General features: G+C 38.1%; 97 protein-coding genes, 4 tRNA genes and 3 pseudogenes (2 of these 104 running past the window's edge). 59 read left to right on the forward strand and 45 right to left on the reverse strand.

The window, feature by feature from the left end; genetic code table 11:
- The 4 genes in view from pyk to E4O07_RS09665 are tightly spaced (at most 12 nt apart) and all read left to right on the forward strand, a layout consistent with a single transcriptional unit that may run on beyond the window.
- Positions 1 to 459, forward strand: partial view of a pyruvate kinase gene (gene pyk, locus E4O07_RS09650; protein WP_253685256.1) — the end only. It extends 957 nt beyond the left edge of the window; only the last 459 of its 1,416 coding nucleotides appear in the window; the start codon falls outside the window, past its left edge; it ends in the stop codon at positions 457 to 459.
- Positions 460 to 471: 12 nt separating this feature from the next.
- Positions 472 to 1,413: an NYN domain-containing protein gene (locus tag E4O07_RS09655; RefSeq protein ID WP_253685258.1), complete on the forward strand. Its 942-nt coding sequence runs from the start codon at positions 472 to 474 to the stop codon at positions 1,411 to 1,413.
- Positions 1,414 to 1,417: 4 nt separating this feature from the next.
- Positions 1,418 to 1,936 carry a YdbT family protein gene (locus E4O07_RS09660; protein WP_253685260.1) on the forward strand — a complete coding sequence of 173 codons (519 nt, stop codon included), beginning with the start codon at positions 1,418 to 1,420 and terminating at the stop codon, positions 1,934 to 1,936.
- Between the two features lie 5 nt (positions 1,937 to 1,941).
- Positions 1,942 to 2,349, forward strand: coding sequence for a DUF3887 domain-containing protein (locus E4O07_RS09665; RefSeq protein WP_253685262.1), 408 nt, complete (start codon positions 1,942 to 1,944; stop codon positions 2,347 to 2,349).
- A 45-nt stretch (positions 2,350 to 2,394) separates the two neighbouring features.
- Here the strand turns inward: E4O07_RS09665 and amrB are convergent, their stop codons facing one another.
- Positions 2,395 to 3,270 carry an AmmeMemoRadiSam system protein B gene (gene amrB, locus E4O07_RS09670; protein ID WP_253685264.1) on the reverse strand — a complete coding sequence of 292 codons (876 nt, stop codon included), beginning with the start codon at positions 3,268 to 3,270 and terminating at the stop codon, positions 2,395 to 2,397.
- 31 nt (positions 3,271 to 3,301) lie between these two features.
- Positions 3,302 to 6,115 (reverse strand): DUF3160 domain-containing protein, encoded by a 2,814-nt coding sequence (locus E4O07_RS09675; RefSeq protein WP_253685266.1) that lies wholly within the window; start codon positions 6,113 to 6,115, stop codon positions 3,302 to 3,304.
- A 108-nt stretch (positions 6,116 to 6,223) separates the two neighbouring features.
- On the opposite strand from E4O07_RS09675, the gene E4O07_RS09680 reads away from it, so the two are divergent.
- Complete coding sequence (locus E4O07_RS09680) at positions 6,224 to 7,282, forward strand: SAM-dependent methyltransferase (protein WP_253685268.1); 1,059 nt, start codon at positions 6,224 to 6,226, stop codon at positions 7,280 to 7,282.
- Positions 7,283 to 7,292: 10 nt separating this feature from the next.
- Here the strand turns inward: E4O07_RS09680 and E4O07_RS09685 are convergent, their stop codons facing one another.
- The 6 genes from E4O07_RS09685 to lysS all read right to left on the reverse strand — a co-directional run bounded on the left by E4O07_RS09685 (position 7,293) and on the right by lysS (position 14,182).
- A complete protein-coding gene (locus tag E4O07_RS09685; RefSeq protein ID WP_253685270.1) occupies positions 7,293 to 7,937 on the reverse strand; it encodes a hypothetical protein in 645 nt (214 codons plus the stop codon).
- Between the two features lie 67 nt (positions 7,938 to 8,004).
- The gene (locus E4O07_RS09690; RefSeq protein ID WP_253685272.1) at positions 8,005 to 8,883 is read right to left on the reverse strand and encodes a YitT family protein; all 879 of its coding nucleotides are present in this window, start codon (positions 8,881 to 8,883) and stop codon (positions 8,005 to 8,007) included.
- Positions 8,884 to 9,063: 180 nt separating this feature from the next.
- On the reverse strand, positions 9,064 to 9,759 hold the full coding sequence (locus tag E4O07_RS09695; protein WP_253685274.1) for a YgjP family zinc-dependent metalloprotease: 696 nt from the start codon (positions 9,757 to 9,759) through the stop codon (positions 9,064 to 9,066).
- Complete coding sequence (locus E4O07_RS09700; protein WP_253685276.1) at positions 9,756 to 10,826, reverse strand: DUF2804 domain-containing protein; 1,071 nt, start codon at positions 10,824 to 10,826, stop codon at positions 9,756 to 9,758. Before E4O07_RS09700 ends, E4O07_RS09695 begins: the two co-directional genes overlap by 4 nt.
- An 87-nt stretch (positions 10,827 to 10,913) precedes the next feature.
- Positions 10,914 to 12,575 (reverse strand): ABC transporter ATP-binding protein, encoded by a 1,662-nt coding sequence (locus E4O07_RS09705; RefSeq protein ID WP_253685277.1) that lies wholly within the window; start codon positions 12,573 to 12,575, stop codon positions 10,914 to 10,916.
- Positions 12,576 to 12,595: 20 nt separating this feature from the next.
- Positions 12,596 to 14,182, reverse strand: a complete 1,587-nt coding sequence (gene lysS, locus E4O07_RS09710; protein WP_253685279.1) for a lysine--tRNA ligase — start codon at positions 14,180 to 14,182, stop codon at positions 12,596 to 12,598.
- A gap of 110 nt (positions 14,183 to 14,292) precedes the next feature.
- On the opposite strand from lysS, the gene E4O07_RS09715 reads away from it, so the two are divergent.
- Both E4O07_RS09715 and E4O07_RS09720 read left to right on the forward strand, forming a co-directional pair.
- Positions 14,293 to 15,222: an Hsp33 family molecular chaperone HslO gene (locus E4O07_RS09715; protein ID WP_253685281.1), complete on the forward strand. Its 930-nt coding sequence runs from the start codon at positions 14,293 to 14,295 to the stop codon at positions 15,220 to 15,222.
- Positions 15,212 to 15,835 carry a precorrin-8X methylmutase gene (locus E4O07_RS09720; RefSeq protein WP_253685283.1) on the forward strand — a complete coding sequence of 208 codons (624 nt, stop codon included), beginning with the start codon at positions 15,212 to 15,214 and terminating at the stop codon, positions 15,833 to 15,835. The genes E4O07_RS09715 and E4O07_RS09720 overlap by 11 nt, the downstream gene beginning before the upstream one ends.
- A 12-nt stretch (positions 15,836 to 15,847) precedes the next feature.
- Here the strand turns inward: E4O07_RS09720 and E4O07_RS09725 are convergent, their stop codons facing one another.
- The 3 genes from E4O07_RS09725 to E4O07_RS09735 form a co-directional block, all read right to left on the reverse strand.
- Positions 15,848 to 17,467, reverse strand: a complete 1,620-nt coding sequence (locus tag E4O07_RS09725; RefSeq protein WP_253685285.1) for an ATP-binding protein — start codon at positions 17,465 to 17,467, stop codon at positions 15,848 to 15,850.
- Positions 17,468 to 17,547: 80 nt separating this feature from the next.
- Complete coding sequence (locus E4O07_RS09730) at positions 17,548 to 19,206, reverse strand: ABC transporter ATP-binding protein (protein WP_253685287.1); 1,659 nt, start codon at positions 19,204 to 19,206, stop codon at positions 17,548 to 17,550.
- On the reverse strand, positions 19,203 to 20,990 hold the full coding sequence (locus E4O07_RS09735) for an ABC transporter ATP-binding protein/permease (RefSeq protein WP_253685289.1): 1,788 nt from the start codon (positions 20,988 to 20,990) through the stop codon (positions 19,203 to 19,205). The genes E4O07_RS09730 and E4O07_RS09735 overlap by 4 nt, the downstream gene beginning before the upstream one ends.
- A gap of 144 nt (positions 20,991 to 21,134) precedes the next feature.
- Between E4O07_RS09735 and E4O07_RS09740 the strand changes: the two genes are divergently transcribed.
- The 6 genes from E4O07_RS09740 (at position 21,135) to E4O07_RS09765 (ending at position 24,229) form a co-directional block, all read left to right on the forward strand.
- On the forward strand, positions 21,135 to 21,446 hold the full coding sequence (locus E4O07_RS09740; protein WP_253678139.1) for a nucleotidyltransferase family protein: 312 nt from the start codon (positions 21,135 to 21,137) through the stop codon (positions 21,444 to 21,446).
- A complete protein-coding gene (locus E4O07_RS09745; RefSeq protein WP_253685291.1) occupies positions 21,439 to 21,828 on the forward strand; it encodes a HEPN domain-containing protein in 390 nt (129 codons plus the stop codon). Before E4O07_RS09740 ends, E4O07_RS09745 begins: the two co-directional genes overlap by 8 nt.
- A gap of 64 nt (positions 21,829 to 21,892) precedes the next feature.
- Positions 21,893 to 22,576: a metal ABC transporter ATP-binding protein gene (locus E4O07_RS09750; RefSeq protein ID WP_253685293.1), complete on the forward strand. Its 684-nt coding sequence runs from the start codon at positions 21,893 to 21,895 to the stop codon at positions 22,574 to 22,576.
- A gap of 71 nt (positions 22,577 to 22,647) precedes the next feature.
- Complete coding sequence (locus tag E4O07_RS09755) at positions 22,648 to 23,472, forward strand: metal ABC transporter permease (protein ID WP_253685295.1); 825 nt, start codon at positions 22,648 to 22,650, stop codon at positions 23,470 to 23,472.
- Positions 23,473 to 23,705: 233 nt separating this feature from the next.
- Entirely contained in the window at positions 23,706 to 23,963 is a 258-nt protein-coding gene (locus E4O07_RS09760) for a type II toxin-antitoxin system RelB/DinJ family antitoxin (RefSeq protein ID WP_253678135.1), read from the forward strand.
- A gap of 2 nt (positions 23,964 to 23,965) precedes the next feature.
- Positions 23,966 to 24,229 (forward strand): Txe/YoeB family addiction module toxin, encoded by a 264-nt coding sequence (locus tag E4O07_RS09765; RefSeq protein WP_253678134.1) that lies wholly within the window; start codon positions 23,966 to 23,968, stop codon positions 24,227 to 24,229.
- A gap of 4 nt (positions 24,230 to 24,233) precedes the next feature.
- Here E4O07_RS09765 and E4O07_RS09770 read toward each other — a convergent pair whose 3' ends face one another.
- From E4O07_RS09770 to E4O07_RS09780, 3 genes are all read right to left on the reverse strand, one after another.
- Positions 24,234 to 25,103: a hypothetical protein gene (locus E4O07_RS09770; RefSeq protein ID WP_253685297.1), complete on the reverse strand. Its 870-nt coding sequence runs from the start codon at positions 25,101 to 25,103 to the stop codon at positions 24,234 to 24,236.
- 177 nt (positions 25,104 to 25,280) lie between these two features.
- Entirely contained in the window at positions 25,281 to 26,885 is a 1,605-nt protein-coding gene (locus E4O07_RS09775; RefSeq protein ID WP_253685299.1) for a hypothetical protein, read from the reverse strand.
- Between the two features lie 12 nt (positions 26,886 to 26,897).
- A complete protein-coding gene (locus tag E4O07_RS09780; protein WP_253685301.1) occupies positions 26,898 to 27,776 on the reverse strand; it encodes a hypothetical protein in 879 nt (292 codons plus the stop codon).
- 115 nt (positions 27,777 to 27,891) lie between these two features.
- Here E4O07_RS09780 and thiI point away from each other — a divergent pair, with 115 nt between their 5' ends.
- From thiI to rnhA, 3 genes and pseudogenes are all read left to right on the forward strand, one after another.
- Positions 27,892 to 29,052, forward strand: a complete 1,161-nt coding sequence (thiI, locus tag E4O07_RS09785; RefSeq protein WP_253685303.1) for a tRNA uracil 4-sulfurtransferase ThiI — start codon at positions 27,892 to 27,894, stop codon at positions 29,050 to 29,052.
- Positions 29,053 to 29,054: 2 nt separating this feature from the next.
- Positions 29,055 to 30,110, forward strand: a pseudogene (locus tag E4O07_RS09790) (3-deoxy-7-phosphoheptulonate synthase); the annotation flags it as partial.
- Between the two features lie 45 nt (positions 30,111 to 30,155).
- On the forward strand, positions 30,156 to 30,632 hold the full coding sequence (rnhA, locus tag E4O07_RS09795; RefSeq protein WP_253688137.1) for a ribonuclease HI: 477 nt from the start codon (positions 30,156 to 30,158) through the stop codon (positions 30,630 to 30,632).
- Between the two features lies 1 nt (position 30,633).
- Here the strand turns inward: rnhA and E4O07_RS09800 are convergent, their stop codons facing one another.
- Together E4O07_RS09800 and pgsA are read right to left on the reverse strand one after the other, a co-directional pair.
- Positions 30,634 to 30,864 (reverse strand): YdbC family protein, encoded by a 231-nt coding sequence (locus E4O07_RS09800; RefSeq protein ID WP_253679766.1) that lies wholly within the window; start codon positions 30,862 to 30,864, stop codon positions 30,634 to 30,636.
- Complete coding sequence (gene pgsA, locus E4O07_RS09805) at positions 30,857 to 31,450, reverse strand: CDP-diacylglycerol--glycerol-3-phosphate 3-phosphatidyltransferase (RefSeq protein WP_253685305.1); 594 nt, start codon at positions 31,448 to 31,450, stop codon at positions 30,857 to 30,859. The genes E4O07_RS09800 and pgsA overlap by 8 nt, the downstream gene beginning before the upstream one ends.
- 100 nt (positions 31,451 to 31,550) lie before the next feature.
- On the opposite strand from pgsA, the gene E4O07_RS09810 reads away from it, so the two are divergent.
- The 4 genes from E4O07_RS09810 to E4O07_RS09825 are packed head-to-tail and all read left to right on the forward strand — an operon-like array spanning position 31,551 to position 35,184.
- Entirely contained in the window at positions 31,551 to 33,137 is a 1,587-nt protein-coding gene (locus E4O07_RS09810; RefSeq protein WP_253685307.1) for a glucose-6-phosphate isomerase, read from the forward strand.
- The gene (gene yihA / locus E4O07_RS09815) at positions 33,134 to 33,772 is read left to right on the forward strand and encodes a ribosome biogenesis GTP-binding protein YihA/YsxC (protein WP_253685309.1); all 639 of its coding nucleotides are present in this window, start codon (positions 33,134 to 33,136) and stop codon (positions 33,770 to 33,772) included. Before E4O07_RS09810 ends, yihA begins: the two co-directional genes overlap by 4 nt.
- Before the next feature lie 3 nt (positions 33,773 to 33,775).
- Positions 33,776 to 34,378, forward strand: a complete 603-nt coding sequence (locus E4O07_RS09820) for a HutD family protein (RefSeq protein WP_253685311.1) — start codon at positions 33,776 to 33,778, stop codon at positions 34,376 to 34,378.
- Positions 34,379 to 34,431: 53 nt separating this feature from the next.
- Complete coding sequence (locus E4O07_RS09825) at positions 34,432 to 35,184, forward strand: RluA family pseudouridine synthase (RefSeq protein WP_253685313.1); 753 nt, start codon at positions 34,432 to 34,434, stop codon at positions 35,182 to 35,184.
- A 60-nt stretch (positions 35,185 to 35,244) separates the two neighbouring features.
- Here the strand turns inward: E4O07_RS09825 and E4O07_RS09830 are convergent, their stop codons facing one another.
- The 4 genes from E4O07_RS09830 to recG form a co-directional block, all read right to left on the reverse strand.
- Entirely contained in the window at positions 35,245 to 35,526 is a 282-nt protein-coding gene (locus E4O07_RS09830; RefSeq protein ID WP_253685315.1) for a DUF4160 domain-containing protein, read from the reverse strand.
- Between the two features lies 1 nt (position 35,527).
- Positions 35,528 to 35,749, reverse strand: a complete 222-nt coding sequence (locus E4O07_RS09835) for a DUF7723 family protein (RefSeq protein WP_253685317.1) — start codon at positions 35,747 to 35,749, stop codon at positions 35,528 to 35,530.
- Positions 35,742 to 36,020, reverse strand: a complete 279-nt coding sequence (locus E4O07_RS09840; protein ID WP_253685319.1) for a DUF7724 family protein — start codon at positions 36,018 to 36,020, stop codon at positions 35,742 to 35,744. The genes E4O07_RS09835 and E4O07_RS09840 overlap by 8 nt, the downstream gene beginning before the upstream one ends.
- Before the next feature lie 71 nt (positions 36,021 to 36,091).
- Complete coding sequence (gene recG / locus E4O07_RS09845; RefSeq protein ID WP_253685321.1) at positions 36,092 to 38,149, reverse strand: ATP-dependent DNA helicase RecG; 2,058 nt, start codon at positions 38,147 to 38,149, stop codon at positions 36,092 to 36,094.
- 119 nt (positions 38,150 to 38,268) lie between these two features.
- Between recG and E4O07_RS09850 the strand changes: the two genes are divergently transcribed.
- Complete coding sequence (locus E4O07_RS09850) at positions 38,269 to 43,599, forward strand: diguanylate cyclase (RefSeq protein WP_253685323.1); 5,331 nt, start codon at positions 38,269 to 38,271, stop codon at positions 43,597 to 43,599.
- A gap of 11 nt (positions 43,600 to 43,610) precedes the next feature.
- Positions 43,611 to 48,914: a diguanylate cyclase gene (locus E4O07_RS09855; RefSeq protein ID WP_253685325.1), complete on the forward strand. Its 5,304-nt coding sequence runs from the start codon at positions 43,611 to 43,613 to the stop codon at positions 48,912 to 48,914.
- Position 48,915: 1 nt separating this feature from the next.
- On the opposite strand, the gene E4O07_RS09860 is transcribed toward E4O07_RS09855, so the two are convergent.
- Both E4O07_RS09860 and E4O07_RS09865 read right to left on the reverse strand, forming a co-directional pair.
- Positions 48,916 to 48,987, reverse strand: a tRNA-Pro gene (locus E4O07_RS09860).
- Positions 48,988 to 49,043: 56 nt separating this feature from the next.
- A tRNA-Asp gene (locus E4O07_RS09865) sits at positions 49,044 to 49,117 on the reverse strand.
- A gap of 126 nt (positions 49,118 to 49,243) precedes the next feature.
- On the opposite strand from E4O07_RS09865, the gene E4O07_RS09870 reads away from it, so the two are divergent.
- A complete protein-coding gene (locus E4O07_RS09870; RefSeq protein ID WP_253685327.1) occupies positions 49,244 to 50,695 on the forward strand; it encodes a C69 family dipeptidase in 1,452 nt (483 codons plus the stop codon).
- Positions 50,696 to 50,752: 57 nt separating this feature from the next.
- Here E4O07_RS09870 and E4O07_RS09875 read toward each other — a convergent pair whose 3' ends face one another.
- Together E4O07_RS09875 and dnaX are read right to left on the reverse strand one after the other, a co-directional pair.
- Entirely contained in the window at positions 50,753 to 53,089 is a 2,337-nt protein-coding gene (locus E4O07_RS09875) for a methyl-accepting chemotaxis protein (protein WP_371921918.1), read from the reverse strand.
- Positions 53,037 to 54,866: a DNA polymerase III subunit gamma/tau gene (gene dnaX, locus E4O07_RS09880; RefSeq protein ID WP_253685331.1), complete on the reverse strand. Its 1,830-nt coding sequence runs from the start codon at positions 54,864 to 54,866 to the stop codon at positions 53,037 to 53,039. Before dnaX ends, E4O07_RS09875 begins: the two co-directional genes overlap by 53 nt.
- Positions 54,867 to 55,016: 150 nt before the next feature.
- Between dnaX and E4O07_RS09885 the strand changes: the two genes are divergently transcribed.
- Positions 55,017 to 56,036: an endonuclease/exonuclease/phosphatase family protein gene (locus E4O07_RS09885; RefSeq protein ID WP_253685333.1), complete on the forward strand. Its 1,020-nt coding sequence runs from the start codon at positions 55,017 to 55,019 to the stop codon at positions 56,034 to 56,036.
- Positions 56,037 to 56,104: 68 nt separating this feature from the next.
- On the opposite strand, the gene E4O07_RS09890 is transcribed toward E4O07_RS09885, so the two are convergent.
- Both E4O07_RS09890 and E4O07_RS09895 read right to left on the reverse strand, forming a co-directional pair.
- Positions 56,105 to 56,187, reverse strand: a tRNA-Leu gene (locus E4O07_RS09890).
- 210 nt (positions 56,188 to 56,397) lie between these two features.
- Positions 56,398 to 57,810, reverse strand: coding sequence for an aminopeptidase (locus tag E4O07_RS09895; protein ID WP_253685335.1), 1,413 nt, complete (start codon positions 57,808 to 57,810; stop codon positions 56,398 to 56,400).
- 152 nt (positions 57,811 to 57,962) lie between these two features.
- On the opposite strand from E4O07_RS09895, the gene E4O07_RS09900 reads away from it, so the two are divergent.
- The 3 genes from E4O07_RS09900 (at position 57,963) to E4O07_RS09910 (ending at position 60,324) form a co-directional block, all read left to right on the forward strand.
- Complete coding sequence (locus E4O07_RS09900; protein ID WP_253685337.1) at positions 57,963 to 58,358, forward strand: rhodanese-like domain-containing protein; 396 nt, start codon at positions 57,963 to 57,965, stop codon at positions 58,356 to 58,358.
- 89 nt (positions 58,359 to 58,447) lie between these two features.
- The gene (locus E4O07_RS09905; protein WP_253685339.1) at positions 58,448 to 59,086 is read left to right on the forward strand and encodes a DbpA RNA binding domain-containing protein; all 639 of its coding nucleotides are present in this window, start codon (positions 58,448 to 58,450) and stop codon (positions 59,084 to 59,086) included.
- 101 nt (positions 59,087 to 59,187) lie between these two features.
- Positions 59,188 to 60,324: a sigma 54-interacting transcriptional regulator gene (locus E4O07_RS09910; RefSeq protein WP_253685341.1), complete on the forward strand. Its 1,137-nt coding sequence runs from the start codon at positions 59,188 to 59,190 to the stop codon at positions 60,322 to 60,324.
- Here the strand turns inward: E4O07_RS09910 and E4O07_RS09915 are convergent.
- The 6 genes from E4O07_RS09915 to tmk are packed head-to-tail and all read right to left on the reverse strand — an operon-like array spanning position 60,321 to position 65,369.
- A complete protein-coding gene (locus E4O07_RS09915) occupies positions 60,321 to 61,421 on the reverse strand; it encodes a tetratricopeptide repeat protein (RefSeq protein ID WP_253685343.1) in 1,101 nt (366 codons plus the stop codon). The two genes, E4O07_RS09910 and E4O07_RS09915, sit on opposite strands and share 4 nt — an antisense overlap.
- Positions 61,422 to 61,424: 3 nt before the next feature.
- Positions 61,425 to 62,477, reverse strand: a complete 1,053-nt coding sequence (locus E4O07_RS09920; protein ID WP_253685345.1) for a hypothetical protein — start codon at positions 62,475 to 62,477, stop codon at positions 61,425 to 61,427.
- Positions 62,474 to 63,436: a tetratricopeptide repeat protein gene (locus E4O07_RS09925; RefSeq protein WP_253685347.1), complete on the reverse strand. Its 963-nt coding sequence runs from the start codon at positions 63,434 to 63,436 to the stop codon at positions 62,474 to 62,476. The genes E4O07_RS09920 and E4O07_RS09925 overlap by 4 nt, the downstream gene beginning before the upstream one ends.
- Positions 63,433 to 64,062 (reverse strand): ribulose-phosphate 3-epimerase, encoded by a 630-nt coding sequence (gene rpe / locus E4O07_RS09930; RefSeq protein ID WP_253685349.1) that lies wholly within the window; start codon positions 64,060 to 64,062, stop codon positions 63,433 to 63,435. The genes E4O07_RS09925 and rpe overlap by 4 nt, the downstream gene beginning before the upstream one ends.
- 53 nt (positions 64,063 to 64,115) lie before the next feature.
- Positions 64,116 to 64,724 (reverse strand): hypothetical protein, encoded by a 609-nt coding sequence (locus E4O07_RS09935; RefSeq protein WP_253685351.1) that lies wholly within the window; start codon positions 64,722 to 64,724, stop codon positions 64,116 to 64,118.
- Between the two features lie 3 nt (positions 64,725 to 64,727).
- A complete protein-coding gene (gene tmk, locus E4O07_RS09940) occupies positions 64,728 to 65,369 on the reverse strand; it encodes a dTMP kinase (protein WP_371921919.1) in 642 nt (213 codons plus the stop codon).
- Positions 65,370 to 65,401: 32 nt separating this feature from the next.
- Between tmk and E4O07_RS09945 the strand changes: the two genes are divergently transcribed.
- The 5 genes from E4O07_RS09945 (at position 65,402) to E4O07_RS09965 (ending at position 76,713) form a co-directional block, all read left to right on the forward strand.
- A complete protein-coding gene (locus tag E4O07_RS09945; RefSeq protein ID WP_253685355.1) occupies positions 65,402 to 69,919 on the forward strand; it encodes a translocation/assembly module TamB domain-containing protein in 4,518 nt (1,505 codons plus the stop codon).
- On the forward strand, positions 69,901 to 72,390 hold the full coding sequence (bamA, locus tag E4O07_RS09950) for an outer membrane protein assembly factor BamA (RefSeq protein ID WP_371921921.1): 2,490 nt from the start codon (positions 69,901 to 69,903) through the stop codon (positions 72,388 to 72,390). Before E4O07_RS09945 ends, bamA begins: the two co-directional genes overlap by 19 nt.
- Positions 72,391 to 72,403: 13 nt before the next feature.
- Complete coding sequence (locus E4O07_RS09955; protein ID WP_253685359.1) at positions 72,404 to 72,931, forward strand: OmpH/Skp family outer membrane protein; 528 nt, start codon at positions 72,404 to 72,406, stop codon at positions 72,929 to 72,931.
- 13 nt (positions 72,932 to 72,944) lie between these two features.
- Positions 72,945 to 75,608, forward strand: coding sequence for a DNA mismatch repair protein MutS (mutS, locus tag E4O07_RS09960; RefSeq protein WP_253688138.1), 2,664 nt, complete (start codon positions 72,945 to 72,947; stop codon positions 75,606 to 75,608).
- Positions 75,609 to 75,837: 229 nt separating this feature from the next.
- Positions 75,838 to 76,713: a PD-(D/E)XK nuclease family transposase gene (locus tag E4O07_RS09965; protein WP_253685361.1), complete on the forward strand. Its 876-nt coding sequence runs from the start codon at positions 75,838 to 75,840 to the stop codon at positions 76,711 to 76,713.
- Between the two features lie 390 nt (positions 76,714 to 77,103).
- On the opposite strand, the pseudogene E4O07_RS09970 reads toward E4O07_RS09965, so the two are convergent.
- Positions 77,104 to 77,652, reverse strand: a pseudogene (locus tag E4O07_RS09970) (hypothetical protein); the annotation flags it as partial.
- Positions 77,653 to 77,924: 272 nt separating this feature from the next.
- Between E4O07_RS09970 and E4O07_RS09975 the strand changes: the two are divergent.
- From E4O07_RS09975 to E4O07_RS10000, 6 genes are all read left to right on the forward strand, one after another.
- Positions 77,925 to 79,172 carry an ATP-binding protein gene (locus E4O07_RS09975; RefSeq protein ID WP_253685365.1) on the forward strand — a complete coding sequence of 416 codons (1,248 nt, stop codon included), beginning with the start codon at positions 77,925 to 77,927 and terminating at the stop codon, positions 79,170 to 79,172.
- A 237-nt stretch (positions 79,173 to 79,409) separates the two neighbouring features.
- The gene (locus E4O07_RS09980; RefSeq protein WP_253685367.1) at positions 79,410 to 80,084 is read left to right on the forward strand and encodes a class I SAM-dependent methyltransferase; all 675 of its coding nucleotides are present in this window, start codon (positions 79,410 to 79,412) and stop codon (positions 80,082 to 80,084) included.
- A 168-nt stretch (positions 80,085 to 80,252) separates the two neighbouring features.
- The gene (locus E4O07_RS09985; RefSeq protein ID WP_253685369.1) at positions 80,253 to 81,602 is read left to right on the forward strand and encodes a YjiH family protein; all 1,350 of its coding nucleotides are present in this window, start codon (positions 80,253 to 80,255) and stop codon (positions 81,600 to 81,602) included.
- A 124-nt stretch (positions 81,603 to 81,726) separates the two neighbouring features.
- Positions 81,727 to 82,038, forward strand: coding sequence for a YbjQ family protein (locus E4O07_RS09990; RefSeq protein ID WP_253685371.1), 312 nt, complete (start codon positions 81,727 to 81,729; stop codon positions 82,036 to 82,038).
- 37 nt (positions 82,039 to 82,075) lie between these two features.
- Positions 82,076 to 84,100, forward strand: coding sequence for a urocanate hydratase (locus E4O07_RS09995; protein ID WP_253685373.1), 2,025 nt, complete (start codon positions 82,076 to 82,078; stop codon positions 84,098 to 84,100).
- 90 nt (positions 84,101 to 84,190) lie between these two features.
- Positions 84,191 to 84,793 carry a class I SAM-dependent methyltransferase gene (locus tag E4O07_RS10000; RefSeq protein WP_253685375.1) on the forward strand — a complete coding sequence of 201 codons (603 nt, stop codon included), beginning with the start codon at positions 84,191 to 84,193 and terminating at the stop codon, positions 84,791 to 84,793.
- 24 nt (positions 84,794 to 84,817) lie between these two features.
- On the opposite strand, the gene E4O07_RS10005 is transcribed toward E4O07_RS10000, so the two are convergent.
- Both E4O07_RS10005 and E4O07_RS10010 read right to left on the reverse strand, forming a co-directional pair.
- Positions 84,818 to 86,980, reverse strand: a complete 2,163-nt coding sequence (locus E4O07_RS10005; protein WP_253685377.1) for a methyl-accepting chemotaxis protein — start codon at positions 86,978 to 86,980, stop codon at positions 84,818 to 84,820.
- 26 nt (positions 86,981 to 87,006) lie between these two features.
- On the reverse strand, positions 87,007 to 87,276 hold the full coding sequence (locus tag E4O07_RS10010) for a hypothetical protein (RefSeq protein ID WP_253685379.1): 270 nt from the start codon (positions 87,274 to 87,276) through the stop codon (positions 87,007 to 87,009).
- Positions 87,277 to 87,497: 221 nt separating this feature from the next.
- Here E4O07_RS10010 and E4O07_RS10015 point away from each other — a divergent pair, with 221 nt between their 5' ends.
- The 6 genes from E4O07_RS10015 to E4O07_RS10040 all read left to right on the forward strand — a co-directional run bounded on the left by E4O07_RS10015 (position 87,498) and on the right by E4O07_RS10040 (position 94,626).
- Positions 87,498 to 88,166: a LolA family protein gene (locus E4O07_RS10015; protein WP_253685381.1), complete on the forward strand. Its 669-nt coding sequence runs from the start codon at positions 87,498 to 87,500 to the stop codon at positions 88,164 to 88,166.
- A 20-nt stretch (positions 88,167 to 88,186) separates the two neighbouring features.
- The gene (locus E4O07_RS10020) at positions 88,187 to 89,305 is read left to right on the forward strand and encodes a helix-turn-helix domain-containing protein (RefSeq protein ID WP_253685383.1); all 1,119 of its coding nucleotides are present in this window, start codon (positions 88,187 to 88,189) and stop codon (positions 89,303 to 89,305) included.
- 26 nt (positions 89,306 to 89,331) lie between these two features.
- The gene (locus E4O07_RS10025) at positions 89,332 to 90,780 is read left to right on the forward strand and encodes a MiaB/RimO family radical SAM methylthiotransferase (protein ID WP_253688139.1); all 1,449 of its coding nucleotides are present in this window, start codon (positions 89,332 to 89,334) and stop codon (positions 90,778 to 90,780) included.
- A gap of 148 nt (positions 90,781 to 90,928) precedes the next feature.
- Positions 90,929 to 93,016: a hypothetical protein gene (locus tag E4O07_RS10030; RefSeq protein WP_253685385.1), complete on the forward strand. Its 2,088-nt coding sequence runs from the start codon at positions 90,929 to 90,931 to the stop codon at positions 93,014 to 93,016.
- Positions 92,997 to 94,208, forward strand: a complete 1,212-nt coding sequence (locus E4O07_RS10035) for a M15 family metallopeptidase (RefSeq protein ID WP_371921922.1) — start codon at positions 92,997 to 92,999, stop codon at positions 94,206 to 94,208. The genes E4O07_RS10030 and E4O07_RS10035 overlap by 20 nt, the downstream gene beginning before the upstream one ends.
- Complete coding sequence (locus E4O07_RS10040; RefSeq protein ID WP_253685389.1) at positions 94,201 to 94,626, forward strand: Holliday junction resolvase-like protein; 426 nt, start codon at positions 94,201 to 94,203, stop codon at positions 94,624 to 94,626. Before E4O07_RS10035 ends, E4O07_RS10040 begins: the two co-directional genes overlap by 8 nt.
- A 209-nt stretch (positions 94,627 to 94,835) precedes the next feature.
- Here the strand turns inward: E4O07_RS10040 and E4O07_RS10045 are convergent, their stop codons facing one another.
- From E4O07_RS10045 to E4O07_RS10060, 4 genes are read right to left on the reverse strand one after another with little or no spacing between them, the layout of a single operon-like run.
- Entirely contained in the window at positions 94,836 to 95,942 is a 1,107-nt protein-coding gene (locus E4O07_RS10045; protein WP_253685391.1) for an FAD:protein FMN transferase, read from the reverse strand.
- Between the two features lie 16 nt (positions 95,943 to 95,958).
- Positions 95,959 to 96,480, reverse strand: coding sequence for a signal peptidase II (lspA, locus tag E4O07_RS10050; protein WP_253685393.1), 522 nt, complete (start codon positions 96,478 to 96,480; stop codon positions 95,959 to 95,961).
- 11 nt (positions 96,481 to 96,491) lie between these two features.
- Positions 96,492 to 97,151 (reverse strand): Crp/Fnr family transcriptional regulator, encoded by a 660-nt coding sequence (locus E4O07_RS10055; RefSeq protein WP_253685395.1) that lies wholly within the window; start codon positions 97,149 to 97,151, stop codon positions 96,492 to 96,494.
- Positions 97,152 to 97,154: 3 nt separating this feature from the next.
- Entirely contained in the window at positions 97,155 to 98,156 is a 1,002-nt protein-coding gene (locus E4O07_RS10060; protein ID WP_253685397.1) for a cyclic nucleotide-binding domain-containing protein, read from the reverse strand.
- A 97-nt stretch (positions 98,157 to 98,253) separates the two neighbouring features.
- On the opposite strand from E4O07_RS10060, the gene E4O07_RS10065 reads away from it, so the two are divergent.
- From E4O07_RS10065 to E4O07_RS10080, 4 genes are all read left to right on the forward strand, one after another.
- The gene (locus E4O07_RS10065; RefSeq protein WP_253685399.1) at positions 98,254 to 99,123 is read left to right on the forward strand and encodes a PHP domain-containing protein; all 870 of its coding nucleotides are present in this window, start codon (positions 98,254 to 98,256) and stop codon (positions 99,121 to 99,123) included.
- A gap of 23 nt (positions 99,124 to 99,146) precedes the next feature.
- Positions 99,147 to 100,331 (forward strand): class I SAM-dependent RNA methyltransferase, encoded by a 1,185-nt coding sequence (locus E4O07_RS10070; RefSeq protein WP_253685401.1) that lies wholly within the window; start codon positions 99,147 to 99,149, stop codon positions 100,329 to 100,331.
- A gap of 288 nt (positions 100,332 to 100,619) precedes the next feature.
- A complete protein-coding gene (locus E4O07_RS10075) occupies positions 100,620 to 100,844 on the forward strand; it encodes a hypothetical protein (RefSeq protein WP_253685403.1) in 225 nt (74 codons plus the stop codon).
- Entirely contained in the window at positions 100,841 to 101,221 is a 381-nt protein-coding gene (locus E4O07_RS10080; RefSeq protein ID WP_253685405.1) for a PIN domain-containing protein, read from the forward strand. The genes E4O07_RS10075 and E4O07_RS10080 overlap by 4 nt, the downstream gene beginning before the upstream one ends.
- A 26-nt stretch (positions 101,222 to 101,247) precedes the next feature.
- Here the strand turns inward: E4O07_RS10080 and E4O07_RS10085 are convergent, their stop codons facing one another.
- Entirely contained in the window at positions 101,248 to 101,820 is a 573-nt protein-coding gene (locus E4O07_RS10085; RefSeq protein WP_253685407.1) for a 2'-5' RNA ligase family protein, read from the reverse strand.
- Positions 101,821 to 101,923: 103 nt separating this feature from the next.
- Here E4O07_RS10085 and pepF point away from each other — a divergent pair, with 103 nt between their 5' ends.
- From pepF to E4O07_RS10100, 3 genes are read left to right on the forward strand one after another with little or no spacing between them, the layout of a single operon-like run.
- The gene (gene pepF, locus E4O07_RS10090) at positions 101,924 to 103,762 is read left to right on the forward strand and encodes an oligoendopeptidase F (RefSeq protein ID WP_253685409.1); all 1,839 of its coding nucleotides are present in this window, start codon (positions 101,924 to 101,926) and stop codon (positions 103,760 to 103,762) included.
- A gap of 21 nt (positions 103,763 to 103,783) precedes the next feature.
- Positions 103,784 to 104,758 carry a M28 family peptidase gene (locus E4O07_RS10095; protein ID WP_253685411.1) on the forward strand — a complete coding sequence of 325 codons (975 nt, stop codon included), beginning with the start codon at positions 103,784 to 103,786 and terminating at the stop codon, positions 104,756 to 104,758.
- A 47-nt stretch (positions 104,759 to 104,805) separates the two neighbouring features.
- The gene (locus E4O07_RS10100; protein WP_253685413.1) at positions 104,806 to 105,792 is read left to right on the forward strand and encodes a Fic family protein; all 987 of its coding nucleotides are present in this window, start codon (positions 104,806 to 104,808) and stop codon (positions 105,790 to 105,792) included.
- A 42-nt stretch (positions 105,793 to 105,834) separates the two neighbouring features.
- On the opposite strand, the gene E4O07_RS10105 is transcribed toward E4O07_RS10100, so the two are convergent.
- Positions 105,835 to 105,906, reverse strand: a tRNA-Lys gene (locus E4O07_RS10105).
- A gap of 115 nt (positions 105,907 to 106,021) precedes the next feature.
- Here E4O07_RS10105 and E4O07_RS10110 point away from each other — a divergent pair.
- The 4 genes from E4O07_RS10110 to E4O07_RS10125 are packed head-to-tail and all read left to right on the forward strand — an operon-like array spanning position 106,022 to position 109,790.
- The gene (locus E4O07_RS10110; RefSeq protein ID WP_253685415.1) at positions 106,022 to 107,491 is read left to right on the forward strand and encodes an NAD(P)/FAD-dependent oxidoreductase; all 1,470 of its coding nucleotides are present in this window, start codon (positions 106,022 to 106,024) and stop codon (positions 107,489 to 107,491) included.
- Positions 107,488 to 108,795 carry an NAD(P)/FAD-dependent oxidoreductase gene (locus tag E4O07_RS10115; RefSeq protein WP_253685417.1) on the forward strand — a complete coding sequence of 436 codons (1,308 nt, stop codon included), beginning with the start codon at positions 107,488 to 107,490 and terminating at the stop codon, positions 108,793 to 108,795. Before E4O07_RS10110 ends, E4O07_RS10115 begins: the two co-directional genes overlap by 4 nt.
- Positions 108,788 to 109,174 carry a DUF1667 domain-containing protein gene (locus E4O07_RS10120; RefSeq protein ID WP_253685419.1) on the forward strand — a complete coding sequence of 129 codons (387 nt, stop codon included), beginning with the start codon at positions 108,788 to 108,790 and terminating at the stop codon, positions 109,172 to 109,174. The genes E4O07_RS10115 and E4O07_RS10120 overlap by 8 nt, the downstream gene beginning before the upstream one ends.
- A 13-nt stretch (positions 109,175 to 109,187) precedes the next feature.
- Positions 109,188 to 109,790 (forward strand): ATP-binding cassette domain-containing protein, encoded by a 603-nt coding sequence (locus E4O07_RS10125; RefSeq protein ID WP_253685421.1) that lies wholly within the window; start codon positions 109,188 to 109,190, stop codon positions 109,788 to 109,790.
- 47 nt (positions 109,791 to 109,837) lie between these two features.
- On the opposite strand, the gene E4O07_RS10130 is transcribed toward E4O07_RS10125, so the two are convergent.
- Together E4O07_RS10130 and E4O07_RS10135 are read right to left on the reverse strand one after the other, a co-directional pair.
- Positions 109,838 to 110,521, reverse strand: coding sequence for a hypothetical protein (locus tag E4O07_RS10130; protein WP_253685423.1), 684 nt, complete (start codon positions 110,519 to 110,521; stop codon positions 109,838 to 109,840).
- A 1-nt stretch (position 110,522) separates the two neighbouring features.
- Positions 110,523 to 110,735 (reverse strand): annotated as a pseudogene (locus tag E4O07_RS10135) (ABC transporter ATP-binding protein); the annotation flags it as partial.
- 55 nt (positions 110,736 to 110,790) lie between these two features.
- Here E4O07_RS10135 and E4O07_RS10140 point away from each other — a divergent pair.
- On the forward strand, positions 110,791 to 111,807 hold the full coding sequence (locus E4O07_RS10140) for an IS5 family transposase (RefSeq protein ID WP_253686855.1): 1,017 nt from the start codon (positions 110,791 to 110,793) through the stop codon (positions 111,805 to 111,807).
- A 126-nt stretch (positions 111,808 to 111,933) separates the two neighbouring features.
- Here E4O07_RS10140 and E4O07_RS10145 read toward each other — a convergent pair whose 3' ends face one another.
- Together E4O07_RS10145 and E4O07_RS10150 are read right to left on the reverse strand one after the other, a co-directional pair.
- Entirely contained in the window at positions 111,934 to 112,605 is a 672-nt protein-coding gene (locus E4O07_RS10145; RefSeq protein ID WP_253685431.1) for an ABC transporter ATP-binding protein, read from the reverse strand.
- A gap of 15 nt (positions 112,606 to 112,620) precedes the next feature.
- Positions 112,621 to 112,986: a GntR family transcriptional regulator gene (locus tag E4O07_RS10150; protein ID WP_253685433.1), complete on the reverse strand. Its 366-nt coding sequence runs from the start codon at positions 112,984 to 112,986 to the stop codon at positions 112,621 to 112,623.
- A gap of 129 nt (positions 112,987 to 113,115) precedes the next feature.
- Between E4O07_RS10150 and E4O07_RS10155 the strand changes: the two genes are divergently transcribed.
- The 3 genes from E4O07_RS10155 to E4O07_RS10165 all read left to right on the forward strand — a co-directional run.
- Complete coding sequence (locus E4O07_RS10155; RefSeq protein WP_253685435.1) at positions 113,116 to 114,360, forward strand: MFS transporter; 1,245 nt, start codon at positions 113,116 to 113,118, stop codon at positions 114,358 to 114,360.
- A gap of 124 nt (positions 114,361 to 114,484) precedes the next feature.
- The gene (locus E4O07_RS10160; RefSeq protein WP_253685437.1) at positions 114,485 to 115,240 is read left to right on the forward strand and encodes a sirohydrochlorin cobaltochelatase; all 756 of its coding nucleotides are present in this window, start codon (positions 114,485 to 114,487) and stop codon (positions 115,238 to 115,240) included.
- A 1-nt stretch (position 115,241) separates the two neighbouring features.
- A protein-coding gene (locus tag E4O07_RS10165; RefSeq protein ID WP_253685439.1) for a precorrin-2 C(20)-methyltransferase crosses the window boundary here: on the forward strand, positions 115,242 to 115,343 show its 5' portion. 561 nt of this gene lie beyond the right edge of the window; only the first 102 of its 663 coding nucleotides appear in the window; its start codon is at positions 115,242 to 115,244; the stop codon falls past the right edge of the window.

A 115,343-nucleotide genomic window follows, 5' to 3' on the forward strand; every position in this document is an offset into this window, starting at 1 on the left:
GAAACTGTGGCCATGATGACTTCCATTGCAAAGTCTATCGAAGAAACCTTAGATTACGAAAAACTTTTCGTTGAAAATGTTTCTCTCCATGAAACCACAATCACAAATGCCATTGCAAGAGCCACATGCTCCACCGCCCTTGCCCTCGATGCAAATGCGATCATAACGGCATCCGCTTCGGGAATAACGCCTAGGGCTCTGTCAAAATTTAAACCCAAGGTACCGATTATCGCTATCACCGAATCTCCTCAGGTTATGCGGAAGCTCGCCCTCGACTGGGACGTATATCCGATTTTAGCCGATCCTATAAAATCGACCGACAACATGTTCGATGTTTGTTCTCAAATTGCAAAGAAGACAGGTCACGTAAAAAAAGGAGATATAGCTATCCTCACGGCGGGTATACCTATAGGAAAGGCCGGATCTACCAACCTCTTAAAGGTAGAAATAATAGAATAAGGTAATTACAAAATGGAAAAAAAATATGCTATTTTAATTGACGGCGACAACATAGCTCCTTCCTATCTTGATTCGATAATTTCCGAAGTTTCAAAGGAAGGAGAGGTTCTGATAAAAAGACTTTACGGAGACTGGACTACTCCAAACATGAACGGCTGGAAACCTTGGCTTGAAAAAGTCCCCATCAGACCAGTCCAGCAATTTAGAAACGGTCCTAATGCAACCGACAACACAATCATAATGGATGCCATAGAACTTGCAAACACAAATCAGGGAATAAATGCCGTCTGCATAGTTTCTACAGATTCCGATTATTACAGCCTTGCTCTCAAACTTAGAGAATACGGACTCTATGTTTTGGGAATCGGAAGGTCCAATGCAAAACCTCTTTGGGTAAATGCATGTAACGAATTTAAGTACCTTGAAAACTTTGATGAAACGGAAGAATATGAAGAAGACGCAAAAAGCGGTAAAAAGTCTAAATCCCTCGAAGAACTTATCTGCCATGCCTATAGAAATTCCCGCATGACAGAAGAAGGCTGGGTAAGCCTCTCCGACCTGGGAAATTCCATCCGTAACTTTATGCCGGAATTCGACCCGCGCTCTTACAGCCACAACACTTTGAGAGAAATAATCGATGCCCTGTCGGACGATTTCGAACTTAGTTCGGATGAAAGGATACCGCCCAACTATTGGATAAAGGCAATAGGCCGAAAGGATGAAAAGCCCAAGGTAAAGGGAAAAATAAAACGGCTTATGAACCGCTACGGAATTATCGAAAACGAAAACGGAGACTTTTTCTTTTCGTTTACGAACATCGATAAAAAGTGCAGAGATAAACTTATAAAAGAGGGAACCCCGGTAAAATTCAGGGTGTTCAAGATGCCCAATCCCAAGGGCGAAGACTCGGCTGACAGAAACGGCAAGGCAGCCGAAATCGAAATAATAGGTTAAGATCATGGAAAATAAACAAGAAAAAGACAAGATAGTAAAATTTGCAGCGTTAAAATTATGGATCCGAATGTCGGCCCTTGTAATCGGAGGCGCAATTTTTTATTTGAATATATCTTACATGAAAGAGGGAGAGTATTCCATAATTGCCCTTATTTTTGGAACCCTGTTTTTAGCAGCAGGCCTTTTCGAAAATTCGTGGTATTTTAATATCACAAAAGAACAGGCTATTCAAAAAGCGGGAATATTCTTTTTTCCAAAAACAAAAATTATAAATTTTTCGGCAATCCACAGCATCGAAATTGAAACCTTCAAAAGGCCGGCTCGTTTCGGTACCTTTACCGAGGTTAAGATGATCTTGCTTGACGGAAAAACAATAGTTATCGACAATGATAAAACAAAGGTTCTTCAAAGACAGCTTGAAGAAATAGCTGAAGTTCAAGATGCAATAAGACGTCAAAGTCATAAAAAAGCCGAAGACTTTTTTAACGCAGTGGCAGCCGATATTTTAAATCCTAAGGAATAAACCTTTTGAAGCCCTTAAAAATATTTGTATTTTTTATCTCATTTTTTCTTTTATGGAGCTGCAAACGTCAAGAACAGTCGGATACATTCCACATTCCTTTTTTAAAAGAAAAGGCAGAAGAAATTATTTTTATGGTAAACGATAAGGACTGGGAAGGCATAAGAGAATTAAGCACCGAAGAGTTTAAAAAAAATTTGGATGAAGAATTTATAAATTTAAATACTAAAATATTTTTTGAACCTGCCGGAAAATACCTCTACACAAAAGAAGCCTATTTTTTGGAAACAAAGGATAAAAACTCTGGCGAAGTTATAGGGATTATTATCGTTAAGGCAGGATACGAAAATAAAACCCTATGCTACACCTTCAATTTTGCAAAGGACACTAAACTCATAGGCTTTTTCTTAAAATAGATTTTATGGCTTCTTAAATGTTCTAGCAGCCGATATTTTGAAGCCCTAATCTTCTTTTTCCCAGAAGTATGTAAAAAAGTAACTTGTTATATCTTCAGGATCAGTCTCATCGCTTAGCTTATAAGCATCGGTACCTCGTTGAATTGTACATTGAGTTTTTTCGGTAAAAAGTTTGGAAAGCAAATACATTGCAGGCCTGTTATCACAGATGCCGAGCGTCCAAGCCGAGGGTTTTAAGCTTGTCAAAAAATGACGGGATTTGGCATCCTTTGCGGCAGTTTTTTCCATATCTGATTTATGCGAAAAGTCGGAAGAAATCAAAAGGAAGGCATCCTCATCCTTGATAGAAAAAACTTTTTTGATCGTCTCATAAAGTTTAACTGCAAGGTTCATATTTACGGGAGGTTCTCCGCAATAAGCAAGCGCAACAACCTTCGCTTCCGGAAAGTATTTTTTTATGTAGGGAATCAAGGTTGAAACGCCGTGCTCATAAACAAAGACTTCATCATCAAAGGGTACATTAAAAAGCCGGGCAAGTTTTTCGCATCCTTCCTTTTCGGAATGAACAAGCCCGTCTTTGGTATTCCATGATCCTTGAGTCAACGAAAAATCGTATAAAGAAAGGCCCCAATGAGAAGGACTTAAAACGTAAAAAGTTTTTATATCCCTTGCATCGGCAAGTTCGGTAAACCAATCATTTATTAAAGCATCGGTTAAAAGATGGTGACTCACCGTCCCGCCCCAAGGCTTCGCCCCCTCAGGCAAGGAAGCTTCCTTGGGGATAAATCTCGTTGCGGGCGGCCTTTCCCCGTCGGAACTCCATGTTCCGAAAATTTTCTCGGCATCTTCAGGTCTGCCGTTTCTGCCCGTACAAGCCGTAAAACAAAAACAAATAAAAAATAAAGCTCTGATAAATTTCATATCAGCTAAAATTCATGTCCATCAAAAAAAGTTAAAAAGAAACGTTCTGAGCCCAGAAAGGCTTTAAACTTTCCATGTCTTCATCGGCATAGACTCTTTCTTTCCATTCTTCATTCGTCAGGCGGTTATAAATGTCCTGTTCAAACTCGTAATAGTTAAAACAATAACCGACAGCTATCCGCTTTCCGCCTTGAGCATCGTTTAAGGGCACGTAAATTCTGTAGGGAATACCGACGGCCGTTTCAAGGACAAAGCCATCTTCCGCATTTGTAAAAACATCTGCAACCAAGGCCATGCGAAGCTGCTCAGGCTCAACATGTGCATTTATCGAAGGCATAAGAATACGGGCCAAGAAGGCCGGCATAACTGTTATCCATTTTAAGTCTGCTTCAGAAACGGGCTTATCTGCAATTTCAAGCTTAACGATATCGGCTGCATGCAAGGCCGTTTTTTTAAACATTTCAAGCTTTTGCAAATTCTTTTCATCTATAAGCTTATAAGGCTTTAATGCATTTATAAGAACATCCACAGAAGAAGCTGCGTTTTCCCAAAATGCTAAGTTAGGTTCTATATAATGCACAGGATCGGGAACCTTCTTTATCCTATAGGTAAGATCGGCAGCGGGGCCGCCTCCAAGTTCTGCAAAAGCCTGCTTTGTATATAGAATAGTATCATGCCTTAGCTCGGTCCATGTCCCGTGAGCTGACAATAAGGACTTTACACTCCATGCGGGGCTTTCGGTAAAATAAAAACCTGAACCTTGTTCAAAGCGGACTTGCAGTGCTATCTCGTTCAATGTTTTACCGTAATAGGTTTTTCCCAATACTTTATCGGGAGAAGATACGGCTTCTTTTGCAATTTTATCGAGAACCGGTTTTAGCTCGGGAAAATCGGAATAATCTTTTTGCAGCAATAAATCGGCAGACCTTGAGCCTAAAGCCTTCATAATATCGAGCCCCTTCACATGGGTGCGGCCGTACATCCTAGGCGAGCTTACCAAACCGTGAACATAAGAGTCAAAAGTAAACCTCTGCCCGAAAAGTCTCCAGCCCATAGGGGGCTTTCGTTCTTTATCGCTTCCTTCGGCAGCCATGTAGAAAACGGAAGAACCTACTATCGCAGGAGGGCTTAATTTTTCGTGAGCCGACTTCATAAATGCGAGCAGGTTGTTTTTATCGCCTGCCCATTTTTCAAAGTCTTTTACATCATAGCTTTTCCAAAGGGGCAAGACTTCTTTAAAAGAAAGGTCATCGGATAAACCGATTAAATCGGTTATAGGATCAAAAAGAGCTGCCCATTTTTTATAAAGCTCTTCATCATTTTTTACAAGCTCGGTAATCAAAAGAGCTATGGGCTCCATGTGTAAGGTCAATGCATCTGCATCTGAAGCGGCCGTTCCGTCTTGTGCTAAAACTTGAGGCCCCTTATCGACAATTAAAAAATGGGTGCGGCCGAACCACATCATAGCCCTAAAATAAGCGGACAAGATGCCGTTTTTTGTGTAGTGCCCTCTCGGTTTATATTGGGAGTAATCTTCTTTTGTAAAAACTCCGTCCTCAAATGTAAAAAGCGGAGAAACTGACAGGCCTTGGGCCTTATCTATAAGATTTATTTCTTCACTTACCGTTTTAGGATATTTTGCAAGAACTTCATCTTTCTTGGGTTCTTTATAAACAGTCTCATCGGAGCCGTACTTATTTTTTTCAACTACAGCTTTAGGAGCAAGTTCCAATAGGGCGCGGGCAACTTGAAAATAAAGTTTAGCCTTTTCTAAGGTTTCAGGTCCTGCTGTCGGAAAGCCTTTTTGATTTACATTATTTAAACCGGCTTCAAAGGCTGCTACAAATTCAAGCAGTCTAGGCGCAAAAAAATTCTCTTCAATATTTTGTAAGGTTCTGTCAAAAAGAAGATGCTTTGCATGGGCCATTAAATCGGTTGTAATAAAAAGCGTAGTGCCGTCTTCTCTGAGAAGAGTTCCGTTATAATTATCTTCATATGAATCATAATGATAACCGTAATGATTTCTATACAAGGCAATCATATCATCCCCGGCCATCATATGCAGATAATATTCATCCGGCTTAACTTTTTCAAAAATTAACCTATCCCTTTCCAAGAGGGCCTGATGATCCTTGCTTAAAAAATCATAACCGAATACCGTGTAAAATTCTTTAGGCGCACCATTTGTTAAATACCGCATAGAAATCATTTGATTTTTTTTCAAATCATTGCCCATACCTGTAAGGTCGGCTCCAAAAACAAGTCCTTTTTCTCCGTTCCAGGTTGTGCGGTAAAAATAGTTTTGATTTTCTTGAAAGCTAAAAACACCGAAATCGAATTCATCATTTTCATCTTTAGGCGGAAGTTTTACAAAATCTTCTTCAATGTTCAAAACTGTTCCAAACGGAATCGGAATTCCTTTAGGCAGTTTTTCTAAGTCTTCTTCAGATTTTAATTCTGCATTAGGATAGAACAAACAAACATCGCTTCCGACAACAGCTGTCTTTCCTTCTTTCACCTCATTAAAGGGGAAATCTTTAAAAACAAGTTTATCTTTTAAATATTTTTGATGAGCCTTAGGTGCATTCGGTTTTTTTTCAAATTCTGCATTCAAAAGACTGTTGTAGATTATCTCTTCTATGTTCTTTTTTGAAGCAGCACCTTCTTCAGTTTTTTCAGACTCTGATACTTCGCCGACAGCCTCTGCCGGCAATTCGGCAGTATCAGCCTTATCGGCAGCCGGTTCATTTTTTTCTTTTGCATTACAAGAAAAAAAAGATAAAACACAAATAAACAATACAGACATAAAAATAAGGCCTAGGCCCTTCTTTTTAAATTGAAACATTTTAAAATTCCTCCGTAAAAAACGTGATGTAATCATAGCACAAACGAACCCGATTGACAAGCTAAACCAAAAAAAAGAAAATACTCCTTTTAAGAGAATACAAAACTTATGCTAAAATATGACCTGCGTATAAAATTATTAAAAGGCAAAGCTTGGCTCGCCGTTCCTCAGTTTGAAAATCATCTTCTTGACGAGTTAGGAATTCCGCATGGTACGGCTCCTATGGAGATTAAAAATCTTCCCAAAGATGCTGCTGTCTATGGTAACATAGTGTACAGGGAAAATTTTCCGAAAGATATTTTTTGGAACCGCCTTTGTATGGAAGAACCATTTATAGCGGAGTTTTCGAGCATAAGCGAGGCCGCCGATATTTTGCGCTCAATCCAAAGAAACTGGGCCTTTGTCCCTTTTAACTGTTTTAGGCGGGCAGATCTCATCGAAAAAAAACTGCCCTTTATAAGCAAAAAAGAAAGGGACTTTCCCTACGATGTTCCTTTAGCAGAAATGGGAATCTGGACCCTCTTAAATGAAAATCAAATTTTTGCGTCGGCCAAAACTTCAAGTCCCTTTCCCCGCGGAGAAATTTTCTTTAAGGAAGATAAGATAAATCCGCCTAGCCGGGCCTACTTAAAAATGTGGGAAGCCTTGACCCTCTTAAATTTTTACCTAAAAAAGCACCAAGAAAAAAACGGTCTTATTGAAAAAAGCAAAACCTTACCCGCAGAGGTTTCCAAAAACGCCCCTTCCCTGCCGGCAGCCGATTCAATCTGCCTTGATGCCGGAGCCTGCCCCGGAGGCTGGAGCTGGGTCTTGGACAGTTTAGGCTGCAAAATTATCGCAATCGACAGAAGTCCCTTGCGCCCCGATTTAATGGCAAAGAAAAATATAGAATTTATAAAGCATGATGCCTTTACCTTAAAACCTGAAGAGATCGGAAAGGTAGATTGGCTTTGCTCGGATGTAATCTGTTATCCTCCGAGACTTTATGAATGGATTATAAAATGGATTGAATCGGGACTTTGCGAAAAATTTATCTGCACGATAAAGATGCAGGGAGAACCCGATAACGAAACCGTAAAAAAATTTGCGGCAATTCCGAACTCAAAGATAGTTCATCTTACGGCGAACAAGCACGAGCTCACCTGGCTAAAAGCCCCATTCATATAACTGTTAATGCTTACTTACCAAAAAAACTGCGCTGTCCGGCTTTTACCCATCGGCCGGGACTTTTGGATAAAACGGGAAGCTCCAGTTGATTGCATATCCAATCGGCAAAGACCTCATCTTCAAAGCCTTCAAGCTTTACCAAAAGAGTCTGCACTCCGGGAAGCTCAGCCTTTCTTACGGCATCAACCGTTTCTTCTGCAATACGGGCAAAGGCTGCCGAGGCTGCCGAAATATTAGGATTACCGCAAGGCACGTCCGCATCACGGTGAACAAAGACTAAACGGCCTTGCGCTTTTTTTATATAGTAGTTTTTTAAAACAAAGGAAAGAGCGGCATTCGCAGAAACAAGGTCGCTTATCGTATTGTCTATAGAAAGGGCATCCGTCCCCGGATATATTTTGGAATAAGCAGGAGCATCAAAAATCAAAATCGACGTATCGGCCGCGATATTTATATTTTTTAATTTAAGGGGAATAGCCTGAAGAGAAAAAAGGGATGAGCGGTTCCATTCTATTTCGGTGGTAACACCGCTTTCTTTATTATCTTCTTTATACTCCGAACTCAAACACACCTTTAAACCCTTATCTCTAAGGCGGTTTGCAAGCTCTTGTGAAAACTTTAGCCTATTATCCGTAATAAAAATTCCTGAATCCATACTCAACTATACCATAATTAACTGTCTGCCGTCAATGACTTATCTAATCTGTAAACAAAAGTTTACTTTATTTTTGCTTAAAGCCGAGACCGTAAACCTCCTGCATATCGCAGACCATTATAAAAGCCTTTTCGTCGATTTCGGTTATTATTTCTTTTGCTCTTACAAATTGCGCACGGCTTACAACGCAGAGAAGTACAGGCCTATCCTGCTTTGAATACATACCCTCTCCTCGAAGAAGGGTAACACCTCTTTCAAGCTGACTCATAAGAGCTTCGCCGATTTCTTCGGGCTTAGAACTGACAATGAAAAAGCCCTTAAAATAACCGAAACCGTCAAGAATCATGTCGGCTATCTTTGTACAAAAGAAAAGAGCTATTAAAGAATAAAGCGAAGTGTTCGGGTTATTATCTACAACACCTGCAAAGATTACTATTACAAAGTCGGCTATGGCCATTCCCTTTGCAATACTTAAGCCCGGAAAATGCTTGTTTACAATAGCTCCGGCAAGGTCGGTTCCGCCCGTCGTAGCTCCGCACTTAAACACAAAGCCCAAACCTACACCTAAAAGAATTCCTCCGAAGGTTGCCTGCAAAAAAAGATCATTGGTAAACACAAAATCTTGAGGCAAAACAGCCAAGACTCCCGAAAGCACCAAAATAGAATAAAGGGTATAAACAGCAGACTTTTTACCCAAAAGTTTTGCACCAAAAATAAATAAGGGTACGTTTATGACCAAATTCGATATGTATACCCTTATGCCGGTCAACTTTTCGATTGCAACCGACAAACCGCTCACCCCTCCCGGTGCAATTGTTCCGGGAATAAGAAAAAACTGCAATGCAACCGCAGCAAGGACGCTTCCAACAGTAACCCAAAAGATATCCAGTAACGAGCCTATAACAAATTTTGTAGAAAGGTGTTTGGCAGGTAATATTTTTTTCATAATATACATTCTCCAAATTGGAAATATACTACATCATTTTATTAAAAAAATCAACATATCACTTTGACACATGATTGCAAATGTCGAAGGACGAAGTACAATTAAGCATTTGACACTTGAACTTCGACATTTGTCGTTTACCATTCGACATTTTAATCATTCGACCAAGGGTTTCTCTCCTTAATACTCTTCCGAATTCAACATCTTCACCCTTTCTTTCCAATCGGGGAGGTATTTAGTCATATATCGCTTAAAGCGCTCGTTATGAAGCCTTTCTTTAAAATGAACAAACTCGTGAACCAGCACCATCTCGGCACATTCGCAAGGGAGGGCGGCTAGCTTTGTGTTTAAGGTGATTATGCCCGTATAAGAATTGCATGAGCCCCACTTGCTTTTCATATCCCTGTATTTTATCTCGGAGGCGGTTTCTTTTATCTTGGCTTCCCAAAAGGGGAGGATTTCTTCAACATAAAGCTCAAGCTCCTTTTTATAAAGGCGGTTTAAGATTGAAGGGCGTTTTTTGGGATCGGCTCCGGGAGGCTCTTTTAAATAGATAAAATCGTCATCGACTGCAATGCCTGCATTTTTTTTAGCCTTTAGTATTTTGATCTTATAATCGGCACCCCATAAACTTACCGTAGAGCCGTCCTTCAATGAGGCCTTTACATTCTTCTTAAAAATCTTTTCTTCTATCCGCTCTTGATGTTTTTTTATCCATGCAATATTTTCTTTGACAAAATCCAAGGCCTTGCTTTGAGGATAGTTTTTTGGAACATGGATACAGGGGATGGCCGTTTTAGGCGATACGGTAAGTCTGAGCTTCCGCCCCTTGGATTTTGCCCATTCGATTTCTACCCCTTCTATTTTAATCATCATATTCTAAGATTGTATTTTTTGGCGATGCCAGGAAAGGATTTTAGTTTTAGCTCTTCTCCGTCGGCCGTCAAAAGGGTTCCTTCAAAATGACCGTAAACGGTGCTGTACTCAGTCCTAAAAACGGCAGCATTTACTCGCTTGTAGTTTTTTGAAACAGGAAAAAATACAAGGTCTACCATGCTTTCGGTATCCTGTATTATCCATTTTCCCATGATACCGAAGGGACGGGTAATTTTAACGGGAGGAAGAGGGGTACGCTTCCCGTCATAGAGCATCATATTGTCGTTGTATTTATTGCTGTCGGCTGCTATCGAATTTGCAAGATAAAAAACCAAGGATTTGCCGTCGAACTTACCGAGTCCGTTTACAAGGGTGCGCTTTGACCTAAACCCGGTGTAAGCCTTTCTCACATCAAAAACCCCTACGGCTGTCTCTTTTTTTAGCTGAATGTCTTCGTTATAACCCAAACTTATCCAGCCCTTTACGGTACCGGTCTGCATGTACATGGCCATACAGCGGCGGCTTACATAGTTAGGAATTACGCAGGAGAAATCTACAGCTTCCTTATCCCGAATATCCAAATCAAGACGGCCCTCACAGGAGGGGCGGGAGTCGCGGGCTAAAAAGTCAAAGTCGGCATGAAGCTTCCCGTGGGAAAGACGGGAAAAGATACGGGCATATCTATAAGGTTTCCGGCAGGCTGTAACACTGTAGCTTATGTGCTTTGGGATATGAATAAAGCCGCCCGGCAGGTATTGCCTGTAGGCATATTTTTGCTGAGTTTTACGAACCCAAAAGGTTGTTTCCATAAAGGAGAAGATATAGCACGAAAAAAAGGCCATTTCTCCTATTACCTCATCATCGCAAAACAAAAACCTCATCGTTCCCGAAATTCGGGCATTGGAAATTATCCTAGGGAGGGGCAAATTACCGAAAACCCGATAGAGCCCTCTTATATCGAATTTTTTAAAGCAGCCTGAAAAGGTTCCGAAATTCGATTTTCCGTTTTGGACAGGCTTATCGGGTGCAGGTTCTATCTTGCGCGTGTACAAGTTATCATTAGCCATAAAAAGAATGTTAGCACAATTTGCAAAAAAATAAAAGCCTTTTCACTAATGAATTTTTAAGTTTTGCAAAGACCTGATTTTCCGGTTCTAAATATCGGCTGATCCGTCTTTTACGGTAATAATCTTGTCCGCCCTAGCCTTTAAGGCTTCGCTTACATGGTGCGAAATTATTATACAGGTTAGTTCCTTTTGGGATAACACGGTATTTTCTATTTCGGCACTTGTTTCCTTATCTAAGGCGGAGGTTGCTTCATCCATCAAAAGAATTGGGGAATCCTTTACCAATGCCCTTGCAATGGCTATACGCTGTTTTTCTCCGCCTGAAATTTTCGAGGCTCCCTCGCCTATCCTTGTTTCAAGTCCGAGAGGAAGACCATCGATAAATCTTTGTAAACCGGCTTTTTTACAAGCATCCTTTATTCTTTCATCGCTTATTTCTTCATTATAAAGGGCAATATTGTTTTTGATTGTATCGTCAAAGATAAAGGGAGACTGATGCACTACCGAAACAAGCTTAAAATAAGAGGCATCGGGAATCTTGCGGATATCCGTTCCGTCTATTTTTATAAGCCCCTCATAGCCGGTAAATTTTTTATATAAAAGGCTTAAAAGGGTGGACTTTCCCGAACCGCTTTCCCCGACAATTAAAACCTTTTCGCCTTTTTTTACGCTAAGATTTATATTTTTTAAGGCAGGAAAAACGCCTCGATTTTCTTCATCTTCTTCATCCTCGTCATCTTGAGGATAGCTAAAACTCATATTTTCAAAACTTATCGAGTCTTCAAAAGAAGTTTTTGCTTCCACATCTTTGAAAGAGCCGTCCTTTTCTTCCATGTTTAAAATCTCATCAAGGTCTTTTATTACCGCTTTTGAAGCTAAAAGCGAAGTTATGTAGCGTGTCAGGTTACTCAAAGGGTAAACGATAAAGACAACAAGCTGGCTTGCGGCTATTATTACCGAGATTTTAAAAAAGCCCAAGAGAACCAAAACGGCGCCTAAAAAGAAAACGCCTATGTAGGTTATGTTGGAAAGTAAGTCTCCGAGGCTTCCCATAAAGCCGTTCATGCACATGTCTTTAAAAGAAGCTTTTTTATAACCGGTGTTCGCATTGCGGTGAAGAATCTCGATTTTTTCCTGAAGGTTATAGGACTTAATCAGATCAAAGGCGGAAAATACTTCTTTTAGGGTAATGGTGTAGTTTTCGCCCCTTTCAATATAGTCTCTTTCGGCCTTGGCTACAGGCTTCACCGTAAATTTGGGTACAATGAGCTGGATAAGACCGGTAAAAAGCACAAAGAGGGAAAGTCTCCAATCCATAATCGAAAGCCAAATAACAGAAACTACCAGCTGTAAAAATGAAGGATAAATTCGGAAGATTGTCCAAAAGTAAGATTCTTCCAGTTTTTCGACATTCTTTGTAAGAAAGGCAACATAGCTTCCCGAATTGCGCGAGGCGTATTCGCCTGTGCTCATGGTTAATATTTTTTTCATCAAGGCTTCCCTCAACGAAAAAACCGCTTGTGCACCTGCTTTTTCGCGTACCCTTGTAGTCAAAATACCGACCAAAAAGGAGATAAGAAGATAGGCTACTGTGCCTATGAGGTACAAGTGCAGCTTTTCGATAGTTCCGTTTGTTGCATAGTCTATTGCCAGCATCATCACATACGAAACTCCTACTTCCAACGCAGTGGAAAGGGCCTGCAAGACAAGGTATAAAACCATATACCATGTCTTTAAAAATTTGAACATAATGTTCCTCCAAAATATTTTTAATAATCTTTAAATATTTTCTCCAGTCTTTCTTTTCCAATGGTTTTCATAAAGCCTGCAAGGCGCGGCCCCTGATCTTTTGAAACGAGGGCTTGATAAACGGCAACAAACATTTGTTTGGGTTCTAAGCCGCATTCTTTTGCAGCATCATAGAGGGCTGTCGAAAAGGTCTTTTCGTCCATCTCATCCATTTTTGGCAAAAGGGAATCCCTTATCGTTTTAATAGCCTTTGCTTCGGCCTCGTTCAAGCGAGCCTTTGAGCCGTCAGTTCTTAAAGCAAACTTAAACTCTTCGGGAGCACCTCCGTCTGTAATCCAGTTCCATGCACATTCGGCTCTTGTCTTCAGCCTGTCAAGCTGGCCGGGCTTTACATCGGGAAGAGCCTTTATTACCGCATCTATATCTCCGGAATTTATTTGCAAAAGATTGCACAAATGTCTAAAAGGAATTTGATAAGAAATACACTCAGGCATTCCGTCTATTTGCGAAAGCTCATAGATTCTATATTCTTTTTCGAAGGTCTCATCGTTTTTGGCCTTTTCGGCCTTCCAGGCAATGCGTTCCGTCTTGTCGTAGTCCTCGTAAATCTTAATTACATCAAGGTCAAAGCTGATAACGAATTCGGTGTTGGGTCTTGTGCCTGCAAAAAGATAGCGGGCAACTTCGGGCTGGTAAACTTCGAGTACCTCGGCAAGGCTTACAACCTTTCCCTTGGAAGAGGCCATCTTTCCGGGCACTCCCTTTAAGCCGATAAAGTCATAGCGGAAACTTACAGGGGCAGGCCAGTTATAAATCCGGGTGGAAACTAAGCTCGCCGTATCAAAGGAGCCGCCTTGAGAGTGATGATCCTTTCCGGCAGGCTCGAAGACTGTTTTTTCAAAGGCCCAGCGCATAGGCCAGTCAACCCTCCAGCCCAGCTTTGCGGACTTAGCCTTGCGCAAGTCCAAGTCTTCGCAATGTCCGCACTCGCACGAATAGCGTAAGGTCCAATCATTGTCCCAGGACTCTATCTTTGTCGTGTCCTTGTTACAGGCGGTACAAAAAACCGAAACGGGCCAGTACTCCTCGGTAATCTTATGGGCCTCATCGCGGTAGGTGTTTAAAATTTCTTTAAGCTCTTCCCTATTGTCCAAGGCCTTTTTCATTCCTTCAGCATACATTCCCTTTTGATAGCGTTCAGCCTGATAAAGATATTCGGGGTGAATACCGACTCTCGGCAATACGGATTCTACATCGTGTTCGTGGTGGCGGGCGTAGTTTTCGTCCCGCTCAAAGGTGTCGGGAACCATGGTAATCGGATAGCGGAGGTATTTTTCCAAAACTTCAGGCTTAGGCATATTTGCAGGAACCTTGCGGAATACGTCATAATCATCCCAAGAATAAATAAAGCGCACATTTTTTCCGCGGGAGCGCAAGGCTCTCACAACCAAATCTACGGAAATAATTTCGCGGAAGTTTCCTACGTGAACGGTGCCCGAAGGCGTAATACCGGATGCGCAAGTGTAAACATCGAGGTCTCCCCTCTCTCTTATGATTTTTTCGGCAGTCTGATCTGCCCAATGCAATAATTTCTTTTCGTTTGACATAATTTCTTCCTTACAAAACATTTAAAATAAACAAAACAGGGTATTTTATCCGAAAAAAGAGAGGGTGTCAATCCTTGTACAAAAGTGCAATCTTTGCTATAATCCGGCCTATGATAGATAAACCGATAACCGATCCCGTCTTAATCGAAAAATTTAAAACCATGCACGAAGACGGAATGACGGTCTTTATGCTAGGCGAAGGCCAAATCCGCGGGGCTTTTTTTCACGGAACCCGCTTTGTAAATAAGATGAGGGTACAGCACTCCTTAGGGCTTTTGGAAAGCCTTGCACTGGGTCATGCCTCCCTTTGCGGAGCCCTCTTAATTCCGACAATGAAGGGAAGGGATAGAATCATCTTTAGATGCGATACCCAAGGCCCCCTTGTGGGCTTTAGCGTCGAAGCCTTCAGCGAGGGCTTTGTAAGGGGCTATCTTTTGGAAGACCCGATAAGACCTGATGAATTGTTAGAAACATGGGACTTAAAGCCCCTCTTCGGCGAAGGAAAGATTTCGGTTATCCGCTTCCCCGAAGGAGCCAGGGAACCCTTAACGGGAATCATCGAGATAAAGCACAAAAACATAGCCCTTGACCTTTCCGAATATTTTTTGCAATCGGAACAGACCGTAACGGGCTTTAATACAGGCGTCCAATTCGACAAGGAAGGAAGAATCATCGGAGCGGGAGGCATGTACATTCAGGTCATGCCGGGAGCCGAAGAAGCCTTGATAGAAAAGGTAGAAATGGCCTTTGCGGCCTGCCCCTCGATAGGCCAATGGTTTGCGGAAGGCGGAGACAGGGAAGATGTCATTTTCGGCCTTTTCCGTGACTGCAATCCGAAAGTTCTAATAGAAAGAAAGATAGACTTTTATTGCCCCTGCTCGGAAGACAATTTCCGAAATAAGCTTTTTACTTTACCCGAAAAAGAACTTGCAGACATGTACGAAAACGGCCCCGATCAAATCGAGCTTTATTGCCATAACTGCGGCTCAATCTATAAATATCCCAAAGCAATTTTAAAGGAAAAAATCGATGTACATTAAAAAACCCATGGAAATAGAAAATAAGAGCATGGATATAATTGAAGAGAGCATGAAGGATGTTGCTTTCACGGAAGAAGAAAAAATTATAGCCAAGAGGATGATCCATACTACGGGTGATGTCGACTACCGAAAGATAATTGTCTTTCAAAATAATTTTATAGAAGCCGCTAAAAAGGCTCTTCAAAAGGGCATAACTATTTTTACCGATACCAAGATGGTGATGACAGGCATCAATAAACCCGCCCTTTCAAAAACCGAAAATAAACTTTTATGCCTGATCGATGACGATAGAGTTTTTAAGATGTCCAAGGAAGGAGGAATTACACGCTCTTCGGCAGCCGTAGACCTTGCAGTCCAAGAAGGAGCAACAGCCTTTGTGATAGGAAACGCCCCTACAGCCCTCTTCCGCCTTTTAGAGCTATGTGAAGAAAAAAAAGTTTCCCCCGATTTTATAATCGGAGTCCCCGTCGGCTTTGTAGGTGCCGCCGAATCAAAGGAAGCCCTGCGTTCCGTCTCCCTGCCCCAAATCTCTACCGTAGGCACCAAGGGTGGAAGCAATGTCGCCGCCTCCATCATAAACGCCTTGCTTTATATGATGGTCGAAAGGGAGTAAGGAAAAGCTGCATTAAACAAGCTCTTCGGTGCGCCAATCCTTGATGGTGCGTTTTTCTTCATCGAAGCTTGCACCTACGGCAAGGATTGTTTTTTTGACTCCTCCTGAACTTGCTTCTTTGTAGGGAGCTGCGTAATTCTTTTCTTTTATCTGCTTTATAGCATCTTCTGCCGTTCCCCTTCCTTCAAGCTTAAATTCAAAGATGTAAATTCTATCTTGGGTATGGACTATACAATCGGCCCGTCCTGTCGCACAATGAATTTCGGTTTGCACAAATTGGTTCATCAGAGCAAAGATGAGGTAGACAGCGGCCTGATAGTTTTGCTCCCTCAAGGCGAGGTCTTTTTCTGCGAGATTATCGTATGGGATGCCTGAAATAAGAGCCTGCATTTTTTTCATAAAGGCATCTACATCTCCCGCTTTGAGGGCCTTCGTAAATTCCATTACCGAAACGCCTGTCTTTTCGGCCCCTATAGGGGTAAAGGCGGGCATTAGGTTGTGCAAAAAGCCGTAGCGCACCTCATCGTTCGGGAAGCCCAAACGGTAAAGACCGTACTCCTTGTCATAATCCTTTATCGTCAAATAGCCCGCCTGAAAAAGTATCGGAATGGGGAGAATGGGATCGGCCCTGTAAGCATTTAAGCCGTATTCGTCAATCTGAATATCCCCGTCCAATTCGGGGATGTAGTAATGCCCTTCTTTTAGGTACTTAACCAAGAAGGTCGGGGTGCCGGTGGCGTACCAATAGCTTGCAAATTCTCTTGACATAAACACATTTAGAATACTAAAAGGATTATACATTGAAACACCGCTTCTTGCAAATTTGTAGCCGTCATATTTCTTTTTTAATTGGGCAAGGGCCTCATCATAGCTCATCTCATTTCTTTCGGCTAAGGCCTTAATTTCAATCCGAAAGTTTGCTTCAAGCTCTTCTTGGGATATGCCGCAAATACCGGAAAAATCGGAGAGCATACTTATATCCCGCAAGTTGTTTAAATCGCTAAAAATGCTTACCTTACTGAACTTGGTAACTCCGGTTAAAAAGGCAAAGCGGAGGGAAGCATCTGAGCTTTTAATTACTCCGTAAAAGCCCTTTAAAATAGTACGGTAGGTTTCATTGAGGCTTAAGTTTTCCATGGAGCTTAAAAGAGGCTTATCGTACTCGTCTATGAGGATGACTACCTGCCTGCCAGTTTTTTCGTGGGCGGCTCTTATCAGTTTCTTAAAACGGTCGGTAATATCCAGGCCCGTACTTCCGTAAACGGCTTCATATTGTGCTAAAAATGAGGAGAGGATATTTATCAAGTCTTCTCTTGATTCGTAAACGGCCGTATTAAAGTCCAAATAAAGAACGGGGTATTCCTGCCAAATCTCTCTTTTACCCTTGTCGGCTTCCTCCAAGCCTTCAAGGGCTAAGCCCTTAAAAAGCTCCTTCTGTCCGAGAAAGTAGGCCTTCAAGGTTGAAAGAAAAAGGCTCTTCCCGAATCTCCGCGGCCGGCTTAAAAAATAAGGAGTCTTATTGTTGATTAAATCCCATATATATTTTGTTTTATCAATATACAAAAAATCCGCTTCAATAAGCTTTTCAAAACTTTGAACACCTATAGGTAAACTGCGTTTCACTTCTGTCATCTAAAAGCCTCCCTATCTTGCAAAACATCACTCTTGTAATTATACCACAGGAGGCCTAAATTTACAATTGCTTGAGAAAGCTACCTCACCCTTCCATTTTCAATGTAAACAACCTTATCGGCGGCGTTTACGGTTGATTTGCGGTGGCTTACGATTAAAACGCCCTTGTCTCTTTTTTCTTGGTAAATGGAATTTAAAATGAGGGCCTCGTTTAAGCTGTCCAAGTTTCCGGTCGGTTCGTCGAGCAGCAAAAGAGGAGCCTTGTGCAAAAAGGCCCTGGCAAGGCCGAGACGCTGTTTTTCTCCGCTTGAAAGGTTTCCGCCGAGTTCGGTAATCTTAGTATCATAGCCTTCAGGAAGACTCATGATAAAATCGTGGATGGCGGCTTTTTTCGCGGCTTCGATAACTTCCTCTTTTGAAGCATTCCTGTTTGCAAGAAGGATGTTTTCATAAATGGATTTTTTAAAAATATAGGTTTGCTGGGTAATGTACGAAACGGCCTCTCTTAAACTCGCAGTGTTTATTTTTTTTACGTCGATGCCGTTCATCCTTACCTCACCCAAAAGAGGATCGAAAAAACGCATGATGAGGCGGAGCAGGGTACTCTTACCGCTTCCGCTTTTACCGCAAAGGCCGACTATCTCATCTTTTTTAACCGAGATGCTTACATCCTTTAAAACTTCCATATCGTCGTATCTAAAATTGATATTATCGGCATCAACTTTTTCGAAGCTGACGTTTTCGCCGTCTTCAACTTCATCGAATTCCAGTTTTTCTTCAAGCAGGGAAAAGACTCTCTCTGCGGAAGCGAAGGTCTGCTGCAAGTTTACGGCCAGACCTGAAACAGCTATTATCGGGCCGTAGCCTGAAAGAAGCATCAGGTTGGAAATCAAAAAAGTTGCAAAGTCTATTTTTCCGTTTACCAAGAGGAAGGCCGAAATGCCCAGCATTAAAAAATTGCAAAGGGTGAGAGCTGCCTCCGTAACGGCAAAGGTGTTCCCCTCAAAGTCCTTTAAGAGCTTAAAGGTTCCGCTTATAGCCTCTCCTCGTTTTTCTATATTTTCTTTTCTCTCCCTTATCTTGTCAAAAAAGATTATCTCCTTTATTCCGAGGAGGGAGTCCAAAAAGTAGGAATTAAGGGAGCTCATTTTTTTTCGGTATTCTACACCCGAGCCGTCATCCATCTTACCGAAAAGGATGGGAAGGAGAAAGCCTATGATTATATAAATGAGGGCAACCGTAAGAGATAAAACAATGTGTATTTTTGCAAAGATGATTAGGGCAAAAATAAAGTAGAGAACGGCAGAAGCAGCGGGGGCTATTGTGTGGGCATAAAAAACTTCGAGCAATTCTATGTCGGTGGTTATGATCGACAAGAGGCTCCCTGAATCTTTTTTTTGCAGCTTAACAAAGGCGAGCCGTCTCATAGCCGTAAAAATTTTATCCCGGATAAGGGCCAAGAGGGTAAAGGCTATGTAGTGTCCCGAAAGCTGCTCGCCGTATCTGAAAATGCCTCGGCTCACTGCACAAACGATGAGGCCTATTATTACAAAGTTTAGGGAAAATGAGGTATTAAAAACTTTTAAGCCCAAGAGGGAAACAATACCTATCCCGCCCAAAACCGGAATGGCCGCCGCAATGATAAAGCCCAAGACCCTCAAGATAACCGTTATAGTCATAACTCCTGTAAGAGGCCTTACAAATACTATCAATTTTTTTATAAGTTCGCTTTTTTTCATTTTACACCCAGCCTTATTTTTTCAAGATCTTTTTGCTGTAAATACATCCTTGCATAGATGCCGTTTTTTTCAAGGAGGCTTGAATTAGTTCCATCTTCTTTTATCTCGCCCTTTTCAAATACATAGATATGGTCTGCATTTTCAATATTTGCAAGCCTGTGCGAAATAAAGATGATTATTTTTGTTTTGCTTAATTCGTAGAGGGTGCTTAAAATAAGCTCTTCGCTTTCGACATCGATATTGCTTACAGCCTCGTCAAAGATATAAATGTCTGCATCGTGAAGAAGTGCCCGTGCAAGGGCAAAACGCTGAACCTGTCCGCCCGATAAATTCTTTCCTCCGGATTCAATATAAAAATCCAAGCCTGAGTTTCCTTCTTCTTTTGAAGAACTGCGGCTTAAAACAAACTCGTCTAATAGAACCTTTTTTAATACGCTCATCAATTCTTCATCGCTTGCAGAGGGTTTGGCTATTAAAAGGTTTTCCCTCACCGAAGCTCCGAACAAAAAGCTTTCGGTAGAAACAAGGTTCATGTATCTGCATCTAAATTCATCGGGGAGCTTTTTTGCTTCTATTCCCGACAGGAGGATTTCTCCCGAATAGTTTTTTTGTAAGCCCATAAGCAGGGCGGCCGCCGTCGATTTACCCGAGCCGCTTTCGCCTGCAATGCCGTAAAAGCCCGGCTTTAAAAACTTCATCGATGCATTTTTTACTGCCTGCTTCGATTCGGTATAATTAAAGTTTAAATTTTTTACCTCAAGTGTGAGCTTCGATTCTTCAAATTTTTTTGCCGCTGCCTCAAGTTCGGCTTCGCTTAAAATCGAAGCCGAATCGCTTTTTACATCCATCAGTTCAAAGAGGCGGTTTGCGGCGGTTATCCCGTTCATCGCTATATGGAAAAAAGAACCTAAGGCCCGCAAGGGCAAAAAGAATTCCGCGCAGAGCAAAATAAAAAGAAGAGCGCCCTCTATCGAAAGATTTCCCGACCTTAACTGATAGAGGCTGACGATGGTGCCGAGGGCTGTTCCTCCGTAAGCCACGGTGTCCATCACAAAGATGGAGTTAAGCTGCATTGTCAAAACCCTCATAGTTACTCGTCTAAAATTTTCCGCCTCGGCATTCAGCTCCTTGTGTTGAGCCTCATCATCCGAATAGGCCTTCAATGTGATAAGGCCGCGAAGGTTATCCAAAAAAGAATCTCCAAGCCCCGTATAAATTGAAAGGTATTTTTTTAAAATGCGCTTTGCAACCTTTTGAATCGCAACAATCGAAAGAGGAATCAGGGGCACACAGATAAAAAGCACAAGGGCAGCAAAAAAATTTATCGGTGCAAGGATTATAAAAAGAGTTACCGGAGCCGCCATACTGAAAAAGAACTGAGGCAGGTAGGCCCCGAAATAAGAATCCAGCTGCTCTATTCCGTCCGAGCCTATTTGAGTAACCTCGGCCATGCTGATATATTGGGAATAATTTAGCTTTAAAGAAATAAATTTATCGTAGAGCATTGAGCGCAAGGTACGCTTAACCTCGGTTCCTGCCCTGTATGAAAAGTAGGAGCGCTTACGGACGGCAATAACCCGTATTACCAAGGCAGAGGCAGCTACGACCGCCAAAACAAAAAGCGTTTTTTTATCAAGCGAAGAATTATATAGACCGAAAATCAAACGCACCATTACAAACGTAATGACCACATTGCACAATAGAGAAACCCATGAAGAAAGGGCCGAAAGCAAAATCCACTTTTTACTTTTCGGCACCGACCTTGTCAGGCGTTTATGAATCATAACTAACCTCTTAAAAAGACAATTTTATAGGAAACAAATAAAAATAGCAATAGGCTAACTTTTATGCTTTCGGAAATAAATTTCAAAATAATGAATTGAAAATTTTATAATATCATGTTAAAATTATCTCAGCGGGGAAAAATTATGATAAATAAGGAAATCTTTGAAATTCGGGATAGATTTTTAGAAGCGGTTAAACCTCAAAAAATAATATTATTCGGATCATATGCTAAAGACTCATTTACTGAAGACAGTGATTATGATTTTTATCTTATAATGCCCGATGATACAAAGAATGTATTGCATTCGGCGCAAAAAGCCTATTTATCTTTAATAGATATGGATGTAAAACCTGTTGATATTGTTGTTAATACTGCTGCTGTGTTCGAAAAAAGAAGTAAACAGCCTACACTTGAAAGAGTAGTTGCACGGGACGGAGTTGTAATATATGAATGATGAGGCAGTTAAAGAATGGTTTGACTTTGCTAATATGGATTTTGATTGTGCAAGACATTTATATGAAAATATGCATCCGAAACCTTTAACCATTATCTGTTATCATTGTCAGCAAGCTTCAGAAAAATTTTTAAAAGGTTTGCTTATAAGCCTAAATGAAGAAATTCAAAAAACACATGATTTACTTGTCCTGGCAAGATTAGTAAAAAAAAGGATTGATGCACCGATTGAAATTTTGAAAATATGTGCAATTCTCAATCCCTACGGTGTAAGAAGCCGATATCCGCAAGAGGTTTATGTAGATGATAATGATACAAAATATGCCATAGATTCAACCGAAAGATTGAAGAAGTGGGCAGAAGTTGTTATTGAAACCATCTAAGATAAACAATCTTAACAATCACAGTCTTGCAATCTTTAAAAAAAAGAAGTAAAATGCTCTTCCTATGGTAAAAATAAATTCTCTAAAGTTTAAATATCCGAACTCAAAAAAAGAAGTTTTAAAAAATATAAATTTAGAAGTTAAGCAGGGCGATTATATTTCGATTGTGGGAGAAAACGGCTGCGGTAAAAGTACGCTTCTAAAACTTATCTTAAAACTGCTTAAAATACAAAGCGGTGAAATTATTATCAATGCAAAAAGAATAGGCTACCTTCCGCAAAAAAAAGAAAATTTAAGCGACTTCCCGATTACTCTTTTTGAGCTTTTAAATTCTTATAGAAAAATATTAAAGATAAGGGAAAAGGACTGCGTTCTAAAAGCCCTGGAAAGAGTGAATTTAAGCGAATACAAAACCGGCCTTGTCGGAGAACTTTCAGGCGGGCAGCTTCAAAAACTCTACATAGCACGAGCCCTTATCGGGGATCCCGATCTTTTAATCTTGGATGAGCCTTCCACCGGAATCGATGTTCAGGGGCAAAAAGAAATCTATTCTTTTGTAAAAGATTTAAACACTCAAAAGGGGCTTACTGTCATTTCGGTTGACCATAACTTGGATGCTGCGATTTTTAATTCTACCAAAATATTTCATATAAAAAATGGAGAAGGACACTTGTGCAGTCCCAAACAGTACAGCTCCGAATTCTTTGACCCTAGCTTTGTTCAATTCAAACCCAGGGTGAACCGATAGGATAAAATTAGGAATTTCGATAAACAGTTCGGCAGGAATTCTGCCTCGCTGTTTAATAGGAGAATAAGAAGATGCTTCAATATGGTTTTATGCAAAATGCTTTTATTGTTTCTTTTTTTATAGGAATTTTGTGTCCTGCAATCGGTCTATTTTTGGTACTCAGAAGGTACTCCCTCATAGGAGATACCCTTTCTCACAGCTCTCTTGCAGGCGTTACCCTCGCCCTTGCCTCAGGAATAAACCCAATCCTTGGAGCCTTTATTTTTACGACAGCTGCCGGGGCTCTAATAGAAGCCCTCAGAAATGCTTTTAAAGAATATCAAGATTTAATCCTTTCGATAGTTTTGTCTTTGAGTGTAGGAATCGCCATTACCCTCATAAGTTCAGGAGCCGTAAGGGCAAATGCCGAAACCTACTTATTCGGAAGCGTCCTAACTGTTTCATCCTCCGATTTAATTACGGTCATAGCTTTAAGCATCCTATCCCTGATTACCCTCGGCCTTATGTATCACAAGATGGTATACATAGCCCTCGATGAAGATATTGCAAAAATAATGGGCGTTAAGGTACGGCTCATCAATTACTTATTTTCAGCTCTTACTGCGGCAACTATAGCCGTTTCATTAAAAATTGTAGGCATGCTGGTATTAAGTTCGATGATAGCCCTCCCGGTTGCGACAGCTCTTCAACTAAAAACGAGCTTTAAAAAGACCTTGATTTTTTCTATTTTTATAAGCGTAGCCGATATCATGCTCGGCTTGGTTTTGTCCTATCACCTGAACATCGCCCCCGGCGGCTTTACGGCCCTGGTTTCGGTCATTGTCTTAATCATAACGATAGGGATAAATTTCTTTTTAAAACATATTAGAAAACCGGACGTGGTTAATACTTTATAAGCATGTAGTAAAAGAATACAAAAGTATTGTTTTTTCATAGCTTTTATGTTATATTTGTAATAAGGAGGTATGATAAACAGTTCGGCAGAAATCCGGCCTCACTGTTTATCTGCCGAGTTTTGTACCCACAGGTACAAAACATCGCATATTGTATGCAGTTTGTAAACAAACTGCGTGAAAAAACTTTTTTCGGAAGCTGAAGCTTCCTGCAAAAAATTTTTATGGGAGTAAATATGAAAACAGCAGTTTTACAGACGCGTTTAGACACGGCTCTAAAGAAAGATGCAGATGCTTTTTTTGAATCCATAGGAATGGATACGACTACTGCAATACGTATATTTTTAAAACAAACCTTAATACAACGTAAAATTCCATTTGAAATTGTTCAAGATAGTTCTTTTTATTCAGAAAAAAACATAAGAGCTTTGGAAAATTCCAAAACTCAAATGGAAAATGGACAACACTCAATAAGAGAGCTGGTTGAGGTATAGAATTGCACAAAGATTTTTCTGATGATGCATGGGCAGACTACACCTATTGGATAATGCAGGATAAAAAGACTCTTAAGAAAATCAATAAACTAATTGCAGATATTGAACGAAACGGTCACGACGGTATAGGTCATCCGGAACCCTTAAAAGGAAATCTTAGCGATTATTGGTCTCGTTCAATAGATGAAAAACACCGTCTTGTTTATAAAATTGAAGATGGAATGATAAAGATTATTCAGTGCAAAAATCATTATAACGATAAATGATATTTTAAAATTTTCGATAAGGGGAACGCACAGGCTTAGAAGCATCGCGGATAGTCCAGTCTTCTAGGGCCGCCTCGGAAAGGCGGGGCATAAAGCGTTTTTCTTTTACTGTACTCATCGTGGAGCCGGCCCCTACAGATTCAATCCACCAATCGTATAAGTGAACATTGGTATTTACACCCCAAAAGACATGAGTTTTTTCGAGAGAGACAAAGCCGATTGGGTCATATTCGTAAAATCTTAAATTTGATTCTGCCGTATTCGGATGGGTTTCATAAGGCAGCCATTTTTGCGGAATATAATTGTTCCCTATTATTTTTTTATAATCACTCGGCATGCCATAGGAGTAAAGGAGTTTAGTGTGAGTATCAAGTGCAAAAATTAGGTTATTGAGAGCATTTTCAAAAATCATGTCTTTTGCTGCATAGGCAGTAAATTTAAAAAAGATAAACCTTTGAAGCATTTTTGCTTCGCGAGGCGCATCATATATAGGAAGATCAAAGGGATGGAAGCCTTCTATCCTGTAATAGGTAACATCGTTTATCTTGTTTGTTATATTAAAAAATATGCGGGAACCAGGAACCTCGTGCTCATGGTATTTATATGTTTTTCCTTCCTTACCCCAGCCATTATGCGGTTCACAAGCCGTCCATTTAAAATCAGACTTGAAGAGAATTTCAACTACAGGGGCAGACCCCTTTGAAGGACAGGTAATCTTCGACATATGGATAAGACAATCGCCCAACAGTGCTTTTTTGTAGATACAGTCAGGGTTATCGGGATCTCGATTTATACCTCCTCCTGTTTGAGCAAACAAAATTCCTGACAAGAATACAGCAAAGATGAAAGCACGGATAAAAAGTTTTAATTTCATTTGACAAAAATATTAATCTAGCAGATCGTTAAAATTTTTAGGAGAAGTAATGCTTATTTTTCGTTTGGATATATTCTCAAGATCATACATCAAGCATTTTATATATTTTCGTAAGATAAAACAGTTGTTATACATAAAAATCTTAAGCATACCTCCATCATCAAAACATCCCATACCTTAATTAAACCCTATAGTATAAGTTACCTCAATTTCTCCCTCTGAACTCATAGTCCAGCCGGAGTCAGAGTCTTTAGGTGCACTTAATATAGTTATGGTAAAGTCCTTCATCTGTCCTCGTTTTAATTCAAAAGCAGGATACGAAATTTTTATACAGGGCTGATTTGTACCTTCAGGTATGACTTCTTTCTCTGTAACCCCTGCGCACTTCCATGTTTTACTGTCCTTGTCATATGTTAAAACAATAGGATTTTCAAATTTGTAAAGGTAAAACGGTTCGGAAAGAGAATTTTCAAGTCCCGCTGTTCCTTTTCTGTTTGACTTCACAATCTGCATATCAAGTGAAACGGCTTGATCCTTACTTTCGGCAGGTATTTCCTGTTGAAAAAACTTTGAGTAATCAAAAAATAATTCGCTTCCCGTTTTTATGGCCTGAAAATCATCTGCAGAGCCGGAAATTTCGCCGTTGTTTCTTTCAACAAATTCGATAGTGTTTTTTACCTGATTTTCATTCTCGGTATATGATAGGGAACCTTTTAAAGAGTAAGAAAAAAGCGGATCCGTAGGCGCTGAAACCCATTTTAAAAGATAAGTTGTCCATTTTAATCCCGCTATAGAACTGTTTTTTAAACTTTTTGCCCGCATCCACAGGACCGGCATTGTATTGCCTGAATCATCTTCGGAATTGTAAATTTTTAATTTTTCATACTTATATGGAGAGTGCCCGGGCCTGCCCTTTTCACCGGCCTTTGCAACAAACTTGAATTTTTCATTCATAGAAGGGCTGTAATCACTAGCAACAATCTTTGCCTTAAACCAATTGTATATGACAACTGAGCCATCCTCCCGAACAAATCCGACAGGATCATACTCATAAAATTTCTTTTCACAGTGGGAATGAAGTCCTACTGTCGGAGACTCATAATCTCTCCAATCCGAAGGAATTGTATTTCCAAATACAACCTTTTTTTGAGCCGGCTCACTGTAAAAAAATAAGAATTTTGAATATGTGTCTACACAAAATGTCGCATTATCAATACTACCACTATTTCCTACTGTAGTACCCTTAAATCTATAAAAATAGAAGCGTTTTTGCTTTTCAGCCTCTTCTGCATCAAGCGAAGGAGCAAACCCGTTTGTGTCAAACCATCTATCTTTTCTATTTTTGTATTTATAATATTTCAGATCAATTGTATAATTTTGTTGTCCATTTCCTATTTCATTACCGGCACCCGGCTGTCCTTGATAAAAAAACTCGCCATTCCCATTGTCATGCCAAGGCGTAACTGTATCAAATTTATATGAAGCTAAATTTGTACTAGTTATTCCTGTCATATATAGTACCCAATCATCAAAATTATTTGCAGGATATAAATAGTTTTCACCAAAATAAGAAAAAGGTTCTACCTCAATAAATGCCTCTCCCTGATTGTCGTCTTCAGGAATTTCCTCTTCCTCTTCATTGTTATTACTATTGTTATTCGAACTGTTTTCATAAATATGATGTGAAGTATTATACCAAGCACCGCCTAATGCCGGCCTACAACCAAAATTTAAAATCAAAATAAAGAACAAAAAAATAAAAGAAAAAACTCTTTTTTTCATTATGGCACCTCCTTAAACCTTAAATAAAAGACCTAAGCTTACCCCAAAATCCAAATTATTCATAAAAAAAGACTTTATACTGTCTCTTTCAAAATTTATATCTATACCATTATCATTTCCGCTTTCAATTGCTGCCTTTGCTATTTTTTTCGGTAATGCAACATAGCCGGGTTTATAAATAGTATATGATAAATAACTTCCTAACGTTAATCTCATTGTAGAAATAACAGGTTGGATATACTCCATAGATGTTTTTAAAACAAGACCTAAAGGATTCATTTTTTTCATCATGGATTCAGGAATCAATAATGTTCCCGTTTCAGGAAAAAAATCCGGACCATTGCCGTTATTATACAAAAGCTTTGCTTCATCATCCGAGAGGTTTGTATAAAGCTCGTAAGTAGGCTGGGGGTCCATAAGCATTTTTCCTTCAAAACCAAACCCTAAAACAAACCTGTTTTTTAAAAGCATTGTTTTAAGACTGGTACCGAAATTCAAAACAGGAGTCATATAAACGCGGCAGTAGACTTCTATATTTTTATTAACTAAAGCATTATACTGTCCCGAAATCTGTCCCGAAAATCCCTGTCCTATGCCTAGATTAAAGGCTAAACCAAGACCTCCAAAAATATTATTGCTTGTATATTTAAAGTATTTTTTAGAATCAAAAATATAAGTAAGCTCAGCATCCCCGCTCATAACAAAGCCGACCATTCCCTTCATAAAACCGGCTCCAAGATATTTCATGTCAGCTTCATTTATATGAGGATCCGTATAAGAACCGGAAAAATTTGCTTTAAGCCCCAGGGTAAAACCTTCTTCAAAAGCGAAGGCCGAAAAACTTACACACAAGAACATAATTAAAAAAATAAATTTTCTCATTGATTTCATAAACACCTCAATCCTTAAATGATACATCATTTTTATTGAATCGTCAATACAGGCATTAACCATAAAATTTTCCCCTGATGGACTTTTTTGCATTTTTAAGCTAGAATATAAGAATATGGAACTTTTCTATCTCGCAAAAATAGGCGAAATTAACCTAAAAAAAGGGAATTTAAAAGATTTTGAAATGCGGCTTTCGCAGAATTTACGCAGCTATTTATACGGAGCGAAGCCCAATATACGCGTGCGGGCCGGAAGAATGTATGTAAGCGTAAAGCCCGAATTTAAAGAAAAAACAGAAGAAGCCTTAAATAAGCTCATAGGCATTACGGGCTGGGCCGAGGCTATCCCTGCCGAAAAAACTATTGAAGCCATTACCGAAACAGCCAAGGCCGAAGCTATAAGGGCAAGGGATACCGGGGCAAAAACCTTTAAAATAGAATCCCGCCGAGGAGAAAAAACCTTCCCCCTCACCTCTTATGAAATTTCGAGGGAGGTGGGAGGTGTAATCCACATGCAAGGAATCTTAAAAACCGATGTTCATAAGCCCGACATTGTAATCACAATCGAGGTAAGAGAAAAAGCCTTTATCTACGGCCTTGAGCACAAGGGGCGGAGGGGTCTTCCCTGCGGCTGTTCGGGAAGAGGCCTTTTACTCCTTTCGGGAGGAATCGACTCCCCCGTTGCAGGCTTTAAGATGCTTACCCGCGGAATGAAACTAGATTATCTTTACTTTCACTCCCATCCTTATACTTCTCCTGAAGCTCAAGCTAAGGTTGAAAAGCTCGCAGAAATCTTAGCAGGCTACGGCCTCGGCGGATACTTAAACATAATTCCCTTCACAAAGGTTCAGCAGCAAATTAGGGAAAAAAGCCCAGAGGCCTATCTCACCTTGATGATGAGAATCTGCATGATGAAGATAGCAAATATGACGGCTAAAGGCATAAATGCCAAATGCCTTATTACGGGGGAAAGCCTTGCTCAGGTTGCAAGCCAAACTGTCGAAAACTTAACCGTAACCAATTCCTATGCGGAATTTCCGGTTTTCAGGCCCCTCATAGGCCTCGATAAAGAAGAAATTACGATACAGGCCAAGGAAATCGGAACCTATGAAACTTCAATCTTACCATACGAAGATTGCTGCGTAATGTTCTCGCCCAAGCACCCGATTTTACACTCAAACCTAAAAGATGCAGCCGAAATTTTTGAAAGAATGGAAATAGACGGCCTTTTGGAAGAGGCCTATGCTCAAAGAGAAGTAAAAAAGATGAGTTTTTAAATATGATAAAAGACCTTGTTGACCTCCGTATCGAGAGGATTCACTGCATAAGTTCTCCGGCAGAAATGGTAGAAAAAATACCGGCTTCCGATAAACTTTATTCTTTTATAGCCGAGGCCCGAAAAACTATCAGCGATATAATAAGCGGAAAGGATAAACGCTTTTTACTCATAGTCGGCCCCTGTTCCATCCACGACACAAGAGCCGCAGAAGATTATGCGATGCGCCTCTTAGAGCTAAAAAAGAAATGTGCAGATTCTTTCTATATTATAATGCGCACCTACTTTGAAAAACCAAGAACGGTTTTAGGCTGGAGGGGCCTCATTGTAGAGCCGGAACTTGACGGCTTTATCAATATCGAAGGAGGCATTCAAAAGTCGAGAAAATTTTTGATTAAACTTGCCGAAATCGGAATTCCTGCAGCCTCCGAAATGGTAGACCCGATGATTCCCCAATACATTGCCGACCTTGTAAGCTGGGCATCGATAGGGGCACGCTCGGCCGAAAGTCAGATCCACAGGGAAATCGCCTCGGGGCTTTCGATGCCTGTGGGCTTTAAAAATACGACTTATGGGGACGTAACGGCAGCAGTAAACGGAGTGACTGTTTCTCGCCTGCCCCATGCCTTTGTAGGCATTGCCCGAAACGGACTTTCCGCAATAATCCACACTACAGGAAATAGCGATACGCATTTGGTTTTAAGGGGCGGCATTTTAAAACCTAATTATAATAGGGAAGAAGTTGAAAAAGCGGCCTCTCTTATGAAAGAAAAAGAATTGGAACCGAGCATAGTAATAGATTGTTCCCACGGGAATTCGGGGAAAGATCCTAAAAAACAGATAGGTATTCTTGAAGAAAGCTTAAAACTCCGCTTCGATAAATACGAACCGCTCGGCTATATAAGAGGCTGCATGATTGAAAGCTTTATCCAAGAGGGCAAAACCTCTATCGAAAAAGCAAGGGAAGGAAGCGAATACGGAAAATCCATAACCGACCCCTGCCTCGGCTGGGAAGAAACTCAAGAAGAAATACTTAGAATCCATCAAAAATATCGGAAGTGTTTCACAGGCGAAAATTATATTAAAGACAATAAGGAAGCAAAAATGAATATTGAAATATACACCGACGGAGCCTGCTCCAAAAATCCCGGCCCCGGAGGCTGGGCCTATATAATCATAAATAAGGATTCAAAGGAAGAAATTTTTAGGGCAAGCGGAGGCGAAAAGCTGACCACCAATAACCGCATGGAACTTATGGCTGTCATAAGAGCTCTGCAAAAAATACAAGAAGAAGATTTGAGCGCTCAATCCGGCAAAATTGCAGACTATGAAAGTATCTCAGTCCACACCGATTCCCAATACGTACAGCTGGGCATAAGCTCGTGGATTTTCAACTGGAAAAAAAATAATTGGAAGACGGCCTTCAAGCAGCCTGTAAAAAACCAAGACCTTTGGCAGGAGCTGGACACCCTTTCATTATCGATTAAACCGGAATGGGTTTGGGTAAGAGGCCACGTGGGCAATCCTCTAAACGAGGCCTGCGACCGCCTGGCTGTCGAGGCTTGTAAAAAAGAGGGGTAGGCTATATCCCGGCCTCGTCCAAAAGCTTTTTTAAAGCTATAAGCTCATCCCTTGTAAGAGTTATCCCCTTCCCCATTTTTTGGTGATCGGGGGACCAAGACCTTATATCGAATTTCGGATCTCTCCCGTTCCATGAAACCTCGTTAAGTTCGGTGTTCCAACCGCCCTTTCCTTCCGAGATAGTACCGTAATTCTTTGTAATTTCAAATTTGAATTCGTCCTGATTATTCATCATTTTCCCTCCTTGTGTTTAAATATGAAGTAAGATAATCTGCAAATGATGTAAGCGACAAGATAACGGCTGCAAAATAAAGAAGCCAGTTAAAATAGGTAACGTAACGGGTAAGAGCCGGCGGTAAAAATACATAAATCTGCTCAAGCTTTAAAAACATTGAAACGCTTGCCGCAACAATATAAAGCACGGTTTTTGTCTTTCCGCCCATCTTTGCCCCTATTGTCATACCTTCTCCGCGGGCCTTCATCCTCAAAAACATGATTCCAAATTCGCGGTAAACTATAATTAAAAAGAAGGGAGCAAATAAAAGGCCGTCCATCAAAAAACAAAATAAAACCGTTACATTTGCAACGACATCGGCGAAGGGGTCGAATATTTTTCCGAACTCATCGACCTGATTATTCCGCCTTGCATAGTAGCCGTCCAAAAAATCGGTAAATTCCATAAAAATAAAAATCGGAATAATAATAAGAATGGTAATTTTAGGATTTATAAAAGGAAGCCACTCAGGCAAAAAATACAAAACATAAATAAGAGGAGCCAGCACCAGACGCGATGATGTAAAAACGTTAGATAACTTCATATCTTATATGATGTAGCTTTAATTCATTTTTGTCAATAGGCAAAAGTACGCTTTTACCAACGAGTTGTTTTTTTTAGAAAAAAAGGTTAGAATAGAATTTATGGAATGGAAAAATTTAAATACTTGTAAATCTTTTACAAAATTGCAGGAAGTTCATAAAGAACAGGCTAAAAACTTAAACTTAGCAGATATTTTCAATAAAGAAAATTCATGCGAAAGAGTTGCTTCTTATCAGGTTAAAATGGGCGGAAGCCTTAAATACAATTATGCGGCTAAGCCCGTAAATGAAGAAATCCTTAAAGCCTTGCAGGCTCTATCGGATGAACAAAACCTAATCGAAAAGTATGAGCTATTGCTCAACGGGGATTTTATAAACACAGGAGAAAACCGCATGGTGCTCCATCAGCTTACCCGCGGCCAATTAAAAAACGATGTGGTTTATAAGGGCGTAAACATGAGGAGCTTTTACCTCAAAGAGCTCGCAAAAATAAAAGAATTTTCCGAAGCAGTTCATTCGGGCAAGATTAAAACTTCCACAGGTAATACCTTTACCGATGTAGTCCAAATCGGCATAGGAGGCTCCGACCTGGGGCCGAGAGCCATGTACATAGCCTTAAAAAATTGGGCAAAGACAAACGGCAAACATAAGATGAGGGCTCATTTTATTTCCAATGTGGATCCCGATGATGCGGCCGAGGTGTTAAATTCCATCGATCTTGCAAGCTCCCTTTTTATCCTCGTTTCAAAAAGCGGCACAACTCAGGAAACGCTTGCAAACGAAAGGTTTGTCAAATCCGTTCTCGAAAAAAACGGACTTGACAGCAAAAAGCAGATGCTTGCCGTTACAAGCGAAACAAGCCCGCTTGCAAATAACCCCGATTATCTTACTTCCTTTTATATGGATGATTTTATAGGCGGAAGATATTCTTCCACCTCGGTTTGCGGAGCGGCAGTGCTCGCCCTCGCCTTCGGAATGGAAACTGTGGACGCCTTTTTAAAAGGGGCCGCAGCAGGAGATAAGCTTTCTTTAAATAAGAACATAAAAGAAAATGCAAGCCTCTTGGATGCCCTCCTCGGTGTTTACGAAAGAAACGTATTATCTTATTCGGCAACGGCAATCCTGCCCTATAGTCAGGCCCTTTCCCGCTTCCCTGCCCACCTCCAGCAGCTGGACATGGAATCGAACGGAAAAACCGTAAACCGCTTCGGCGAAAAAATTTCCTATAAAACGGGCCCCGTAATTTTCGGAGAACCGGGCACAAACGGACAACATTCTTTTTATCAGCTCCTTCATCAGGGAAGCGATATAATCCCCTTGCAGTTTATCGGCTTTAAAAAAAGCCAAATCGGCCTCGATGTCGAAAGCGAGGGCTCTACCAATATGCAAAAGCTCAATGCAAATTTGGCAGCCCAAATCATGGCCTTTGCCGCAGGTAAAACCGATGAAAACAAAAACAAGGACTTTGCAGGCAACCGCCCCGCAAGTTTAATCTACGGAGAAGAGCTAAACCCCGAAAACCTCGGTGCCCTTCTTGCCCATTACGAAAACAAGGTGATGTTCCAAGGCTTTATCTGGAATCTCAACAGCTTCGACCAAGAGGGAGTTCAGCTCGGCAAAACTCTTGCAAAAAAGGTGCTTTCAAAGGATATGCCCCCGGCCCTCAAGGCTTTTTCGGAACTTCTATGAAGATTATAAATGCGGAATTTATAAAGGGAGCCGTCAAGGCAGAGCAGTTTCCCGAAACAGGAGTTTCCGAATTTGCCTTTTTCGGCCGCTCCAATGCAGGGAAGTCGAGCTTGATAAACATGCTTGTCAACAGAAAAAACTTGGTCAAGACAGGTTCCCGCCCGGGAATGACGAGGGAGGTAAACTTCTTTTTGGTGAACCGCCCGGCTTCTTTAAATTTTAACCCCAAGACCAAGAAGTTTTCAGGGCCGGCCCCTAAGGACATGTTTGTACTTACAGACCTTCCGGGCTACGGCTATGCAAAACTTTCAGGTGGAATGACCTTGCAAATCGACAAGATGCTCTACGAGTATTGTACAAACCGCCCCCTTTTAAAAACCATCTTTTTTTTGATGGATATGAGGCGGGAACCTACAGAAACCGAAAAAGAAAGCATCAATTTTTTCCATAAACTGGATATTGAGGTTGTAATCGTCGGAACCAAGGCCGATAAGATAGGTAAAAACGATCAGATAAAGGCGAAAAATGCTTGGACCGCCTTCTTTAACTTTGACGAAGAGCTCATCATCATAAGCTCTGCTGCAAAAAAAACGGGAAGGGACGAGATTTTGTCTTTAATCTCAAAAAGGATTTAAATTATGAAAATTACACATTACGGCGAAAAAGATTTTAAAACTTCAAACTGGAGCGGAGGCACTACGACGGAACTTTTTATTTATCCGCGTGAAGCTGAGTATCAAAAAAGAAATTTTTTGTTCCGCCTAAGCTCCGCTACAGTCGATTTGGATAGGTCTGACTTCACTCCGCTTGCCGGGTTTTTCCGTTTTATTTCTCCCTTAAACGGGGACTTAAAAATAAGCCATGACGAAAAAAACTTCACCAAGCTCAAGCCCTACGAGGTCTACGCCTTTGACGGAGGCGCAAAAACGGTCAGCATGGGAAGGGTTAGGGATTTTAACCTAATGGTAAAAGAAGGCGTAGAGACGGAAGTGAAAAATTTTGCCTTAAATAAAAATTCTGTTTTAAAGTTTTCGGTATCGAAGGGAGAAATAGGATGGATTTTTTCGTACAATGCTAAAACCCTGCTTACCTCCGAAACAGCCGGAGAAAAAAAAGAGTTCAATCTCGATAAATTGGACCTGATTATTTTTGAACCGGACGGCGATACAAAAGAAGAAGTTTTGCTTTCAGCCGATAACACTATAAGTTTGTTTTACGGAAAGATTCCTGTACTTTCTTAACATGAAACAAAATAAAAAAATCATAAACTTAAAATCACAAACTTAGAATTATAATGAAAAAAAAGCTTTACGAAATAGTCTATGAAGATAAAGACCTCATAATAGTAAATAAGAGTGCCGGTCTCCTTGTAACAGCCGACCGCTGGGACAGCGAAGCTCCCCGCCTCGATAAGATACTTGAAGAAGCTCTTTTAAAAAAAGAACAAGGCTCAAAAATTTGTAACTCGAAAATTTATCCCGTTCATCGGCTTGACAAGGACACTTCCGGCCTCATCATCTATGCCCTAAATGCTGAAGCCCATAAAATCTTAAACGACGATTTTCAAAACCGCAAAATAGAAAAAATCTATCATGCCGTATCGGCCGGCTGCCCTCGAGAAGAAAATTTTAAAAGCGAAGCAAGATTAAAAATAGACGGCGATAAGATGCACCGCACCCTCATAGACGAAAAAAAAGGAAAAGATTCCTTAACCGAATTCTCTCTTTTAAAAAAATTAGGCCGCTTTTCCCTCTTGGAAGCCCGTCCCATAACCGGCCGAACTCATCAGATAAGAGCCCACCTAAAACATCTGGGACTTCCCATCCTATGCGATAGTCTTTACGGAAACGGAGAGCCAGTCTACATATCAGCCTTAAAAAAGAATTGGAGGGGCGATAAATATGAAGAGCGTCCCATAATCTCGCGATTAGCCCTCCATGCTCACTCGCTAAAATTCTTTCATCCCATAAGCAGGGAAAAAATAGAAATAAGAGCAGATTATCCTAAGGACATGGCGAGTCTTATCAATCAGCTTTCAAAATTGTAAAAAGAGGCTTTGCAAAAGCGGCTTGACTGCTGCGTCAGATTTGAAGGTGAGTGTTAGAACTTATTTTCCAACATAAAAGCTTTCATAACTGTACTCACACCATTTTTCATACATCTGAATATATTTTTCTTTGATAAACTCTTGTATTTTCCTTAACTCTTTATCAGTCAGAATACCTCTATTTTGAATTACTGTATCACCATTATCTTTTACAAAAAATTTAGCAGAACTTTCTTCCGTTAATTTAGAATCACTCGCGTGTACATGAAACGCCTCAATAATACATTTTGATGTGAAATATAAATAATACCCAGCAACCTTAAATGAAAAATATTTCGGCATATTAATCTTCCATGTATTTTAAACAACTTTGTAAATATTTTTTCGAAACAGCTATTTCTATATCATCCATATTTGTTTCTATCAAAGTCCCATCAGGCTTAAAAACTGCAGCACCGTAACCATTGTTTAGATTAAAAACTCTTATTCCATCAGGGATTTTCTTAAATGCAAAACCGTTATCAATAACATCTGCCTCATGAGCAATTTTATATAAATCAGGCATAACGCACCTCCACTTTTCTAATTGAAGATAAAAATTCTTCTACATCAATATATAAATTTTTTAATATTGGAATTAAATCAATATATTCTTCTTCCGGTTCAGAATTATGACTATATTTAGCCAACACCTCAAGATAGCCGCTGTCCCAATAGAGAATTTTTTCGTATTTTTCCAGTGAATACGGAGCTGCAAATTTTAATCGAGTATTATTAAAAGAGAATAATGTGTATGAACCGTCATTGCTTAAATAAGCTGTATCAAATACGCTCATATTTAAATTATAGCATAAAAATATAAAACAAACTACTTGCAGAACAATAAATATTTAAAATTACAGTAGTTCTAACACTTATCAAAAGGTTTATTAAATTTAGTTTGCTCGAGGAGCTCAAAGGCGGCGGAGCGGGCTTCCTGCAAAATTTTAAAGTCACGGGCCGGGTCTGCAATCGTAAAGCCGAGGTGATAACCCGACTGCTCAATTCCGCCTATATCTCCGGGGCCGCGGAGCCTTAGGTCTTCCTCGGAGATTATAAAGCCGTCATTTGTTTCCTTCATTATAGTAAGGCGGGCTCTTCCGGCCTCGGTAATTTTTTTCCCGTAAATCAAAAAACAATAGGCTTGGAGATCTCCGCGCCCGACCCTTCCGCGGAGCTGATGCAGTGCGGAAAGGCCGAACCTGTCGGCGTGTTCTATCACCATGCAGGTCGCATTGGGAACGTCCACACCGACCTCGACAACAGAAGTCGCAACCAAAATATTGAGCTTCCCCGACCCGAATTCCTCCATAATTCTTTTTTGATCTTCTTCCGGAACCTTGGAGTGAATTAAGGCCAACCTATGATTGGGAAAACCTGCCCTTAATTCTTCAAACATCCTCTCTGCCGATTTTAGGGAAAGGTCTTCATTTTCTTCTATTAAAGGATATACAAAATAAGCCTGCCTGCCTTGTAAAATCTCCTGCCCGATAAAGTTATAAACCCTTTCGGCTTTCTCCTCCGCAGCAACATAGGTGATAATCGGCTTCCTTCCGGGCGGCATGGTTTTTATGGTCGAAATATCCAAGTCGCCGAAGATAGAAAGGGCGAGGGTTCGGGGAATGGGAGTTGCACTCATCATAAGAAGGTGGGGATTCCGTTTTTCTTCATTGCTTTCGGCTCCCTTTTGGATTATGGCCGAGCGCTGGAGAACTCCGAAGCGGTGCTGTTCGTCTATTACGGCTAGGCGTAAATTTTTATACTGCACCCCTGCCGAAAAAAGAGAGTGGGTACCGATTATCAAATCGATGTTTCCCTTTTGCAATTCTTGTAAAAGACGGCTCCTTCCCTTAGCCTTGGTATTCCCGGTTAAAAAGGCAAGCCGTACACCGAGGGGCTCCAAGAGGCGGGCTGCATTTTCGGCATGTTGGCGGGCTAAAAGCTCTGTGGGGGCTAAAAAGGCCGCCTGACCGCCCTGCTCTATTACCTTTAAACAGCCTAAAAAGGCGGCAAGAGTCTTCCCCGAGCCGACATCTCCCTGCATAAGACGGGCCATTGTGTTGGGGCCGTCCAGATCCTCGTTTATCTCGGCACAGACCGAAAGCTGATCTTGGGTAAGCTTAAAATTAAGCCTTTCCAAGAGGGCTTTTTGAAGCGGCGTTAAAAGAGGCTCTTTTTTGACAGTTTTGCCGATATTTCTTTCATCTTCAAGGTTGGGAAGCCTTCCCCGCCTCTCAATCGACCTCATCCCTATGGCATATTGAAACAAAAAGAACTCTTCAAAGATGAGGGCATAGCGGCCTTTTTCTACCTCAGCCATGGATTTCGGCGCATGGAGCATAAAAAGCACTTCCTGCTTAGGCGGAAGACCGTATTTTTTTAAAACGGAATCGGGAAGCTCGGAATCGATGCCCTGTCCGTACATTTTTAGGGCGGAAGCAATTATTTTCCTCAGTTTTGCCTGTCCCAGACCCGAAGTAAGGGAATAAACCGGAAGAATCCTTGCCTGCATATTTTCAGGTTTTTCAAGCTCGAATGCAGAGGACTGAAGTTCCCCGTATTTGCGGTAAAAAGAGCCGTACACAAAGGCCCTTGCTCCTATGGGAAAGCTTTTTTCTAAAAAGGGGCGGTTAAAACAGATAAGAGAGGCCGTCATTCCGTTTTTGTCGGATACAATAAGTTTTAAGGTTTTCATCTTGCCGAAGCCGAACCATTCATGGCCTGCAACGGTAACTTCTACATGAATTTTTTGAAACCTGTTCCAATCCAAAAAAACGTTTATCTTTGAGCGGTCTTCCCAATCCCGCGGAAAAAGCCTTAAAAGGTCTCCGGTATTTTCTACACCAAGCCTTTTTAACTGTGAGACCGCGGCTGCACCTACTCCGGCAATATTTGTAAGAGGGCCCTGTATTTCAGAAATAAGCATAATTTATTGTAGCATAAGTTTTTAAAAATTATAAGTACTAGACTTTTTTGATAAAATGTGATAGTCTTATTAGGTTGCTGTGATTACATTTTTGCTAAATCACAGACCGGGTTTAGCCTATGGAAATCATAAATAGTCGATACAAGATTATTAACAAGATAAGCAACTCGATGCCTTATGTGCAGGAATTTCTGGCCGCAGATTTATGGTCGGAAAGCATAAAAATTAACTTAAAAATTGTATCGTCCCTAGAACTAAAAAAAGAAGAACTTGATTTTTTTAAAGATAATTTTATTACCATAAGCACTATCGATAACCATTTTTATCTTAAAAACTACGGATTTTCCAGTTTATACCTGTCCTATCCCTCTTTGCCCCATTCAAGCCCCGATGAAATTTTATATATTTTTACCACCGAACATCTTGAAAATGCAATGCCGGTTTTGGAATTTATACAAGAATGTTCAATGGAAGATGTCCTCAAAATAGCCGTATCGGTTTGCCAGAGTCTTGTACATGCGAGTAATATGGGATTTGAGTATGAAGTATTCGCTCACGATAATGTAATGATAGTCGAAGAGAAAGACGGTTTTAGAGTCCGAATAAAGGATATCGTATCGGCAAAACTTGAAAACTCCGCATCGGTGCGGTTTAAAGAGGCTGAAGACCATACAGGAACTAATGAAAACATAGATACCGTTCTTTCTTTTATAGTTACACTCCTTGCAGGACAAGAAGTTAAAAAAAGCGTTTCATCGGCACTTGCTAAACTAAAAACGGTTTATAAAAATAAAAACTTAAATAAAAAAGATGAAGATATTTTTACAGCATTATATGAAATAGCAAAAAAACATATTCAACATAAAAATAAAAATCAGAAAATTAAAATACATAGCATTATTCAGGATATAAATAAAACACTTAATAGAAACTACCTTGCAGATATTATTCCGCCTCTTAACAGCATAACTTTTCGCCCTAAACTGGTAGGAAAACAAAAAGAAATAAATACGGTATCGCAGGCAAGAACGGAGATACAGTCAAGAAAAGCAAAAAAGCAGGTGTTCCTTATCAAGGGTAACCAGGGAACAGGTAAAACAAGGTTTTTAAAAGAAGCCGAATACCGTTTAGCCTTGGAAGGAACAAATATATATGCTAATTATAATTTCAGAAATTCAAGCCCGGATCAATTTTGGGATGACTTTTTAGGAAAAATATTTTTAAATTCATATTCACTCGAGGATATGGATGAAAGAGAACGTATTATAAAAAATATAAAACTCATCCGGGATCATAAGCTTGCCGTCAATACGGAAAAAGAATATGAACACATGAAGTTTAAAGCTTTTAATGAAGCAAAAAACTTATTTTTTAAAACAATCGGACAACTCCCTGTATTTCTAATTATAGATGATGTAGAATTCGCAAACGACTTTATATTGGATACGATTTTATATTTAGCTACGGAAATTACAGAGCTTGAAAGATTAGGAGTTATTCTGTCTTATGACGAAGCAGTTACACCTGTTTCGCCTAAATTTGAATCTTTTTTAAACATATTAAACAATTATGAAAAATGCCAAACCTTTGAACTAAATTATTTTTCTAAAGAAGAAACGATAGAGATGTTAAAAAATATCCTGCTCTTAAAATATCCTCCTGTAGGTTTTGGACCCATACTATATAAACATACATCAGGCTGTCCGTCTTTTATTATTGAAATGATAAAAGAATTTGTCAATACAGGAACAATATACAGAGAAAAGCTTACAGGTATATGGCTCATCAAAGACGAAATATACAACGAAGAACTGCAAAATAAAATTCCAAAATCAATTGAAGAAACTTTAACAAATCAATTGAATATTCTTTCAGCAAGCGAAAAAAAATTCTTTCTTGAAGTATCATTATTTCAAAATAAATTCAAAATAGAATATCTGTATAAAATTTTAGCCCTACCGCCGAACCAAATAGATAAAAATATAAAAAAAATTATAAATAAAGGTTTGATTACAGTTATAAAAACAGGAGACAAGCAAGAGTACGCCATTACCAACCAAATTATGCATAATATTTTGTATCAAATGGTTCCGCCTAAGAATAAAATGTTACAGCATAAAAAAATAAGTCAAATTCTTCAAAAAGAACCTAATACCGATATAAACGAACTTATATGGCATCTGGAAGAATCGGGAAATAAAAAAGCCGCATTAAGCTGCTGTCTGGATATAGTGGAAAAAAATATGAAGGAAAAAAATCTGGATGCCGTAATAAAGATTTATGAAAAAATTCCTTCAATAATATCCGGTCAAAGTATAAAGGCCAAATTTCAGATACTGTTAAAAATATTCGAGCTATATAATCAAATGGCTATAAGAAATAAAGAAGCGGAAATCATCTTAATCCTTGAGGAAATATTACCTAAAATAAAAGATGCAGATCTTTTATCATGCTATTACAATTTAATGGCCAGGCACGAATACGGAGCTTTAAATGAAGAAAAAATTCTTTTTTATGTAGATAAACTGGTGGAATTATATACAAAAACATCTAAAGATATAGTTAATCTAAGATTACAGCATGCAAAATGTTTATACTATCATATAAAACAGCAAAATCGTGGTTTTAAAGAATCTACATATAAAATATTTAATCTGACAAAAAATCATCCTGAATATGTTACTTATCGAATTGAAGCTTATATATTTTTAGGATATCTTTATGATAAAAAAAATGAGAAAAAAATATCTTTTAAATGTTTTCAAAAAGCAAAGGAGCTTTCATCTTTATCCAATAATATAAAAACAGAACTTATTTCAATGTATAATATCTCGGTAATGCATTGGAACAGACATTCAAATGTTGAAAAAACAATTGCATATACAAAGGATGTCATAAATTTAGCCAAAAAGTTAGGATTTTTGATTATTGAAACCGTTTCTATAATTAATTATGCAAGAATGTTATGTGAAATTCAAAACAACTATGAAGCTTACGAATATGCAAAGGAAGCGGAAAACAAAATACTTGCTAATAATATGGTGATGTTGAAACTTCCGTGCATTACAACACTTATGGAGATAACCCAAAACTTAAATAGATATAAAGAATTTTATGAATACAGAAAAAAATATATAAAAACAGCACGGGAAACCCAAAAAAAGACCTTGTACCAGCATAATTTTATATTTTACGCTCTCATGGCAAGAATGTATCAAGAATTCGGATATAATAATAAGGCAATTAGCTATTTGAAAAAAAGCATAAAGCTAAAAAAATATCTTTCGGATCATAAGATATTTATGGTATATTTTATGTTGGAAGCATTAAGAATAATTCAAAGAAAAAAATCTGATATAAATAATTTAATAAAAATATTTAATGTGTATATAAATGTAAAAAAATACAGCATGAAAAATCGAAGACAGCTTACCAAAAATTTCTTTGATACGGTAATTACAGCAACTATAAAGCGGCCCGACATCGATTTTGCTCCATTAATAGTACAGATAATAAAATTCGATATGCCCGATCTATATGACTTTCAACAGTCAGGAATGCACTATTTAAAAACTTATTTAAATAAAACGGAATCCGAACATATCTTACAAGAAAATCTTCAACTTATGAAGCCTAAGCGGCTGATAAATATCACATTATTTCTTAATATGGCATTAGGAGATTACTATTATGCAGCCGGAATACAAAGCTTAGCTATCGTATATTATCTGGAAGCTCAAAATAAAATATCAAATATAATAAAAAACACTCCTGAAAAATACAAGGTCAAATTATTCAATAATTGGCAATTTAACAGAGCCTTCGATATAGTATCGGATTTTATAAAAGGGAAAACTCCGCAAAAGGATAAAAAATACAACCGAAAGGTTACTAATGCAGAACTGAAAGAAATCTTAAACCTTAAACATATAAATATCATAAAAAAAGATAAAAACTTTAGAAATGAATTGATACAAACCTTTTTAAAAAATGAAGGCTATGAGCATACTACATCGGTTGAAATTGTCAATAATTTTACTGATAACTACATACAAAATGTATCGGAAATAATGAAATTCTTAGCTTTAAATGTAATTGCCACATCATATGATTTTTTAGAAATAAGCACATCGGGTGAACCGTCGTTTATATTACACAACGAAGATGAAAACGGCGATTTAAGGAAAATATTTGATTTTATAACAAAATTCGGATATAAAAACACAACTAAAATAGAAGCCGTATTACGTAAACCGTGCATGATAATTCCCGTTAATAAAAAGAATTTTGGAGCTAACGATTATAAACTTTTAGGTTTTATGATTTTTATATCGGAAAATGTCATAAACAATTTTTCACATGAAGGAAGCTCTTTTTGTAAAAAACACTCCAATCTTTTAACTATGCTGGTCGAAAGTAAAAATTTTCAGCAATCAGCAGCTTATGATACCTTAACCGGAGCCTATACAAGAAAATATTTTGAAGTTTTCTTCAAAAATATTATCAAAAATTTATATAACTCAAATTCTAAATTTTCACTTATTTTATATGACTTGGATAAATTTAAAAATATAAACGATAACTACGGACATCTTGTAGGCGATATAGTTCTTAAAAAAGTAACTCAGACTATTTTAGATTCCTTAAACCAGGGGCAGATACTGGGAAGATACGGCGGTGAAGAATTTACCATCATATTGCCTGATACAGATTCGCAAAAAGCCTTTAAAACGTCAGAATATTTTAGAAAAAAAATAGAAAACTTGGTTTTTACAGAATTTGATACAGCCATAACAATAAGTCTTGGAATCGCAACATTTCCCGAACACGGAAAAACTACTTCAGAACTACTTACAAATGCGGATCAAGCCTTATATAACTCCAAGAACACAGGAAGAAATAAAAGCACCGTATGGAGTCCGTCTATAATTAATAAAAAGGGAGATAAAACAAGTCTATCCGCAGTTATTATAGCTGATGAATCGTATTTTAGTGAACATATATCCGCGACAATAGAATTATGCGATATATTAAAAACAAATCTTAAGAAAAAAGACATATCAAAAACTCTAATATCAAAGATAGTAAAATTCTTTGAAGCCGAAAGCGGAGCAATCATTCTTAAATCAGTAAATAAAAAATGCAATGAATTAAATTTTAAAATCAGTGCAAAAATAGGATTTGAATCTTATCCGGTAAATGAACAACTGGTTCACACAGTTGCTGAAGACGGTGTAGGTATTTACCAAGTAGATTGGGACTCAATCACAAAAAGAAACAGCATAACAAATATGCCGGAATGGAATTCTGTAATGATTACTCCCATAATAAAAAATGAAAATATCATAGGAATAATTTATTTGGCGGCACCTGAAAAACATGCCAAATTTAACTTAAGTAAATTTATTTTTTTTAAATTTTTAGCAGACATAATATCTGCAAATATATAAGGGAGAATCAGATGAAAATATTAAATAACAGATATAGAATTATTAAAGAGCTCCCGATAGAATTAAAAAATAATACAGGTTTTGTTGTTCAAGATTTAGACTCCGACAAAGGAGAACAACTTGAATTAAGACTGGTATATGCTGCAGACTTAGATGAAGATTTTATGCATTTTATAAGAGAAAAATTTATTCTGATAAAGCAATTAAAAGAAACGGTCCACCTAAAAAATTATGACTTTACACGTTTAATAAGTATAGACAATAAAATAATAGATGAGAACATTTACTTATATACAATAGAATATATAGAAAAGAAAGAGCCCTTATCAGATTTTTTAATTGATGCTGCAACAAAGGATATTTTTGAATTATTTGCAGCAATACTGAAAGAGTTAAACTATTTAATAACATACGGAATAGTATATAACAACTTTGATCTAAACAATATATATGTGATAAAAGATAATGACCGATTTTCTATAAAAGCAAAGAACCTTATTACCGAAAAAAATCAATATTCACACCAAATAAGCTTTTTATCAAATGAAGAAATTCACACATTTACTTATAGCCATGATATTTTAAAAACAATCATTTTATCCTTGCTTTTAAAAAAGAATGTAATAAAAAATCATGAAAAATATTTTCAAGAACTTCAACAGACCAAAACTAATCAAATAAGTAATGAAAACGAAAAATATCTTTACACGTGTTTTTTTAAAATATATAACGAAATTCACACACGAAAACTTAAAAAAGAACCTTATCCGTTTTATGAAATAATATCGGATATTAATTACAACATAAATACCGACTACAATATTTCGACTCCAATGAGTGTTGTAAAAAAACAGCAATTTCCTATAAATAGAGAAAAAGAAAAAAAAGAGATTTTTTCCGTATTTAAACAAACAAAAACATCGAAACCTGAAAATAAAAACATTTTGATTACCGGTGCTTTTGGCATAGGAAAGACCTACTTCCTATCCGAGCTGTATTTTTTACTACTACTAAAAAAAATGGATGTTTATTATATTCCAAGCCTGAGTGACATGGACGATATCAAATTTATTTTGTATCTCATGAAAAGTTTATTTTTAAAAAATTCTTTAATCCAAAAAAATTATGAAAAAAAACTAAACAGCATCTTTGAGGCTTTAAAATCAGAAATAGAAATCAATGAAGATATAATAAGAATAAGCGCACTTAAATATAAGCTTATAAACTTAATAGTAGGTTTAATAGTAGAAAATTCATCATCACAGCCCATAGTTTTTATAATCGACGATATACATTTGATAAGCGAATTTATAACAAAAACAATATTATACCTAATAATAGAAAATTCGGATAAAAAGAATATAATACTGATACAATCCGCTAATGAAAGTCTAATTAATAATAATCAAAATTCAAAAAAACTTATTAAAGTTTTATCAAATCAAGCCGCAATAAAAAAAATAAATCTTCAAAACTTATCTGAACCGGAAACAGAAAGTTTAATAAGAAATACAATAAATATAAGAAACATTCCGGAGGTACTATTAAAAAAGATATATTTGAATACAGGTGGGAACCCCTTATTTATTAATGAAGCTCTAAAAGAGCTTACTGTTTCAGGTGAGCTAAAAAAAGACAAATCGATGGAGCTATGTCAACTTTCAGACAGTTTGTCCACTGCTTCTATCCCGATACCGATATCTACAAATATACAGCAGGCTGTAAGAAAGCAGATAAAAAACCTTAATGAGGATGAATTAAATTTTTTAAAAGACTTATGTATATTTAAATCCAGTTTTAAAGCTGAAGCTTTACCAAAAATACTTAATGTAACATCCGCAGCCGTTAAAAAATATATACCAAAACTTTTAGAGCAAAACATCATAAAAAAAATCACAAAGCAGTACGCAGATGAATACGCAATCATAAATAAAATCTTGCAAAAAATGATGTACAATGAACTTGATTGCGCTTATAGAGTAGAAGCACATAAAAAAATTATGCAAAGGATAAAAACAATAAAATCTGTAAGTATTCATGAGTTTATCTGGCATGCCGAAAAATCGGAACTATTTGCAGAAGCGGTTAATTATTGTATAAAATATAAAAATAAAATAAAAAAACAATGTACTCATATAGCTTATATCGAGATATTTGAAAAAATATATTTGTTTGTCCCAAAAGCCGACAACAGCAGAAAACTTGATATACTTCTTATTCTTGCAGAATCATATTTAGAAAATGATGATACGGCAGGATGTGGTAAAAAAATAGCAATGGCCGAAGAAATAATAAACGGCTTCAATTCAAATAAAATAGCTGCAGCACAAGTTCATATAATAAAAACAATTCAAGAAATTCAGTCTAAAGCAAAATATGAAAAAATAGCTAAATCTTTAGCTATAGCCGAAAAATTTACGGCCGAAGCAAATAATACTTATACTCAATTATTGTTTGATAAAGCAAAGGTAGAATTTTTACAATACAGCAAAAAATATACTGAAGCCGTCAATGAAGCAAAAAAAATTATATTAAAATGCGGTAATTCAAAAGAATTTAAATCACTCAAAACAAAAGTGCTGTTGAATCTGGGTACAAACCTTTTTTATTCAGGCGACTATAAAGAAGCGGAAAAAACCTATTTGGAAACTCTTAAAAATGCAAAAAAAATAGGCAATACAAATATTGAAGATACAGCCTATAATAACTTAGCTATTATCCAAGAACAGGCATATAAAGACTTTGATGCCTCAATAGTATATTATACAAAAATTTTAAAAAACAATAACGTATCGGGTAACACGGTTGCGGAAACACTCGCATTACTTAATCTAAGCATTGCCTATTTACACTTTTATGATTATGAAAAGGCCTATGATATTTGCAATCAGTCCATAAAAAAAATGATGCAAAACTTTGATACCGACATAATATTTTTTGCTCAAACCGTTATTTATGAAATTTACCTGTCACTATGCATGTATGACAAAGCTGCTGAAACCGAATCGGAAATATTTAAAATGCTTAAAGATAAAAGCATATCCAAAGATCCGCTACATATAAGCACCTTCAAACAAACAAAAAGCAGTTTTTACTACGCAATGGGGCATTTTGAAACTGACACCGAAATTTTAAAGGAAGATATCGAAGGACAAAAAAATATTACAGACCTTTTAGAAGTTTTTTCATTATTGTGCATTACTTTAAATAAAATTGCACAAGGTAAAATAAACTCAGTTGAAAAACTGGAAGAAGATATCTTAGCAATAATCTCAAATCAAGTCTTTTTAGAGAATATATATTTTTTATTCTATGAGCTAGTCTACCGTATAAGAAAAATTATCATATTCCGCTCTGATATTGATTTTAAAAAAATAGTTAAAATTATACTTGGAATAAATTGCTACAGCAATCAGCCTTTAATAAAGGCTCCTCTCTTATTTTTAGAAGCATATATTGAACCTGAAAATGCGGAAAAAAAACTGATAGAAGCCGCCTCTCTGCTTGAAAATAAATACATCTCGGATTTAAGTATAGATATAAATATTAAACTGGCTCTAATCCATTTAAATAAGAATAATATTAACATGGCAATGATTTATTTTGTTGAAGCTCAAAAGTTAATTAATATTTTTATAAAAAAAATACCTTTAAAATTCAAAGCAAGTTATTTTAATTCTCATCACTACGAATTGCCATCGTTGATAATAGATGATTATATCAACAAAAAAATAAAACCTGAATATAAAAAAATTAACGGACTACTATCCTATGAACAGATAAAAAAACTCTTATCCAAAAATACTGTTGAAAAATTAAAAAATAATCCGGCCTTTATTTTGAATATTATATCTCAAACAAAAACATCCGGTAGATTTAAAAATAAATCGATTGATGATATAATAGAAAAATTCTCAGATGATTTTCTAAAAAATATAAATGATCTTTTAAATTTTACGGCTTTAAATCTGCTTGCGAATTCGGCTGATGTATTTATCACAACAACCGATAATAAAATCGAGTCTTTATTTAATTTCGGCCAAAATAAAACTATAGAAAAAATTGCAAGATTAATAGAATCATCTACATACAATACGATAAATATTAAGACAGACAGAGAAATTTCATCACACCTTGTTATTCCGATAAATTCCTGCAATACGCAAACAGGAAACACCACAACCGGCTATTTGGTTTTTGTATCAAATAAAGAAATAAATAACTTCAGTAATTTTGGAATACGCTTCTGCCTAAGTATCGAAAATATATTCTCATTTTTAATAGAAAGCTATAAGGCACAACAGGAAGCAGCTACAGATAAACTGACCTCGGCACTGACAAAAAAATACACTGAAACCGTACTAAATGACATTTTAAGAGTTTCCAAAATAAGTAACAACCCTTTTAGTATACTCATGTACGATCTGGATAAATTTAAAAAAATAAACGACACCTTCGGTCATCAGCTGGGTGATACTGTTTTAAAAACGACCGCTAAAACTGCATTGAGTGTATTAAAAAAAGAACAAATACTCGGCCGAGTCGGAGGAGAAGAGTTTGTTATTTTGCTCCCTAATACCGAAAAAAAACAAGCTTTAGTAATAGCAGAAAAAATCAGAAAACAGGTAGAAGCATTACGTTTTGAAGATCCAGCGCTTAAAGTAACGATCAGTATGGGTATAGCCGTATTCCCCATGCACGGAACAGCGGAAAAAGATCTATTGTCAAAAGCAGATCAAGCCCTATATGCTGCAAAAAATTGGGGAAGAAACCAAACAGTTGTATGGGAAGAAGATCTGGAGCCTATCAAAAAAAAAGCAGACAGGCTCGCCGGAATATTAACAGGAAACACCATAAACGATACAAAAAATATTCTAAGTTTTATCGATACTGCATCGCTCATACGGCATTCCATATCAAAAACAAAAAGACTTGAAATCTGCCTTGAAAAAATAATAGACAGTACAGGAGCCGATTCAGGAATCTTTATCTGCCCTGTCAAAGAAAAGCAATCCAAAAGAATCTTTAAATATAGACCTGTTTCAAAACCGGAATTTCCTGTAAATAGAGACTTCATAATCGAAGTAATGTCCGAAAAAAAAGAACTATGCAAAATAGACTGGGAAAATATTTCGGGAAAAAACGCTATAACGGGAGTACCCAACTGGAATTCTACCATTCTTGTGCCGGTAATCCTAAAGGAAGAAATAAAAGCTATAATCTATCTTGTAGTTGAAATCAGAAAAAGGAAATTCGGAACGGAAGAGGTAAACTTAACAAGCTTATTTGCAGGTCTAATAGCTCCATTCTTTTAAGTCGGGCAGGGGGGATTTGAACCCCCGACTTCTTGGTCCCGAACCAAGCGCGCTACCCCTGCGCTACTGCCCGTAAATTACGGTAGCTATAAAAACAAAAAGCTCACCACTAAAGGCGGTGAGCTTTTTCGGGAGCGACGGGGCTCGAACCCGCGATCTCCGGCGTGACAGGCCAGCGCGATAACCAGCTTCGCTACGCCCCCATAAGGTTTGCATATTCTACCAAAACTAAAAGAAAATGTCAATAGTTTTTAATAAAAATCTTGCAAAAATATTGTTTTTAGGGTATAGTTTTACTTGTAAATAGAATTTAACATATGAGGTCAAATATGAATAATGTAAAATCTTTTTCGGCACACACCGACTGTACAACAGTACTGGTAGGCAAAAAAGCCGGTATTGACGGCTCAATTCTTATTGCAAGAAATGAGGATTTTCACTTGGCAATAAGTCCAAAAATATTTGTTTTAGAAAAAGCGGTAAATGAAACTGGCCGAGTTTATAAATCTAAAAACACGGGAGTGGAAATTCCCCTTCCTGCAAAAGCCTTCCGCTACACATCCGTTCCTCAAGCCTATCCCAACGATAAGGAAAACCAAGGCTTTTATGGAGAAGCCGGTATTAACGAAAAAAATGTAGCCTTGAGCTCTACCGAAAGCGTCTACGGAAACGCCAAGGTTCTCGCCTATGACCCGCTTGTAAAAAACGGAATTGCAGAAGATGCCATAAACGACATTGTCCTTCCCTTTATAAATTCTGCACGGGAAGGAGTAAGCTACTTGGGAAAACTTATCGAAAAATACGGCTCTGCTGAGGGTAACGGTATTTTATTTGCCGACCTTGATGAGGTTTGGTACATGGAAATTCCATGCGGACATCATTGGGTTGCCGTAAGAATTCCTGACGACTGCTATGCAGTAGCCCCAAATCAAGTTTCAATAGAAAAAATCGATTTTAAAAAACCGGACAGCTATATGTGGTCAAAGGGCATCAAGGAGTTCGTAAACGAACATAATCTGAATCCCGATAGAGAAGGTTTTAACTTTAGACATATTTTCGGAACATCAAGCGAAAAAGACAGGGTCTACAACACACCGAGAGCTTGGTTCGCGCAAAAATACCTTAACCCCGAAATAGAACAATCTCCGGTCTCCAACGATATTCCTTTTATCCAAAAAGCAAACCGTCTTATCTCTGTTGAAGATGTAGAATACATATTAAGCTCTCATTATAATGAAACGGAATTCGACCCTATCGGCATAGGAAACAGTGAATTTAATAAAACACGTTTTAGGGGTATTTCGCTTTCACGGACAGCCGAATCTCATATCTTGCAGTTAAGACCTAAGGCTCCCAAAGGACTTGAAGGCATCAAATGGCTTGCATTCGGAACTACGGCCTTTGTTCCATATGTCCCATTTTTTACAAATATTTTGGATACGCCTACAGCCTATAAAAGAATGACCCGTATGGTTTCTACCGATAATGCTTACTGGCTTTTTAAACTAATCGGACATTTTGTTGAATCTCATTACTCTGCATTTAAAGATGATAATAATGCTTATCTTACTGAAATGCAAAGCTATGGAAGGGCACGTGTAAAAGAGATTACCGATGCAGCGGCTAAGATTCCTGCAAAATCTTTAAGCGAATTTTTAACCGAAGAAAACCGCAAAACTGCAGAGCATGTATTAAAAAGGACAAAGGAATATCTATCCGATTTGATGCTGGAATCTTTTAAGTATTCAAAACTTTCTTTTACAATGGATAAAAACCTTTAATCAAGCATAATGCTATGTAAAATTTAAGGCCTCAAAATTTTTTGAGGCCTTTTCTATTTAGTTTTGATTTTCCGTAATAAGAAGACTCAACTTCGAAATCGAAGCTCCTGTGTCGGATTCCACCTTTCGGGTATTGCTTATAGCCGAATCGAGAGTTTTTATGCTGTTCAACATCTCTGAAATTTCCGCATTAACTTCCTCAGTTGCATTTAGAAGGCGCTTAAAGCTGCCTGAAATATCCGAACGGGTTTGGATGATATTGTGTTTTTCTTTTTGCACGTTGGTAAATTCTTCCAAAAGAGTATTCATAATCGAATTCATTTTTTCGGTTTGAGAGTTTACGTCTGAAATAAAGCCCGAAATATTGGACAAAATATGCTGAAAATCAAAAACTTTTTGATTTATATCGTCAAAACTTTTTTGAAGTACGCCTGAAGCCTCGGCCGACTGGCGGATACTGTTATTTATTTGACTTAATATCTTCCCTGTAGAGTCGGCCTCGGATGCGGAACCTTCTGCAAGCTTTCTTATCTCATCGGCAACAACAGCAAACCCCTTACCGGCATCACCTGCATGGGCAGCCTCTATCGCCGCATTCATTGCCAAAAGGTTTGTTTGTTCCGCTAGGGCGGTAATCAGCTGGTTAGCTTCAAGAAGACCTTCAGAGCTTTGGTAAATATTGGCGATAATTGCAGTTACTTTTGCCAAATTATCTTTACCCATTTTACTGGCATCCGATAGTAAGGCAAAGCCTCTGTTTATTGTGTCAAATTTATCCGATAAATCATTAATAACATTATTAAGCTCTTTTATTTGTAAAACAGTATTTTCTGCAGCACTTGATTGGCGTTCGATTCCTTCCGAAATATTATCCAAAAATAAATTAAGGCTGTCTGTAGCTGTTTGAGTTCCTCTTAATTCTCCGTCTTGTACACCAATTTCCTGCCTTACAGACTCGGCATATCCGGAAAGTTTTTTCATCGCATCTTCGGCTATGTCCATGTTCTCTGCCAAAATAACTTCATGCTGCTTTAACTCGCTGCTTGTATTTTTTATTTCGTCAAACAACAAACCTTTTTGCCTATCCGATTCAAGAAGCATGGCTCTAGCTTCATCAGCCTTTTTATTTTCAAGGTAATTTCTCCATGCAAGACAAAAGGCTTGAGCAAACAAAAATCCTGAAAAGCCGAAAGACAACAAATTTCCGAAATTTGAAATCATCATACTGTATAGAACATCATTTACTGCCGAGGCAGCCAAAATTACAATACCGGCAACTATAGGAACACTTCCCGTCCTTTTCTTTATCAAGATGCGGATTACAAAGTAGATCGCATAAAAGACTTCACCAAGTAAGATTATCTGATGAATAAGAATAAATTTTCCATAAATATAGGCAGGAGTTACTAAAATAAACAGCACATAAGCAAGGGCCTCGGCCGATATTATTATATAGACTATTTTTTGTATATCATCTTTATATAAAGATCTAAAATATGTAAATATAAAAAAACCTACAGAGGCAAAGGTAAGATAATCCAACTTTGTAATGAGTTCCCACGAGGCGGAAGGAAAAATATATTTAAATACATATCCCATTACGGCAGTCCGTAAGATGACCGTCAAAGAAAAAAATATAAAATACAAAAGATTTTTATTATGGGGATGAAAAATAAAAAGAGCCAAGTGATAAAGGATTATTGCAATACCGAAAGCAAAAACAAATATATCCACAAAGCGTTTGGATAAAACGGAATTCTCTACAGCTTCTTTTGTACCGATACTTACCGGATGATAAATTCCTCCGCGGGCGTGGGCAAAGTTTGAAACTTGAAGCGCAATATAAATTTCAGTAAGGCCCTGAGGGATGTCATAGACAATATCCTTTATGCCGGTTTTTGAATTTTCTCTTGAAGAAGAAGGACTGCCCGCCCGCATAACTTCCTCTCCGTCAATAAACAAGGCCCAGGACGAAACGGGCGACGTAATTTTTAAGGTGAGCTTAGGAGAAGTTTGAGGCAGTAAAATTTTCAAGGTATAGGTTCCGTATCCCAAATTTGAAAGCCTCGTGCCGTCTGAAAGAACAGCCTTACTCCATTCCATAGGGCATCGAATAAATACTCCGGTTTTTTCAATATCCTCTTTTGAAAAAACAAGCTTATTATTGTAAAAACCCATTTCGCCGTTTAAAATTAAAACCGGAGAAGAACCAAAATCTGTCTTTCTTATGTCTAAGATACCTTTTTTTACTTCTTCAGAAAAAACCGCCAAACTTACCGATAAAAAAAGGCAAAGGGTCAACAAAAATTTAATAGATCTTGTTTCTTTGCTTTTAAAATTTTCACGCATTTTGTTCCTGCATTGGAGCAGGGATCTGTACATTTTGAACATCATTTTCATCTCCTTCTTCAGTTTCCGATACCAAATTTTTACACTCAACTACTTTTCCCATAAAAACATCAGTTATGGTTCGGATTTTTTCAGGCTCTTTAACCGTCTCTTCAACTTTATTTTCAGGTTGAGGCGGAATATACTCCTTTATAATTAATTTAAATCTCTTTCCTGTAATTTCAAAAATAGAGTCTATAACCGTATCCTTTTGTTTTTGAATCAGCGTATAGTCAAAAGAGCTGCGAGCAAACAGCGTAAGGCTGTCTTCCTTTAAAAGCCAATCCTTACTTTGACCTACGGCAGAAGACAAGATCCCGCTCTTTTCTAAAAGAGCCTCGATTAACGGTTCTTTTAAATCCTCTACAGTATTAAAATTATTTTCTACTATGCGGGCAGTCTGAAGTACGGTTTCTTTTTCCTCATCTTTTTTTTCAAAAGACAAAGGCGCATTATTTGAAACCGGCTGTTTCTCTTCATTTTTTTTTTCCGAAAACCCGTCCAATTTATTGTCGCGTTTTAAGACGGCCTTAAATTGTTCGGTCAAACTGCCCGCATGGTTAAAAGATTGGGGAGCTTCCTTTGGCTGAGCTTCTTCAAAGCGGGGCATAGGTCTTACAGGTTCGGCATTTACCTGCCGTCCTGAAATAAGGCTTTGGGCTGCATCAAAGGCGGCTTTTAAACCGGCAGGCGATACATAATCGCTCAGCCACGAAAGACGCGAAACGGCAAGCTCCAATTCATATCTTTGATCGATAGAAAACCTGAGATCCTTAAAAAGTTGGAGCATTATGCTTAAAGCTCTTTCTATTTGTACAGCCTCCCAGCCCTGTAAGATATCCTGCGGAAAGCGGTCGGCTCTCTGTCCTATAAGGGCTTCCTTTGTAATGCCGTGCTTTACCAATAAAAGACTTCTAAAATAATCCGCACAATCCGAAACTACCTGCTCAACCGAGATTCCTCCCTGCAAGATTCCATCCAAGATAGAAAGGGCTTCCCGGCTGTTCTTTGCAACACAGGCCGACACAAGTTTATTTATTGAATCGACACCTGTAAGGCCGAGTTTTTCGTGTATCTTTTCAAAGGTGATATGCCCGTCCGAAAAGGCTGCTACCTGATCAAAAAGGGTGTAAGCATCCCGCACGCTTCCGGTTGCTTCACGAGCAATCCAATAAAGGGCCTCATCATCTGCGGCTATGCCCATCTCTGCGGCTGCTTCTCCCAAGGCCTTCTTTAAGATCTCTATCGAAACAAGCTTAAAATTAAACTGTTGGCAGCGGCTTTTAATCGTAGCCGGAACCTTATGAATTTCGGTAGTGGCAAAAATAAACACAACATAGGGCGGCGGCTCTTCTATTGTTTTTAATAAGGCATTAAAAGCACTTGTCGAGAGCATGTGCACTTCGTCAATTATATAAATTTTATACCTGTTAGAATTCGGAGGAAATAAAATTTCGTCCTTTATCTGTCTTACATCATTTACACTCGTATTTGAAGCGCCGTCAATTTCTATTACATCCAAACATGAGCCGGCCGTAATTTCTTCGCAAGAGGTACAATGACCGCAAGGAGTGGGCCTCGGCCCTTCGGCACAGTTAAGCACCTTGGCTAAAATTCTAGCCGAGCTTGTCTTTCCGCAGCCTCTGGGACCGGAAAAAAGATAGGCATGGGCTATCTTGCCGGCCTCAATCGATTTTTGCAATGTTGCGGCAACAAATTCTTGGCCCAGCAAATCTTCAAAACGCTGGGGCCTTCTCCGTGTCGCTGTTACTTGATATTCCATATGTAGCAGTATAACACAAATTCACTCAAAATTAAACTAGGCAAACCATTCAATTTTCTATTAGATCTTACTTGAAAAAAAGATATTTTATTTTAGTATTTTTGATATTCTTTTACAAAAAAACATACAACAATAGTAGAGGTGATAGTTATGAAAAAATTTAAAAAAATTTTGACTTTATCTATTTTTATATGTTTTTGTGTTCTTTTGTGCGCCTGTACAGGCTGTACAAATATATTCCGCTTACAAAGCATCGGCAAGGATGAGATTTCCATTGTGAGCTATAATGCTCAGACCTTCTTTGACGCTGTAGAAGACGGGCACGAGTTTAAGGAATTCAAGGGTTCAAAAACAAAATGGTCTAAGGAAAGGTATGCAGAAAGGCTTTTCCGGCTAAAAGAGGCTGTTAATCTTTCATGCCTGGGGCTTGGTTTAGGGGAAAAAGACATACCGGATATTCTTATCTTACAAGAAATTGAAAGCCGCACCGTCATAGATGATTTTTGTAAAATCTTCCCTATAAATAACTCGTACAAATACGCAGTCTTTATTCCTCCCCAAAACGGAGGAGCATTCAGCACTGCCCTGCTTTCAAAATTTCCTATAACCGAAATAAAGGTTTTTAATGTATACTCAGGTAAAAAAATCTTGCGCCCGATGATCGAAACCAGAATTCAAATAGGTAATTCTGCGGGGGATAACGAATTGGTGCTGTTAAATGTTCATTGGAAGTCCAAGGCAGGAGACTCAGACAGCGCCTCTATCAGGCGGCAGCAGGAAGAACAAGCCTATAAAAGGCTTACGGAATTAAAAACTCAAGAACCCCGGACACCCTTTATAATATGCGGCGACTTTAATCAGACGCTGGAGGAATTTTCTCTTTTATCCGAATTTGATAACTGCTGGAATATTGAGGCCTATCAAGCCGCAGTTCAAGAAGAAAGCCAGCCCTCAGGAAGCTACTTTTACAAGGGAACATGGGAAGGAATCGACCATTTTTTCTATTCGGATAATTTAAGCGATGGAAAAAACTTTGATCTAAGCTTTTTTTGTGTAATTAACTCAAGGCCGCTGACCGATATGTCCGGAAAACCTGAAAAGTACTCCGTGAGCAAAGGAACCGGGTACTCGGACCATCTGCCCATAGGCATAATTCTCAAAAGGCAGTAAGGTGTTTTTAAGCGGTGCCATTTGTACCGCTTAAAAAAAACCGTTCATTTATAAAAATGAACGGTTAATACCGGCGAAGGGACTTGAACCCTTACGGAGTCGCCCCCAATAGATTTTGAGTCTATCGTGTATACCATTTCACCACGCCGGCTCATTGAAAGTTTATTCTATCATAAAAATAAAACTTTGTAAAGCCCTTTTTTAAGCTGAATTTTAACTTTGTAAGAGGAGCCTACAAAAAAAAGAGCCCGCTCTCGCGGGCCAACTCGGTCCCGTACGAAGGAGGATTACGAAACCGAGCTTACATATCCAACAAAACTAGTAAATATAAGTTACATACTATTTGCAGAATGTACTTAATTTATTTATAAAAAGCGCTGTAAGCCTTATAGGCCATATAAAGGTCGGCCTTGCTTATGATTTCATATGGAGCATGCATTGAAAGAACAGGAACCCCGCAGTCTACAACTTCAGCACCGTATTTTGCGATAATATAGGCAATTGTTCCGCCTCCTCCTGCATCTATTTTTCCCAGCTCGGCAGTCTGCCATACAACCTTATTGTCGTCAAAGATTTTTCTCACTCTTTGTAAGAATTCAGCATTGGCATCGTTTGAGCCGCCTTTGCCGCCCGAACCTGTATATTTATTGATACAGATACCGTTGCCTACATAGGCAGAGTTCATCTTTTCAAAAACTGAAGGAAAGGCAGGGTCGAAACCTGCAGAAACATCGGCCGAAAGCATATATGAGTTGGCAAAGGCCCTTCTGACATCGATATCCCTGTAGTTTTTGTTTAAGGCGGCTATTTCTGCAACCATATTTTCAAAATAAAGGGCCTGCATACCCGTATTTCCTACGGAACCGATTTCTTCCTTATCGGCAAAAAGAGCTGCGGCAGTCCTTGGAGGAGATTCAACCTCCAAAATAGCTTTTAAGGTTGTATAAGCACAAACCCTGTCATCGTGGCCGTGTCCTGCAATAAGAGAATTGTCAAAGCCCACATTTCGAGCCTTTCCGGCAGGAACAACCTCCAGCTCCGCGACCCTGAAATCTTCTTCAATAATGCCGTATTTTTCATTAAGGATTTTTAAAATATTGTCCTTTATAGGGTTTTTGGACTCTTCCTTTTTATCATCCTTATCTTTTTTTTCTTTAACGGCCGGCTTTTGATTTCCTACGAGGATGTTAAGCTGTTCTCCGGTTATACCTTCAGACATTGTTTCTTGAAGCTGTTTTTTAGACAGGTGTATCAAAAGGTCATTAATGAAAAGAACAGGATCTTTTTCGTCTTCACCTATGCAAATATCGACTTTTTTACCTTCTTTTGTGAAGATAACACCGTGAATAGCCAGAGGAATTGTAGTCCACTGATATTTTTTTACACCGCCGTAATAGTGAGTTTTTAAAAATGCGAGATTCGATTCTTCAAAAAGGGGCATCTGCTTTAAATCAAGACGGGGACTGTCTATGTGAGCTCCGATAATGTTCATACCCTGAGTGATGTCATCACCCAAAACCATCAAAACTACGGACTTTTCTTTATTGTTTAAATAAACCTTTGTTCCTTTTTTTGCCGAGCCGCTTTTTATTACTTCTTCAAGAGACTTAAAGCCGTGCTTTTTAGCCTGCTTTATAATCTCTACAGTACATTCTCTTTCAGTTTTTCCATTGTTCAAAAAATCCAAATAACTATCCGAAAGTTTTCCCAGTTCGGAAAGTTCAGCCTTAGTCAAATTTTCCCAAGCAGATTTCTGCTTATAAGATAAATCCATAACACACCTCTTTAGTTTTACTGCCCAAGGCAGCTTTATTTATCGTATAAAGTATATATCTTTTTTTTATTTTAGAAAAGCGGGCAATGCCGGCAGAACTTGACAGATAATAAGAATTTATATAGATTTGTATTTATTAAGGAGAATAATAAATGAAAAAAATAGGTGCACTTTTAATGTTTTTAATCGCAGGCATTTTTTCGGCTTCTTGTACTACAAAATCTGCTGAAAATATTACCCGAATGAGCGGTTCCAGTCTGGAAGCTATTATAAAAGATGAAAAGGAAGTAAAAAACTATCTTATAATCGATGTCCGTGAAGATCATGAATATAAGGCAGGCCATGTCCCGCACTCAATAAATATAAGCGTACAAGAAATCGAAAGCCGCATTTCCGAAATTTCCGATTGGAAAGAAAAAAATGTAATAGTAATCTGCAGGAGCGGAAGAAGGAGCCGAGCAGCAGCCGAAATTCTAGCAAAGCATGGATTTAAAAAGATATTCGATGCTGATGGCGTAAGCAAATATAACTACAAACTGGAAAAATAAAGGTCCTTTTTGATTTTAGAAAAAACTCATTAAAAAGGGCTTGCCTAAAAAGCGATTATATGGCAATATAGCCCCTTAGGAGATATATCGTGTCAAACAAAATTAGAATTGAAGATGAAGAACAATTAATTTCATCCTTAAAAGATCTTATCGAGGCGATAAAAACACAGGAAAACCCTGAAGAATTAAACCTATATCGCCGCATCTTTAAAAAAGCAGTCCCGCTCACGATGCGGTCTTATGTTGCCGCTTACCTTATTAAACAAGCGGGAATCGGGGGCAGCCGCGTTTATAAAAAAGACAGCCGAAACGGCTCTGGAAAAGGTTCTTTTAAACAAAACCCTGCAAGACCGTCAAGGCCTAAAGTCATATTGGCAGAAGAGGAGTCAACAAGTCTTTTTATCGGCGTAGGCCGAAAAAGAGGAATTTTTCCAAAAGATATTATAACCTTGTTGATTCAGGGAGCAGGTATTTCACGTGAACACATCGGCGACATAAGAATTTTGGATAACTACTGCTTTGTCCAAGTTATGCAGGATGAAGCTGAGAGCATCATAGAGAAGCTTAACAACAGCTATTACCGAGGCAAGAATTTAACGGTTAGTCATTCAAGGAAACCAGAGGATGAAGATGAAAATTTTGAAGATTCTGAAGCCTTTAATGACGAGAATGTAGAAAATTACGCAGAAGAAGAAAATAACCAGAATCAGTCTGAAAGCGAATTATAGACCTCAAAAAACCCCTCTTAAAAAGAGGGGCTTTTTTTAGCAGACTGTCAATACTTTTTTAGCAGACTTGTAAGAAAAAAATAAATTTGCTAAAATATGGTATGAAAAATTGTGTTTACGCGGCATATTCGGAGGAAGATGCCAAGCATTTTATTAAAGAAGTCGGAAGTTTGTGGAATGTATCTTTAACTTTTGACAGCAGCAAAATAGTAGATCTTTTAAAAGAAAAACATTTTGATTTTGTAATTATAGATGCAGAGTCAGGCGGTCTTTTTCTACCCGATATCCCTGCATTAATCAAAAACGAATTCCCTCATATCCATGTATTTATTATAATACACTGTAAACAAAATGATTTACAATATAATCTCTTAAACTCCCATGTATCGAAAGTTTTTGAACTTCCAAAAGATTTAAAAGGCGTATATGACAAAATTGAAAATTTCTTTTTTGAAGAATTTTGTAAGGAAAAGGAACTTACCTACACGAAAGAAGACGAAAATACACAAATAATAAAAAAAGAAATAATCGGCATAAGCAAGGAAGCATGCGACCTCAGAGAGTTTATTTACAGAGCAGCTAACTCAAACCTGCCGGTCCTCCTATCAGGAGAAACAGGCTCAGGAAAGGGATTGACGGCAAATTTAATACATAGACTATCGCATGTCAAAGACAAAAAATTTATGCCGATAAATGTCAGCTGTATACCGGAATCATTAGCAGAATCTTTTCTATTCGGCACCGAAGAAGGAAGCTTCACAGGCGCAATTAAAAAAGAAGGAGCCTTTTTTGAAGCCTCCGGAGGGACAATTTTTTTAGATGAGATGGAAACCCTTTCAATGGATATCCAAGCAAAACTTCTGCATGTCCTAGAATCGGGCCTTATAAGACCCGTCGGTTCGACAAAATCAAAGCAGGTAGAATTCCGCTTGATAGCAGCTGCAAACGAAGATTTACAAAAAATGATTAACGAAAAAAAATTCCGCCAAGATCTCTACTATAGGCTGGATGTTCTGCACCATGAAATACCGCCTCTAAGGAACAGAAAAGAAGACATAAAATACATTGTTCAAGCTTATCTTGCCAAAACAGAAAAAACGATAAGCGATGAAGCTCAAACAAAGCTGAATTTTCATAATTGGCCGGGAAACATAAGAGAATTATTCAACTGCCTGGACAGGGCCTGCACTCTTGCAGGCCGGGGAGAAAAGATAGAAAATCGTCATATAAAATTCTAGTCGTTTTCGGCGGGTTTTTGGGTTTGGTGAATACCTTTTCCTTTTAGACAAACCGTACCGTCTTTTATAATTATTTGCCCCAAGACATTAACGGGCCTATCCGGATCTATTTTTGACACAAAATCACAAAAAACCGGAACAACGCCTTCCAATACCTGCTTTGTATCATAACCGACCAAGAGGTTAAAGGCTGTACTATATGTACCGGTCTGTATATTGGCAGGCATCCCCTTCCATACTACCCAACAATCAAGATAAAGGAGAGGCTCCTGTTTTACCTGAGCATAAGAATAAATATCCTGTATGTTATCAAAGCCGGGCTCTTCAAAATAGTCCATCAAAAGTCTGGATTTTTGTTTTATTGAAAAAGAGGCGTTAGATGAAAGAAGCCTGTTTATCTCGACTTGGGCAGCATTATCTCTATGAGCTTTAAAATATGCTTGGGCATCCGAATAAGCTTGTAATATTTGACTCTGAGTCAAGACATAAATATATGAACCTTCCATATCTACGGCATATTTTCTTTCATTACTGTCCAATTTAAATTCATCCAAATTAGCTCTCTGGCTGTCTGAAAACTGCCTTGTCTTGCTGATATATGGAACAATAAAAACCAAAGATATAATCGAAATCCCTAAAACAAGGGCTATAGCAATAAATCTTCCTTTTTTTTCTTCATGGCCAGGTCTGGGAAAAAGAGTCTTTATTTTACCCGACTGAACAAAATTGCCCAATTTTTCCGGCGAATTATTCTTACGGATAATGTCCAAGCCTTTTTTTGCAAGTTTACAATTGGGGTTATGTTCAAGAGCTTGTAAATAGTATTCGACAGCCTCTGTTGTAAGAGAGCGCCTTAATGCCATAGCAGCATAGGTTGACAGCAAATCGGAGTCCGTCGGTTTTATTTGCCTGGCTCTTAAAAAATAATCCATAGCACCTTGAATATCCCCTGCATAAAAAGACGCCAAACCTAAATAAAAATGAAAGGCAAAAGAGTCCCTGTATTCCACAACATGGGGCTCCAATAAAGAGATAACATCATTGTATTTCTTTTTAGATAATAATTTTTTACCTTGATCTACAACGGAAATAGCCATTTTTTATTCCTGTATATTTTGTATTGCATTATCTGTCTGTTGTATTAAATCTTCAATATATTCGTCAGAGGCCATATCAGGATTTGATTCAACTTCAAGAATTTTATCCAATAAAGTCTGTATATATTGGTAATCTTTTTCGTTTTTAGGATTTGCAGTTTTATCCTGAGGGACAGGGATATTGGTATTAGTATTTTCGTAATCCGCCTCTTTTACATTCCCGTCATTTTTTCTTAAGAAGTCATAACAGCCTATAAACATTGTTACCCTTAAGCTATTGCCGTTTTCTAAGATTTCGTTAGGCCAAACAAAAAGCAAGGCAGAATCATTATGCGAATATTGAGTACTAAACAATCTTCCTTGAACGGTTTTAGGCATCCAGTTAATACTTTGGAGCCTTTCCCAGTTAGCTACATAAATTTGATCCGGCATTTTGGCTTCCGAATGGTTTATTAAAAACAGACAAGCTAAATCTGAATTTGCAGAAATAACGGCAGAATCTTTTTCAAATTTAGGTTCCAAAACCGTTTCTCTGAAAATTCCGGTTCTTAGATCCGTATAAAGAGGAATTTTTCTATTCTCTCCGAGCTTCGTATCAAAAAGAGCCTTTAATGCAAATTCTGCCGTAACGCCGCTTGTATTTTCAACTATAGTTTCAATCTTTAGAAGCGGGCCGCCGGTACCATAAGTCTGTTCCGTAAAGGATAATGTTTGAGTAACATAAAAAGAATCATCAAAATCATATACAATTTTTATTGAATCTTCATCAGCCTCAATGGTGACGGGTTTTCCCAATCTCTTTTTTAATTCATAAACCTTATTATCCTTATAAACATAGAATTTATTGGTACGGCCTAGGGATATGTCATCATAAAGAGGAGTGTATTTTCCCTTTCCTCTGACAGAAAGATTATAGAGACAAAAATTTCCGGTCTTTCTAAAAACCACCAACTTAAGATTATCTTTTAAAAGTTCGTAATCAGGCAGTGATTTAGCATGTATAAAAAATGTTGTCAAACTTAATAATAAAATTATAAAATACCTTTTTCCTTTCATTGGCCTTTTTCCTCCAAGAGTTGGTTATACATACTCTGCAAAATTTTAGCTTTTTTTATTAGAGCCTCAATTGCAGCCCGTCTGGCTTTTGGATCGGAATAATCTGCAGCAGGAGATTCACCATCCGCAGCCATTTCTGAAGTGTATTTAGCATCCATCTTTGCTAAGATTGCCAAAAGCTCTTGATTTTTTAACTGAAACATTACAAGTTGGTCATGCAGTTCTTCATTCCGCTTTCTTTCTATTTTGAGCTGTTCCGAAAGATCTGCAATCCTGATATCGCCACCGGCATCGGAAGATTGTCTTTGATATGCAGCAATAGTCTGCTCATAAATTTTTTTATTTTTTTCCGATTCTTCCGAAAGTTTTAAAAGCTCTTCATGACTTATTTTTAAAAGTTTTAAGAGTTCATCCTGTGTAGATGCCTGATCTATAAGGGCAATCTTATATCTGGAAGGTTCAACCTTAGCTGAAGAGGGGTAATCTATTATAACACGCGAAAAAATAGTTCGGGCATCTTTTAGGCGTCCTGCCATGTAGAGGTTTTCGCCTATCCAGTAATAAGCCGAGGCAGTTTGTCTGTGATTCGGGTATTTTCTTAAAAAGCCGTATAAAATATTTATGGACTGATCATGCTTCGCAGACAGACAGCATATTCTGCCTTGTTGATAAATAACCTCTGCTGCCTTAGGACTATTAGGAAAGCGTTTTAAAAAAGTTTCGGCATCTTTTAGGGCAACAGGATAATTGCGGGCTGAGGCATTTGCCATTATAAGCCAGTAAATAGGCTCATCCAAAGAATTTTTTGAAACTTCAATTGCCTTTTGAAAGGAAAAGAGTGCAGACGACCAGTCAGACCGGGCATAGGCATCCAAGCCGGATGACATATAATCTGTATAATTTTGTGTAAAGGCATTTACGGTAAAAAGTAAAAAAAATAAAATTACAATTTTTTTCATATTCTTAAATCTCCTGAAAAGAAAGCTGAACCTGACACAATTACGTCGGCACCGGCATCGATCACCGACCCCACATTTTTTGAATCGATCCCACCATCGACAGAAATCAAATAATTATATTTTTTTTCTTCACGCAATGACCTTAACCGCTTAACTTTTTCTAAACAATACGGTATAAGCCTTTGTCCTCCGAATCCCGGATTAACACTCATAACCAAGATAAGATCTACCAAGGGAGCTATTTCTTCAAGCATTCCGACAGGTGTAGTAGGTACAATGCTTACTCCGGCCTTCATTCCATGAGCACGGATATCGGCAATAAGTCTGTCTGCATGAATAGATGCTTCAGCATGAAAGGTAAAGTAGTCTGCACCTGCATCTGCAAAGGCTGAGACTAAATTTTCGGGATTATTGACCATTAGATGCACGTCAAAAACAAGCCCGGAACAAGGCCGTATGGCCTTTATTACCGGAGGTCCGAAGGTTAAATTAGGCACAAACTGCCCATCCATAACATCTATGTGAACCCAGTCGCCGCCGTTTTTTTCTATAAAGGTCAATTCTTCCCCTAGTTTTGAAAAATCTGCACTTAAAAGTGAAGGACTTAATTTAAAACACCTATCCATATATTCCATATTAGCAAACAAACAAATATATGTAAATAGGTAAATACTAAAAATTAATAAGTAGTATCATCCATTTTCATAAACTCATCCCTGACCTTTTGAAGGCGGAGGAGCTCCCTTTTTATCGTCCTCTCATAGTTTAAATCTCCGGAAGCAATGCGGGCTCTTTCATTTTCCCAAAAAGGAAGACTGTCTAAAAATAAAAATTGGAATTCCCTCATGTTGGCTTTTTCAGCCCATAATTTTGCCTCATTCCAATAAACAAGGGCTGTTTCATAAAATTCTTCAGCCTTAGACAAGCTTTCTATGTTCTGTTCTTTCCAAGGATAGTTATAAAAGTATGCAGCCTGCTTATCGAATTTACTTCCCAATCTTAAATGCTGTTCGACCATTTTAAGGTTGAGGTGCATCATAAACATGTACCGGTATTTTTCCCATTCTTTTTTGGTAGTGATTTTAGCCAAAGCATGGAGGGGATTACAAAAATCTGCATTTATGGCCCTTTCGAGCCAATAAATATTTTCGACGATATCATCGGGCTCTTGCTCGTAATGAATATGGTAGAGTTTATAGTATTGTTCCTTATATTCTACAAAATAAGGGAAAATTTGATTAGAGAAAATAAAAAAACATAAAATTACAAAAAAGAAACGCCTTTTCATCGATTATATTTTCGGCAAATTTTTTACAATACTCCATAATTTCTCGTGAATTTCTTCAATTTGTTCAACGGCGTTAATTATAACTATGTTCATTTTAGGCTCTTTTAACTTGTACTCATCTATAATTTTCTTATACTCGTCTTGAACCTTGTATTGAAAAGTTTTTTCTTCGTATATTTCGAGGACATTACTGCGTCCCATTACCCGGCCCATAGAAATATCGACAGGCAGATCAAAGAAGAATAGAAATTCCGGGAGGGGAAAGCCTTCATTTTGCAATTTTGCAAGGCCGGCAGCCCCGTCAGCAGCTTGATAGGCAAGACTTGAAAAAAGATATCTATCCGAAAAAACAGCCCTGCCCTCATTAACCTGTTTTAGAATACCTTGCAAACCGTAAATATGTTCGCATCGGTCTGCTGCAAATAAACGTGTCATAGTTTCAGGAGCAAGTTCAAAGGAACCTTGAAGCGCCGAGCGGATTAGAGTTCCTATAGGGCCTGATGTAGGCTCTTGGGTAAATGAAACAAGAGAGCCCCTATCTTCAGACTCAAACCTTTCCTTTAAAAGCCTCATCTGGCTCGTAGTCCCTGAGCCGTCTATTCCTTCAAATACAACAAAGTTGGGTAATATCATGAGGCCTATCATAACATTTTTTTTTTTGATATAATAGTAGTCGAGTGGAAAATATAAAAAAAAGGCGCATCATAGAAATTATCGTTTTTCTCGCAATAGTTGTAAGCTCACTGATAGTTTTTCATCCGGCGGCTAAGGCTTTGGAAGAGCAGCTGGTATATGTAAGGGATAATCTTATAAAGGCAGTGGAAGACGAATTTGAAATAAAAATTACCTATGCATCTATATCTCCCTCCTTTTTTGATAGAATCAAAATAAGGGATGTTAATATTTACAATGCCGAAACAGGCAACAAAATAGCGCACTTTTCACTGCTTTATGTAGATTACAGGCTTATCTCATTAATCAAAAAAGATTTTACTTCTGTAGCGGCATCCTTAGGTGTTTATGACGGACTTATAGATTTTAACATTGAAAAAAATAAAAATATTTTAAAAAAAATCAAAATAGAAGGAAATATCGATGATCAGATAACAAAAAATCAAAAAAAAGAAGCCGATATAGAATTTTCGGCAGATATATTAAAAATTATTGAAGATAATTTAAAAAAAGTTAAAAATATAAAACCTATAAAGATAGAATTAAAAAATATTGCCTTAAATTACAGTAATAAAAATTCAAACGCATCTTTCTATACTTCAAGCGGGAAATTTACATTGAATTCGGGTAAAATTGATTTTTATATAAATTCAAGTCTTAGATATAACAGCTTTATACAAACAAATTTTCCGGGGTTCAGTACAATCATAAATATAAACGGTTCATTTTATCCCGACACCGTTTCAGCCTCTTCGATACTAAACTTTTCAGACATAAGAATAGGAAACATTTATATAAATAAATTTTCGGTATTTGCATCATACTTAGACAAGATAGCTTCAGTTACAACCCTTCAAGACATTCAGCCTATTGATGTAAAAGGTTCTTGGAATATGTTGGAAAATATAGGCAGCATAAATCTTGAGTGTAATGACTTAAAACCTCTGTCAGTCATTTCTCCTTCCGAAGGAATGGATATTCTTAAAGAATTAAAAGATGCAGCTTTTACAGGACATTTTAATTTAAGTTTTGCTAAACCCGAAAAACTTTTATGGGATACATCCTTTTCAATTAAACTACCGAAATTTCAAATAGCCGGCAACAAAATTGAAAAATCCATACTCAGTTTTAAGGCCGATGGAGACGAAAACCTTATAAAACTTCAAAACTTAAAATTAACTAATTCCGATATAAATTTATCTGCCCAAGGCTCTTACAAAATAAAAGAAATTTTACCTAACTTTTATTTAAATATTTCAAAATTTAAATTACAATCGGGTGAAAATATGGCTATGAGCCTAAATGTCTCTTCAAACAAAAATAAAATATTTTTAAAAATTCCCCGTGCCGATATTGGTAAGGCATCTTTAGAGAACATACAAGGCTTATTGGAGAGAAAAACGGAAAAAACCGATATATATTTTTCCGGAAAAGATCCTACCGGAGGCTTCAGTATTGACGGTACATGGACTCATCCTTCAAAAGCCGGATCATCCAACAAAAATCCGGGCTATTTAGAGCTTCATGGAACTATCGACTCCATAAGCATTGAAAATATTTACAATGGAGCACTCTCTTTTTCCGGATTAACAGTTCCCGGGCAAAGCTTATTGGAAGCTTCAATCGCCCCTGTTCAAATGACAAGCGAATTTTATATATCAAGCGACTTTGAACACTTTTCGTATAATATAATACAAGCTGTTCTTGCATCTAATTCAAAAAACGGATTTTACAGCTTGTTTTCGCTGCAAGGAAACGAATCTTCTCTTAATATAAGCGATATCGATATTCTCTTTAATAATATGAATCTAAGAGGAAACGTAAATTCATCCTTTGAAAAGGATAGCATGATTTTTGATTCACTTCTAACCTTAAACGATATAAGTTATAAGGTTTCAGGCCTCTTGACTGATGAAATGATAAGCATTTACGGAGATTATGATCTAAACATAAATATTCTAAAGGGTGCCGAAAAAAAGTTAAAAGGAACTATGCAGGTAAAAGAGCTTCCCGTTCCGTTTATAGATTCTCTTTTTTCTGCTGATACATCCTTTGAATATGAAAATAATACAAATTGGGGGCTTACCTGCAATTATGCGAAATTGGAATATCTTGAAACCGATATTACAAAAACTGATGAAAGCCTTGAATTTTATGCTGAAGGCTATGCAAAACCTACAGAAGTTTTTTTTCATAACGTAAAAGCAGGAATAAAGAATAAACAGCTTGAAGGAACTGCAGCCTTTAATTTAATTCCTTCTTCAGATGAAAATATTAGTCAATATGCAGCCAATCTTTCTCTTGCGGATAAAAATAAAAAGGAAAACTTTATATTCAACTCATTATTTACCATTTCGGATAAAATTTACTTTGATGGAACATGTAAAATAACAGATATATCGCTTAAACGTTTTTTAAAAAAACAAAGGCCTGAAAATAAAATCGAAGCCGAATTTGTTTTTCTCGGGAACCAAGATTCTCTTTCGGTAAAAGCCGACTTAAAAAATATATCGTTTAATCTAAACGGTCAAAATATTGAAGGAAGGGCTGCAGCCTTTATCGATAACGATAAGATGAATCTTTATGAATCATCCTTTAAATGGGGAGGGCATAAGATTAATAACATCGAAGCCTTTATAAATCCTTCAGAGCAAAAAGGAGCCCTTACATTTTTATATGAGATGGAACCAAAAAAACAGGGTAATAAAGAAACCCAGGATACAAGGGCTTCTTTTTCTTTTAATTTTATATCTACAGCAGATAAAAAAAACACGGAAAACCAAAACATAATCGAAAAAACTCTTAGCCTGACTTCCCATTTTAACATTGAGATGAAGATATCCGATTGGATTCTCGCAGGTAAAAAAGGAGAGGAAAGCATCAAAGCTTCATTGGTAAAAGAACCCAGTATTATAGCTTTGTATGCCGGCAACAATGACGAAATATACGGTTTTAAAACAGATGACGGAATTGTCTCCCTTCACATAGATGAATCTTTTCCATTCCATCTAAACATTGACGGAATGCTGGCCGGGGATAATATAAATCTTTCCGTATCAAATATAGGTATCGATCTTGCAAAGGTAATAAACATTATACCCAATAACGATATTATCAAATTTTCAGGCGGTAAGGTGCAAGGCAATCTCCAAATAAGCGGTACTCAGAAGGACCCTCTATTTTACGGAAGTCTTAAAGGAGAAAAGCTATTTTGTACATCGCCGGCCTACTCTCCCGATACCTATGGACCTGTAGAAATTCCCATACAATTTGACGGCACTATTATATCCGTCCCATACACTGTTTTACACGGAAAAATCGGAAGTCTATGGGCTGAAGCTTCATCCGAATTTATCGGCTGGATTCCTTATTACACTACCGTAGACTGCGGAATCCTTGAAAATACGCAGGCCTTGATAAGAACAAAAAACATAGCCTTTCACGCTGATGGAAGGGCTGAAGGCAAAATAAGACTTGAAATAAACCCTGAACTTATTACCCTTGAAGGCGATGCCTATTTCGATAAGGGCTATTTTTCAATTCCGTTTGCTGATCTACAAAAGCAAAGCGAACAAGCATCAACCGGCACCGGCATACCGGCTTTTTACATGAATTTAAATTTGAATTTGGGAAAAAAATCGGAATTTAGATTTCCATCAACGGAGTTACCTTTTTTAAGAGCTTTGGCTTACACTGAAAATGAACCTTTTAACCTAAACCTTGATACGGGACTGGGAAAATTCGAAATGTCGGGATCCGCAAAGATACGTACAGGCGAAATTTTTTATATAAAAAGAAACTTTTATATAAAAGAGGGAGAACTAAAAATTCTTAACTCACCTTTTCAGCAAATTGAACCCATAATATCGGTAAGAGCCGAAATAAAGGATAAAATGCCCGACGGCCAGCCTCTTACAATAAATTTGACGGCAAAGGATCAGCATCTTGACCTTGAGCGTTTTAGACCTGTAATCTCAACCTCCCCTCCAATGGCCATGTCGGCTTCCGATACAATGAACTTGATGGGTCAGGTGGCCTTAGGAGACTTAAAAAACAGCAATGTTTTAAAAGAAACCTTGAGAAATGCCTCAGATATTTTAGCAAATATGGGTATCATGAGGCGGGTTGAGCAAGAAGTCAGAGACTTTCTGCATATAGATGTATTTTCCGTAAGAAGTCTACTCATACAAAATGTTATTTTGGAAAATTTATTTAGATCTTCAAAGGATAAGCCATTGACAATCGGTAACTATTTTGATAATACAAGTGTTTACATTGGTAAGTATTTTGGTTCTGCCATATATGCAGATGCAATGCTGCATCTTAGCTATTACGATCCGCTTTCTGCAAAAACAGATGTTGTTAGAAAACCGGTTTACGGAAATTTACTGTTTCAACCGGAAATAGGTTTTGAAATGAATACTCCGTTTGTCCTGCTTAGATGGCACATAGCTCCGAGCAGACCCGATTCTCTGTTTGTATCAGATACAGGATTGACACTATCATGGAAATTTTCTTATTGATTAAGGGGATAAAAATGTTGAAGAAAAAAATTATAGGTTTCATGCTAATCTTATTTGCTTTAAACTGCTTTGCTCAAGAACCTGAGGGATGGTATAATGGAAAACCGGTTCTAGAGATTCAATTCAAAGGTTTACAAAATATCGACAGCTCAGAATTAGATGAAATTTTCAAATCATACAAAAAAAAGCCTTTTTCTGATGAGCTATATTGGGAAATCTTACAAAAAATCTATGCATTGGATTATTTTACCGATATCGTTCCTAAGGCGATACCGGCAGACGACAAATATCAATACGTATTTTTGGAATTTATAGTTAAGGAAAAACCGGCCGTAAAGGATATTGTGTTTACAGGCAACAACAATATCAGAAAAGCAGACTTACTTTCAGCTATCAAGGTAAAGAAGGGCGACATTTTTAATGAAGTTAATATAAAAAATGCTGAAAGAGCCTTAAAAGACTTTTATATAGAAAAAGGATTTACAAAAGCAGAAATATCAAGTAAAACCTCTGAAAATAAAGAGAAAAACAGCATAAATGTCGAATTTTTTGTAAAAGAAGGCAAAATGTCTGTAATAACTAAGATACTTTTTGAAGGAAATTCAAAATTTCCGGAAAAAGCCTTAAAAAAGGTACTTGTATCCAAAGAAGCATGGTTACTGCAAAAGGGCTTTTTTAGAGAAGACGCCCTTCAAGCCGATAAAAGTGCAATTAAACTATTTTACGGCGAACATGGATATATAGATGCCCATGTTGAAACAATAAAAAAAGATGTAGATACCGAATCCGATCCGCAAAAAGACCAAATTACCCTTACCTATGTAATAATGGAAGGAGAACAGTTTACCTATGCAGGAGTGGACTTTCAAGGCAACTATATTTTTTCAACCAAGGAATTAAGCGAAAAATTCAAACTTAAAAAAGGCGATATCTTTAATTTGAAGAAATTTGAAATCGGATTTGGGGATGTAGCCAACCTATATTTTGAAAACGGTTATACAAGTAACTATATAGATAAAAAAGAAAACCGTAATACGTCAACTAAAGAAGTCTCCTATACAATTATAATTGTTGAACGAGAAAGAAGCCATGTAGAAAACATAATAGTAAAAGGGAACACAAAAACTAAGGACAATGTTATCTTAAGAGAAATTCTCATAAAGGAAGGAGACGTATTCTCTAAAACAAAACTAATAAATAGTTTTAGAAACTTAGCCAATCTAAGATATTTTTCGGCTGTTTTACCGGATGTTCTCCCCGGTTCAGAACCTGACCTTGTCGATATTATAGTCAATGTTGAAGAACAATCTACAGCAGGAATCCAATTCGGCGTTACTTTCTCAGGTTCGCCTGATCCTGATACCTTTCCAATGTCAGTATTTGCACAGTGGGAAGAAAAAAACTTATTTGGAACAGGAAGAGAGCTGTCGGTTAATTTAAATGCCGCAAGCGACATACAAAGTTTAACCCTAGGTTTTACGGAAAACTGGTTTTTAGGTAAACCCCTTTCAGTAGGCTTTGATTTTTCGGTAGCGCATAAAAATTTATATACTTATCAGGACATTCTTTATCCCCTTAACAATGTTCCTGACCCGCACGTAACCATTGAACAGTTTAATGAAAATCCTTCTCTGTCTGAAGCATTTAAAATGAAGTATGACCGCCTTGAGTTTGGAATAGGCATGAACTCAGGATATAGATGGTTCCCTAAATTTGCGGTTATAACATTGAGAGGCGGGGTAAATTTCGGCCTCGTAAAGAATTTTTACAACAGCCTGCTTTACAGACCTGCCGAAGAAAAAATAAGAACACAGCAGGAAAGATGGAGCTTGAGCAACTCATTAAAGATAAAACTATCTTTGGATGATAGAGACCTTGCACATGATCCTTCTAAGGGATGGTTTTTAAGCCAAGAAATAAGTTTTTTCGGCCTTTTCCCCAAAATTGAAGATGAGTACTTTTTTCAATCCGACACAAAGGGCGAATTTTATGTAACTTTATTGGATTACCCTGTAAGCGATATATGGAATTTAAAATTTGTTCTAGGGTTCTACTCAGGCTTCTCTTTCCAGATCCCTCTTGAGAAAAAACCAATCAGCTTTGACCGAATGTTTTATATTGACGGAGCCTTTAAGGGAAGAGGATGGATAGGTTTGGGACCTCAAGGAGCCGGAACTGTTATGCAAAATAACTGGATAGAATTCAGATGGCCTTTGGCCCATGGAATTTTATCCTTTGACTTCTTCTTTGATGCCATAGCCGTCAAACATGACCTAAAGGATTTAAAATCCTTAAGTATAAATGATTATTATTTCAGCTTCGGTCCGGGATTGCGCTTTTCAATACCTCAATTCCCCTTGCGCTTGATGTTTGCAAATACCTTTAAATCCCAAAACGGAAAGCCGGTATGGGGCAACGGAAAAAATGCCGACTGGAGATTCGTTCTTTCATTCAATATACCCAATTTATAGGAGTTTAATTAATATGAATAAAAAAAGTACCCTAATTATTGTTACTATGTTATTGATGTCTCTTGGAATCTATGCACAGCAGATTACCCGCTTTGCAGTTATAGACACCGGACTTATTTTCGATACTTTTAGACGGGATGCAAAGGCAGCAAGGGACTATCAGGAAAAAAAGGAAAAATTTGAAAATCAAAAAAAACTTCTTGAGGCTGAAATTGTACAGCTTAGGCAAAAAAAAGTTAATGCAGAAGCAGATGGAAAAGACTCTGAAGTAAAAAAATATGAAGAAAAAATAAAGAGCAAAATTACCTTATTGATGGAATATGTAAAGGCTTCCAATGACGAATTGAATATGCTCAGAAAAAATCTTATCAATGATGATATTTTTTACAGCAGCTTATATGAGGCAGTCCGAAGAGTAGCCGAATCTGAAGGCTACACAATGGTTTTAAGCTATGAGCATAATACAGGCATCATATGGTACAGCCCTACTGTCGATATTACCGACAAGGTTATCCAAGAATTAAGAAAACAAAGTGAATAAGCCTCAAACGCCCATGATGAGGCAATACCTCAGCATTAAGGCACAATACAAGGACGAAATACTTTTTTTTAGGCTCGGCGATTTTTATGAGATGTTTTTCGATGAGGCTGTTGAAGTAAGCCGGATCTTAAACCTGACTCTCACAAAAAGAGCCGATGTACCTATGTGCGGCATACCCTATCACGCCGCAAAAATATACATAGCCCGCCTCCTCAGGGCAGGGAAAAAAATTGCAATATGCGAGCAAGTTACGGAGCCCGTAGCAGGAGGCTTGACCGAGCGCAAGGTTGTTGAAGTTATCACTCCCGGCACCGTTGCCGAAGACGACTTTTTGGAACAGGGAAGCAATAACTACCTTGCGGCCGTATATTGCTCAAACAAAAAAACGGAAGGAACCTGCGGTCTCGATTACTATGCAGGACTAGCCTATATAGATGTTACCACTGGCAATTTTTTTGCTACTTCATTCCCCAAAACAGACTTTAAAGAACAGTTTTTAAAAGAAATCGGAAGAATCAACCCCAAGGAAATTTTAATTCAGCAGTCACTTCAAAGCGAATTTCCCGGCTTAAAGCAAATTCTTTCGGAATTTCCCTCGATGATGCAAAACTTTTATCCCGATTGGAGCTTTAACCCCGATCAGGCCGAAAAAAGGCTTTGCGCAGCCTTCGGAACCGAAAACCTAAAGGGCTTTTTACTCGATATCGATTCGCCTGAAGTTCCGCCTGCCGGCCTCCTGCTTCAATATTTGGAAGAGATTTCAGGCAGGGATATTTCCCATATTTCGGGGATTAAAATCTATGCCGAAAGCGACTTTGTTTCCTTGGATGATTCCACAAGGAAAAATTTGGAACTTTTGACCAACTTAAGGGATAACAGCCCTGCATACAGCCTCTTTGAATCCGTAAATTACACAAAGACGGCCATGGGAACCCGCCTTTTAAGGAGGAGGATAAGCTATCCGCTCCGCTCAAAGAAGGAAATAGATAAGAGACTCGACAAGGTAAACAGTCTTTTCAAGGACGGAAAGGCTTCAGCGGTTATAAGGGAAACTCTTTCTTCAATACTCGATATTGAGCGTCTTTCGGGCCGCATTGCCATGAAAAAGACCCACGGGAAGGATCTTTTAGCCCTAAAACAAAGTCTTAATTCCGTAATAAGGATGGGCAGCCTCATAGAAGAAAAAAAGCTTAATTTTTTGCAGATTAACGATGAAGAAAAAAAGCTGCTTACCGAAATCTGCAACCTTTTGGAAAATTCGATAGATGATGAGTGCACAATAGCCTTAAATGACGGAAAACTTATAAAAAAAGGTTTTTCAAAAAAGGTAGACTCGATAAAAAACATAAAAGAAAATGCCCACGGGATTCTTGAAAAGTATTTGGACGATGAGCGGAAAAAAACCGGTATCAATAATCTAAAAATAAAATATAACAGAATGATGGGCTATTTTTTAGAAGTTTCTTTAGGCAATATATCGGCCGTTCCCGATTATTTTATCCGGCAGCGCTCCCTATCAAATGCAGACCGTTTTACCACCGAAACCTTACAACAAATTGAAGACAATATAAATAACTCGGAAGAAAGGCTTATCGATGCCGAAAAAGAAGTATTTGATGAGGTCTGTGCCGAAATAGGCTCTCATCACCGCTTTTTACAAAAACTTGCAGAAGAAGTTGCCGAGCTTGATGTAAACCAGTCCTTTGCACAGGCCGCAATTTTGCATGCTTGGACAAGACCGGAACTTTGCGATAATTCGGGTATCTTAAATATAACAAACGGCAGGCACCCTGTAGTCGAAAACCATCTTAGAGCCGGAGACTTTGTTCCCAATTCCATTGAACTCCTGTCGGGAGAAGCTTCAAATCAAGAAGATAGAACAATTCCATCCTTTGCCGTTATTACAGGGCCCAACATGGCGGGAAAAAGCACTTTTTTACGGCAGACAGCACTAATCTGCCTTTTAGCCCAGATTGGCTCCTTTGTTCCGGCCGAAAAGGCCGTTTTAAGCCCCGTAGATAAGATCTTTTGCAGAGTGGGAGCAACGGACAATCTTGCCCGAGGGGAATCGACCTTTTTGGTCGAGATGATAGAAACGGCCTACATTCTTAATTCGGCAACACGGAACAGCCTTGTTATCATGGACGAGGTCGGCCGAGGAACTTCGATGGAGGACGGGCTTGCCATAGCTCAGGCCGTAAGCGAACACCTCCTTAATATCATAAAGGCAAAAACCCTCTTTGCAACCCACTACCACGAGCTTACCCGTTTGGAGCACGAAAAAATCATAAACCTAAAATTGGATGTGCTTGAAGCGGAAGGAAAAATAGTTTTTTTAAAAAAGGTCGTACCCGGAGCTGCGGGAAACTCTTACGGCATCCATGTCGCAGGCCTTGCCGGTATCCCTCAAAGCGTCTTAACAAGGGCCGAAAACCTTCTATACATGCGAAGCCAATTCCAAAAAGAAAGAGCCGGTCAAGCAGCAAGCCCTTCCGGCATCACAGCCGTCGGCTCCGAAGAAAAAACTGCCTCAAGTCCGGTTTCAAAGGGCCTATCCCTCTTCCCGGAAGAAGAGCTTATCTTAAACGAAATCTTATCAACCAATCCCGATGAAACAGCCCCTATAAAAGCCCTCCAGCTAATCGCCTCATGGAAAAACAGGCTTTCGGGGAAATGACAAAGGACAAAGTACGAATGGCAAGTGACAAAGTGTGAATGACGAAGTTTGACATTCGGCATTTGAACTTTCCAACATTCGACATTCGTACTTCCAATCGTTCGACATTCGCATTTTCTTTTATTCGTACTTTCTAAAATTCTTTTTTCAAATTTTACTATTTATTCAACCTAGAGCCCTATAATTATATGAAGGCAGAGAAGAAGATAAAGCCTGTTAAGGAGTTTGTATGAACAATGAAAAAACTTTTTTAAATCCCAAAACTGATTGGGTATTTAAGCTGATGTTTTCTAAAGGCGAGGAAGGCAACAAGGCTCTTATAAGCTTTCTTAACGCTTTTTTGGAAGATTCTTACGGTAAGATCAAAAAAGCCGAAATCCTAAACACCGAACTGATTCGGGACAGACCGTCGGGTGAAACTTACCGCCTCGACTTTTTAATTAAAACCGACACAGGTCTTCTTGTAGACCTTGAAATGCAGCAGTTTTGGAAAACCAACTATCCCAGACGGAGTCAAATGTATCTTATGCGGTTAGCTTCACGTTTTTTAAAATCGGAGCCCAACGAAGACGATTTTTTGTATGCAATAAGCCTCTCTGTCTTTGGCTGCGATGTTCCTAAAAACGCAGAGCTTGTAAAGATGCCTGAGGGTTCTGTAATCCAATATCTTTATGTTGAATTAAACGAGCTAATAGTTTATACTATGAAAAAGAGACTTGAAGAGTATAATCTAAAAGATTTTTGGATAAGGTTTTTGGCCAACTATGAAGAAGATAAAAAAAGCGGAATGTTGGAAGAATTGTGCAGATTGGAGGAGGGTATAAGAATGGCAGAAGCGACACTCTTTAGGGTAACGGATGAAGAGAGGCGAATGGCAATAGAACTCTCTAACGAAAAATACGAGATGTATGTCGAATGTGAAAGGAATGAAGCTAGAAGACTGGGATTAGAGGAAGGCCGTGCCGCAGGTTTAGAAGAAGGTTTAGTCGAGGGCCGAGCTGAGGGAGTAAAGCAAACCGCCAGAATGTTAAAACAGTTAGGAGATTCAATCCCCAAAATAATCCAAGTTACAGGACTGAGTAAAGAGGAGATAGAACAACTCTAATCAATTAGGGGAGGACAACCCCTTTTTCGGAGAAAGGTGTTTTCCTCCCCTACACCCCTCCTTTCGCCAAAATTCCGCTTAGGGGCAAAGCCCCTAAGAACCCGGTTGGTTACAAAGTTTTTGGGTTACTCTTTAGTTGAGGTAGGAAACAGAGGATTTGGGTAGAGTTAAGGGCTCTATATAATTCGCAGAATTTCGGCTCTCATTTACAAGAAGCCGGCTCAAAACCTTAAGTTATGACGAAAAATATCCTTATGCAGGCGGAGATGAGCACTATGCCGTTTATTTTGAAGACCCGGATAGAATAAAATTAGGAGTAGTTGCATCGGAGTAAAATATGAAAGCTCAAAAATTAAAAAAAACGCATTTACACAGTTTTTTGGACAGGGTCTCATTTTTATCAACCACAAATGTAAATTTTATTTTTTTATTTTGTGAAGAATATAAAAGACGTTTTATCATACTGCTTTCAAAGGCATGAGGTGTTTTTACAGAAATATATTTTGCAATATTATTTAATAAATATTTTTTTACATCTTCATCATTAATTTTTATAAGTTCGGAACCTAAGGGTATTTCTATATTGTTTTCTTTATATGAAAGATAGTATTTCCCGTCAGCATAGTCCGCTCCGGCAGGTAAAAAATAAAAGGGTGAGTTTGACCCTTTTTCATAGAAAACGGCAGAATGTCCGTCATTAATTACCGCTAATAACTCTTCAAAGTATGTATAAATTTTATATTTATCGCTTTCATACATAATTTTATTTGAAAGCTCAAAATATTTTTCATTAAGATTATTTAAAATACCATCATTTAAAAAAGGAGAATACTCTTTAATATATGAATATAATTCTGCTAAACTTATAATGTGGTTTTTATTTTGTTCCGGTCTTAAATTTCTATTAGGAACCTTAGTATCGGAACAGCCAAAATACATTACAGTAAAACAAAGTATAAATACTATTTTTTTATAATACCGTTTCATAGTTGTTATTTTAGCATGAGTTAAATAGATTGTAAACATACAAAGTTTGAAACAGCCTGTTATAAATTGTAAGAGAATTGAAAAAAAGCAATTTGCAAATGGACATTCGATTGTCCGTTTTATCGGAATTTTAACTTAAAAGCTCTTGCATTATTTCCTGTAGAATGCTATTATATGACTGAAGAAAAATGCCATTTTTGTCATTTTTCTTCAGTGAGGCGGATATGAAGCAAATTAAGCGGAATACTTATTTAGAACAACTGATAAGAAAAAGAGAAAACGGTTTAATCAAGGTGGTAACGGGAATTAGACGGTGCGGAAAATCTTACCTTTTAGACCCGATTTTCAAAAATTATTTACTAAAAACAGGCGTGCCCAAAGATCACATTATCAAAATTGAGCTGGATAAAATTACAAACAAAAAATTTCACCGCAACCCTCTGGCTTTTGACGAATATATCCGTTCATTTTTAAAGGATAAAAAAAATTATTATCTTATTCTCGATGAAATTCAGCTGGTAGAAGAATTTGAATTGGTATTGACAGGCCTCCTTTATGAAAAGAATGTCGATATATATGTAACGGGGAGCAATTCCAAATTTCTTTCATCGGATGTTATGACGGAACTGCGGGGCAGGGGCGATCAAATCCATATAAACCCCTTATCGTTTCGTGAATTTTATGCAGCAACGGGCGGTGATAAATATGAGGGTTTTGCAGAATATTTGCACTATGGCGGTATGCCTTTAAATCTTTCAATGAGCACCGACAGGGAAAAATCAGAATATTTAAAACAACTATTCGATTATACTTATATAAAAGATATTGTTGAACGGAATAAAATTAAACGGGCTGATATTCTTGATTCAATTATACATATTTTAGCATCATCTGTCGGCTCATTAACAAATCCTCAAAAAATCCATGATACTTTTAAGAGTAAAGGTGAAAAAGAATTATCGCTAAATACGGTAAATTCGTATTTGGATGCCGTTGAAGATGCTTTTATTGTAAAAAAAGCTCTCCGCTATGATGTTAAGGGAAGAAAATATATCAATACACCGCAAAAATATTATTTTGCAGACTTAGGCTTACGTAACGCAAAATTAAATTTTCGTCAGCAAGAAGAAAATCATTTGATGGAAAATGTCCTTTATAACGAGCTGATTATTAGAGGTTACAATGTAGATATCGGTGTTGTTGAAATTCGCCAAAACAATAAACGTCTTCAAACCGAAGTTGACTTTGTATGTAATGCAGGAAATGAGCGATATTATATTCAATCGGCCCTAAATATCGCAACACCGGAAAAGACCGAACAGGAATCCCGCCCGCTTATGCATATTGCCGACAACTTCAAAAAAATAATTGTCGTAAAAGATGTCATAAAACCGTGGCGGACAGAAAACGGTATATCGGTTGTCGGCCTGCTGGATTTTCTACTTAATGAAAACATCTTAACAACATTGTAATAAATTATGCATTATTTAGGTTATGCCGGCCTCGAAACAGAGCTTACAGTGGAATAATTTGAGAATTTTACAAATTTAATAAAATTTCATTTAATCAAAAAAAAGCTCTTGACAGTTTTCTAAGGCGGAGATTATACTAATGATAGTAGTTTTTCTACAAAAAATAAAAAAAATACTTGACAAAATGGGGGGGGGGGGGGGTAGAATAATATTAAGAAAATTTCATGGGAGTAGTTTATGTGTAAAGAAAATTATTATGCAAAAAGTTTAAATTCACAAAAGTTGTTCCAAGTTTATGAAACGGCGATTCCTCGTGTAAAGCAGTATTTAGATGAGGAAATCAATTTTATCAAAAAGAAGTTGACAGGCAATGAATCCGTCCTTGAAATCGGCTGCGGATATGGGCGTATCTTAAAAAAACTCTATCCCTATGCAAAGGCGGTAACGGGAATAGATATTTCGGAAGATTCAATTAAATTTGCAAAAGAATTTTTAAAAGACGGTTCAAATATTTATCTTGAAACAATGGATGCCTATAAAATGAATTTTAAAGAAGAATTCGATATGGTTCTTTGTTTACAAAACGGGCTTTCGGCAATCAAGGGAGAACCTGAAGAGCTTATACAAAAATGTATAAAAGCCTTAAAAAAGAATGGGAGAGCTTATTTTAGTACTTATAGCTCCAAATTTTGGAATATCCGTTTAGACTGGTTTAAAGAGCAAGCCGATAAAAAACTTTTGGGAGAAATAGATGAAGAAAAAACAAAGGACGGTATCATTATCTGCAAAGACGGATTTAAGGCCCGAACCTTCACCGAAAAAGATTTTGACGATTTAGGTAAAAAATCCGGCCTTGAATATGAGATTAAAGAAATAGATGAGTCAAGTCTATTTTTAATCATAAAAACTTGAGGAGACACGATAAACAGTTCGGCAGCAATACAGCCTCACTGTTTATCTGTCGAGTTTTGTGCAAAGCACAAAACATCGCATTATTGTATGCAGTTTGTAAACAAACTGCGTGAAAAAACTTTTTTCGGAAGCTAATGCTTCCTGCAAAAGTTTTATAGGAGGTTCACGATGAGTGACGAAAAACTGAACGAGAACAAGGCTGTTCTCGAAGGAAAGACGGATCCGAAGACTATAATCCGCTTTGTAGTTTATAGTTTGATCGGAATTTTTATGTTTTTTATTCCGATTGCAATCGGAGGAAAAAAGACTATTCCATTGGATCACATTGTAGGATTTATTCAAAAGATTCCCTACCATGCACAGTACTGGGGGCTCTTGCTTTGCTGTGTGGGCGTAGTTTTTCCTTTTGTAACCGGCTCATGGAAAAAGACCAAGGTAAAGATGGTATTCTCCATTATTAACATTCTTGCAATTCCCTTTGCAATTATGACCGTATTCAAGGTAGGCCCCGAAGCTCTTTTAGCAAAAGGAATGCTTCCATTTATCTACGGTAAAATAGTTGTTCCTGTTACAACTATTGTTCCTATAGGCTCGGTCTTTTTGGCATTTATTGTCGGTTATGGTTTAATGGAATTTGTCGGGGTCTTTATGCGCCCCGTAATGAAGCCTGTCTGGAAAACTCCGGGAAGAAGTGCCATTGATGCAGTAGCTTCTTTTGTAGGAAGCTATTCGATAGCCTTACTCATCACAAACCGCGTGTACAAAGAAGGCAAGTACACCAATAAGGAAGCTGCAATAATCGCAACGGGTTTTTCTACCGTATCCGCAACCTTTATGATAATCGTAGCAAAAACTCTCGGCTTTATGGAATATTGGAACTTCTATTTTTGGACAACGGTTATAGTTACCTTTATAGTAACGGCAATTACGGCAAGAATATATCCTCTATCCAAAAAAGCCGATTCCTATTATGAAGACAGAAAAGGCGACATTGAAACCGATGTAAAGGGAAATAAATTTAAGATCGCCTTAGGAGAGGCTGTAAAGGTTTGCAACTCCGCACCTTCCCTTCTTCAAAATGTAAAAATAAATTTGCTTGATGGTATAAAACTTGCAATAGGCCTTGCCCCTTCCCTTATGGCAATCGGAAGTTTAGGCCTGATTATTGCAAAGTATACCCCTGTCTTTGACATAATCGGGTATATCTTCGTGCCGTTTACATGGCTGATCCAACTGCCTGAACCCGTTCTTGCAGCAAAGGCTCTTGCCACAAGCATTGCAGAAATGTTCTTGCCGGCTCCCTTAGTTGCAAGCGCCTCGGCAGGTACAAGGCTTGTAGTGGCCGTCGCCTGTGTTTCGGAAATCTTATTTTTCTCGGCCTCAATCCCCTGTATGATGAGCACGGAAATCCCATTAAAGATAAAGGATTATCTTATCATCTGGGTTGAAAGGGTTATCCTTTCGATTCTGCTGACGGCCCCCTTTGTGTATATCTTTACGTATTTAATAGCAAAGTAAGCGGCTCCCCTTGTTCTTTAAGCTTAAAACCAATATAATTTTTATAAGTTCTAAGCTCTTTAAAATTTAAACTTATTATGATATAATTCTTCTTAACATAATATTTATTAAAAGGAGAAAAGTTATGATAGTTGTAAACACAGATTTTATTTCGGGAAAAAATATAGAAACCATTGCTTTGGTTTTCGGCAGTACCGTCCAATCCAAAAATATGTTTAAAGACTTCGGAGCAGGCTTAAAAAACCTCGTCGGTGGTGAGCTGGGCTCCTATACTAAGATGATGGATGAAGCAAGAGGAATCGCTATTGAACACATGATAAAAAAGGCAGAACAAATGAATGCAGATGCAGTTATCAACCTACGCTTTTCAACATCTGCCGTAATGCAGGGTGCTGCAGAAGTTACGGCCTACGGAACTGCAGTAAAATTCGTATAAAATAACTACAATATTTATTTTTAAGGAGATAAGAATTATGATTACAAACAAAGAAATCGCATCTGCGATGACCATTAAACTTGACGCAACACTTCCTCCCGATCCTGTTTTTGAAAAGGGAATCAGGCGTGCACCGAGCCGGGGCTTTAACTTGACAAAGGCGCAAACCGAAACAGCATTAAAAAATGCCCTGCGCTATGTACCGGAAGAACTTCACGAAAAGCTCGCTCCCGAATTTTTAGATGAGCTTTTTACCTACGGCCGAATTTATGCTTACCGCTATAGGCCTCACGGAAACATTTACGGAAAACCCATAGACGAGTACAAGGGTAAGTGCCTCGCAGCAAAGGCTATGCAGGTTATGATCGACAACAACTTGGACTTTGATGTTGCCCTCTACCCTTACGAACTTGTTACCTACGGTGAAACAGGCTCTGTCTGCCACAACTGGCTCCAGTACCGCCTCATCAAAAAATATTTGGAAGAATTAACCGAAGATCAGACCCTCGTTATGGAATCGGGGCACCCCTTAGGCCTCTTCCCCTCAAAGCCTGAAGCCCCTCGGGTTATAATTACAAACGGCCTTATGATAGGCATGTTCGATAATTATAAGGACTGGGAAATTGCAGAAGAAATGGGAGTTGCCAACTACGGCCAGATGACAGCCGGCGGCTGGATGTATATCGGTCCTCAGGGTATCGTTCACGGAACATTTAATACAATCCTCACAGCCGGCCGCAAGGAACTCGGAGTTGCAAGCGACGGCGACTTAAAGGGAAAACTCTTTATTTCTTCCGGCTTGGGCGGAATGTCCGGAGCCCAGCCCAAGGCTTGCGAAATAGCAAATGCCGTCGGTGTTTTTGCCGAGGTCGATAAATCGAGAATCAACACCCGTCTTGAACAAGGTTGGGTTCACGAAATGTCCGATAACCTTGATGAAATCTTTAAAAAGGTTGACGAGTACCTAAAAAAGAAGGAGCCCATCTCAATCGCCTATCACGGCAACATTGTAGACCTTCTTCAATACTGTGTAGACAAAAATGTTCACATCGACCTCCTTTCGGATCAGACCTCCTGTCACGCACCCTATGAGGGCGGCTACTGTCCCGAAAAGATGACCTTTGAAGAAAGAACAAAGCTCCTCTACGAAAACCGCGAAGAATTCTGCAAGAGGGTAGATTCTACATTAAAGCACCACTTTGAGCTTATCAAGATTCTTTCTTCAAGAGGAACCTACTTCTTCGACTACGGAAACTCCTTCCTAAAAGCCGTATTTGATGCAGGAGCAAAGGATGTTTCCAAAAACGGAATTGACGAAAAAGACGGATTTATCTTCCCCTCATATGTAGAAGACCTTATGGGACCCGAACTCTTCGATTACGGTTACGGCCCCTTCCGCTGGGTATGTTTGTCCGGAAAACCTGAAGACTTGGATAAGACCGACGCTGCCGCAATGAGCTGCATCAATCCCGACCGCCGAGGTCAGGACAGAGACAACTACTACTGGGTACGCGATGCCAAAAAGAACAAGCTCGTTGTAGGAACTCAAGCCCGAATTCTTTATCAGGATGCCGAGGGAAGAAGAGACATAGCCTTAAAGTTTAACGAGATGGTTCGCAAGGGCGAAATAGGACCGGTTATGATGGGACGCGACCACCACGATGTAAGCGGTACGGACTCTCCCTTTAGGGAAACCTCCAATATCAAGGACGGAAGTAACGTAATGGCAGACATGGCCGTACAGTGCTATGCCGGAAACGCAGCCAGAGGAATGAGCCTTGTAGCCCTTCACAACGGCGGAGGTGTAGGTATCGGAAAATCCATTAACGGCGGCTTCGGCCTCGTACTTGACGGAAGCGAAAGAGTTGACGAGATTATCAAGTCCGCAATTATGTGGGACGTAATGGGAGGCGTCGCCCGCCGAAACTGGGCCCGCAACGAAAACTCCATCACCACCAGTATCGAATACAACAAAAATTATTCTAACGGCCACATCACGATTCCCTACGTTGCTAAGAATGAGTTCATAAAAAAACTGGTCGAGCAAAAATATAAAAAATAAAAACGGCTGTTATAAAAACGCGGGGCTTTTTAATAAGCCCTGCGTTTTTTTTGCCGAAACTTATATCGATACCTACTATTAGGAGAGCTTATGATTTGGGACAATGTTGCAGGCATTTATGATATTTTTGCAAATCTTTATAACAGCAAAGTTCATGAGGTTCTTTGTAAAAAGATAAATTCTATGATTACAAACCAAGACATTGTTTTGGAATGCGCTTGCGGAACAGGCATGCTTAGCCTTGGTGTCGCTCAGCGATGCAAAAAAATCATAGCAACAGACATATCAAAGAACATGCTAAAAAGGGCAATAAAGAAATGTAAGGCCTATACAAATGCCGAATTTTGTGAAGCCGATATCCTTCACCTTAATTATCCCGATAAAAGTTTTACCAAAGTTATAGCCGCAAATGTTATTCATCTGTTGGATGATCCGTACAAAGCCTTAAAAGAACTGGAAAGGGTCTGCTCTGTAAAGGGGAAAATAATCATCCCTACATATATGAACGCCAAAACTTCTAATAAGAAAAGAGGCCTTGCAAATCTTCTTGGAAAAAAAGGAAGCATATTTAAAATAGAATTCACATACGATTCCTACCGTCGGTTTTTTTTCGATGCCGGGTATAAAAATACAGAATACAGTTTGATTGAAGGCAGGGTTCCTTGTGCAGTTGCCGTCATCACAAAAGAATAAAGGCAACTGCACCGGCAAAACTTTCTAAACCTTAAACTGTCTCATTTCCTCGGCAAGATCGTTTATACTGTTTTGATGAGTCTGACTCATAGAGTCTATTACGGAAATGGCCTTGTTTATTTCATCTGCATCAATTGCCATACTATTCATTCCTTCAGTAATTACGGCACTTATGGAAGATATGTTCTGCATCTCTTTTGAAACGGCATTACTGCTCATAAGCATTTCTCCCGAACTTTCTTTTACAGAAGATGTAGCTTGAATAAAATCGGAAATAGCTTTCAAAACTTCTTCACCGCGGGCTATCTGCTCCCTCATAGCCTGCATGATTATATTTTCCTGACTTTTTACGGCAGAAGTAAGTCTGAAATTTTCAATAAAAGTCTCTTGAGATTTAACCGAATCCGATGCAATCGTATCTATCTTTAGTTTAAGATTTTGAAGAACTGTTGTTATGGTTCTTCCTTGAGTACTCGACTCTTCAGAAAGCTTTCTGATTTCATCGGCAACAACTGCAAATCCCTTACCTGCCTCTCCTGCATGAGCGGCTTCAATAGCAGCATTCATAGCAAGAAGATTCGTCTGGCTTGCAATATGCTGAATAATCTTTCCCGCATTTAAAAGACCTTCAGATTCTTCACTCATTTCGGCTGTAAGTTTTGCAGAATCCATGGAAGATTGTTTTACATATCCTGAAGCTTCTTCAAGCCGTGTAATTAAATCTCTATTCTTTTCTAAAATATCCCCGACACTTCGAATATCCAGTATAAGCTGTTCCATTGCCGAAGACGAAACGGTCATACTTGCAGCCTGATTTTCAATATGAGAATCCAATTTTTCGATATTTTGAAGCAGAACATTTATTGAAGAACCTGTCTCATCAATACTTGAAAACTGTTTTGAAATTCTTTCTTTTATTTCGTCAATGTTGGAAGTTATTTGATTTACGGAACCGGCCGTCTGAGCTATGCTTCCTACAAGCTCTTCGCTAAAATTCCGCATTATATCGGTATTTTTTGATGCCGTTTTAATGGAAGCTCCTATCTTTGACATAGTCTTGTTAAAATAGGCGGATAATTTTGCAGTTTCGTCCCTACCCTTTATAGGAAGCCTGACAGTTAAATCACCCTCACCTTCCGAAATATCTTTTAACACATAAAGAACCTTTTTTATCGGGTCAGTAATTTTAAGAACAATTACTACAAAAACTATGAGAAATATCGACAGCACAACCAGGCTTATACTGAGGATTGAGTTTATGACCGAGTAATATTCCGCATAAACCTCATCTTCCTGAATAAGTCCTACAATCCGCCAATCAAGCCCCTCTATAACCTTTGTATAAGTAAGCCAATATTTGCCTTCCATAAATATTTTTACATTTACTGAATCTTTAAGCTTTACAAAATCTGGAACTGGCACATCAGAAATATTTTTAAAGTTAAAATCCTTATGTTTAGGATCAGCCAGTATTGTACCGTCCCCTTGAATAAGCATAAAATACCCGTTTGTCCCAAGCTTGGACTTGGAAATCATATCGGTCAAAGTGGTAAGCGTAACTTCAATACCTACATTGCCTAAAAATTCATTTTCTTGCGAAAAAACACTTTTGTAAAGACCGATAACTGTATCGCCGACTGTAGATTCAAAAGCTTCGGCTATTACAGTCTCTCCATTCGCAGCAGCTGCATCTTCATACCACTTTCGTTTACGGGGATCAAAAAAAGCAGGCATTTCTCCGTCATAACTGGTAACCGAACCGCCCCATTTTGTTCCCATATAAACTTCAACATATTCAGGAAAACTTGAAAATAAATTTTTAAACACATCTACTATGTTTTTTTCGGTTTCACTTCGCTTTATATTTTTCAAGCTTGTTTTAGTTTCCGACAAGGCAAAAGAATTTATTGAACTGTCAGCAGACCTGACATCTTTATTTTGTGAAATGGATAATAGAACAGATTTTGCATTATCGAAAAAGATTGTAAACGAATTCGATATATATTCCAAATCCCGAGGAACAACCCTGTCTACCCTCCTTAAATTTTCAGTCTTAATATTCTTTCCGATAATGTATACTGTTAAGCTTGTAAAGACTAAAATAGTAAATATAAAAAACAGTATTACTTTATACCTGATCGAAAACATATTTTCTTTTTTTTGTGTATTATTGGTGCTTATCATCATAGATCTCCCTATATTAAAATCATTCTCTAAAATTTGAATTTTTTTATTGCTTCCGCAAGATCATTTATATTGTCTTGATGAGTTTGACTCATAGAATCTATTTCGGTAATAGCCTTATTTATCTCTTCAGCATCTACAGACATGTCATTCATTCCGCTCGTAATAACTTCACTTATCTTTGATATGTTCTGCATTTCTTTCGATACGGTATTGCTGCTCATAAGCATTTCGCTTGAGCTGTCTTTAACAGATGCTGTTACCTCAATAAAATCCGAAATAGCCTTCAATACTTCCATCTTATGGAAAACATTTTTTCTTTTTGTTTGGTTCCTAGAACCTTTCCTTTCATATAATTCTCCTTCAGAATATAATATATAATAATTTATCTATATATTATAAATTAAATACACTTTTACCAAAACAAAAAAACAAGTATCTTGTTACACTATAGTACGTATATTTTTTTTAAATGCCTCTACTTGACTTTATAGTTGTTTTTTGCTTTACTGTAGGGTACATGAAAAAAAATATAAGTATTATTTTATTTATTCTTATAGGTTCGCTTTGTTTTTCTCAAAATATAACTACCGCGGGCGATTTGTTTGCTTCAGTTTCCGATAGGTATGCTCAAATACAGGATTATATTGTAGATATGAGCATAAGTTCAGGAAATTCAACACAACAGGCTACGGCCATGTTTAAGAGACCCGATAAGCTGCGCTTGGATTTTAGGGTTCCTGAAGAGCAATGCATAGTTTTTAACGGAAACACTCTTTCAATTTACCTGCCCCAATACAGAACCATTTTGACTCAGGATGTCGAACAAAGCAATGCCGGAGGTTCTTCACTGGCAACCCCTCAAGGCCTTTCCCTTATGAAAAGAGGTTACACAATTCAATACGATGCGACATCGGCTCCGCAGCCCTTGGAAGAAGGCTCCTCTGAAAACGTTATAATATTATTGATGAATAGAAAATCTGCAACCGAGACCTTCAAAACTCTTCGCGTTATGATTTATCCTGACGGTAAATTAATACGCCGAATTGAGGCAATACCTGTTTCAGGCGGTAAAATTACATTCGATTTTTATAATTACAGAATAAACGCAGGAGTAGGCAGCAGAAACTTTGTTTTTGATGCTCCTTCTACAGCAAAATCCTTTAATGATTTTCTTTTTGTCGATTAATTTGGTATGGGAGATAAATAATGAACGAAATCGGAAAATTACTCACCGAAACAAGAATAAAAAAAGATCTTGAGCTTGACCAAGTTGCAAGAGAAACAAATATAGCCAAAAGGTACTTGGAAGCCTTGGAAAGCGATGATTATAGCGTTTTCCCCGCAGAGCCGTATATCGTAGGTTTTTTGAGAAATTATTGTGAATATCTGGACCTTGACCCCGAAGAAATAACCAATCTTTATAAACAGATTAAAATACAGGAAACCTCTTTGCCCCCCGATGCCCTATTAGAAAAAAGAGGCTTTGCTTTGTCTAAACCCCTTATTATAGGCTTTGGTGTATTGGCAGCTATTGCATTAATAATTATAGTAGTTTTTTTTGCAATTAAAAGCTGGATACCGGCAATACAGCAAAAACGCAGCCGGGAAAATGCTGTAACCGAAGTCCGGGAAACAAGGGAAGCAAAAACATATGAAATAAATCAGCAAAAGTATGAACAAAGAGTATTTGAGGGTGATGTTTTAAAATTAAGCATAAAAGATAAAGAACACAAGATTGAGGTAGAAAAAATAAGCCCTAAATTAAACTTAAAAACCGGATTGGGAAATCAAATCATAAGCTTAGGACAGACAGTAAAAATAGATCTTGATAATGATTTGACACCGGATATAGAAATTACTTTAGAAGATATCGATAAAAGTAACTCAGAATCCGGAGCTCTGGTATCTATCTTGACCGGAAATAATATTGCACAGGGAACACCCTCTGCAGGAACGGACTTAGTCGTTTCCGAAGGAGACTCTCAAGCATCTGCTGCTTACAAGGTATTGTTTGAAAGCGGGTCTGCCTATCCCGTAACCCTAAATGCTACATTTAGGGGCTACTGCCTATTCAGACATGAGGCGGACAGAGCTAACAGGGAAGAAAGATACTATCAAAAAGCCGAACAGCTTACCGTTCAAGCCAATAACGGTCTAAGAATTTGGGCATCCAACGGAAATGCAGTAAAACTCCAAGTAGTTGCAGGCGGTAAAACAGTAGATTTGGAAGTCAGCCGGCCGGGAGAAGTTATCGTAAAAGACCTCAAGTGGATACGGGACGATGAAACCAAACGCTTTAAATTCATAGTTGTAGATGTCGATTAAAATAGATGCTTCAAAAAAAATTTTTTATGGACTTGCACGGCTGTGCAAAAAACCAGGTTGATGCAGAGCTTATAATAGGGATAATGGATAATTTATCGTGGGAAAACACCTCCAACCCCGATGATGCCGATCTTATCATAGTAAATTCTTGCGGATTTATTAATTCTGCAAAGGAAGAATCGATAAATGCCGTATTACAGGCTAAGGCAGCCCACCCTAAGGCTAAGATTCTCTTAGCAGGATGTTTGGCAGAGCGTTATGCCGAGGTGCTTAAAAAGGATTTACCTGAAGCAGACGGTATTTTTGGCAACGGAAACCTTTATCTATTGCCCCAATTAATAGAGACTATGTTTTCTAAACATACCTTGCCCGAAAAAAGCAGCGAAAAAGCCCTTGTTCCGCCTCAAACAGGAGTCTGCGGAGGGGAAAGACCTAAGATACTTAACTTTCCGCGTTCTGCCTATATCAAAATAACCGAAGGCTGTGATAATTTTTGCAGTTTTTGTGCCATCCCCCTTATCAGAGGCCGGTTAAGAAGCCGATCTGTAAAAGACATCTGTGATGAAATAAAAGCCTTTTTAGAAAAGGGCTTTTATGAATTTAACCTGATCGGACAAGACCTAGCCGCCTATCAAACAGGAAAAGATGACCTAAAAAAGGCTGAATTGCATAAAAAAAACTACTCCGGCTTAGCCCTCCTTTTAAAGAGCATTTCTGAAATAAACGGCAATTTTAAGATAAGATTACTCTACATTCATCCGGACCATTTTCCGCTTGACATTCTTCCTATAATGACGGCAGATACTAGATTTTTGCCCTATTTCGATATTCCCTTTCAATCAGGGGCACAAAAAATAATAAGGGCTATGAACAGAAAAGGCTCTGCCGAAGTTTACCTTGATATCGTAAAGAATATAAGGGAAGCGTTTAAAAAAGCAAACAGTCCATATGGAGAACCTCAAATACGGACAACTTTTCTGGTAGGCTTTCCGGGTGAAACGGATGAGGACTTCAATGAAACTATCGCCTTTTTAAAGAACTTAGAACCTCTTTGGTCGGGAGGCTTTACATATTCAAGGGAAGAAGATACTCCTTCATACTCTTTTAAAGGAAGAGTCTCACAAAAAACAGCCGAATTCCGCCTTGCCGAAATACAAAATATCCAAACCTCCATAACCGAAAAAAAGCTTGATTCTTTTATAGGAAAAGAAATAGAGGTCTTAGTAGAAGAGCTTATTCCGGCAGATCGGCTTTTTGAATTTAATGAGGATGAAGAGACGGAACTTGAAGAGGATACAACATTCTTAGCCCTTGGGCGGACCTGGTTTCAAGCACCTGAAGTTGACGGAGCCGTCATTTTAAGCTTTGACTTAGACAAAAAAGACACGGACGGAAATACCATAGTCCCCGGCTCCATTGTAAAAGCAAAAATCTTAGCCAGAAACGGTTTTGATTTGGAAGCTCTAGCCGTTTAAAACTTATCCATAAAAAATATCATAATTTATAAAGCCTTATAAAAACACGCCGATACTGTAATGAGGTATAATTAATTCGGCCTTAGAATATTTTAGAGGGTTTACTAATTCTTCATAAATATGATAAAATAGGTATTGGAGATTTAAATTGCGTACGAGTTTAAAAGTTCTTATAAGTTTAGTCATCTCTTTAGCTGTATTTTCAGGTCTTTTGTTTTTAACAGCCTCAGATTATGAGTCTTTTACGGAAACAAAAATATATAAGCCGGCCATCTTACGGCATGTCAATGAAAATCTGGAAGAGATCGAAAGAGCTTTTATAGCATGGAATGAAACAAATACCGAGCTATTTAAAAATTTTCTTCGTGAAGAATCATTAATGTCGGCTGTAAAGCAAGATCAAGACCGATCCGACATAGAAGAAAGAAATAACGTTATTGCAAAAATAATATCGACCATCCCCGGATTTGCAGGATTGAGAATAATCGACTCCCAATACCAAAAAATCCACTTTAGTACCTTTCCGGAAGACATTCTAAACAAGACAAACTCAATGCTTTCATATAAGAAGTATAACGATACAGGTAATTTGATTCCATACCAGCATATAGCATCTGCAGACAAGTCGGAAGTAAAAATTACGGCCTCAACAGCTTTTGATGTGATTCTATATTGTTTGCCTTTTTACGATACCTATGATGTATATAGGGGAACGGCCGTTTTTTATATCTCAGGAAACAGCTTTTTATATCATTTGGTTTCGCAAAATATCCTTTCAATCAGTGACGGTTTAGCCCTCCTGTCCGATGAAGCCCATACCATAATAGGTATTTTGACAGGTAACCATAATGTTGTTTCTCCGGAATTAAAAGAAGTCGTTCTTAATGACTGGGAAAGGGTACCTCAAACTTTACGCATAATAGGCCTTGAAGGAGAGGATCGCTGGGTTCTTATCACAAAAAAATCCGACTTTGGTTATATAGGCCGTATAACCGAAAAGAACGTTTTTATGTTTCCCATGGCCGTCAAATATTTTTTGGTTTTTACGGTATTTGTAACCATCTTTTTAATGTTCTTTTTATTATTAAATTTAAAGAGAAATAAACTATTTGTTGCACAAAATAAAATTCAACAACTGCATTGGTCCATCCTAAAAAACTATTTAAAAACATCTCAAAAAGAAAATTGGGCAGAACTTCAAAAAGAGCTTGAGTATCATAGGCATGAGGTAAATGCGGAAATAAAGAAGGGCTTAGGAAAAAAAGCGCTTGAGACAAAGGGAAAAGAAATAGATGATTTCTTGCAAAATAGTTGGCAAGAAATATTTGACATTATAAATAAAACCTCAATAAACAAATCCCTCAGCCAAGACCTAAAAAATATAAAAGCTGAAGAGCTGATAAATCTATTGATGGAAGCGGTAAAAACGCAAAAAGATGGTTCCGATAAGCCAACACCGGCTGCCGAATCGTCAGAATCGCCCGATCGGCTCTCTGAGGTTGAAAAACTTGACGAGATAGAAGAAGTTGAAACTGTTGAAGAACTCGATGAGATAGAAGAAGCTGAAACTGTTGAAGAACTCGATGAGATAGAAGAAGCTGAAACGGTTGAAGAACTCGATGAGATAGAGGAAGTTAAAACTGTTGAAGAACTCGATGAGATAGAAGAAGCTGAAACTGTTGAAGAGCTTGACGAAGTAGAAGAAGCTGAAACGGTTGAAGACCTCGATGAGATAGAGGAAGTTGAAACTGTTGAAGAACTAGATGAAGCAGAAGAAGCTGAAACTATTGAAGAACTAGATGAAGCAGAAGAAGCTGAAACGGTTGAAGAGCTCGATGAGATAGAGGAAGTTGAAACTGTTGAAGAAGTAATCGATGAAATAGAAGATATCGATGACCCAATGCTCCGCTTAAACGATTTAGGATATACTATTTCGGGTTTGGATTTTTCGGAACTTGATGTCCCTATTTCGGAACTGGAAAAAATAGAAGCTAAAAAGGTTGAATACATTACTGACGATTATAGCCCTATACGCTCAATGTGGGGAAAATATGACGACAGTCCCATCTTGGGAACTCTGGATGTAGTAGGAGAAAGTGAACCTGTTCCTTTGCTGGATGTAAACGAAGAGCAAACAATAGTAAACGAGGACGGTGTCTTTATTATCCGTAAAACAGAACCGGTAAAACCTGAAAATAAAGATTTTAAGGCTCTTGTTGACTCAGTACTTAGATAGCACCAAAATGCAAACAATTTTAGACAATTTTAAAAGGTTTCTTTTTATTTTATTTTTTTTTATAGCTTGTTTAAGTATTGTACCATGCCAAAATAGAAACAAACTTGATACCTTTAATTTTAACCTTGATAATCCATGGCTTAGTCTAAAAGCTATCCAAACTGCCTATCCGGATCTTGTAAAGAATATTTCCTTTGATTCGGAATTAAACGATTGGTTTATAACGATAAGAAATCAAAATTTGTATTGGGCAGATGGGAGACTTTTACCGAAAAAAGATCTTAAAAACAAACAAAGATGGGCCCCTATAATTTCTTATTTTTATTCTGATGAAATACAAAATCCTAAAGACTTTTCTGAAGACCTTATATCGGCATTAAAACCTGAAAGTCTAATAAAGAATCGAAAAGTAACCCCTCCTCCAAATTACACCTTTTTTATGCTTTTATTTAATGGGAAAAACCGCAAAGAGATTATAAAGCAAATACGCCGATCACGTTTCTTGGGTTATGATGTCTGGGTGCATCAACGTGTTGTAGGGCCTTTAAGGCGTGTTCAAGCAAAAATATATGAAGCCCAAAAAACAAACACGGAAGTTAAAAAATTTTTAAAAGAACTAAACCAGTGTTGGAGCTTTAACTGGAGGGTTATAGCAGACTCCGGTAAACTTAGCAACCACAGCTGGGGCTCGGCTATCGATCTTTTACCGGCAAACTACAGAAACAAAAAAATCTATTGGTTTTGGGAAGCGGCCAGGAATGATTATTGGATGAAAATAATGCCCTACAGAAGATGGATACCTCCTAAGGCCGTAATAGATGCTTTTGAAAGTGAAGGTTTTATCTGGGGCGGTAAATGGACCCTCTGGGATAATATGCATTTTGAATACCGCCCCGAACTTTTATATATCCGGAATTTTGTTCTATATTCGGAATTTAATACATTTATAGCACAGGACACAAAGAAGTTATATCAAAAGCCTGAAACGGAAACAATTACACTTGATAAAAAAATACCACCGCAGCTTGCAGATATTTTTCAAATGGCAGAATTAGTAAAATTTACCTTATCCTTTTCCAATAATCTGATGTCCTTTTACGGTATCGGTGATAAAGCTCAAGAAAATCATATTGAGGAAGAAAATATAGAAGAACCTCAAGAACCAAAATACCTGGAGGAAATGATTGATTAAGATTATTTTAGGAATATTTATAATTGCAATATCCTTTTTAGTTGGACTTATTATCGGAAAATATAAAGAAAGGAGTTTGAATCTAAAGAATTTAAAAGAAGCCAGAAAGGATGCCGTAAAACGCTCAAGAGCAATATTAAACGGACAGCTTTCAGAGCAGCTCGCACCGTTTTTTCCCGGTTTTCCTGCAGATCCCACCGAGATACATTTTATCGGTAAGCCGATAGACTACATAGCATTTAACGGATCATCTCAAGGCTCCATCAAAGATATAAGCTTTATAGAAGTAAAGACAGGCTCATCATCTTTGAGTGCCGTTGAAAGATCATTAAAAGATGCTGTGGAAAAAGGAAAAATAAAATATGTAGAATACAGGGTAGATAGAGATTTTAGATTAAACCGTATAAAAAAGCAGTAAAATGAATAAAAATACATATTTTTCTTAAAAATACTTGACAGTTTTTATTTAATTTGATAGATTATATCCACACACAGAAAAGATACACATACTACTTCAAAAAGACCCCCCGTATCCTCCTTTCGGGGGTTCTTTTTCTTTATTCGTGCGGAGGGTTTAATACCCTGACGCTCTGCGTCGGGGTTGTTGATTTTGATCAAGAATTTATTCTACCTTATAAAAAAATCCTTATCTATAATTTCAACAGAAATCTCATCATTCCCAAAAACCGAAATGGAATTATCTTTATAAAATAAAAAACAGGCGGGCATTTTAGGTCTGCCGATAAGAGGGAACTCTTCCGCCGCCAATTTTTGTAAAAGAGCTCTTGTTTTTTCTTCAGCTAAAACATAGCCGGAAGTAGAAAGAGCATCTGCAAGGGCAGAGCTTTCACTCATAATGGAAACGGCATTTAAATCGTTTTGTACAGGATAACCTGTCTTTGAATCAAAGATATGATGATAAAGCACACCGTCTTTTTTTATAAATCTTTCATAATTCCCCGATGTTACAAGTGAAGCATCTTGAAGATCCATACTGACAACAGAATTATTCCTACCGATTATAGGGTTCCTCAAAGCAACCTTCCAAGTTTTCCACGACGGATTTTTACCTGAGGCAAGAATATTTCCGCCTAAATCTATTAAAAAATCCTCTATACCATAATCCAAAAGAATTTTTGCAATCTTATCGGCAGCATAGCCCTTTGCAATCCCGCCAAGATCCAGCCTCATACCTTCTTTTTGCAAAAATACCTTGTTTCCGTCACTTAGGATTATATTTTTATAGTCTAAAAGAGGGAGAACCCTTTTAATATCGTCAGGTGAAGGAACGGCCTCATTTTCAAAGCCTATGTTCCAAATTTTGACTAAGGGGCCTATGGCCGGATTAAAGGCGCCATCGGTAAGCTCTGCCATCATAAGGGAAATTTGCAAAAGCTCGTATAATTCCGGCGAAACCTCCATAGGAGAAAGACCGGCCGCTTTGTTTAAGCGCTCAAGCTCCGACTCTTCCGCAGCGGTTAAGCCTTTTAGGTTATTATTTTCTACAGAAAGCTTATCGGTGTTTGCATTAAAGATTGAATCAAGCCTCAGCAAGGTCTCATACACCTTTTCTAAAGCCGCTTCCGCCTTTTTCTTAGGCTCGGAGGTCAGGATACGTACCCTGCAAACCGTTCCAAGAGAAAACCATGTTTTAGAATATTCGCTTCGTGCAGGCGTACAAGAAAAAATAAGAAGAACTAAAAAAAAGAAAAAAAATTTTAAATGTTTAAGCATAAAAGAAAGGCCGATATCAATTGTCTTGTACTTTTTTTTGCTTTATTCCGTTTAAAATTAAATTTATACAAAGCCCTATTCCGCAGCAAACTATAAAAGAGTCGGCAGCGTTAAATGTAGGCCAGCGCTCCATGCCCAAAATACCGAAAAATTTTACATCTATAAAGTCTACAACACCTTCAGATCTAAAAAAACGGTCTATGAGGTTTCCGAAGCCTCCGCCTATTATGCCGCATATAAACCATCTTTGAGCCTTTGTCAATTCCGCCGATCTTAGATAGGCCCCGGTAAGGGCTACTAAGAGTAAAAATGGTAAAAAAACCAAGAATATCTTTCTTGGAATTTCTCCGAAACCGGCTCCAAGACTGAAGGCTGCCCCGGTATTGTATACAAGCCTTAAATTCAAAAGGTCTCCGATTACCGGAATAGCTTCATTTACGGACATATATTTTACAACTAAAATTTTAGTAACTTGGTCTACAATAATAACTATTGCAGTAAGCAAAAAAGGAAGATAATAATCTTTTTTATTATTCACAGGATCCTGCCTTATAATACATATAGATTTTGTTCTTTTGACCGGCGTGTATTAACATAACGGGTTAGGTCGGTCATGTTTTGTACGATAATTCTATCATCATAAACGGATATACGGCCTTGATCTATGAACTTACGCATACTGTCCTCTGTTTCTTCTTTTGAAAGGCCAGCCCAACGGGAAACCTCTTCAATGGTCGTATCAAAGGAGCGCATTTCCGTAGTGCGGTCAAGGCTGGGCTGGGTTTCATCCAGCATTAAAAAGACGTCTGCAATTCTTGCAGGTCTGTCTTCGATAGTTAAAATCATAAATCGGCGCCGTTGGGCATAGATTCGCCTTACAAAGGTCTTTAAAAGACGCATAGCAATGGCCGGATTTCCCTTCATTAGTATTTCAAAGTTTTCTTTATTGAATTCGAGGGCCATCACATCGTCATAAGCTATGGCTGAGGCTGAACGGGGAGAGTTATCCAATATGGCCATCTCTCCGAAAATTTCTCCCGGCTGCAGAATATCAAGGTTTTTTTCAAAGCCGTTTATAATCTTTATAAGCTGAACACGGCCTGACTGTATTAAATAGAATGAGGACCCGGGTTCAAATTCTGCAAATATAACAGAACCTTTAGGAAATTTTTTTGCAAATCTTGAAAATGAAGAAAAAAGATCCGACATAGTTTACGCTCCTTGCAGCCGGCTGCTGCACTCTTTTTGCAGTTCCCTAATTTTACCTATTATATCGGCACCTGACAAGATGGCAGCCTTATCAAAAAAAGCAATTGCCTTATCGGGTCTTTCCATATCCATATAACACATACCCAGATACATAAGGGCATCTCCTATCTTTAAAGACTTGGGATGCTGGGAAATAAAGCCCGTTAAGAGCTGTAAGCAGCGTACATATTCCTTTTGAGAGTGCAAACTCTTTCCGGCTCCGATGTAAGCATTATCGGTAATCTCATCACCGGCCCCGGCTTCGATTACGGCATGATATTGATCATAGGCAGCTTCAAATTCTCCCTTTTCAAAAAGATCTTCAGCCTTATTATACGCAAGATGAACAGTGCCGTCAGTAACTGCAGCCGGTTTTTCGTGATGAGTAAGAACGGCATCATTATTGTGCCCTTCTGCATTTCCAAAAGAACGGCCTGCAACTTCCGACGTACTTCTGACAATCTGGTCTACTTGTGAAATATACTTTCCGTTAGGATAGATAGCCTTATACCTTGCCCCTACCTGTCCTGCAGCCTTATAGTGTTGGGAGGAATAAAAGGCATTCATAACATTGAAAAGGCCCTCTTCAGGATTTGTTTCTTCTTCACTATCCAAAAGCGAGGCCAGCTGTCTATGGATAGTCCTTAATTGACGGGAAAAAACCTTGATCATCTGTAAAATAATACGGGTATTTGTCTGTGCAAAGGCTTCAAATTCCTTGCTTGTAAAAGAATAAACTATGGAGTCGGTTAGAACCATTGCGCTTTCTTCTCTTGGATAATTGCCCAATGCGGATTTTACTCCAAAAAATTCTCCGGTCTTTATATAATCGGTAACCTGCTCTCCCGTTTCAATGTCTATAGATGTGAGAGCTATGCTGCCCGTGTTTAAGAGGAAAACGCGTTCATCAAAGTCTCCCGAGAAATAAACTACTGAATTTGCCTTGTAATTAATAGCCTTAGGCATTACGGCCTCCCAATATAAAACTTGCGTTCTAATATTCTAACATATTTTTTAAGAAAAACCTAGTCCTTCTTTCTTTTTTTTGATATAATCTTTGTTTATGGTGGATTTACACACGCACTCAACAGCATCGGATGGAACCCTTAGCCCAACGGAACTTGCAGCTGCCGTTAAAAAAGCCGGAATTTCGGCCTTTGCCTTAACAGACCACGATATTTTAAGCGGACTTGATGAGGCTGCTGCAGAAGCCGCAAAACAGGGCATAATTTTTATACGCGGTGTAGAAATAAGCGTTAAGTGGAGCCCCGGAGAGCTTCATTTGTTGGGGCTTGATTTACGCAAAAATTCTCATGAGCTTAATATGCTCTTACAGGATCTGCAGGATGAAAGGATCAATAGGAATCAGAGAATGGCCGAAAAGTTAAAAAAGGCCGGCTTTGATATTTCATACGAAAAGGTCAGAGATTTTGCAGGCGGCGATAAGGGCTTAGGACGGCCCCATTTTGCAGCCTATATGGCAGCCCATAAGATGGTTAAAAAAAATCAGGAAGCCTTTGATAAGTATTTTGCCAAAGGGAGGCCCTTTTTTGAAGAAAAAGAAAATGCCGGCCTTGCTGAGGCAATTTCGGCCGTAAAATCGGCAGGGGGAATCCCTGTTTTAGCCCATCCAATGTCTCTGTATTTATCTTGGTCTTCTCTTCCCGATGTTATAGCTGATTTTAAAAAACAGGGCCTTGTAGGGCTTGAAGCGTGGAATTCTTCGACAAAGTACAATGACTGTAAAAGGCTCGAAAAACTGGCCTCCTCCCTTGATATGCCCGTAACTGCGGGAAGCGATTTTCACGGTTCCATCCGCAAGGACAGAAAACTCGGAGAAACCTCAAAAAACAATATCAAGATTGAAAACCGCTTTTATGAAAATTTAAGGGCACTTCATCCTGACCTTCCACCTCTGCCTATGGCAAAATAGGCCTGTATTAGAAGATTAAAATTATGCAAAAAGAAATAGTAAAAACAAAAAAGATGGTTTTCGGGGCCTCATGTATAGCGGACTTAAAGGACAGCAAAACCGTTTTTATTCCTTATTCACTCCCCGATGAGGTCTTGGAAATTTCAATAGTAAAAGAACATAAAAATTATACCGAGGGAAAAATCGAAAAAATTTTAGAAAGCTCTCCGCACAGGGTAAAACCGAAATGCCCTCACTTTTATGTTTGCGGGGGCTGTAATCTTCAAACAGCCGATGACGAGTATCAGCACTTTTTACGCAAGTCAATGGCTCTTGAAGCCCTTGACAGGGCCTTAAACTCTAATTTTAATTCTACTAATAGTATTTTTGTAAGCGGCCCGGATTGGGAATATCGATCCCGCTTTCAGTTTTACGTTGACGGGGACGGCTCGCTTTCTTTAAAAGAAAATAAAAGCTCCGATTCGGTAAAGATAAAGGATTGTCCTGTTGCAGTACCTGCAATAAGAAACCTTTTAAAATCCGATTTAAAAGAATCTGAGCCGAATTCCAGAGTCCACATTTTTTCGGATGGAAAAAATATTTTTACCGAAAAAAACGCAAAAGACTGTGAGGTGCGGATTGCAGGAAAGAAGATAAAATTTAACCCCTTGGGCTTTTTTCAATCGAATTTAAAAATGACCGAAAAACTGATAAACACGATTTTTGAACATTCAAAAATTTCAGATCGAGTTTTGGACTTTTATTCGGGTGTAGGAACCTTTTCTCTCTTTGCGCATGATAAGGCAAAAGAGATTCATCTTGTTGAGCATAATAAACACGCCCTCGCCTATGCTAAGGAAAATTTTGAGCTAAATAAAAATTCTGCATCAAAGGGAATTAAAGGAATCTCCAAAGATAAAAGCTCAGAGCCTAAAATCTTTTTTCATGGCCTCGACGGAAAAAATTGGGCAAAGACAAAGGAATCAAAGCTCAAATTCGATACGGTTTTTATAGACCCCCCGAGAAGCGGCATAGATAAGGAAGCCCTGTCTTGGCTTTGCTCAAGCGGCACAGGCCAAATTTTTTATATTTCCTGCGACCCCGTAACCTTCGCCCGCGATACTGCGAAACTTCTTTTATCAGGCTACAAGTTGGAACAACATTTTCTATTTGATTTTTATCCTCAAACCCATCACATCGAAACTATGGGAATTTTTAAAAAGAGTTAATTCTCAAACGTTCCCTATTTCTATAATATATAAGTTTTTTGTCTCTAAATTTTCTTATTTACTAAATCCTTATAAATATGCTATAATACCATAGATATACAAATAATAAGAGTAGTCGACAAAATAATTACTGTGCAAGAGTAATCGAACTGGGCGATTTCCGACTCGGATAAAAAGTTGTTGCAACATAGAGTTGATATTCCGGATAAGCAGATAAAAGAATATTATACTGATTATAAAAACTGAGGAATTATAAATAATTTTAATTTAAATAGGAGTGAAAAATTAATGTCTTACGAAACAGTTATTGAACAAGTAAAAATGCTGCCGGAACCGCTTTTAGCTTCAGTATCAGCATTTATCAAGCTGCTTGAAACAGAGCAAGGTAATTTTACGAAAAATCATACAGAACAAACAAAACCCAAAACTAAACAAGCCTTTTTTGCATTAGCCGGAAAGATTCACCTTGATCAGGATACAGTTATCGAATTACGTGAGGCGAGCTTGATATGATTTTAGTAGACACAAATATTATTATAGATTTTTGGAATAAGCCTACAATCACTGCTGAAAAAATATTTTCTGAAAATGATATTGCAATATGTGGTGTTATAAAAGCAGAACTTTTACGTGGAAGTAAATCTGCTGATGAATTTGCACAAATACAAACATCCCTTGCAGATTTTTATTATTTGAATTTTGCAGAAAATGATTGGATTACACTTGCAAAACAGTTTATAGCACTTAAGAAAAACGGACTTGTTGTTCCATTCCAAGATGCAATGATTGCATTTCTTGCAATAAAATATGGTTGCGAAGTGTGGACAAACGATAAACATTTTAAACTGATGCAAACGGCTATTCCGCAACTTAAGCTTTTTCCGATGTGAGGTAATAATCATGGTTATAGCTATTTTTAATTAGATGTAGCCAATTCGATAGTAACAGCAGCTACCCACCTATTGCCCTTCCGTTCAAAAATCGTGATGTTATCAACCGGAAAGTCTTCAACAATATTCAGTTCATTCATAACCTCAAGAGCCTTTGCCGTTATCCCCGGTGGAATATCCCGATTTGAAACGGTGGCGTGAGGCCGGAAGGGTCTCCGGTCTTTTTTGGTACAGCCCGGACAGGCATTCAAAATTGCTTTTACGGTTTCATCACGAAGCTTTGTCCAATTTTCATCTGCAACTACTTTTGCAAAAAGAGTTCTATCTCCAAACGCATCAAAATTATCCATATGAGCCGTAAAACCTAAGCCCTTAGGCAAGACTTCGTTTTCAATTGCTCTTATTAAATTATCGGTTGAATGATCTTTCTGCAATCTGAACGGAGGTACAAGAGTAACATGGATTGGAGTACCATGCCCTGACTTACACCCGTAAGCCCTGTTCATATATTGCCGGCAATCTTCAAGCCTAAGACTTATATCCTCCGGTAACAAGACACCAAGAAAATGCGTCTGCTGCGGAATATTGTTTTGTTTCATGCCTGCAATTATAACATAGAATTGCAAATCGTTCTATAAGAGATTATACATTAAAAAATTTAAGACCCTTGCCTATTTATCGGCATTGTTGTATAGTAGAGTCATGAAAAACTCAACAACACCTAAACGTTCCGAGATCGCCCAGAGCGACAAATGGAATATCGAATTACTTTTTAAGAATGAAGAAGAATGGGAAGCGGCCCTTGCTTCCATTCCTGAAGGCGGAAAAGAAATCTTAAAATATAAGGAAGCCTTTTCCAAGCCTGAAACAATCGATGCGGCAACCCTGCTTGCCTGCCTCAAGGCTTCAACAGGAGTTGATAGAATTGCAGAAAAGGTCGGGAACTATGCCTTTTTACAAAAATCCTCAAACGAGGGCGATCCTGAAAACATCAAGCGATTGGGCAAATACATGATGACAGTTACGGAGCTTTCGGCTGCAACCAGCTGGCTCATGCCCGCCATCATGGAAATCCCCGAAGAAAAAATCCGCTCATGGATTGATCCTTCAAGCCCCACAGGAAAGGACTTTGCCGATTTTAAGGTTTCCTTGGAAAAGACCCTGCACTTAAAGCCCCACACCCTTTCCGACAAGGAAGAAAAGATTTTAAGCCTTCTAAGCGAGCCCCACGGCACGCCCAGTCAGGCCTTTTCGGTTTTAACAAACGTAGATTTTGACTTCGGCTCTATTAAAACAAAAGAAGGAGATGTAAAACTCACTCAATCTTCTTATTCAAAATTTATGCAGGATCCGGACAGAGCCTTGCGCGAAAAAGCCTATAAGCAGCTTTACGGCACATACGGCGCTCATAAAAACACAATCGCAAGTTTGTATACGGGACAGGTCCAGCAAAACGTAGCCCTTGCAAAAATCAGAGGCTATGGTTCTGCAAGAGAAAAATCCCTCTATGTCGACAAGGTCCCTACAGCCGTTTATGACAACCTCGTAGACACAATCCACAAAAATTTAAAACCCTTGCATAAATTCTATGGTATGTTAAAAAAACATCTGGGCGTTAAAGAGCTCCGCCACTATGACGTTTACATGCCATTAGTAAACGAGGTAAAAAAAGTTACTCCTTATAATGAAGCTGTCGACATCATCACTGAAGCCCTCAAACCTCTTGGAGAAGAATATGTTAAAACAATCAGAGACGGTCTTTTAAACGGCTGGGTAGACAAGTATGAAAATGAAGGCAAACGCTCTGGTGCTTTCTCTTCAGGAGGATATGACAGCGTTCCTTATATCTTGATGAACTACAAAGAAGATGTTATCCGTGACGTATTCACCCTTGTACATGAGGGCGGCCACTCCATGCACTCATGGTACTCAGTCAGGAACAATCCTTATCCCTGCTACCATTACACAATCTTTGAAGCCGAGGTTGCCTCTACCTTTAATGAAGAGCTCTTATTCAGGCACATGATTAAGACTACAACCGACCCGAAAATGAGAGCCTATCTTTTAAGCGTCAGAGCATCGGATATCCTCGCAACCCTCTACAGACAAACAATGTTTGCAGAGTACGAAAAGATTACTCACGCCCTTGTCGAAAGCGGCACACCTCTTACAGTTGAAAACTTGCGAAGCGAATACAAAAAACTTTTGGAACTTTACTTCGGTCCCGAAATGGTATTCGAAGATGTAAGCGACTTGGAAGGAATGAGGATTCCGCACTTTTACAGGGCCTTCTATGTTTACAAATATGCAACAGGAATTTCCGCCTCAATGGCTCTTGCCGAAAGAGTTTGCTCAGGCGGCGACAAGGAAAGAGAAGACTACTTTAAGTTCTTAAAATCGGGAGGCTCACGCTATCCGATTGAGTCTCTCAAACTTGCAGGTGTCGACATGGCAAGTCCCGCTCCGGTACAAGAAGCCTGCGACAACTTTGCAAAGATTGTAGACGAACTTGAAAAAGTGCTTGAAGAATTAAAAAAATAAGAATAAAAGGCTTTAACAAAAATGATTCAGGAAAATGAAGACAGCTTGCTCAATTCCGATTTGTTTAAAGCCTTTTTAAAAAAAGACCTTAACCGCTGTGATTTTATATCGCAGTGGTTAATAGCCAATAAGGTTCCTCATAGCATAGTAAACCTTGCACAAAAAAAACACATCATCATAAAATACCCTGCACAGTTTTACGATAAGAATTTTAAGATGAAAACCCTCGTGGCTCACTATGACAGGGCTCCAAATACCCAAGGAGCCAACGACAATTCTGCCTCTTGTTTTATCCTCATGAACTTTGCAAAAAAATTATGCGCTTACACAAAGGCCCACAACATAAAAATTATCTTTACCGACGGTGAAGAAGCAGGAGCAGCCGGTCTTAGAGAACAAGGATCTTACACACTTGGAACAGGATTGAAAAAACTTAAAATGGATGAGGATGATATTTTTGTATTTGACATGTGCGGAAGAGGCGATACCCTAATCCTTTCCCGTTCAGGCATTTTCGGACGGGATAAAGAAAAAACCAAAAGGCTCGACGAGCTTCATAAGCGGGCAGGCCTCCTTGCACAGAAGGCTTGTCCGAATCAATGGCTTTCAATGCTGACGGCTTACAGCGACAATGCCGGCTTTATTGCTGCCGGCCTTTGCGCCCAAGTCATAACCGTTCTCCCGCGGGAAGAAGCCGCAACTCTTTTGCGTTATCTCCCGCAGGAAAAAGAAGGTTATCCCTTGAGCAGTCTCCCTCAAAAGAAAACTTCAGTACTAAATAGCCAAAACAAAACTCAAAACAAAACGGCCATGGGTGAACTCACGGACATGGTAATAAAAAACCAAAAACCGCCCCAAGGTTCCCCCTTCGAAAAAATCATCCCTTTCACATGGCAGCTCATGCACACAGCCGATGACAAGATTGAAACTCTCAATAACGAAGCCCTCATCCTCACCGAAAAATATCTTAAAGCCTTGACGGACAATTACCGCTAAAACTACTTACTTAACTATATCTTAAAAATCTTTTATAATGAAAGAATATGAGTTACGAACCCCCATTTAAAATTACGTCAAAAGCTATAAATTTGATTTCTCAAATATCCGCAGATATCGAACGCTTTAAAATAAGACTGGAACAAGAAGATGGTGTAAGACTGCGTAAAATAAACCGGATGAAAACAATACAGGGTTCTCTTGCAATTGAGGGTAACACATTAACAGAAGAGCAGGTTACTGCTTTAATTGAGGGAAAACATATTATCGCTCCCATAAGAGAAGTTCAAGAAGTAAAAAATGCAATTAAGGTTTATGAAAAATGTATGTCTTTCGATCCTTATAACGAAAAAGACTTATTAAAAGCTCATGGAATTTTGACTATGGGGCTTCTGGATAATCCGGGACATTTTAGAAAAGGCGGAGTCTGTATAGCCGGAAAAAACGGCATAAGTCACATAGCCCCTCCTGCAGATCGTGTCCCATTTTTGATGAGCGATTTATTCGATTGGCTTAGAACCAGCGACTATCATCCCCTCATAAAAAGCTGTGTATTTCATTACGAGTTTGAGTTTATTCATCCTTTTGAAGACGGAAACGGCAGAATGGGACGCTTATGGCATTCGAGAATTCTTGCGGATTGGAATTCTATATTTATTCACCTTCCCATTGAAAACATGATTTTAAAAAATCAAACGGCATATTATAAGGCCCTTGAAAAAAGCACGGATGAAAACGATTCAGGTATTTTTATAGATTTTATGCTTGAAATAATTGTCAAAACAATAAAAAATAATCGGAAAAAAGTAACTGTAAATGACACTGTAAATGATACTGTAAATGATACTGTAAATCTTATATTAAAATATTTAAAAGAAAATCCTGAAATATCATATGAACAACTTGCCGAAAAATTGGGAAAATCAAGGGTAACCGTAAGCCGAAAGATCTCGGAACTAAAAAAAGCCGGTATCATCAAGCGCATCGGGGCCGACAAAAACGGGTACTGGCAAATCTTGGATGAAAAGTTATAAAAAAACCTCTAAAAACTAATGTTCCTAGAGGTTCAATTAAGATGAGCCATGCAGGCTTCGAACCTGCGACCCACAGATTAAGAGTCTGTTGCTCTACCAGCTGAGCTAATGGCCTGTAAAACGAGTCTTGATTATATAGGAATCTAAAAAAAAAGTCAATGCTATACCGAATAAAATTTGATTTTTTTCATATAGACTAAGCAGGCAAATAGTGGTATCATAAAAAGATATGTACGATATAATAATAATCGGAGCAGGAGTTGTAGGAGCCTGCATTGCACGGGAACTTTCCAAATACGAATTAAAAATCGCCGTCCTCGAAAAAGAATTGGAATTCGGCTGCGGTACAAGCAAGGCCAACAGCGGAATTATCCACGGAGGCTATGATGCAAAGGAAGGCTCATTGAAGGCAAGGCTAAATGTGAGAGGTAATTTTTTAGTGCGCAGCTTAAAAGAAAAATTGGATCTGCGCTTTAAACAATTAGGCTCTCTTGTAATCGCCTTTAACGAAGAAGAAAAAAAAGAACTTTCAGTCCTCTACGAACGAGGCATAAAAAACGGAGCTGAGGGCTTGGAAATCTGGGATGGGGAGAGGCTTTTAAAAGAAGAACCAAATGTTTCAAAAGAGGCATTGGGCGCCCTCTACTGCGGAACAGCCGGAGTAATCTGTCCCTTCGACATGACGGCGGCCTTTATGGAAAACGCCGTTTCCAACGGTGTAGAATTTCTCCCCGAAAACGAGGTCGTCTCAATTGAAAAAGAAGACCAAGCCTATGTCATCAAAACCTTATCCGGCAATGCGGAAGAAAAGAATTTTAAAACAAAGCTCGTTATAAATGCCGCAGGGCTTTACTCCGATAAGATTGCAAAAATGACAGGCGACGAAGATTTTAAAATTCTACCCCGCCGCGGGGAATACCGTCTCTTCGATAAAAACTATGCAAATCTTGTAAATCACATCTGCTTTCAGGCCCCATCAAAGATGGGAAAAGGCATCTTGGTTCTCCCCTCCTATCACGGGAATTTTTTGGCCGGCCCTTCCGCAGAAAATATTGAAGATGCAGAAGACACATCCGTTTCAGCCCAAGGCTTGGCTCAGGTAGAAGAAAAGGCTTTAAAGACAGTGCCCTCTCTCAATTTTAAAAACACCATCCGCATTTTTGCAGGAGTAAGGGCAAGACCCGACACTGGCGACTTTATGATCTATGCTTCAAAAAATTCTAAAGGAATTATACACGCAGGCGGAATCGAATCGCCCGGACTAAGCTCGGCTCCCGCCATTGGAGAATATGTTGCGGAGCTTGTAAAAAAAGAAGCCGATGACTTAAAACTTCCCTTTAACAAAAAGAAAAATTTTAACGAGAATAGAAAGGCAATCAAGCACTTTGCCGATCTGAGCCCAAAAGAACAGGACGCTCTTATAAAAGAAAATCCGCTTTACGGCCATGTTATCTGCCGCTGCGAAACAGTAAGCGAGGCAGAAATCATTGAAGCAATTCACCGGCCTGCGGGAGCCCGCACGGTTGACGGCATAAAAAGGCGGGTACGCCCCGGCTCGGGAAGATGTCAGGGAGGCTTTTGCGAGCCCCACGTTCTCCAAATCCTTTCACGCGAATTAAAAATCCCTATCGAAAAAATTCAAAAGGACAGAAGAAATTCTCCGATTGTTTACGGAAAACTAAAGGGCGGTGCACAATGATAAATATAAAAGAAAGCAATAATTGCAAAGACGAATACGAGGTCGCCGTAATAGGCGGAGGCCCTGCAGGTTTGGCGGCAGCCCTTGAAGCCAAAAAAAACGGAGCTTCTTCCGTTCTCATAATAGAAAGAGACTTTGAACTCGGCGGCATCTTAAACCAATGTATTCATGCAGGCTTCGGCCTCCACGAATTTAAAGAAGAATTAACCGGCCCCGAATATGCGGAACGCTTTATAAAGATGGTAAAAAGAGAGGACATAGATATCCTCCTCAATACCATGGTAATCGACCTAACCAAAGAAAGAGAGATTACTCTCATAAACGAAGGCGGCTTAAAAAAAATAAGGGCGGGAGCTGTAGTCCTTGCAATGGGCTGCCGCGAGCGCACGGCAGGAGCCATCTCCCTAAAAGGTTACCGTCCATCGGGCGTAATTACCGCCGGCATGGCCCAGCGCCTTATGAACATCGAGGGTCTTTCAGTCGGCAAAGAGGTCGTAATCTACGGCTCAGGCGACATCGGCCTAATCATGGCCCGCCGTATGACCTTGGAAGGAGCCAAGGTGAAGGCCGTTGTAGAAATAATGCCCTATTCAAGCGGCCTAAACCGGAACATAGCCCAATGCCTTGAAGACTACGGGATTCCGCTTTTTTTAAGCCACAGCATATCCTGCGTCCACGGCAAGGACAGGGTTACGGGAGTTACGATAGCGCAAATAGATTCTTCCTTTAAAGAAATTCCCGGAACCGAAAAAGAATTTTCCTGCGATACGGTTCTTCTTTCAGTCGGGCTCATCCCCGAAAACGAACTTACGCAAAAGGCAGGTATAGCCCTCAACTCGATAACAAACGGAGCCTTTGTCGATAACGGAATGGAAACGGAAGTAAGCGGTATCTTTGCCTGCGGAAATGTTCTCCACGTGCACGACATCGTAGACTTCGTTACAAAGGAAAGCCGAACAGCCGGAAAAAACGCAGCCATCTTTGCTCAAAAAAACAAGAAGCTTGAAAATAAGGCCTCGCAAAAAGAGGAAGCTGCTTTTATTAAGACAATAGCCAAAAAAGGAATCCGCTACATTGTTCCGAACAGAATAAACACCTCGAACATCGACGGAGCTTCCCTTTTTATGCGGACGGATTCGGTTTATAGAAACGCCCGCCTTATAATTAAGTCGGGCGAAAAAATTCTTGCACAAAAGAAAACGGCACAGCTGGTTCCGTCCGAGATGATAAACATTCTCTTAAACTTTATCACCTTAAAGGGATTGACCGAAGACATAACTGCGGAGGTAATTTTAGATGAGTAGAGAACTGATAAAAAAAGATTTTACGTGTGTGTCCTGCCCGCGGGGCTGTAAACTTTCAGTCTTTAAAGAAGAGTCGGGAGAATTTTCAGTTAAAGGAAATTTATGCAAGGGCGGCGAGCTTTACGCAATGCAGGAAATTAAGAACCCGCGAAGAAACATAAGCTCGACCGTAATAATCGAGGGCGGGGTGCTCCCCTCCCTTCCCGTAAAAACTTCAAGCCCAATCCCCAAGGCCTTGATCTTCGATGTAATGAAAGAAATAAACAGAGTCAAAACTCAGGCACCAAAAAAGATGGGAGAGGTGATAATTGAAAACGTGCTTAACACAGGAGTAGACATAACCGCAAGCCGCTCCTGCCTCAAAGCCGATCCTAAGTAAATGGAGAAAGAAAATGGAAAAACCGATTACAATACACGACGGAACTTTTTATTACTCTAAGCACAAGGTTTTTCAAAACCTAAATATTGAAATTCCTGCACAAAAAATTACCTGCATTTTAGGAGAGTCGGGGGCGGGCAAAAGTACCCTCTTAAAAATTATTTCGGGCAGCCTTGAGTTAAAATCGGGAAGCATAGAAAACCGCCCCGTCCGTGGAAGCTATGCTATGGCCTATCAGGACATGCGTCTTATTCCTCATCTAACGGCCGTAGAAAATATAGAATATGTTTTGGATTCAAAAAAATCTTCAAAAATTGAAAATAAGGAAAAGGCTCTTTTTTATTTAAGAGCCTTGGGACTTTCAGGCTTTGAAAACTTTTTGCCCGCCGAGCTTTCAGGCGGAATGCAGCGGCGTGCAGGTCTCGCCCGTGCCCTAAGCTATCCCGCGTCCCTCCTCCTCCTCGATGAAGCCTTTGACTCCCTCGACGAAAAAAACAAGTACAAGGTTGCCGATCTTTTTTTATCGATAGTCAAAAAAGAAAAGCGCACCGCAGTCTGCGTAACCCACGATGCCCCCTTCGCAAAAAAAATCGCGGATAAGATAGTGGAGCTTTAATCTATCCAAAACCGCTAAAAGCAAATCTTTCTTCAATATAGAAATACCTAGCGGTTTTTATTCCTAAGCATAAAACCTTTAATCCTAAATTCGTTAAAATTCCTTGTTCCTAAAAAGAAAGAAATTAAAATAAGAACTAAAGAAACAAGATAAACTGCAAGAAAAAACAATGTGAACGGAATTATTTCAAAAAATGATTTTAGTTTATCATGCGAAGTATTTAATCCGATAGTTACTAAAGTAAGAACTGTAGGAGGCAATCCGTAAGCTATAACTGAGGTAATTATACTGCGCAAAAGCCCTCCTTTAATTGCAACTGCACATAAAATCATGTTAAAAGATATGGCAGCAGGTAAGTAAATAAACATAATTAAAATGAGAAGTTTAAAATCTTCAATCGGTAGAAAAAAATTTATAATATATAAAATAAGACTTAAAATAAAAACACTTAAAAAATTAACCGACAAAGAATAAATACTATTTGCAATAAAATATTCTTTTCCATGTATCGGCATTAATATATACATTGTAATAGATTCATAAAAGGGAAGAGAAGGAATCATAGTTCCGACAAATAAAAACATTAAGCCTTGAAAAAATATAACATTCCGAGCAGCAGGAATTAATGCTCCTATAAGAATCTCAATAATTCCAATTAAAAAGAAAATACTTCCAATTAAAACACCAACACTATGCATAGAATTAAATATTATAGCCTTCACTTTTTTCATTTTAGATTTTCTCCTTTGTATAAAAATACATAATATCTTCAAGGCTTGCATTTTCGCAAACCATTCCGTCAAATTTTTGATTTTCCTTATCCGAAACCAAAACCTCATAAGCATAATCGGTTTTTCTATAAGCTATATAATCATTACTATACAATGACTTAAAAGTCTTTTCATCTATTTTTAAAAGCCCGTAATTTTTATTTATATTTTCTAAAGGGCACCTCTAAAAACCCCCTTTAAAAAAGATTAAAAAAATGATAAAATGAGGTATGAAACAAAAAGGATTATTTGATGAAGAAGATCGTTTAAGAGTATTAAGTAACTTAGGTGATAGTCTTGAAAAATTAAACAAAAAAATAAATTGGGAAATATTCAAACCACTATTAAAAAAAGCATTAACCAAAGAGCCAAAAGGTTTAGGCGGAAGACCTGCATACGATTATGTAATGATGTTTAAAATAATAATCTTACAAAAATTATACAACATAAGTGATGATCAAACGGAATATCAAATAAACGATCGGCTATCCTTTATGAGATTTTTAGGATTGGAATTAAAAGATAAAGTACCCGATTCAAAAACAATATGGCTTTTTAAAGAAAAACTCATTGAAGCGAGAGTATCAAAAAAGTTATTTGAAAAGTTTGGAAAAGAATTAGCTAGAAATAACTTAATAGGAAAAGAGGGAACGATAATAGATGCGACAATAGTAGAAGCTCCGATACAGCATAACAGCAAAGATGAAAATGAACAAATTAAAAACGGAAAAATCCCTGAACAATGGCAAGAAGCAAAAAATAAGGCAAAATTATCACAAAAAGACTGTGATGCTAGGTGGACAAAGAAGCACAAACGTAGCTATTACGGTTATAAAGATCATATAAAAGTAGATAAAAAAAGTAAGCTTATATTGAAAGCAACTGTAACAGCAGCTAATGTTCATGATAGTAAAGAATTAAAAAATTTAGTTGAAAAGGAAGATGAAAGATTATACGCAGATAGTGCCTATATAGGAGAAGAAATAGAGAGAGTTTTAAAAGCGAAAGGAATAGAAGGGCAAATTTGTGAAAGAGGAGCAAGAGGGAAACCTCTTAGTAAAAAACAAAAAATCGGTAACAGAAAAAAATCAAAAATACGGGCGAGAGTCGAACATGTATTTGGCTTTATGACAAACTCAATGAAAGGTATATATGTAAGAACGATAGGATTAGCTCGTGCAACATTTTCGATAATAATGATGAACTTAACATACAACTTATGCCGATATTGCTATCTAAAGAAATAAAATGAGGGAGCATATAGGTAATAAAATGAAAAGTAAGGGAACTTAAGATAAAGAATCCAAGTTTTACACTAGACAATTTATAAAAAAGCTACTAAAATAATAAATAGGTACACTAAAAATAGGTTTTTAGAGGTGCCCTAAAGAAGAATCAAAGACTTTTTTTCCCTCGCTTATAAAAATAATCTCATCGCAAATTTTTTCAAGCTCAACTGTTTGATGGCTCGAAATTAAAACCGAGCGGTTTTCGTCAAGCATAAAATTTCTTATAAGATCTAAAAATTCTTTTTTTGAAACAGGGTCTAAAAAATTAAGAGGTTCATCCAAAATCAACAACTCGGCCCCGTGGGAGAGAGCTATAGCAATTTGAAGCTTTTGCATAGTTCCCGAAGACAAGCCCGACAAAAACCTTGAAGGAGGAATTTTAAAATCTTTTAGGTACCTTTCGTAAAGCCCCTGATTCCAATTTTTGTAAACACCCGCAAAAAAGCTTCCAAGTTTTTTAGGCGTGAACCACAAGGACAAAAAACTGTCGTTTATAACAAAGCCGATTTTTTCCTTTATTTCTATATTTTCTCTTCTTAACTCATCCCCAAAGATAAATATCTTTCCGCTTTCGGGCAGGTACATATCGAGAAGAAGGCGGATAAGGGTTGTTTTCCCTGCCCCGTTTTCTCCTATTAAGCCCGTAACACAGCCCCGCGGAATCGAAAAAGAAATATCATCTAAAGAAAAAGCCTTTTTACCCCGCCCTATCGAAAATTTAAGTTTTTCAACTTTTAGTACCTCATCAGATATCATAAAAACTCCTTGGACTTAATAAATACGCCTGAGGATTTTATATAAATCCTCAGCATTTAGATTAATTTTTTTTGCTTGACTGCAAACCGCTTTTAATTTTTCTTCAATATTTTTTTTAATCGACTTTTCTATTTTTTTTAAATTTACATCGGCAACAAAATACCCCTTTGCAGGAACCGAATACAAAAAGCCCTCGCGGGCCAAATCCTCATAAGACCGCTTTGTGGTGATGATGCTCACACGGAGGGAAGCTGCCAAGGCCCTCATCGAAGGCAGGGCTTCCCCTTCCTTTAAGGTGCCGCTTAAAATTTGATTCTTTATACTTTCCGAAAGCTGCTCATAAAGAGGAACGCCCGAAGAGTTATTCAAAAAAATATTCACCCTCGCCTCCTGTTATTCTGTATATATTAAATATATACAGAATAACAGATTTTGTCAAGAGAAAATTTAAAAAACACCTTGACAATTTAGTAAAAAAATATAAAATAAATTACTCTTAAGGAAAATATAATGAAAGCTTTTATAATTATTTGGTTCGGACAATTTATTTCGATGCTGGGTTCGGCTCTTTCCGCCTTCGGACTTGGGATATGGATTTTTCAAAAAACCGGAAGCGCGGCTTCTTTTGCAATGAGTGCGGTGTGTACGGTCTTACCCGCCCTATTGTTTGCGCCCTTCGCAGGCTCGATTGCCGATAGAAAAAAACGTAAGGCTATTATTCTTCTTACCGACAGCATAGATGCTGTTTTAAAAATTTTAATAGTTGCCCTTCTCATCTTTAACAAACTTGAACTATGGATGGTTTATCCATTAGTTTTTATTTCAGGAACCTTGGGCACCTTCCAAAATCCGGCTTTTGGTGCATCGATTCCCATGCTTGTCCCTTCCGATAAACTTACCCAAGCCAACGGGCTTTTACAGTTTTCAGCCGCAATCCGAAATTTATTGGCTCCGGTCATAGCAGGTTTTTTATATCCTCTTATAGAATTAAAAGGCTTATTTATAATCGACTTTGCTTCATTCTTTTTTGCTTTATCCTCCATTGCTTTTATAAGAATACCTCAGCCTTCAATTGAAAAAACAAAGGACTCCTTATTTTTAGCGGCTCTTAAAGACATGCAATATGCATGGAACTATCTTATACAAAAAAAAGGCTTAATGCAGATGATAGTTTTTTTTGCTTTTTTAAATTTTATTGCAAATATCTCAATAATTTTACTGGGCCCGCTTATGATGAGTGTTTACAACTCTCAAGTTTACGGCAATGTACAAGCAGGGATAGGACTTGCCATGATTTTAGGAGGACTTTGTTCAAGTCTAATTCCGGATACAAAAAATAAGATAAAGCGTATTCTTTTAATTCTAGCTCTGTGCAGCATAGGACCTATAGTTTCAGGCCTAAGTCTAAATTGGCTGATCATTGCAGCCGGCTTTTTTATTTTTATGTTTCCCGTTCCATATGTAAACACACTCTTAATGTCTATTTTTCAAACAAAGATAGAAGGCAATGTTTTAGGAAGGGTTGGAGCGCTTATGACTGCTATTTTACAGGCAATAATACCTATAGCTTATCTATGCGCAGGCCCTCTTGCCGATTATGTTTTTGAACCTCTTATGAATGAAAAGGGACGAGGCATAGGACTCATATTTATTATATCCGGTATGCTGCTAATTATATGTTGTTTCCTTATGCGTTTAAACAAAACCGTAACAAGCATCGAAAAAAGACTTCCCGATTATATAGACAATCAATAAGAATTCAAACGCACCTCAATCGTAAAAACTTATATTAAAATTTTCATCGGTCTTGATTTTTGATATTTTTCGTATTATACTGAATTCCGCCAGTTTAAAATCAAACACATAAAAGGAAGAAATAATGAAAAAAGCCCTTGTTATAGCAAGTTTCGGCACAAGTTATGCCGACACAAGAGAAAAAACAATCGATGTTATCGAAAAAGAAGCTGCCGGCAGGTTTAAAAATTACGATGTTTTTAAGGCCTATACTTCAAACATGGTTAGAGCCATCCTAAAAAAAAGAGACTCTATCAATGTTGCATCTCCTAAAGAACTCATAGACGATTTAAAAGAAAAAGGATTTTCCGAAATTTACATACAGCCGACCCACATAATTCCCGGGGAAGAATATGAAAAGCTGCAACTTGAAAATACGGTTTTAGGTCAGCCCCTCTTACATGAAAATACGGACTTTGACGAAATTATAAAAGCTCTCGATTTAAAAAAGCCCAAAGAGGATGAGGCAATAGTTTTTATGGGTCACGGCTCTTCACATGAGGCAGACAAATTTTATGATATCATGCAAAATAAACTCAATGCAATGGGCTTTGAAAACGTATTGATAGGAACCGTTGAAGGTTCTGTAGAACTAAAAGATATCCTACCTATTCTTGCCGAGCGCAAAATAAAAAAAATTGAACTGTACCCCTTTATGATGGTTGCAGGCGACCATGCCCACAACGATATGGCCGGCGATGAAGAAGACAGCTGGTACACCATTTTAAAAAACGAGGGATACGAAGTTAATGCCAATCTAAAAGGCTTGGGGGAATTCCCGATGATTAGAGAAATAATTTATAAATCTTTAGAAAATACAATCAATTGCAGCAGAGGTTAAAATGAAAAATATTTTTGCAGTAGGAACAGGCCCCGGAGCTACGGAATATCTTACATTACAGGCAGTCAAAACCCTTGAAAACGCAGATCTTATTTTTGCCCCC

The organism is Treponema sp. OMZ 798, assembly GCF_024181385.1.
Taxonomy (GTDB): domain Bacteria; phylum Spirochaetota; class Spirochaetia; order Treponematales; family Treponemataceae; genus Treponema_B.

Excerpts from the sequence above, each read along its gene's own strand:
- E4O07_RS09655 (WP_253685258.1), top strand. The coding sequence starts at position 472 with ATGGAAAAAAAATATGCTATTTTAATTGACGGCGACAACATAGCTCCT.
- E4O07_RS09660 (WP_253685260.1), top strand. The coding sequence starts at position 1,418 with ATGGAAAATAAACAAGAAAAAGACAAGATAGTAAAATTTGCAGCGTTA.
- amrB (WP_253685264.1), bottom strand. The coding sequence starts at position 3,270 with ATGAAATTTATCAGAGCTTTATTTTTTATTTGTTTTTGTTTTACGGCT.
- E4O07_RS09675 (WP_253685266.1), bottom strand. The coding sequence starts at position 6,115 with ATGTTTCAATTTAAAAAGAAGGGCCTAGGCCTTATTTTTATGTCTGTA.
- E4O07_RS09680 (WP_253685268.1), top strand. The coding sequence starts at position 6,224 with ATGCTAAAATATGACCTGCGTATAAAATTATTAAAAGGCAAAGCTTGG.
- E4O07_RS09685 (WP_253685270.1), bottom strand. The coding sequence starts at position 7,937 with ATGGATTCAGGAATTTTTATTACGGATAATAGGCTAAAGTTTTCACAA.
- E4O07_RS09690 (WP_253685272.1), bottom strand. The coding sequence starts at position 8,883 with ATGAAAAAAATATTACCTGCCAAACACCTTTCTACAAAATTTGTTATA.
- E4O07_RS09695 (WP_253685274.1), bottom strand. The coding sequence starts at position 9,759 with ATGATGATTAAAATAGAAGGGGTAGAAATCGAATGGGCAAAATCCAAG.
- E4O07_RS09700 (WP_253685276.1), bottom strand. The coding sequence starts at position 10,826 with ATGGCTAATGATAACTTGTACACGCGCAAGATAGAACCTGCACCCGAT.
- E4O07_RS09705 (WP_253685277.1), bottom strand. The coding sequence starts at position 12,575 with ATGTTCAAATTTTTAAAGACATGGTATATGGTTTTATACCTTGTCTTG.
- lysS (WP_253685279.1), bottom strand. The coding sequence starts at position 14,182 with ATGTCAAACGAAAAGAAATTATTGCATTGGGCAGATCAGACTGCCGAA.
- E4O07_RS09715 (WP_253685281.1), top strand. The coding sequence starts at position 14,293 with ATGATAGATAAACCGATAACCGATCCCGTCTTAATCGAAAAATTTAAA.
- E4O07_RS09720 (WP_253685283.1), top strand. The coding sequence starts at position 15,212 with ATGTACATTAAAAAACCCATGGAAATAGAAAATAAGAGCATGGATATA.
- E4O07_RS09725 (WP_253685285.1), bottom strand. The coding sequence starts at position 17,467 with ATGACAGAAGTGAAACGCAGTTTACCTATAGGTGTTCAAAGTTTTGAA.
- E4O07_RS09730 (WP_253685287.1), bottom strand. The coding sequence starts at position 19,206 with ATGAAAAAAAGCGAACTTATAAAAAAATTGATAGTATTTGTAAGGCCT.
- E4O07_RS09735 (WP_253685289.1), bottom strand. The coding sequence starts at position 20,990 with ATGATTCATAAACGCCTGACAAGGTCGGTGCCGAAAAGTAAAAAGTGG.
- E4O07_RS09740 (WP_253678139.1), top strand. The coding sequence starts at position 21,135 with ATGATAAATAAGGAAATCTTTGAAATTCGGGATAGATTTTTAGAAGCG.
- E4O07_RS09745 (WP_253685291.1), top strand. The coding sequence starts at position 21,439 with ATGAATGATGAGGCAGTTAAAGAATGGTTTGACTTTGCTAATATGGAT.
- E4O07_RS09750 (WP_253685293.1), top strand. The coding sequence starts at position 21,893 with ATGGTAAAAATAAATTCTCTAAAGTTTAAATATCCGAACTCAAAAAAA.
- E4O07_RS09755 (WP_253685295.1), top strand. The coding sequence starts at position 22,648 with ATGCTTCAATATGGTTTTATGCAAAATGCTTTTATTGTTTCTTTTTTT.
- E4O07_RS09760 (WP_253678135.1), top strand. The coding sequence starts at position 23,706 with ATGAAAACAGCAGTTTTACAGACGCGTTTAGACACGGCTCTAAAGAAA.
- E4O07_RS09770 (WP_253685297.1), bottom strand. The coding sequence starts at position 25,103 with ATGAAATTAAAACTTTTTATCCGTGCTTTCATCTTTGCTGTATTCTTG.
- E4O07_RS09775 (WP_253685299.1), bottom strand. The coding sequence starts at position 26,885 with ATGAAAAAAAGAGTTTTTTCTTTTATTTTTTTGTTCTTTATTTTGATT.
- E4O07_RS09780 (WP_253685301.1), bottom strand. The coding sequence starts at position 27,776 with ATGAAATCAATGAGAAAATTTATTTTTTTAATTATGTTCTTGTGTGTA.
- thiI (WP_253685303.1), top strand. The coding sequence starts at position 27,892 with ATGGAACTTTTCTATCTCGCAAAAATAGGCGAAATTAACCTAAAAAAA.
- rnhA (WP_253688137.1), top strand. The coding sequence starts at position 30,156 with ATGAATATTGAAATATACACCGACGGAGCCTGCTCCAAAAATCCCGGC.
- E4O07_RS09800 (WP_253679766.1), bottom strand. The coding sequence starts at position 30,864 with ATGAATAATCAGGACGAATTCAAATTTGAAATTACAAAGAATTACGGT.
- pgsA (WP_253685305.1), bottom strand. The coding sequence starts at position 31,450 with ATGAAGTTATCTAACGTTTTTACATCATCGCGTCTGGTGCTGGCTCCT.
- E4O07_RS09810 (WP_253685307.1), top strand. The coding sequence starts at position 31,551 with ATGGAATGGAAAAATTTAAATACTTGTAAATCTTTTACAAAATTGCAG.
- yihA (WP_253685309.1), top strand. The coding sequence starts at position 33,134 with ATGAAGATTATAAATGCGGAATTTATAAAGGGAGCCGTCAAGGCAGAG.
- E4O07_RS09820 (WP_253685311.1), top strand. The coding sequence starts at position 33,776 with ATGAAAATTACACATTACGGCGAAAAAGATTTTAAAACTTCAAACTGG.
- E4O07_RS09825 (WP_253685313.1), top strand. The coding sequence starts at position 34,432 with ATGAAAAAAAAGCTTTACGAAATAGTCTATGAAGATAAAGACCTCATA.
- E4O07_RS09830 (WP_253685315.1), bottom strand. The coding sequence starts at position 35,526 with ATGCCGAAATATTTTTCATTTAAGGTTGCTGGGTATTATTTATATTTC.
- E4O07_RS09835 (WP_253685317.1), bottom strand. The coding sequence starts at position 35,749 with ATGCCTGATTTATATAAAATTGCTCATGAGGCAGATGTTATTGATAAC.
- E4O07_RS09840 (WP_253685319.1), bottom strand. The coding sequence starts at position 36,020 with ATGAGCGTATTTGATACAGCTTATTTAAGCAATGACGGTTCATACACA.
- recG (WP_253685321.1), bottom strand. The coding sequence starts at position 38,149 with ATGCTTATTTCTGAAATACAGGGCCCTCTTACAAATATTGCCGGAGTA.
- E4O07_RS09850 (WP_253685323.1), top strand. The coding sequence starts at position 38,269 with ATGGAAATCATAAATAGTCGATACAAGATTATTAACAAGATAAGCAAC.
- E4O07_RS09855 (WP_253685325.1), top strand. The coding sequence starts at position 43,611 with ATGAAAATATTAAATAACAGATATAGAATTATTAAAGAGCTCCCGATA.
- E4O07_RS09870 (WP_253685327.1), top strand. The coding sequence starts at position 49,244 with ATGAATAATGTAAAATCTTTTTCGGCACACACCGACTGTACAACAGTA.
- E4O07_RS09875 (WP_371921918.1), bottom strand. The coding sequence starts at position 53,089 with ATGATGTTCAAAATGTACAGATCCCTGCTCCAATGCAGGAACAAAATG.
- dnaX (WP_253685331.1), bottom strand. The coding sequence starts at position 54,866 with ATGGAATATCAAGTAACAGCGACACGGAGAAGGCCCCAGCGTTTTGAA.
- E4O07_RS09885 (WP_253685333.1), top strand. The coding sequence starts at position 55,017 with ATGAAAAAATTTAAAAAAATTTTGACTTTATCTATTTTTATATGTTTT.
- E4O07_RS09895 (WP_253685335.1), bottom strand. The coding sequence starts at position 57,810 with ATGGATTTATCTTATAAGCAGAAATCTGCTTGGGAAAATTTGACTAAG.
- E4O07_RS09900 (WP_253685337.1), top strand. The coding sequence starts at position 57,963 with ATGAAAAAAATAGGTGCACTTTTAATGTTTTTAATCGCAGGCATTTTT.
- E4O07_RS09910 (WP_253685341.1), top strand. The coding sequence starts at position 59,188 with ATGAAAAATTGTGTTTACGCGGCATATTCGGAGGAAGATGCCAAGCAT.
- E4O07_RS09915 (WP_253685343.1), bottom strand. The coding sequence starts at position 61,421 with ATGGCTATTTCCGTTGTAGATCAAGGTAAAAAATTATTATCTAAAAAG.
- E4O07_RS09920 (WP_253685345.1), bottom strand. The coding sequence starts at position 62,477 with ATGAAAGGAAAAAGGTATTTTATAATTTTATTATTAAGTTTGACAACA.
- E4O07_RS09925 (WP_253685347.1), bottom strand. The coding sequence starts at position 63,436 with ATGAAAAAAATTGTAATTTTATTTTTTTTACTTTTTACCGTAAATGCC.
- rpe (WP_253685349.1), bottom strand. The coding sequence starts at position 64,062 with ATGGATAGGTGTTTTAAATTAAGTCCTTCACTTTTAAGTGCAGATTTT.
- E4O07_RS09935 (WP_253685351.1), bottom strand. The coding sequence starts at position 64,724 with ATGAAAAGGCGTTTCTTTTTTGTAATTTTATGTTTTTTTATTTTCTCT.
- tmk (WP_371921919.1), bottom strand. The coding sequence starts at position 65,369 with ATGATAGGCCTCATGATATTACCCAACTTTGTTGTATTTGAAGGAATA.
- bamA (WP_371921921.1), top strand. The coding sequence starts at position 69,901 with ATGGAAATTTTCTTATTGATTAAGGGGATAAAAATGTTGAAGAAAAAA.
- E4O07_RS09955 (WP_253685359.1), top strand. The coding sequence starts at position 72,404 with ATGAATAAAAAAAGTACCCTAATTATTGTTACTATGTTATTGATGTCT.
- mutS (WP_253688138.1), top strand. The coding sequence starts at position 72,945 with ATGATGAGGCAATACCTCAGCATTAAGGCACAATACAAGGACGAAATA.
- E4O07_RS09965 (WP_253685361.1), top strand. The coding sequence starts at position 75,838 with ATGAACAATGAAAAAACTTTTTTAAATCCCAAAACTGATTGGGTATTT.
- E4O07_RS09975 (WP_253685365.1), top strand. The coding sequence starts at position 77,925 with ATGAAGCAAATTAAGCGGAATACTTATTTAGAACAACTGATAAGAAAA.
- E4O07_RS09980 (WP_253685367.1), top strand. The coding sequence starts at position 79,410 with ATGTGTAAAGAAAATTATTATGCAAAAAGTTTAAATTCACAAAAGTTG.
- E4O07_RS09985 (WP_253685369.1), top strand. The coding sequence starts at position 80,253 with ATGAGTGACGAAAAACTGAACGAGAACAAGGCTGTTCTCGAAGGAAAG.
- E4O07_RS09990 (WP_253685371.1), top strand. The coding sequence starts at position 81,727 with ATGATAGTTGTAAACACAGATTTTATTTCGGGAAAAAATATAGAAACC.
- E4O07_RS09995 (WP_253685373.1), top strand. The coding sequence starts at position 82,076 with ATGATTACAAACAAAGAAATCGCATCTGCGATGACCATTAAACTTGAC.
- E4O07_RS10000 (WP_253685375.1), top strand. The coding sequence starts at position 84,191 with ATGATTTGGGACAATGTTGCAGGCATTTATGATATTTTTGCAAATCTT.
- E4O07_RS10005 (WP_253685377.1), bottom strand. The coding sequence starts at position 86,980 with ATGATGATAAGCACCAATAATACACAAAAAAAAGAAAATATGTTTTCG.
- E4O07_RS10010 (WP_253685379.1), bottom strand. The coding sequence starts at position 87,276 with ATGGAAGTATTGAAGGCTATTTCGGATTTTATTGAGGTAACAGCATCT.
- E4O07_RS10015 (WP_253685381.1), top strand. The coding sequence starts at position 87,498 with ATGAAAAAAAATATAAGTATTATTTTATTTATTCTTATAGGTTCGCTT.
- E4O07_RS10020 (WP_253685383.1), top strand. The coding sequence starts at position 88,187 with ATGAACGAAATCGGAAAATTACTCACCGAAACAAGAATAAAAAAAGAT.
- E4O07_RS10025 (WP_253688139.1), top strand. The coding sequence starts at position 89,332 with ATGGACTTGCACGGCTGTGCAAAAAACCAGGTTGATGCAGAGCTTATA.
- E4O07_RS10045 (WP_253685391.1), bottom strand. The coding sequence starts at position 95,942 with ATGCTTAAACATTTAAAATTTTTTTTCTTTTTTTTAGTTCTTCTTATT.
- E4O07_RS10055 (WP_253685395.1), bottom strand. The coding sequence starts at position 97,151 with ATGTCGGATCTTTTTTCTTCATTTTCAAGATTTGCAAAAAAATTTCCT.
- E4O07_RS10060 (WP_253685397.1), bottom strand. The coding sequence starts at position 98,156 with ATGCCTAAGGCTATTAATTACAAGGCAAATTCAGTAGTTTATTTCTCG.
- E4O07_RS10065 (WP_253685399.1), top strand. The coding sequence starts at position 98,254 with ATGGTGGATTTACACACGCACTCAACAGCATCGGATGGAACCCTTAGC.
- E4O07_RS10070 (WP_253685401.1), top strand. The coding sequence starts at position 99,147 with ATGCAAAAAGAAATAGTAAAAACAAAAAAGATGGTTTTCGGGGCCTCA.
- E4O07_RS10075 (WP_253685403.1), top strand. The coding sequence starts at position 100,620 with ATGTCTTACGAAACAGTTATTGAACAAGTAAAAATGCTGCCGGAACCG.
- E4O07_RS10080 (WP_253685405.1), top strand. The coding sequence starts at position 100,841 with ATGATTTTAGTAGACACAAATATTATTATAGATTTTTGGAATAAGCCT.
- E4O07_RS10085 (WP_253685407.1), bottom strand. The coding sequence starts at position 101,820 with ATGAAACAAAACAATATTCCGCAGCAGACGCATTTTCTTGGTGTCTTG.
- pepF (WP_253685409.1), top strand. The coding sequence starts at position 101,924 with ATGAAAAACTCAACAACACCTAAACGTTCCGAGATCGCCCAGAGCGAC.
- E4O07_RS10095 (WP_253685411.1), top strand. The coding sequence starts at position 103,784 with ATGATTCAGGAAAATGAAGACAGCTTGCTCAATTCCGATTTGTTTAAA.
- E4O07_RS10100 (WP_253685413.1), top strand. The coding sequence starts at position 104,806 with ATGAGTTACGAACCCCCATTTAAAATTACGTCAAAAGCTATAAATTTG.
- E4O07_RS10110 (WP_253685415.1), top strand. The coding sequence starts at position 106,022 with ATGTACGATATAATAATAATCGGAGCAGGAGTTGTAGGAGCCTGCATT.
- E4O07_RS10115 (WP_253685417.1), top strand. The coding sequence starts at position 107,488 with ATGATAAATATAAAAGAAAGCAATAATTGCAAAGACGAATACGAGGTC.
- E4O07_RS10120 (WP_253685419.1), top strand. The coding sequence starts at position 108,788 with ATGAGTAGAGAACTGATAAAAAAAGATTTTACGTGTGTGTCCTGCCCG.
- E4O07_RS10125 (WP_253685421.1), top strand. The coding sequence starts at position 109,188 with ATGGAAAAACCGATTACAATACACGACGGAACTTTTTATTACTCTAAG.
- E4O07_RS10130 (WP_253685423.1), bottom strand. The coding sequence starts at position 110,521 with ATGAAAAAAGTGAAGGCTATAATATTTAATTCTATGCATAGTGTTGGT.
- E4O07_RS10140 (WP_253686855.1), top strand. The coding sequence starts at position 110,791 with ATGAAACAAAAAGGATTATTTGATGAAGAAGATCGTTTAAGAGTATTA.
- E4O07_RS10145 (WP_253685431.1), bottom strand. The coding sequence starts at position 112,605 with ATGATATCTGATGAGGTACTAAAAGTTGAAAAACTTAAATTTTCGATA.
- E4O07_RS10155 (WP_253685435.1), top strand. The coding sequence starts at position 113,116 with ATGAAAGCTTTTATAATTATTTGGTTCGGACAATTTATTTCGATGCTG.
- E4O07_RS10160 (WP_253685437.1), top strand. The coding sequence starts at position 114,485 with ATGAAAAAAGCCCTTGTTATAGCAAGTTTCGGCACAAGTTATGCCGAC.